We start from the raw sequence: 115,343 nt of genomic DNA, 5'->3' as shown, positions 1-115,343 counted from the left end.
GAGACAGCCCCTTTTTTTATTTTTTAGCTTGAGTGAGTAATTGACATGAAAACAATAATTCATTTTCGCAAAACCAGATACATTATATTGTACGCTAAGTAAACAAACCCATTTGCTAATATTTTTTCATTAACAAACACAAAATAATTCTATAAATTTCATATTTTAGAAATACAGATGATCAACCATTGGTCATCTGTATCTATAGTTACCCTTATAAGCTTAAATAATAAAGCCGTTAATATTTAACATTCTACTAAAGGGTAATCAATGAAAAACGAAAGAAGAGACTTTATCAAGAAGGCTACCTTTTTGGGCCTAAGCACAGGATTAGGCATAGGAGCCTGTACCAGCTATATCCCCGCAGGTACAAAAGCCAATTTCTATATTAATACTTCAAAAGGCCTTCCTCCAGTAAAGGTCTCGCGAAAGCGAGTTATTAAAGAGTCCGTAGGATTAAGGCCATTTAGAAAAATAGGTCCCAGAGTTGAACTTCAGGAATTGGGCAACAAAAAAATCGTACACAATTACGGGCATGGAGGAAGTGGATGGTCACTCTCATGGGGCACTTCAAAAATTGCTGCAGACCTCATTGATACGACACCCCAAAAAGAGGTAGCCGTTATTGGATGTGGCATCATTGGCCTAAGCACGGCAAGAACCCTACAAGACAGGGGCTATCAGGTCACCATATACACCAAAGAAGTATTTCCTCAGGTTACCTCAGCCATGGCTACCGGCACATGGTCCCCTACCTCTAGATTGATTCTACAGGAACATATCACTCCTGCATTTAAAACAATGTTTCAAAATGCTTGCTCCCATTCCTTTAACACTTTTCAACGTCTATTGGGTATAAATCAAATAGTCAATTGGATGGATAACTATCATATCAGTTCCTCCAGTTCTCATTCGAATACTAATCATCACAAATTTGCTGCAAAAGACCAGCTATTTAGTTCTGATATGAACTTTTACCCTGAGCCTAAACAATTGGAACATCGGGAAAACCCTTTTAAAGCCAAACAAGTACATAAATCTCCTACCACTATTTTCAATATCCCCATTTATATGAAAATGTTAAGAGATGATTTCCTTCTGGCAGGAGGAAAACTTGAGTTCAAAACCTTTAAAAGACCAGAGGACATCGATGCACTTTCACAAAAATGCATTGCCAATTGTACAGGTTTAGGTTCTCTTGAACTGTTTGGAGATGAGGAAATGATGCCCATATCAGGTCAATTATGCTTTCTGATCCCACAACCTGAATTGAATTACAGAGCCAGTATGTCAGGCGTATATTTTATACCTAGAAAAGACGGTATCATGTTGGGTGGAAATGGAATTGAAAACAACTGGAACACCATTCCCGATAAAGAGGTTACTGATAGGTACCTAGAAGGAGTTACTGAAATGATGAATAACATGAAGGGATAACAAGCAAGCAAAGGATTCAGTCAAATCAATTGTGCCTTTAAAAAAAACGGAGCCCTTTTGGGCTCCGCTCAAACTATTCATATCAGTGGCAAACTAATTATTTCAAAATTTGCTCAGCCAGCCAGTCACCTACTTCTGATGTCTTATAAGACTTTCCGCCTTCAGCAATATCTTCTGTAACCACTCCTTCAGCTAGAGAAAGATTGACCACATCAGAAATAGCCCTAGCTTCTTCTTGAAGATCAAAGGCATATTCAAACATCATAGCGGCAGAAAGCACTGTTGCCAACGGATTGGCAATATCCTTACCAGCTGCTTGAGGATAAGAACCGTGAATTGGCTCAAATAATTTCACATCTGTACCCAAAGATGCAGATGGCATCAAGCCCATAGATCCTGAAATCACACTAGCCTCATCAGTCAAGATATCACCAAAAAGGTTCTCAGTGATCAATACATCATAAGCCTTAGGCCACTGGATCAACCTCATGGCTACAGCATCCACAAATTCATACTCCACTTTTACGTCAGGATATTCTGCTTCTAGCTCCTGAACGGTTTCTCTCCACAATCTAGATGTAGCCATTACATTGGCCTTGTCTACGCAGGTCAATAATTTTCTTCTCTTCTGAGCGAATTCAAAGCCCATTCTGGCCAATCTTTCAACCTCTTCCTTAGAGTAAACATTAGTATCAAAAGCTTTGGTACCTTGCTCATTTCTTCCTCTAGGCTCACCAAAGTAAACTCCACCAGTCAATTCCCTTAAGAACACAAAGTCAGTTCCTTCGATACGGTCTTTCTTCAATGGAGATTTATGGATCAATGAAGGGAAAGTGAAAGTAGGTCTTACATTAGAGAAAAGTCCCAATTTCTTTCTCATGGCCAATAAGCCTTGCTCAGGTCTTACTTTAGCCTTAGGATCATTATCATATTTAGGATCGCCAATAGCACCAAACAATACAGCATCGGCTTGCAAACAAACTTCATGCGTAGCGTCTGGATAAGGATTTCCGGTGGCATCAATGGCTGCCGCACCAACAACAGCTTCTTTAAAGGTAATAGTATGGCCAAATTTCTGACCAACTGCTTTGACCACCTTTACTGCCTGATCGATCACTTCAGGGCCAATACCGTCACCCGGTAATAGCGCTAGATTCATTTCCATATAAATTTTTGTTTTCTGATTTTCCTGTATTGATTTGTTCAATGATGTTGAGCATTTTCTCAGTGGCCATCATTGCTGCCACCGTTTGGTCACTGTCCAGGCCTTTGGTCTTAAAAATCCTGCCTAATTCCCAAGTGATTACCGTCTCCACAAATGCGTCGGTTTTTCCTCCTGGTGGAATACTCACACTAAAGTCTGTTAACTTTGGAAGTGGCTTTTCCAGTGATTGGTATATCTTATGAAGTGCTAGCATAAAAGAATCAAACTGACCATTTCCAGAAGCATGAGCTTCATAAAACTTATCATTGATCTTCAACCTTAACTGCACGGTTGGTTTTAAGCCCTTGGAATGGGTCATATGATAACCTTCTATGCTGATATCCTTTTTAATGGAATTGTTCTGCAACACATCAGAAATAATATAGGGCAGATCTTCCGTGGTCACCCTTTCCTTTTGATCACCTAATTCAATGATCTTTTGGGTCACCTTGGTCAACTCATCAGGTTCCAGAGAAATCCCCAGTTCCATCAGGTTTTTAAGGATATTGGCTTTTCCTGAAGTCTTTCCTAAGGCATACTTCCTTGTTCTCCCAAATCGCTCAGGAAGCAGGTCATTAAAATAAAGATTTTTCTTATTATCACCATCGGCATGAATTCCTGCGGTCTGGGTGAATACATTTTCACCCACTACTGGTTTGTTTGAGGGAATATGAAGTCCTGAAAACTGTTCTACCAATTTACTGATACGGTAGATCTTGTTTTCTTGGACATTTAACTGAACGTCTGTAAAGTCAGTTATACTGGCTACTATGCTTTCTAATGGAGCATTCCCCGCCCGTTCTCCAAGACCATTAATGGTGCTATGGATTCCTGAAATCCCATTGTTCACTGCTTCCAATACATTGGCAACAGATAGGTCATAATCATTATGAGCATGGAAATCAAAATGAATCTTCGGGTAACTGCTCGTTACTTCCGAAACAAACTGGGCAACCTCTGATGGCTTTAAAAGCCCCAGAGTATCGGGAAGCATAATTCTACGCACACCTTGACCAACCAAAAACTCGATTAGCTCCAAAGTATAATCCTTACTATTGCGCATACCACTGCTCCAGTCTTCAAGGTAAACATTTACCGAAATTCCCTTTTGAGTGGCATAGCCAATACATCTGGCAATATCACTAAAGTGCTGCTCAGGTGTTTTTTTTAATTGGTAGGTTAGGTGATTAAGAGATCCTTTGGTAAGTAGATTAAGGACTTTGGCTCCTGCCTCTGTCAACCAATCCACTGAGGCAGGCGTATCCACAAAACCCAATACCTCAACTTTATCCAAATATCCCTTTTCTGTAGCCCAATGCGTTATTTTCTTCACCCCTTCCAGTTCTCCCTCAGAAACCCTAGCGGATGCCACTTCTATCCGATCCACCTTCAGTTCCTCCAATAGCAACTTGGCTATCTGAAGCTTCTCAGAAGGCAAAAAGGATACTCCAGAGGTCTGTTCACCATCCCTCAAAGTGGTATCCATGATTTCTATTTTCTTTTGAAGACGCATTTGTAAAATGGGTATTGAGTACCTAGTATTCAGAAGCTGATATTATTATATCTCTTGAAAGTGATATTCGTGCCATGATCATATATCATGGCACGAATTCATTTCAATCTTTCTGCTACTAACTTATATTTATAATTTTTTCGCTGCTTCGAATTCGACGATCTCATCCTTCATATTCAAAAGGTAGTCGATATCATCAAAACCATTTTGCATATTCCCTTTTTTGTAGGTATTGATGTCAAAAGATTCGGCACTACCAGTGCTCAAAAGCGTAATGGTCTGCTTTTCGATATCTACTTCCACTTCAGTAGATGGGTCTTTTTCCACCTCAGTGAATATCTCCTCCAAAAATGCTGGAGAAACCGTCACCGGTAGGATTCCTACATTCAGCGCGTTGTTTTTGAAAATATCAGCAAAGAAACTGGAAACCACACACCTGAAGCCATAGTCATAGATGGCCCAAGCGGCATGCTCTCTACTTGATCCTGAACCAAAGTTTTTTCCAGCTACCAATACTTTACCTGAATAAGTAGGATCATTTAGCACAAAATCGGCCTTTGGGTTTCCTTCACTATCATATCTCCAGTCCATGAACAAGCTTTCACCAAAACCTTTTCTTTCAGTAGCCTTCAGGAATCTGGCTGGAATGATTTGATCCGTATCCACATTTTCTGTTGGTAATGGGACCACGGTGCTTTTTAATATATTAAACTTATCGTAAGCCATTTTTGATCAATTTTAGATGATTATACTTCACGAGGATCGGTTACTTCACCGGTAATGGCGACTGCTGCCACGGTCAATGGAGAAGCCAAAAGGGTTCTGGCTCCAGGTCCTTGACGACCTTCGAAGTTTCTGTTTGAAGTAGATACTGCATATTTTCCGGCAGGAATTTTATCATCATTCATGGCAAGGCACGCAGAGCATCCAGGCTGTCTCAATTTGAAACCTGCTTCCTCAAGAATCTCAACCAAACCTTCTTTGATGGCCAGTTTTTCCACCTCTCTTGAACCTGGTACGATCCAAGCAGTGATATTGTCAGCTTTCTTTTTACCCTTCACAAATTCAGCCACTGCGCGGATATCCTCGATACGACCGTTAGTACAGCTACCTACGAAAACATAATCGATCTTTTTGCCCTTAATAGGCTCTCCAGGCGCAAAGCCCATATAATCAAGTGACTTGATATAAGTATTCTTATTGCTTCCTTCCATACCATCGGTAGTAGGAATATTATCTTTGATCTTGATTCCCATACCAGGGTTAGTACCATAAGTGATCATCGGCTCTATGTCCGCTGCCTCATATTTGTACTCCAAGTCAAATGCTGCACCTTCATCCGTTTTAAGGGTTTTCCAGTAAGCTAATGCTTTTTCCCAGTCTTCACCTTTTGGAGCATGCTCTTTACCTTTTAGGTATTCAAATGTCGTTTCGTCAGGAGCGATCAAACCTCCACGAGCACCCATTTCGATACTCATATTACAGATGGTCATTCTCGCTTCCATGCTTAGGCTTTGAATTGCTGATCCAGCATATTCAATAAAATATCCAGTACCACCACTGGCAGATATTTTTGAGATGATGTAAAGAATGATATCCTTGGAAGTAACTCCAGCACTGAGCTCTCCATCCACAGTAATTCTCATGCGCTTAGGCTTAGACTGCATGATACACTGAGAAGCAAAAACCATCTCCACCTCAGAAGTACCGATACCGAAGGCAATAGCTCCGAAAGCTCCGTGAGTAGAAGTGTGGCTATCTCCACATACAATCGTCATTCCTGGCTGGGTAATCCCCAATTCAGGGCCGATTACGTGAACAATACCATGGTGGTCAGTACCCAGGTCATGAAGCTCAATACCATGCTTAGCACAATTTTCTCGTAGCTTTTCTACCTGCATACGGGAAAGTTGGTCTTTGATGGTTTTCTCCTGATCTATAGTGGGTACATTGTGATCTGGTGTAGCTACTGTTCTTTCCGGGAAGAGTACTTTGTTTCCTCTTTTTTCAAGGTTTAGAAAGGCTACTGGGCTGGTTACTTCATGGATAAAGTGCTTATCTATGAAAAACACGTCTGGTCCGTCAGGGACTGACTTCACAACGTGCGCGTCCCATACTTTGTCAAATAATGTTTTCTTTTCCATCGCTTCTGTTGTCAATCGTCATAAAGTCCAGAAGGAATAGGAATCAGAGTGATCTCTTTCTCCTATTCCTCCCGAAATTTTATTTCAGGGAAGTTTCTCGTCTTATTTCAACACCATATTGTATTCATATAATTCCCGAAACATTCCCCTTAAGTGTTATTAGTTGTTCTCTGGTCTCAGCTTACGTACGGTAGCTCCAGCTTGCCACATCTCAGACTCTCTCAACTCTTTCAACTCCTCTTCCAACTTCACTCTGTAATCAGACTTACTGTTAGATTCGATAGACTTAGCGGCTTCCTTACCATCTTTAACACTTTTATAAAGCTCTTCAAATACTGGCTTAGATGCATCTCTGAAAGGCTTCCACCAATCCAAAGCACCTCTTTGTGCAGTAGTAGAACAGTTAGCATACATCCAGTCCATACCGTTCTCTGCTACCAATGGCATCAAACTCTGAGTCAATTCTTCGACAGTCTCGTTGAAAGCTTCAGAAGGAGAGTGACCGTTAGCTCTCAATACTTCGTACTGAGCAGCGAAAATACCTTGGATAGCCCCCATCAAAGTACCTCTCTCACCAGTAAGGTCAGAAGTAACTTCTCTGTAGAAATCAGTTTCGAACAAGTAGCCAGAACCTACTCCGATACCCAAAGCGATAACTCTTTCTCTAGCTTTTCCTGTAGCGTCTTGGTAGATCGCAAAAGAAGAGTTCAAACCTCTACCCTCTACGAACATTCTTCTCAAAGAAGTACCAGAACCCTTAGGAGCCACCAAAATCACGTCAACATCCTTAGGAGGAACGATACCAGTTTGGTCATTGTAAGTCACACCGAAACCGTGAGAGAAATACAATGCCTTACCTGGAGTAAGGTGTTTCTTTACAGTTGGCCAAAGTGCAATCTGACCTGCATCAGAAAGTAAGAACTGAAGAATAGTACCTTTTTCACAGGCTTCTTCTAATTCAAAAAGCGTTTCACCAGGAACCCAACCATCAGCAACAGCCTTGTCCCAAGTTTTGGAACCTTTACGCTGACCAACGATTACATTAAAACCATTATCTTTCAAGTTAAGTGCTTGACCTGGACCTTGTACACCATAGCCCAATACCGCAATCACCTCGTCTTTAAGTACTTCTCTGGCTTTCTCAAGAGGAAATTCTTCTCTTGTTACTACATCTTCTTCAACTGTTCCGAATTTCAGTTTCATTGTTTCTAGTTTTAATTATTCAAATATTGTTCAATTGTTCCCATTGGTTTGGCCACCGCCACCCTTCCTGATCTGGCAAATTCAAGGATATTAAAATCCTTAAGAATTTCCAGCAAGGCCTTGGTGTCTTCTTTATGGCCGGTCATTTCGATCACCACAAATTCCTTCTCTGCTGAAATGATCCTGGCATTGTACTGCCTGATGACTTTTTCCAAGCCCGGATCAAGACTGCTAATTGGAATCTTATATAAAGCGATTTCTTGGTAAACGACCTCATCATCCTTATAATAGAAGGACTTGATGACATCTATGATCTTTTCCGTCTGCTTCACAATCTGAATCACTTGATCTTCAGTTGTGGTCACTTCTATGGTGATCCTGTGTACACCATCTTCCTTACTTTCTGAAGCGGTAAGGGCGTCTATATTCACTCCTCTTCTGGTGAAAATCAAAGTCACTCTATTAAGAATACCAATGAAATTCTCCGTAAAAAGGGATACTGTATATCGATTCATAATATGTGGCTTAGCTTAATCTAACTTCTTCTACTGAACATCCGGTAGGAATCATTGGGAATACATTATCCTCTTTTTCCACCACTACTTCAAGGAAATAAGGGCCATCATGTATCATCATCTCTGCTACCGAATCCCTAAGATCTTCCCTTTCGGTCACCTTAGAGGTCTTCATATTATAGGCTTCAGCAATCTTAATAAAGTCAGGATTATCCAATTCTGTAAATGAATAACGCTTATCGAAGAATAGCTGCTGCCACTGTCTTACCATTCCTAGGAAGTTATTGTTTAACAATACCACCTTTACAGGACTTTGCGTTTGCATAATAGTACCCAGTTCCTGGATCGTCATTTGAATACCACCATCACCCACTACACAAACTACTTGACGGTTCAGATCAGCCAATTGAGCCCCCAAAGCTGCAGGCAAGCTGAAGCCCATCGTACCCAATCCACCAGAAGTAACCTGAGTCCTTGTAGTTTTATACTTGAAGTATCTCCAAGCGATCATTTGGTGCTGGCCTACATCGGTTACTAAAATGGCATCATCCTTTTTATAATCATTGATATAACGGATTACCTCTCCCATGGTCAAACCTGATTTGGTAGGCAATAGGTCCAAAGATACCACGGCACTTTTTTCCTTTTCCTCCAGCTTCCTGAATTCTTTCACCCATTCCTCATGGTTGTTGTCATTCACCATTTGGCTAAGTAATGGCAAACTCTCCTTACAGTCTCCCAACACGGCCACTTCTGCCTTTACATTTTTATTGATCTCTGCATTATCCAACTCCAAATGAACCACTTTTGCCTGTTTGGCATACCGCTCCAAATCACCGGTAACCCGATCATCAAACCTCATCCCTATGGCAATCAAAACATCGCATTGATTGGTCAGCATATTGGGTGCATAGTTACCATGCATTCCTAACTTCCCTACATACTGAGGATGATCTTCACTCAAGGCTCCTGACCCAAGTAATGTACAAGCTGCAGGTATTCCCGTCTTATCCAAAAAGGCCTTTAATTCTTCCTCTGCTTTACCGATGACCACACCTTGTCCATAAAGTACATAAGGCTTTTTAGCTGAATTAATTACCTCAGCAGCTTTGGCTACTTGAGTCTCATCTACTTTTGGGTAAGGTCTGTATGACCTGATCCCCAAACAAGGTACGTAATTGAACTCACCCAAATCATTCTGAGCATCTTTGGTAATATCTATCAATACTGGACCGGGCCTTCCTGATCTAGCAATATGAAAACCTTTGGCTATAGCAGGAGCAATATCCTCCACCCTACGAACCTGAATGTTCCATTTAGTCCCAGGCATTGAAAAGCCCACTACATCAGTTTCCTGAAATGCATCAGTACCCAATAACGGGGAAGCTACCTGTCCTGTAATACAGACCAGAGGAGTGCTATCAATCATGGCGTCTGCTATACCTGTGATCAGGTTAGTAGCGCCTGGCCCTGATGTAGCCATACAAACCCCGACTTTTCCAGAGACTCGTGCATAGCCTTGAGCGGCATGGATAGCTCCCTGTTCATGTCTGGTCAGTACATGCTTGATTTGGTCCGCGTAATCATAAAGCGCATCATAAACTGGCATGATGGCTCCTCCGGGATAACCGAAAATATACTCTGAGTTTTCGGCTACCAAAGACTTGATTACGATCTCAGCTCCTCTGATTCTCGAATCTTTCATGTGTATTTAAATTATATTTGAGGTTTAAGTCTTATGTCGGTTGGTCTATTGTCTTACTGTTTGTCAGTAACACAACCCTCAGACGCTGTAGACACTAATTGGACATATTTCTTTAACGTTCCTTGGAGATGACTTAAGTCTTTGTTCTTCCAATTTTTCTTTCTTGCTTCAAACTCCTCATCTGAAACATCAACACTGATTTCTAGGCTCTCTGCACTGATAGTGATCTTATCACCATCCTGAATCAACCCTATAGGTCCTCCCAAATAGGCCTCTGGCGTCACATGTCCTACCACAAACCCATGCGTACCACCAGAAAATCTACCATCTGTGATCAAAGCCACATCAGAACCAAGTCCCGCTCCGATGATAATGGAAGTAGGCTTGAGCATCTCCGGCATTCCAGGTCCTCCTTTAGGCCCTACATAACGGATAACTACCACATCTCCTTTTTGAACTTCCTTGTTCTTCATCGCTTCATTGGCTTCTGGCTCGCTATCAAAGACCCTAGCTGTACCGGTGAAGGATTTACCTTCTTTACCGGAAATCTTAGCCACAGCTCCTTCTGGTGCTAGATTTCCATGAAGCACACATAAATGTCCTGATTCTTTGATTGGATTATCCAATGGATGAATCACACTATCTTTTGAAGTCTTCACTGGCTCGATTCCTTCTATGTTCTCTGCCATTGTTTTTCCCGTAACGGTCAAGCAGTCCCCATGCAAAAGCCCTTCATTTAAGAAGTATTTTAAGAAAGCAGGCAAACCGCCCATTTCATAAAGATCTTCCATCATAAACTTCCCACTTGGCTTAAAATCACCCAATACAGGAGTTTCCGCATTGATACGCTTAAAGTCTTCAAGACTAAAGTCAACCCCGGCAGTCCTGGCTATGGCCAAAATGTGCAGGGCAGCATTGGTGCTACCTCCAAGTGCTACGGTGACACGTACCGCATTTTCAATACTTTTTCTGGTAACGATATCCTTAGGTTTGATATCCAGCGCAAGTAATTGCTTGATATACTTGCCAATATTCTTACATTCTTCCCTCTTTTCCCTTGAAGTAGCAGGATAGGATGAGCTGAAAGGCAAAGACAACCCCATGGCCTCAATTGCTGATGACATGGTATTGGCCGTATACATACCTCCACATGCTCCCGCACCAGGACAGGCGTTTTTGATCACACCCATATAATCCTCGTCAGAAATCTGGCCGTTTATCTTCTTGCCATAAGCCTCAAAGGCCGAAACAATATTCAGTTTTTCACCTTTATAGTTTCCCGATCTGATCGTACCTCCAAAGACCATGATCCCTGGGCGATTGATACGAAGCATCCCCATCACCACACCGGGCATGTTCTTATCACAGCCAGGAATGGTTACCACACCATCAAAAGAATGCCCTAAAATGAATGATTCAATTGAATCTGCAATCACCTCTCTGGAGGGAAGACTATACCTCATTCCTGAAGTCCCCATTGATTGCCCATCAGAAATACCTATAGTGTTAAAAACAAAGCCGGAAAGGTCTACCTTATCCGCGGACTCCTTTATATCCTTAGCAAAACTGTTCAAGTGCATGTTACAAGGATTACTTTCATAGCCGCAACTTGCCACTCCCACAAAAGGCTGCTTCATCTTTTTATCACTGATACCAGTCGCATACAGCATGGCCATAGCCGCCGGATTCTCCTGATTATCACTGATTTCCCAACTATATTTCTTCAAATCACTCATATTATCTCTAATATTCTGTTATTATCTTTATAAAAAAAAGTGCCTCACGAGATGAGGCACTTTATTGCTTTATGGATGTTTTAACAATAGTTTAGCGCCTCACTTACAGTTGAAAATGAGAATGACAATAAGGTTAATGACGCTAACTATTTTGAACATGTTTATTAGTGTGTTTAGTGGTTTCTGCTCTTCACTTTTTATAATTTCTTTACAAAAGTAAAACCCTAAGTTGAGACTTACAATATTTTATTTCATTTTTTAAATTGAATCAAAAATTAAACTATTGCAAACCCACACAATCACAGGATTGTAAAACACCTTATTAAGGTATTACCCTTTTTTATCTTTTATAAAAAAAATATTTATTCAATTTTCAGAATTTTCTTCTGATTTTTATTTTCATTTAATTTTTATTAATAATTTACCTACTAAACAGTCCAGCAACCAATGTTTTGACAATTATTCAAGCATTCATTCAAAATTTATAAATAACATAAAGCAAGGCACTCAAAATATATACCCTGTTTTTAATAGATTTGCAGGACGAATTCTTTTGCATATTGATATGATACAATTCCCCAATGCCAAGGTTAATCTCGGCCTACATATTACCCAAAAAAGAAAAGATGGCTATCACGATATAGAAACCTGCATGATCCCCATCCCTCTTTGTGATGCGCTGGAAATATCCACAGCGGAAAAAACCACCTACACAGGTACGGGATTAGAAGTTCCTGGAAAAGAAAAAGACAATATCATTCTCAAAGCACTAAAATTACTTAGAAAGGATTTCAATGAACTTCCGCATATCAACATCCACCTGCATAAAGCCATCCCCATGGGGGCTGGACTGGGAGGTGGCTCAGCAGACGGTGCCTTTGCCATTAAAATGATGAACAGCCTCTTTGACCTCCATTTAGAGGATTGGTTCCTGGAGGATTATGCGGCACAACTAGGAAGTGACTGTCCTTTCTTTATTGAAAACACTCCCAAGATCGCCACCGGAAGAGGTGAAATCTTAGAGCCAATAAAACTTGACCTTGCTGGCTGCTGGATCGCTTTGATCAATCCACAAATTCATATTGGCACCAAAGAAGCTTATGCAGGTATTAGCCCCAAACAACCTGAACATGACCTAAAAAAGACATTGGCTGATCGCTCGCTATGGAAGGGACAACTAAAGAATGATTTTGAGGATAGCATATTCACCAGGTACCCAGAAATTGCCCAGATAAAGGAGCAACTTTACGAGCGCGGAGCTTTTTATGCAGCAATGTCCGGCTCTGGATCAACCGTATTTGGGCTCTTTGAAGAAGAACCCGCCCTGAGTGTTTGGCCTAAAGATTATTTCACTTTCAAAGGACTACTTTGACCAAACCTTTCCAAAAAACAGGAATTACTGCTCCATGCTCCGCTTCATGGATAGCATGGAGTTTTCTTCTTCTATTGCCTATACTAATAGGCACATCTGTCTGTTGACTACTGCACCCTCAATAATTGTTTGTTCTTTCTTCTTTTATAGAAATAATTGAACACTGGATACATGCATACTGAAGCGAGGATAATCAGTCCGCCTAAATAAAAGCCGGGAGTCATCTGCTCCTTTTCTCCAAAAATCAATACCGCCAAAACAATCCCATATACTGGCTCCAGATTGACTGTTAAATTAATCACAAACACACTTAGCCTTTTCATCAGCTCCACCGAAACCGAAAAGGCATACACTGTACAGACACCACTCAATAAAATAAGCCAAAACCAATCACTTATACTTGGAACCATCTGCAAAGAGCCGTTCTCTGCAAAATAATGTACATAAACCGGCATAAATAAGGCTGTAAAAACACAAGCCCCCATCATCTCATAAAAAGTAATCAAATAAGGGGAGTGTTTCTTGGTCAGTCGACCATTGCTGACCGTAAAACAAGCACCTAAAAACGCAGCCCCAACAGCCATCAAAAGCCCTTCCCAATATTGCAATTCAAAACTAAAAATCACATAAAGACCTCCCAAAACCATAATTCCCAAGACCACCTCGTACCATTTTACTTTAACCTTATTCACCCACGGCTCAATAAAAGCGGTCCATAGGGAGCATGTTGCCATCCCTGCAAGACATACTGACGCAGTCGAAACCCTGGCCGCTCCAAAGAATAATATCCAATGAAGGCCAATTAAAGCCCCTGTACCCAAAATCTTCACCAACTCATTGAGGGGAAGCTTTACTTTTCTCTTCCTAAAGGCAAAAAGCACTCCTAGGATAATCGTAGCCATCAAAGTCCTATAAAAGACAATTTCAACAGCCGGTATACTGATCAGTAGGCCCAAAATAGCCGTAAAACCCCAAATCAACACTATGAAATGGAGCATTACATAGTCCTTAACACCTTTTGCATTCATATGATTTATCTAGGAACTGTCTTATACATTACCAGTCCCGTTACCGCAAAAATAACATTTGGCAACCATACCGCAAACAAAGGATAGGAAGTACCCGCTTCAGCAAAAGTCCTCGACAGCAAAAACAAAATAATATAAATAAATGCCAGTAGAAAGCCCAGTGCAATCTTAAAACCCGAACCTCCCCTAATCTTTTTCGAAGAAACTATCACTCCAATAAAGGTCAAGATAATTGCTGCAAAAGGAGACATAAACCGAACATATCGCTCAATCTTATAAAAACTCAAATTATCTGCCCCACGATCCTCCAGCACCTTAATTTGTTTACTCAGTTCGGGAAGCGCCAAGGTTTCATGGTGATTTGAAGGAAGATCAAAATCTTCAGGAGTGATAGAAAGCACTGTATCCATTTTATCTCCCTCAGTGTATTTCTCCCCCATTTCATCCAACTCCCGAAGAGTCCATTTTCTAACCTCCCAAGCATTGGCAGTAGTATCCCACACAATGCTTTCTGCTGAAAGTTTTGACAAGAGCTCGCCGTCTTTGATATGCTCCAAAGTAAAAAAACGCCCAGTCTTTGTACTGGTATAATACCTTGAAATATAAGCATAAACTTCAGGAGCCACTTTTACATGGAAATTTTGATAATGGCTTTGACTGTCGTCTTTTAAGTACTCTCTTTTAAACTCATACACATCTGCAGTAGCTCCGGGCAGGACCCAACCATTCAACAGAAAACTGGATACTGCAATCAGAGATGCCCCCATAAAAAAAGGCAGCAACATCCGCATAAAGCTCACCCCACTGCTCAATATGGCCACGATCTCGGTTCTTCCTGCCATCCTCGAGGTAATGAAAATCACTGAGATAAAAACCGTAATCGGAGTAAGAAGATTATTCAAATAAAGCCCGTAATTGAATAAATACTCGAAGATTTCGGAAGCAGGCACCTCATTACGGATAAACTCATCATTCTTTTCGGTGAAGTCCAACACCAAAACAATCATGATCAGCATCAAAACCACAAAAAAGTAAGTTTTGAGAAAATCTTTTACAATAAGTTTATCCAGTAATTTCATCATAATCTTCTACTGACTTTACCCCTTCATTTTCATCCTAGCAAAGGTAAAACGTAAATAATAAATACTTATTAGTTGGTCAACTAAAAACCCCTTATTTACAGTCAAATCTCTCAATTAGGCCATTCTGAAAAATTACTCAAATACCTATCCCCTATTAGGATTGATAGGCAAAAAAATCATCCTCCATCTTCTTTGTCCTGTCCAATATTTCCTTCAAGGAAGAGAGCGGACCTTTTCTTGCTGTATAAATCGGCATCATACAAACGCACACCCAAAACAATCAATCCAACCTGTATTTTATCTAGGAACCGTCTTATACATCACCAGTCCCGTTGCCGCAAAAACAATATTAGGCAACCATACCGCAAACAAAGGATAGGAAGTGCCCGCTTCAGCAAAAGTCCTCGACAGCAAAAACAAAATAATATAAATAAATGCCAGTAGAAAGCCCAGTGCAATCTTAAAACCCGAACCTCCCCTAGTCTTTTTAGAAGAAACTATCACTCCTATAAAAGTCAGGATAATTGCTGCAAAAGGAGACATAAACCGAACATATCGCTCAATCTTATAAAAACTCACATTATCCGCACCACGATCCTCCAATACCTTGATTTGTTTACTGAGGTCTGGAAGGTTTAGCGTTTCATGATGATTGGGTGGAAGATCGAGATCTTCAGGAGTAATGGAAAGCACCGTATCCATTTGTTCTCCCACTGAATACTCCTCTCCCATTTCCTGCAGCTCTCTGAGTTTCCAGTTCCGTACCTCCCAAGCATTGGCCGCAGTGTCCCAAACTATCCTATCTGCAGACAACTTTGACAAAAGCTCTCCGTCTTTAATATGCTCCAAAGTAAAGGAATAGCCCGTTTTGGGCCCCGTATAATACCTGGAAATATAAGCATAAACATCTGGAGCCACTTTGACATGGAGGTTTTGATAATTGTACTGGCCATCATCTTTTAAGTACTCCCTTTTAAATTCATAAACCCCTGCTGTCGCTCCGGGCAGTACCCAACCATTCAACAAGAAACTGGCCACTGCAATCAAAGAAGCCCCCATCAAAAATGGTACCAGCATCCGCATAAAACTCACCCCACTGCTCAATATGGCCACAATCTCCGTTCTTCCTGCCATCCTCGAAGTAATGAAAATCACTGAGATAAAAACCGTAATCGGCGTAAGAAGGTTATTCAAGTACAGACCGTAATTAAACAGGTATTCCAGAATTTCCGCTGTGGGCACATCATTACGGATAAACTCATCATTCTTTTCGGTGAAATCTAACACCAAGACAATCATGATCAGCATCAAAACCACAAAAAAGTATGTTTTGAGAAAATCCTTTATAATAAGTTTATCCAGTAATTTCATTATAATCTTCTACTGACTTTTTTTACCATCATATCTTTCCAAACAGAAAACTCTCCAGACTTGATCTTTTCACGAGCTTCACCTACCAGCCAAAGGTAAAAACTCAAATTATGAATACTTGCAATTTGAGCAGCCAAAATCTCCTTACTGATGGTCAGGTGCCTCAAATAAGCCTTGGAATAAAAATTACTCACATAACTATTGATATTCGGATCGATAGGAGAAAAATCATCTTTCCACTTTTCATTCCTCATGTTCATGATCCCTTCTGAAGTAAACAACATGCCATTCCTTGCATTCCTTGTTGGCATCACACAATCAAACATATCCACGCCCAAGGCAATACACTCCAAAATATTGGCAGGAGTACCTACCCCCATCAAATACCTAGGCTTGTCCTTTGGTAAAATATCTGTCACCAACTCGGTCATCTCATACATCATCTCAGCAGGCTCTCCTACTGAAAGCCCTCCAATAGCATTACCATCCCTATCACAAGAAGCAATAAATTCAGCAGATTGCTTTCTTAGATCCTTATAGACACTTCCCTGCACTATAGGGAACAAAGTCTGGTTATAGCCATATTTCCCTTCCGTGCTATCTACTTGTTCTATACAACGCTTCAACCACCTATGGGTCATCTCCATGGATTCACGGGCATAACCATATTCGCAAGGGTAAGGAGTACACTCATCAAATGCCATGATGATATCTGCCCCAATAGACCTTTGGATATCCATCACATTTTCTGGCGTGAACTTATGTTTGGACCCATCTATATGGGACTTAAAGAGCACCCCTTCCTCAGTAATCTTCCTAGTGCCAGCCAAAGAAAAAACCTGATACCCGCCACTATCGGTAAGTATAGGTTTGCTCCAGCCATTGAACTTATGTAAACCACCTGCCTTTTCCAAGATATCCAGACCAGGCCTCAAATAAAGATGATAGGTATTTCCCAATATTATCTGTGCCTTGACATCATAGGTCAGTTCCCTTTGATGCACTGCCTTCACTGAGCCTGCTGTTCCCACTGGCATAAAGATCGGGGTCTGTATATCCCCATGATCTGTCTTCACCACACCTGCCCGGGCTTTACTCTTTTCGTCTTTATTTTCGAGAATGAATTTCATTTATTTTCTTTTTCAAACAAGATCAAAACGACCGTGTTATGATTTAGTTATCAAATCAAGCACAAAAATATAAGCTTATCCTTAAAAGAGTTGCTGTTTTTGATTTTATCTTTACGCTGTAACTAAACAACCCATGATCATCAATTTTCTGTGGCTCATTTTAGGAGCAGCAACATTAATCCAATTTATCTATCTAACTTTTGTGTATGGCAGGTTAAGCTTCTTTTACAAAGCAAAACCCAATCAAAACTTGCAGCAAAACCAAGAAGGAGTAAGCATCATTATTGCAGCCCGAAATGAAGAAGAAAACCTAAAAAAACTTATCCCCGAACTATTCAAACAAAACTACCCCCTATTTGAAGTACTGGTGGTCAATGACCGATCAAATGATGATTCACGTTTTTTGTTGGAAGGCCTGATGTCTGATTATCCCAGATTAAGAACGGTTACGGTCAATTATACTCCAGAACATGTCACACCAAAAAAATATGCCCTCACCCTGGGGATAAAAGTAGCCAAATATGATGTCCTTCTGCTTACCGATGCGGACTGCTGTCCTGTCTCGGAAAACTGGATCAGTCGAATGACCCAGCCTATCCGTAACGAAAACAAAATCTTTGCCCTGGGCTATGGGGGCTATGAAAAAGCAAAGGGTTTTCTCAATGCCCTTATCCAATACGAAACATGGTTTACCGCTATCCAATATTTCTCCTTTGCACTTTGGAAGGCCCCATTTATGGGCGTGGGAAGAAATTTGGCATACCGCAAGCATTTTTTTATGGATAAAAAAGCCTTCAAAGATCTGTGGAAGATCCTTGGGGGCGATGACGACCTCTATGTAAACAAATATGCGGGGAGAAAAAACACTTCAGTGGTCATCCATCCGGAAAGCATTACGCGGTCTATCCCCAAAAAGACATTTAAGGAATATTATATCCAGAAAAAGAGGCACTTTCAAACGGGGAAATACTATAAGACCACTGATAAAGCCAAAATAGGCATTTATGCAATTAGTCATTTGTTTTTTTGGACCGCGGCCATAGCTTTGTTGGGTATTGTTCGGCAATGGGAACCAATTGCCGTAATTATTAGTATTATAGTTATAAGGGCTATACTCCAGTTTTCCGCTATTAACGGTGCGATAAAGAAAATTGAAGGACATCAAAAAGTGTTCTGGACGATGTTTTTCGATTTAATGTATTTAAGTTATTTTTGGATTATTGGGGCAAAAGGTTACCTATCAAAAACAGTTAGATGGAAATAAACGAAAGAGGGTTCTCAGACAAAGCGCTAGAAGATTTTGACTTAATTGACAAAGCAGTAGATCAAAAAGACCAGCAAGCATATGCCACTTTAATGAAACGGTACAAGAAGGCCGTCTACTTCATGATCCTAAAAATGATCCGTGATGCAGATGACGCTGAAGACCTGACCATGGAAGCCTTTGCCAAAGCATTCCGTAACCTGCATAAATTCAAAAAGGATTATACTTTTAGCACCTGGCTTTTTAGGATCGCTACCAATAATACCATTGATTTTATCCGTAAGAAAAAACTCAAGACCATGAGCTTGAACAATACCCTTACAGATGATGGAGGAAACTCTGTTAATATCGACGTGGAAGATGATGACAACAACCCTCAAGATGAGTTCATCAAAAGCCAAAGGATCGAGATGGTCCGTATTTTCGTGGACAAACTCCCCGCCAAATACAGAAAACTGGTCAAGCTCAGGTATTTTGATGAGCTATCCTATGACGAAATTGCCCAAGAACTGGACAAACCTCTTGGCACGGTAAAAGCCCAATTGCACCGATCAAGGGAGTTATTATATGAAATTGCCCAAGGGAAGGATAAGCATATTTAGAGGCTAGACTGGAGATTTAAGACGTAACACGCTAGATAAAAGACAAAAGGCTGTTCTGGATTTGCAATCCAGAACAGCCTTTTCTATTACCTCTCTTGACTTAACCTTCCTGTCCATCCTTTTATCAGCTATTGCATGAGGCAATATTATCATCATTAGTGTGAAAGCCTTATCTTTGCCTAATTATAAGAGCAAATAACAAACAATGGCTATGAACCAGGAATTAGACCTGATTTTAAAATATTTCCCAGACCTATCGGACCGACAGAAAGAACAGTTTGCTGCATTGGGCGAGCTTTACCGGGATTGGAACCAAAAAATCAATGTAATCAGCCGAAAGGACATGGATTCCTTTTACATTCACCATGTACTTCACTCCTTGGGGATTGCAAAGGTCATGAATTTTGAACCAGGCACCTGGGTGCTGGACATTGGTACAGGCGGTGGTTTCCCCGGCATTCCCTTGGCCATACTCTTTCCTGACACCAATTTCCATTTGGTAGATTCCATTGGCAAAAAAATCACTGTGGTCAAGGATGTAGCCAAAAGTCTTAAACTAAGCAATGTAGAAGCCCAACAGGTCCGGGCTGAATCATTAGTGAGAAAATATGATTTTGTGGTTAGCAGGGCAGTAACCCGAATGGCCAATTTCTACCCTTGGGTAAAAGGAAAGTTTAAAAAAGAAGACTTCAACGAATTTCAAAATGGCATTCTCTACCTAAAAGGCGGAGAGGTAGATGAAGAAATGGAAGAACTGGACATTTCCTATGTCACCTACCATTTGGATGACTATTTCAAGGAAGACTTTTTCAAAACCAAAAAGGTGGTTTACGTTCCATTTGAAGGAAAAAGATAAAAATTTTAAGCCCCTGCCCATAGATTTATAATTTATGGGCAGTTTCATTTTTTTTATAAAACAAGCCGATTTCTTAAGCTATTTATTCACTATCGACGCAAAAAATGCCAAAATAGTGTTTTTCAACTTTCCATTTTTTATTATCTTCAAAGCTATTCCAGAATAGCCGCTCATTTTTTATACCATTCAACAATTGATTATGACTAAAACACATCATTACGGTACCGGACTAATCGGAAACTGTGCTTACATTGCCCACATTGAAAAAAACACCAATATTAGCTGGTTGTGTTTTCCAAGATTTGACAGTGATTTTATGTTTGGCAGCATGCTGGACAAAGAAAAAGGAGGTGAGTTCAATATACTTCCTGAAAGTGACAGCTATTCTTCCGAACAAGAATATTTGGAAAACACCAATATCCTGAGGACCACCATCAGTCTCGACAATGGAGAAGAAGCTTATTCGGTGACTGATTTTGCCCCAAGGTTCCATAATTTTGAACGATACCACAAACCCCTCATGGTGGTGAGAAAAGTGGTGCCCATCAAAGGAGAACCCAAAATCAAAATCAACTGTAAACCTGTAACGAACAGGGGGGAGAAAGTCTTGAAACCTTCCATGAGCAGTAATCATATTGAATACCTTGGCGGGGAACAACAAGTAAGACTTACTTCCAATTGCTCGGTAAACTATATCATAGAGGACAGAGCTTTTAGACTGCAGAGACCGATTTATCTGTTTTTCACCTATGGGCAACCACTGGAGGCTCCTGTAGAAAGCACCGCAGAAAGGTTCCTTCAAGCTACTACCCAATATTGGAGAGAATGGATCAAGTCCACCAGTATTCCCCACTTTTATCAGAAATTAGTTGTCCGCTCAGCCCTAGTTTTGAAGATCCACCAATTTGAGGATACTGGTGCCATCATCGCAGCCTCCACCACCAGTCTTCCCGAATCACCTGGCTCTACCCGAAACTGGGATTATAGGTACTGCTGGATCAGGGACAGTTATTATACTTTGAACGTCTTTAACTCCTTGGGACATTTCCAAGAATTGGAAAGGTATTTTGAATATATTCAAAACCTCCCCACTAATGCCAATGGCAGGTATCAGCCTCTATATTCAATTACTGGCTCGGCACTCTTGGAAGAAGAACTCAGTAGCCTATCCGGATACTTGGACAACCAGCCTGTTAGATTCGGCAACCAAGCCTATACCCATATCCAAAACGACCTTTATGGCCAGGTATTGGTAAGTTTATTACCACTGTATGCTGACAAGCGTTTTATTGAATCGGAAAAAAGCCACTCTGCTCCATTCATCAACAATCTTCTGGATAAAATCGAGGAAACCATGAATGAAAAAGATGCAGGCTTGTGGGAATTCAGAAATTTGGCCCAAGAACACTGCTATACCTTTATCTTCCATTGGGCAGGAAGCTGCGCAGCTATCAAAATAGCGGACAGATTAGGTAATGACAAAATGCGGAAAAAAGCAGAAGGACTGCGGCTAAAAGCCATAGAAAAGATCGAAGCCTGCTATGTACCGGAAATGAAAGCTTATTCTCAGGCCATAGGTACCAAAAACATGGATGCCAGCACCTTGCAATTGATTACCATGGGCTACTTTGGCAATGATATAGAACGTGCCAATAACCACCTAAAAATGTTGGAAAAAGACCTGCTGGCAAAAGACTATCTCTTCTACAGGTATAAGCATATGGATGATTTTGGTGTACCTGAAACCACTTTCCTGATCTGTGCTTTCTGGTATATTGAAGCACTGGCCTGTGTCAACAGGTTGGATGAAGCGGTAGAGGGTTTTGAAACACTTACCAAATACTGTAATCACCTACAGCTTTTCTCTGAAGATGTAGACCACGAAACAGGTTCCCAATGGGGCAATTTCCCTCAGGCTTATAGCCATGTAGGACTAATGAATGCCGCCTACCGAATTGGTCAAAAACTGGACAAACCTAACTTCTTATAAGCAAAAGAGGCCGTCTCATCAATCCACGTCATCACCAGCGAAGCGAAGTGATCTCCAAGTACTCAGATTGTACGTATGGAGAGATCACTTCTCTTCGCTATTGCTACAATTGCAATAAATTGGATCTTTGAGACAGCCTTTTATTTTTTATAAATACAAGCTTATTAATAAAGCAAATAACCTGACCTGACCTTTTTAAAATCATCCAAGCCCTCTGACCATTGTTGGATAATCTCCTCTGGACTTTCTCCATTTAATACTCCTTCCCTTACAGATGAAGTTTTCAATAGCCTGTCCATCCTTTCGGCTTTCCATTCCAGCTTTTCCGGGTATAATTCATACAAGGCTTTCATCATGTACACCCCTGCTTGGGCAGAAGCAAAATTGGTTCTATCCTCCACGGTTATAAGAGCACTTTCACACCTCTCTCCCAAAAACTTTGGCGGATAAATTTTTATCCCATCCACTATTTCTGCTGGAGTAAACTGACTAGGACGGAATGATACTCCTTCCAGTTCATAGCTATTAAGTTTATCCGCAAGGGCTTTTCCATCTACCCAAGTTGCACCGATATGCTCGAATGGATGCAATGTACCACGGGCTTCAGACATATTGGTACCTTCTAAAAGACAAGTCATGGGATATAAAGCTGCTGTCGTCAAGGTCAACATATTGGGTGATGGTTTGATCCAAGGAAGACCGGTCTCGTCATACCACTTTTCCCTTTCATAGTTTTTCATTTTCACTACTGTCAAATCGGCCTTTTTTAACCCATTCTTTGTTCTTTCTTCATTGAACATTTTTGCCAGCTCCCCTACAGTCATTCCATGGACAATAGGCAATTGATCCACACCCGTGACAGGTTCCTTTTGGTGTTCTCCCACCGGACCATCCACATAAACACCGCCTATTGCATTGGGCCTGTCCAAAACCAAATAAGGAATGTCATTTTCCGCTGCAGCTTCCAACACATGGTTCATCGTTGCGATATAAGTATAGAAACGTGCTCCGATATCCTGTATATCAAAAATAATCACATCTATCCCTTCTAGCATTTCAGTGCTTGGTTTTCTTACTTTCCCATACAATGAAATCACAGGCAATCCAGTACGACTATCCTTTCCATCTGACACATGGGTATCTTCTTCGCCACGAATGCCATGTTCTGGACCAAAAAGCAAGGTCAAATCCACTTGCTCATTTTCGTATAACATATCTACCAAATGCCTTCCATCAGGTAATACCCCGGTATGGTTGGTCACCAAGGCCACTTTCTTCCCCGATATAAAAGGAAAGTAATCCTCATCTAAAAGCCGTTCTGCACCAATGACTACCCTTGAAAACTCCTCTTCATCCAATGTGTCAACTGATTTCTTTGACTCATTTTTACAGGAAATCATTACCAGTCCAACAAGCAATACAAGGACAAACCTCGAAATCCAATTTTCTTTTTTCATAGCTACGCGATTAAAATTCTAAAAACTCTACTTTTCCGTCCATTGTTGCCACTACCAACGAATGACCATCAATTACGCTCACAGTATTGGCCATTGAATTGTCCACCTTATGAGCCCAGTTGATTTCCCTCAACTTAGGGTTGATGCTATAAACAGCACTGTTCTTTGTCCCAAAATACACATCACCTTCTTTTTCAATCAACATGGATGGCACGTGTTCATACCCGAAACCGCAATCCATCCGCCAAGCCAATTCGGCCTTCTCCTTACCCGTTTTAAAGGCTACAATTTCATCATTCATCGTCTTTCCATATACCCAATTACCATCTTCAGAAATCCCAATTGATTCTCTGACAGTTGCCTCATTGCTTCGCCAAAACTCCTCTCCATTCTCTGCATTGAGGGCAGTGATATAACGATCAGGAGCGACAATATAAACCACACCGTCATGAGCTACCGGAATACAACTGGCAGCAGAATACATTCTATTGGGAGAACCATTGGACCATTTCCAGCTTAAACTTCCATCTTTTTGGTCCAAGGCATAGAAATACTTATCCCAAGCGCCAAAATAAACTTTGCCATTGTACACCAAAGCCTTGCTAACTACTGGCCCGCCTAATCCCTCAAATGCCCAAATCTCTTTTCCGTCATTAGCATCCAATGCTCGGAACTGACCATCGCTGCCTCCAATATAAACCCTGCCATCCTCTATAACAGGAGAACCAAGCACAGAAGCCCCTGTTTTAGTCTTCCAAATGACCTGACCATCTTTCAAGCTCAATGCATAGACAAAACCATCCCCAGATCCAACTATGAGCTGTTTTCTATACTTTGCAGGTGAAGAAAATATCCCTCCACCTGTTTGAAAACTCCACTTCAGCTCACCAGTCAGGTTGGAAAGGGCTTCAACTTTTCCTAAGCTATTGCCATAAACCACCAAGTCATCAGTTACCAGTGGAGTGGAGATCACATTCGCATCACTATGATAGCTCCACCTTTTATTTACCCTTGGATAATCTTCATTAATACTGAAATCCGGCCTTTCAAAATTTTCATCCTCAAAAGTCCTAGCTCCCAATGCTACCTTCCTCCAAGGATCTAGGGTAGTTTGCCCAGGTGTCCTCTCGGAGAAATAAGCCATATCATCTTTGATTTCCACTATATTATAACCACCCACTTCGTCCTTTGCCCTGAGGTTTGACCTGCCCATTACCCCTGGTATTCCTTCAAAATCATAAGGCTTGTTACGGTGTCCATGACCGCAAATTGAAAATTGGGTATTATACTGCTTCAACCTATCTGTCAGTTCAAACCAATTGTCCAGGCTATTATCCAGAGGATAGTGATTCACATTAATAATTCGCTGATCTTTTGGAGTCGCCGCCAAAACTGAATCCATCCACACCACAGCATCTCTGGGGATATGACCATCAGACATCCTCACATAGGGTCCGGAAGCAGTTCCGATAAACTTGTACCCCTTATGCTCAAAAGCAAACTTATCATAACCAAACTCACGGATAAAACTCACTCCACCTGATTCAGACCAACCTGTATCATGGTTACCCGGTATGATATAAAATGGAACATTCAGTTGACTAATGATATCAAAAGCCATTTCAATCTCCGAATCCGTCCCCATTTCAGTGATGTCTCCAGTGAGCAGCACAAAATCAATTTCCTCCAAGCTGTTTATATCCTCAACAGTCAATCTCAAATCCTCACTCGGAATAGGATTGGCATCATTGATATGTGTATCTGTCACAAAAGCAAACTTGAAATTTTGGGCATAAACTGTCCCTAGCTGCATCACCAGAAGCAATGCCAGTAACTTTTTCATGATTTTCGACTTTATGGTTGTTCCTTATGCTATTTCTTCAAAGCCTGATAAACGACTTCCATCACATTGGTTCTGGTGTTTAGCTTATAAAGCTTGGTGTTTTCTCGTGTAGGATATACCCTGTTGGAAAGAAATATATAGACCAATTCGTTTTCTGGATCTACCCAAGCATAAGTACCTGTAAATCCAGTATGACCAAAACTGCTTTCAGGTGCGCTTGGCGCTGAATTTCCATTAGGATCTCCTGGCTTGGAAGGCCTGTTGAAACCAAGTGCCCTGAAATTATCAGGACAAAACTTACATTTACTATATTCACTTACCGTATTCCCCTTGATCAAAGTTTCACCCGCATAGGTACCATCATTCAGGTATAGCTGCATCAACTTGGCCAGGTCATTGGCATCACCAAATAGTCCTGCATGCCCACTGACACCTCCTAACATCGCTGCTCCTTCATCATGTACAGTGCCCGAAAGCAATTGCTTTCGGAACAAGCTATCATATTCTGTAGGGACAATTCGATCTGCAGGATAATCTTTATAGGGATTAAAAGTTAAAGTACTCGCTCCCAAGTGACTGTAAATCCCGTCTTTCAGATAAGACTCAAAATCTTCTCCAGTAATATTCTCTATCACCTTGGGTGCCAAAATAAATGACAGGTCACTATAAACATATTCCTTTTCAGGACTTACGGGAGAATTCATTATTTCCTTATAGATCTTATCCGCATACTTTCTGTGTATGTATAAGTTATCTGCCACTTTTATCGGGAACCTTTTGCTTTGATGGTCTTTAAATGTCGCCCATTTGAATTTCCCGCTTTTCTTTACCGTACTTTGCCAAAAAGCGATCCATGACTTCAATCCTGCTTGATGAGTCAGTATATCCGTATAAACCAAATCTTCTTTATTGCTTCCCTTGGCCATAGGCAAATAGGTTCCTAGGGTATTGTTCTCATCAAATTCCCCTTCACCTTTTAATTTCATTAAAGCGGCCAATGAAGTACTGATTTTAGTAACAGAAGCCATATCAAAAAGGTCATCATCACTTACCGGCACCTCTTTTTCATAGGTGTGGTAACCGAAAGAGTTATGGTAAAAAACTTTTCCCTCCTTGGCCACTAAAACGGTCGCTCCTGGAATGGCCTCTCCCTCAATAGCCTGATTGACCAAAGTTGCGATTCCTTGCAAATCTTTACTGTCAATCCCTACTGCTTCTGGCTCTACATAGGAAAACCTAAACCCTCCCTTAGTGGCCAGGCCATCGCCGATTTTAAAATGGGAAGAAATGCTTACAGGCAATTTGCCTTTGGCACCTACTCCTCCAAAAATAATCTGGGAAGCCACATCTTGGGTCAAATCTGATTCTTGGTAAGTGGCAATCAAGGCATCTGCATTTTCAATACCTTCAAATTTGTCCAAGCTGTAAACATTCCCAAACACACTGACAATAGTAGGGACTTCTTGGATCAGCTCTTTGAGAAATACATTCATCTCTGCTGTAATCCCAAAATTCTTCACACTGGCTTTCAAGCCCAAATTATGTACTCCTACTATAACTTTACTGTATTGCTCTAATTTCTTCTTCAATTCAATCAACTCCTCCAGACCAGCTTCTTTGGAAAGGAAGAACTCATCGGCCTCCACATATCGGGACAAGCCTTTTTGGAAGGCTGTTTCTTCCTCTGCTCCAATGGCCAAAAATGCCAGCTTCTCCTCTGCAAACCCCTTGATAGGCAATACTTCCTCATTATTCCTAAGCAAAGTGATGGAAGCCTCCACCAGCCTTCTATTGAGGTTTTGGGCTTTTGAACTGTTGATATCCTCAAAAACATTTTCCATCTCTACAGGTTCCCACTTACCTAATCCCAGCCAAGCTTTGGCCTTTAACACCTTCATCACCCTACGGTCAATTTCTTCTTGGGTAATCTCTCCATTTTCAATGGCTTTCTTAACTTCACTTATGGTGGTTTTCACATCCATGGTGTTCAGCAACATGTCATTACCTGCCAGCAGTGCCTTCACATCCACAATCCCTGGAGGGTAAAACTTCGCCACTCCCTGCATATTCAAAGCATCTGTAAACACCAATCCCTCATAACCAATTTCTCCTTTGAGCAAGTCGCTTACAATTGGCTTGGAAAGTGTAGAGGCCAAATTAGGCGTATCATCCAAAACAGGAATATTCATATGAGCGACCATTACACTACCCAATCCATTTTTCATGAGTTTTATGAAAGGATATAATTCTACTTCCTCTAGTCTCTCCCTTGAAAAGCTGATCAATGGCAATCCATAATGGGAATCCACATTGGTATCCCCATGACCTGGAAAGTGCTTTGCATTGGCCAAGACATGCTCATCCTGCATCCCTTTCATATAAGCCATGGCTTTGGAGGTCACATTTTCCTTGTCTTCTCCAAATGACCTGAATCCAATTACAGGATTGTTTGCATTATTATTGATATCTACCACTGGGGCAAAATTCACATTGACACCAATACGTTTGGCTTGCCGAGCGATCTCCCCTCCCATCTCATAAATCAAACTTTCATCCTCTATTCCACCTAAAGCCATCTGATAGGGAAAACTCATGGTACTGTCCAAACGCATCCCCAAGCCCCACTCGGCATCAATGCTAATCATCATGGGAACCTTGCTTATCTTTTGATAGCGATTGGTCATACTTGCTTGCCTACCAGGCCCTCCTTGAAAAAATATCAAGCCACCTACTTTATATTTCTCCACTAAACTGGCTATGGAATCCTCATGCTCCTTGTCTCTATTGGAATACACTGGAATCATGATCAGCTGTGAAATTCTTTCTTCAGGACTCATAGTCTGAAAAACCGAGTCGGCCCAATGACTTTCTTGCTTTAAAAAAGGGATTTTGGAAGCGACTGAATCCTGCTGAGCCGTAGCCTGCAAGCCAATTCCAGCAAACAACATCCCCATCAATCCTCTTTTTAGTAAATTGTATTTCATTTTATAATCAGTTAACTATTTCCTTTATAATTATCCCTCAACTCTACCTGGTGGTTAGACAGGTTCGCTCGGGAGGATAAAGCGCCTATCTTTATCAAATGACACCTTCGTATCAACTTAAATGAAATTGAAGGGTTTTACTGAACACCAATTATAAATCCCTCTGAGCGCCTCTTACCATGTCACCCTGAGCGCCCGCCTTCCGGAGGATAGGGAGTCGAAGGGCGACATGACCACTCACGCTATCTATTCCAGTGGGTCATCATCAATATAGCTCCTGCAGTTCCATCCATTGTGGGTTCGTTACTGCTATAATCTCCAATATCATCATGATAGACCACATGTTCATTTTGAAAAGCGGCAAACTTATCTGGCTCCTCCAAATGCAATCCAATCAAACTATCATAAATGGAGCGATATATGGGACCGTCCACCAAACCTCCCGGCACTTCCAAACCCAACAAAATATAAAGACTGGTATGTACTTTTTCAGGGAACTCCCCATCACTAGGAATACCTGAAAACATAGAAGTTCCCCAAGGATTTCTTCCAAACAGCCAATCCCTTTGCTTGGCCAGGTAAGCACTGAATTGTTGGTCCCCACTCATTTTTTCATATAATATTATTTGGGTAATTAACCCGGTCATTAAATTGTTGGAACACCAGATAAAGGGCACCCCAACTTGAAAAGGGTTTTTATTGGCCCTTTGCAAAGTGTATTTTATTCCCGCTAGATAATAATTTTCCAATTCCTTTTTAAAAGGCTCCTCGACCAAATCATGTAGCACAAAATGGCCCATATTAATAAAAGGATATAGTCGATAATGATCCGTAGAATCTACCACTGTCCAGGAATCAGCTGTATTACTTTTCAAGGCATAGGCTTTTGCCTGTTCCAAATATTCATCTTTTTTGGTAGTCTTATAAAGTTCCGCTGCTCCCCATTCCATATCATCTGCCCAAGTGGATTCATTATAACGATATGGGGCTGAATAGGAATTTCCTTGCTGGTAACCTTCCTTCTCTCTCCCTAAAGCATATAAGCTTAGGGCAGCCTGCTTACATTTTTCTGCAAAAACTGGGTCTTCCAAATCTTCCTTCCAGATCCTAGCCGCCAATGCCATTGCTGCAGCACACCTGCCCGCCAAATTGGCTACTCCTGTGGCCTCACTTTTATATTTTTGTAGTCCTTGAGGTTTACCAGTGGCAAAGTATACTGGCCTGTAACTGTTTGCCCCCCAACCGTAATCTGAATTGTCCTTATCCGGGATTTTGAATCCCTTATGGTCACGGTCATCAGCAACCTGATGATATAGTTGATCTGCTGCAGGGTGCATCTTCAAGATCCAATCCAATCCCCATTTTGCTTCATCCAATACATCTGGGATTCCATTTTTACCAGCCTGCCCCAAAGCATTAAATTGATCATCAAATCTTTCTGGATACATCTCATAGGCGATTAACATATGCGCAGTGGCATAGCTGGATGTTATCAGGTATTTAAGTTGGTCACCGGCATCATGCCATCCACCACTTACATCCACATAACTACTGTCTGGCAATGGCCCGTAAAAAGACCTGCCATCTCTTTGGTGACAAACCATGTCCAAGATAGGGTTATAACCACACCTTTGCTGACGCATAAATTCCAACAAGCTTTCTTGATGATTTCCGTAGGCATCACCTATGCTAAAAACGGTCGAACTTGCTCCACTTTTCTTTGCTTGTATCCTATATTCTCCCTTTACCTCTATCTCAGAAAAATCAAGTGTATAGTAATACTCAAATTCCCCCCAACTCTCTGCATTGTTTCTTTCCGCCTTTAATTGTAAAACCACATCACCCTCTTCATTGTCTACCAGCTCAAATTTTTCACGAACGGGGCTTTTGCTAAATACCACTGCTGATTTGGTATCCTCAGTTAAGTACCCTAGTTGATTGATACGGATATGTATATCTACCTCCTTTTCTTGGAGAATCAAGAGGTTTAACATCAATAGATTTAGTAATAAACTCAGCATGGCTATTTATAGATTTTTGGTGACCTCAATAGTTGATCAATCTTGACAAATTGATACCCCTTACTTTGTAATTGTTCCAACAGCACGGGAAGCAAATCATAAAATTTATCCTTTCTTTTCGGGCCAACACCAACATGCATTAACAGGATAAACCCATTCAGTCCTTCCTCCTCTTCATAACTTATAATACTCTTAAAAATCTCCTTACTACTGAGATAATTGGACATACCTGGATGGGTGTAATCAGCATTTGACCTTGTCCCTGGACTAAAGTTAATCAATTGTAAATTTAATTCTTTGGTCCATTTGCTAATGGTATCATTATACCATTCGTAAGGAGGCAAATAGTAGGGGGACTCTTGAAGAGCTATCCCTTTTTTGGACATTTCATGATAATTGTCCTTAATATCTTTTATAAATACAGCCTCGTCTATGAGCAAGCTGTCCCTATCTATCCAATCACAATAAAGGAGGTGCTGATCAGAATGGGCTCCCAAATAGTGTTTTTGATGATTAATCTTTTTGATCAGGTGCTGGAAGTCCGGGTTACGGTAAAAATCTCCCGTAAAGAAAAATGAAGCCTTCACATGATATTCAGCCAAGGTATTCAGAATTTCCGTTCCGCCCTCAGCATATTCATGGCCGGTAAATACCAAAGCAATTTGCTTTTGGCTTTGATCCCCCCGGATAATGGCCCCATGGGAATAAATGAAATTATTTTCAGACTGCGCCAATATAAGGTTAGCAAAAAGTAAACAAGGAAGTAAGAAAACAAGATTCCTTCTCCATAAGCCATTACCATATAAGCTTTTAGCTACTTCCATATCTAGTAAAAATCTGAAAAATGCCCCTCTTTTCATAACAAAAAGAAGGGCATACCAAACAAACATTCTAACAAATCAGTATTTTACTCTTCCCATCCGGGGTTCTGTTCCAAGGTCACTCCATGCTCATCATAAAGGGTAATCTGATCCAAAGGCACTGGATCAAGATAGACTTTTGGATCTTCAAATCTCCTTTGGGAAGCGGCAGCAGTAGAAGGAATGATATATCCTGTTTCACCCTCAGTAAGGGTCACACTACTCTGTAGGCCAGGGTAGTCCGCTTTATCTATCCAAGCGCCTCTGTTGATATTTTCATTGGCCTCTGTATCTGTGTATTCTAGCTTCTTCCAACGTTTCAAGTCATCCAAGCGGAACCCCTCCATCATCAGTTCTACTCTCCGCTCTCTTCTGATTTCCCAAATAATTGAAGGCACACTTGGGTCCCGAGATGGATCGTCATATGCTACTCCGTTTACAGCAGGCTCCATACCTAATAGCATTAGATGAGGCATTCCCACACCTGGACGGTCTCTTAATTCATTAATAGACATGTCTAAATCTGCTTGGGTCAATGCTGGTCCACCAACAGTCGCCAATTCAGCTACTGCTTCTGCATAATTCATCAATACTTCCCCGTACCTCAATACTGGAGAATCAGTATAGTTCAGATTAGAGCTTCCTTCTGGCTCATCCTTGATTTCTTCATTCAAAAACTTGAGCGTGGCATAGCCGGTAGTGCTATAATTAGGCAAAATACCATTTAATCTCAGCTCATCGGAAACCAAGGTTCCATAGATCCTTCCGTCTCTATTGGCCATCACATTCTCAATACCTCTGTCACCCTGATAATTTGGAGAAAGGCCTATTGGCAAACCATCATTGGCCAAATATGCCTCCACGGCATCCTTGGATACACCTGTTTGCGGCTCTTTATTATTATAACTGTTAAGGGCATGGGTAATCAAACCTGGCTCATAGTGTCTATAAAGGATCACCTCAGGATTGCTGGACAAATTTAGAGAGGTAAAGACTTCTCTATAATCCCCTAAAGAATAATTTCCCCCAGCCATCAATTCATTTGAAGCCCATTTGGCAGCTTCGAGATATGATTTTGCTTTTTCATTATTTCCCTCATGGTATTTTTGCCAAGTTCCTTCGAAAAGCATAATACGGGACATTAAAGCCAATACCACATCCCGGTTTACGGTCAATCCACTTGTACCATCGTTCTGACGAACATTATCAGCAGCAAACTGAAGGTCAGCGAGCACATTGTCCATTACTAGATCTCTTGGATCACGGGGCTTATACAACATGGCTTCATCACTTTCGTTCAGCTCCTCATCATACCAAGGCACGTCTCCAAACTGCTTCACCAAATCATGGTACTCCAAAGCCCTAAAGAACCTGGCCACGCCAGACCAATGATTGATAGCCTCTTCCTCCATAGGAACAGTTTGTATTCTTTGCAAGTAGATATTGGCCTTCCTTACCCAGGCAAATGTCCAATAAGAACTTGTTGCAGCAGTAGGGACATTTTGTCTAAACTGTGCCGGACTGCTAGGGCCAAAGTCATCATTCAAGCTTTGCCCAGAGAAAAATTTCCCCCAAGCATAACCAGAGCCATAACCACTGAAATAGGCCGTATAAAATCCATAGGAAAAACTCCTTACATTGTCCTCACTGGTCCAATAAGTTTCATCTGTGAGTTGATCCAATGGTGGCTTTTCTAGAAAGTCATCACAACTCACCAAGGTAAAAACAGCGACTAATATGCTTAATATTCTAATTTTCATGATTCCGCTTTTTATAGTGTTATCTGTAAACCAAAAGATACATTTCTACTATAAGGGTACACCCTACCGAATGTATTCGAATCGTTTAAACCTGCACTGGTATAATCCACTTCTGGGTCAATTGGCAAATCAAGATTATCAAATTCAAATAGGTTCTCCCCACTGAAATAAACCCTTACTTTGTCAATATTCAGTTTACCTATCAGAGACTGAGGCAAAGAATAACCAATGGTGATATTCTTCATCCTCATATAGGACATGTCCAAAAGGTATCTCGTCTGTCTCAGGAAGTTCTTGCTATTGCTGGATTGTCCTTGATTGGTAGGTCTAGGGTAGAAGGCATCCGGGTTCTCAGGTGACCAGTAGTCCAATTGATGTGCAAACCATGCTTCACCAGGTCTATAACCCGGCACAAAGATTGGCCCGTTTGCCCAGTAATCACGCTTACCCACACCTTGGATAAAGAAGTTGAAATCAATTCCCTTATAGTCACCACCTAGTCTAAAACCATACTGGTACCTTGGTGTGGAATTTCCAATCACCTTCAAGTCTCCATGATCTTCCACCGTATTGGAACCATAAGTGATTTCACCGTCACCATCCAGATCCTTGTATTTCACATCTCCTGGGCCATAGAAGAACCAACCACTTTCAAAGAGGGACTGGGAAGGAATACCTTCCTTCATCACGTATTTCCCATTTTCCAACAGTAAATCCCCATTGCCATCTTTTACAAAATCATCCTCTGTAAACAATCGATCCGTTTCATATCCCCAAATTTCACCCAGGGTCCTGCCTACTCTGTTGGAATAAATGCTCTTATTATCGGCAAACTCTGTGATACGCTCTTTGAAGTCAGACAGCATGGCCGTTGCATTAAGGTTTAGGCCATTTCCAAAGGAATGGCTATAATCGATGGCCAATTCCCAACCCGTAGTTTCCAGTTCACCCAAATTTTGCTTGGTAGCCCCTGTTCCATAGGAAGCCGGAAGCACCTCTCCTGCACTGTGCATATCACTGGTGGTTCTTCTGTACCAGTCAAAAGTCAAACCTAACTTATCCTGGAAGAATCTGGCATCAAAGCCATAATCCAAGGTGGTCACAGTCTCCCATGTCAAAGAAGAAGGCAAAGCGCCAGGTGTCCCAAAAGTCAATTGGTTATCACTGCCATTTAACCATCCCGAAGAATAAGACCCCATGATTCTATAGATATCACTTAGATAGGCATTTTGATTACCAATAGCCCCCCAAGATGCCCTTAATTTCAAGAAGGACATCACATTGGTTACTGGCTCCATAAAGGGTTCTTCTGTGATGACGTATCCTGCAGACATAGAAGGGAAGAATGCCCATCTTGCAGTTGGTGACAATCTGGAAGAACCATCATAACGGCCGTTCAATTCCAGAAAATACTTTTCTTTATAGTTATAGTTGATCCTACTGAAGGCCCCCATCGTGGCCCATTGGTTTCTAGAGCCGCCTACAAACTGATCACCGGACGCCAAGTCAAGCTCTCCTCTATCCAAATCCATCAAATCCCTTCTTTGAGAACTGTGATACCAATATTCATAAGACTCTATATCACCGCCTGCCATGAATTTGAAGGCGTGGTCTCCAAACTGCTTATCATAGGTGGCGAATAATTTACCTACATTCCTATTGCTCCATGAAGAACCATAAATCACCCTATTATAGGATGCACTTGAATAAGGCGCATACTCCAAATTGGCTCCAGTAGACCAAAAATTATATGCAGAAACCACTCCTCCAGTTTGGTGATCGTGGAAATTATTTGAATCAAATGTGTAATTGGCATTAATGGCCAAGCCTTTTACAGGACGAATGGTCGTGCCAAGGTTTATCCTGCTCAAAGAGGTGGTTTGTTCATTCATTTTTGCTTGGGAAACCTCCGTCACAGCACTTCTGAACGGATAACCTTCATAAGTTCCGTATGGATAGGTTTTTGGCCATCTGAACAGATAATACCAAGGATCGTATGTTTCACTGCTAAAATAGAATGGTCTTGTAAACTGGGTCTTACTGTAAAGCACTTTACCTCTTACTTCCATCCAATCCGTCACATCGGTATTGACACTTAGGTCCAAAGAATAACGGTTAAACTCATCTGGATTTACTTTTAACACTCCGTTTTGTCCAAGATAACCTACCCCTAAACGATAAGTTGTCTTGTCAGTTCCTCCAGCAACAGACAGGTCATGCTTTTGCTGTGGCGTACTTTCCCTCATAAACATATCCCCGGCATCCCAAGGACGGTAAAAGAACAACCTGCCATCTCGGATTTCAAAATCCCTACCTAAAACCATTTCATTCCCTAAATTCTGACCGCCATATTGCTGCTCCCACTCTCTCATTTTCTGAATGCCCTCTTCATCAAAGTACATTCCCACGACACCAAATACGTTAGTGGAAGGATTGGTTCTTTGTAAAGCTTTAAAGGCCATTTCTGCACCTTCAGCCGCTGGTGCTATAACAGGAGTTTTGGTAGGTGTTGCCCATGAAAAGTTATTGGAATAATTGATCTTGGGCGCTTCACCTTTTTCACCCGTTTTGGTAGTAATCAAGATCACCCCCCAGGCACCTCTGGAACCATAAATGGAAGCAGATGCGGCATCCTTCAACACAGAAATAGACTCAATATCCTCAGGGTTGATCATCTGGAGGTTGGGCACTTCCACATTGTCCACCAAGATCAAAGGCTGGGCACCACCTGAATTACTCAAAGTCCCGGTCATACCTCTCAATCTAATTTGCGGATTCTGGCCAATCTGTCCACTTGGAGTGGTAATGGTCAGGCCAGGGGTGGTCCCCTGTAAACCTCTACCCACATCGGTGATCGGTCTTGATTCAAGTACTTCCGTATCCACAGTGGCTACCGCACCTGTAAGATCACTTCTTTTTTGGGTTCCGTAACCTACGACAACCACTTCCTGGAGGGATTTGGCCTCAGCCGCTAGGGCAACATTTATTGTTCCAGCTCCCGTAACAGTTTGTTCCTGGGATATCATCCCAATAAAACTAAAAACCAGTACATCACCCTGATCTACTTCAATTTTATACTTACCGTCAATGTCCGATGAGACACCTTTGGTAGTTCCTTTGACCAAGATGCTTACTCCCGGCAAAGTTGTCCCATCATCAGCACTTGTTACTGTACCAGTGACATTGACTGTCTGGGCCAGTACCTGAAAATGGAACAGGAGAAAACAAATCGCTCCCAAAGAACAGCGTAAAAGTTTTTTCATGTTTAACATTTTTTGATTATTAGTTAAGTGAATTATTTTCCCAAAAGGACTGAAAAGCGATGGTTATTACCATGCTTTTGGGTTTATCGTCAATTGGCCACTGCTTTTCATCTCTATTGGTTCCTCAAATTTTTTCATAAAATCGAAGCATTCCATCCCTGAAAACAGGGATATTATCAAATCACCATTAATCCAAAAGTGCTTAACACCCCACTTTTGACCACAAAAAAAGGCCATGAAGCAATACCTTCATGACCTTTTATCCGGGGAGCTTAGCAACTTATTTTATCTTTAAAGCAGGAGGTTCTTTTAATGCCAAATCCTCGAGACGTTTCCGGATTTTCTTCATGAATCTTTCTCCCGGATCGGATTTGACCGTCCTGTATCCCTCATCCAACTCCCTCCATAAAGGATGTCCCTCAAAAGCAGTATACTCATGATGGCCTATGACATATTCTATATCATACTTCCTATTCAAATGCCTCACTAAAGCTTCATTGGCCCTCAATTGGGCTTTGGTCAATGGCTCCTTGGCACTGCCTACATTTTCTACTCCAATGGCACAATGGTTCAGTCCGATCACATGCCTGGCCATTATGGTATCGGGAAGTTGACGAAATATGGTACCATCCCTGTCTATTAAATAATGGGAAGAAACATTAAGGGAACTGGCAGCTGCAATACCAGTCCTGCTTCCAGGCAAATACACCGGATTCATGGCTTCGTAGGATCTTTCCAAGTTAGGAATCGCCGTCCAATGCAAAACAACCATTTTGGGCACAATGCTTGGCTCCTCTTGGACCATTCCATAATGCGCTTCCAGGTATTCTATTGTTAGGGATCTTCTTTCCTCATCAAATTTGATCGGCTTATGAAACACCCTAAAGGTGGACGGGGAACATGCGCCAAAAACAAGAATCCCTATGGCCATTAGTCCCAGTTTAACTGGCTTTATTTTTAATCTGTCTTTCATACACACTGCTATTCTTCCATAGGTCTTTCCTCAAAGATATTGAACACCTAACATGATGATTAATATGGATTTTATCATCCCTGAAAACAGTGATTTTTCAATACCTTACAAATCTCTTCGGACAATAAAAACCACCTCAAATCATTGAAAAAACCACTTTTTAGCCTTTCAACCCATTGCCTACCTGTTTTCCAGTATTTACCTTTAATGTAATTTATATTTTAAAAAAGTATAAATTAGGCTTAATTCCCTCTGAGTTGAACAAATAAAGTTACTTTTTTCAAGGCTAAACAAGAATACCATGATCAATGTACTGATTGCTGACGACCACCAAATGTTTATTGACGGCCTTAAAGCCATGCTCTCAGATATACCTGGCATTAAGGTGGTCGCTGAGGCCATGAATGGCAAAGAAGCCATCAACTATTGTGAAATTAGTCCGGTAGATATCGTGATCATGGACATCAATATGCCTGTAATGGATGGGGTAGAGGCTACTAAAACCCTACTTAAATCCCATAAATCCCTGAAAGTATTGGGACTCTCCATGCATAATGACCGACACTTCATTTCCGATATGCTCAAAACAGGCGCTCAAGGATATATCTTAAAAAATACAGGTAAAAATGATTTGATAGAAGCCATCCAAACCCTGCATGCTGGAGGAACCTATCTGGGTGAGGAAGTCAGCAAAACCCTGGTCAATAGTTTTATCAAAAAGCCGGGAAAAATGCAGCTGACAGAAAAGCTCTCCGATAGGGAAATGGAGGTATTAGGTTGTATTGCAAATGGCCTCACAACACAGGAAATCGGTGAAGAGCTGTTCATCAGTAAAAATACCGTTGAAACCCACCGCAAAAACTTACTTTATAAACTCAGGGCCAAAAACACCGCCGAACTGGTCAATAATGCCTATAAAAAGGGCCTGATCAAATAAGTACAACACTTCCTAATGAAATTACGATTTAATACTGCTCTCGCGGGGAAACACCCCGTTAATACCCAAAGTCTTTGGATGTAAAACATTCTCTAAACGCTTTCTCCCCTTATTCGCTGCCCCTTCATTTCTCATTCAAGAAACTTTTCCAGATCTCTCGGATCAAATCACTCTTTTCAGGGATTTTTGGCAATGAAATTGTTTTGATATTTGTACCTTAATCACATATTCAATTCAAAAACACCTATTTTGAACTGAAGTATATCCAAAAACCTGTTCTTGATGAAAACAATCCATTGCCTTGGCCTTATATTGATACTAACCAGCATTACTATCGCTTGCACCCCCAATCCCTATAAGTCCATCAATAAGCAACATAAAAAACAAGTAAAAGAAACCGCACAAAATATCCTTGAAATTCCTAAAGCTGGTGAAGAGGGCGACACGACCAATGTCACCGATCTGTGGGTGGGCACTACTAACTTCAGCATAAGAAGGCCCAACTTTGTCATCATCCACCATACCGCACAAGATTCTCTTGAACAAACGATCAGAACATTTACTTTGCCTCGTGCCCAAGTAAGTTCTCACTATGTGGTCAGTAAAGATGGTACCATTGTACAAATGCTCAATGACTACCTAAGATCTTGGCATGCGGGCCGAGGTAAATGGGGACATGATACAGACCTAAATAGTTCTTCTATAGGCATTGAATTGGATAATAATGGATCCGAGCCATTCACTCCAGCGCAAATAGAAAGCTTACTCAGCTTATTAAAGAGGCTTAAAAACGATTATCATATCCCAACGGCCAATTTCATTGGCCATGCGGACATTGCCCCAGCCAGAAAAGTGGATCCCAGTGCCTACTTTCCATGGAAACGATTGGCAGAACAAGGCTATGGACTTTGGTATGACGATCATATGGTCACAGAAATGGGAATACCCAATGAAAACGGTGAATATAAGATTGAAAAAATAATGCTGGAGCCAGTTCCCAGTCATTTTAATCCCAAAGAAGCCCTCCGCATCATTGGTTATGATGTGAGTGATTACAAGGCAGCCATCCGGGCCTTTAAAATTCATTTCATCCAAAAGGACCTAGAAACAGCCTTGGATGATAATGACTTGAGAATCCTACACAACCTCTACAAAAAATACCTGTAAAAAAGACAATACAGTGATTGTACCAAATCCCTATTTTCAGGGATGCCTAAGGCCCCAAATAAAAACATCTTTGTATCATAAGTGATACCACAAGTTGGAATAAATCACCCTTTGCAAATTAAAATTGAGAATATGCTATTAATTGCTGATAGTGGATCAACCAAAACTGACTGGAGACTAGTGGATGACGATGGCCATACCCTGAATTCGGTACAATGTAAGGGACTAAACCCTTACTTTTTATCGAAAGCAGAAATCGCCCTAATAATTCAACAAGAAATTCTGCCAGTAGCCCCAAACGTGGACAAGGTCATCTTCTATGGTGCTGGATGTGGACTTCCTGCCAAGGTAGAACAGGTCAAATCAGCCATTGAATCAGTGCTGCCGGTAAAATATCCCACTGAGGTTTATGGGGATATACTGGGGGCAGCCAGAAGCTTATTACAGGACCAGCATGGCATCACCTGCATCCTTGGCACAGGAGCAAACTCCTGTGTTTATGATGGCAAACAAATTATTGAGAATGTTCCTTCATTGGGATTTATTTTGGCAGACTGGGGAAGTGGAACAGTACTTTGCAAAGACCTGATTGCCCAAGTACTGCAGAAAAAACTTGACCCCAACATCATAGCCGACTTCCATAGCACTTATAATATGGATACCAGGCAGATCTTGGACAAAATTTATAATAGGCCCCAGGCCAATCGCTTTTTAGCTTCCTTCACGCCCTTCCTATTAAAACATGCAGACAGTCCATCCTGTCAAAAAATCATCAAAAATAATTTTCGACATTTTTTTGAGTTTTATGTGCTTCCTTATGGTAACCAACATTTGGCGTCAGCAATTACCTTTACAGGCTCCATCGCTTATCATTTTGAAGATTTTCTACAGGAAGTGGCCAGCGAATATGGCATTCAAATCAAAACCATAGTACAACACCCTATGGATGGCTTGGTAAAATACCACTGCCAGACCGTACCCGCAATCAAATAATCCCATTCAGCAATGACAAGTCCTACCATCCCTACCACTGAATCATCTTCTCTTTATGATCATTTAGAAGAAATGTCCACCAATGATTTACTTAAAAACATCAACCAAGAAGACCAAAAAGTTGCTAAAGCGGTTGAAAAAGCTATTCCACAAATCGAAGGCTTAGTAAATGCTGCTGTTAAAGGACTTGAATCAGGTGGAAGGCTCTTCTATATCGGAGCAGGTACTTCTGGAAGGCTTGGGATTCTGGATGCTTCGGAAATCCCCCCAACTTATGGTGCTTCTCCCAGCTTGGTGCAAGGCCTCATTGCAGGAGGTGACTCGGCCATCCGGACAGCGGTAGAAGGAGCTGAAGATGATCCCGAACAAGCATGGAAAGACCTAGAAAAGCGCCAAATCAACCACAAGGACATATTGATCGGAATAGCCGCATCAGGAAAAACGCCTTATGTCTTGGGAGGTTTAAAAGCGGCCCAGAAAAATGGTTTGGTCACGGGCAGTATCAGCTGCAATAAAAACGCAGCAATATCCCATGCTGCCAATTTTCCAATTGAAGTAGAAGTAGGGCCAGAATTCGTCACCGGAAGCACCAGAATGAAAGCAGGCACCGTGCAGAAATTGGTACTCAATATGATCAGTACCAGCCTAATGATCAAATTAGGGAAAGTAAAAGGCAATAAAATGGTCCATATGCAGCTGAGCAATAACAAGCTGGTGGACAGGGGTACCAAAATGGTCATGGACGAGATCCCCGATTTGGATTATGAAGCAGCCAAGCAACTGCTTAGCAAACATGGTTCCGTAAAAAAAGCCATTGAAGCTTACCACAATCAATGCATTTAATAACCAGCCCCATGATGTCAATTATCAAAAGGATTCCCTGCTTACTGTTATTTTTGATATTTTCCATACTGGAAATTTCGGAAGTCAATGCCCAGCAAGCACCAAAAAGAGAACTGCGGGCTGCATGGATTGCTACGGTAGAAAATATAGATTGGCCAAGCAAAAAAGGACTAGCTGCTGCCCAGCAGCAGGCCGAATACGTCGCCTTATTGGACACGCTAAAAGCAGCAGGGATGAATGCCATTATCATGCAGATTCGCCCTACTGCCGACACCTTCTACCCTTCAAGCTATGAACCTTGGTCTGCCTATTTGACCGGAAAACAGGGAAAGGATCCCGAACCATATTATAATCCTTTAAGCTTTATGATTCGGGAAGCAAAAAAACGCGGATTGGAGTTTCACGGCTGGTTCAACCCCTACAGGGCTTCCAACAGTAAAGATTTCATTCCTTCGGCAGGACATCCGCTCATCCAACATCCCGAATGGTTTGTACAATACGGAGGAAAATGGTATTACGACCCGGGAATTCCTAAAGCCCAAGAATTTGTCCTGCAATCAATCATTGAGGTGGTGAAACACTATGAGATGGATGCTGTTCATTTTGACGACTATTTTTATCCATATAAAATAGCCAATGAGGTATTTCCTGATAGTAGTTCCTTTGCTAAGTATGGTCAGCGCTTTGATGATATAGAAGACTGGAGGAGAAATAATGTCGACTATTTTGTAGAAGAACTTTCCAAGAGGATCAAAGCAGAAAAGCCTTTTATGAAATTTGGCATCAGTCCTTTTGGGGTTTGGAGAAACAAAAGCAAAGACCCAAAAGGATCAGATACCCAAGCAGGTCAAACCAACTATGACGACCTCTATGCCGATGTACTCAAATGGCTGAGGGAAGGATGGCTTGATTATATCACGCCACAAATTTACTGGCATATTGGTTTTGAGTTGGCTGAATACAAAACCTTGGTAGAATGGTGGGCAGAGAATAATTACGGAAAGCACGTGTATATTGGCCAGGGGATCTATAGAGTGGGGCAAAAAGGTTGGGAGGACGAAAACGAGATTGTGAACCAAATCAATTATAATCGGACTTTCCCTGAAGTAAAAGGAAGTATGTTTTTCAGTGCAAGAACCATCGCTGGCAATAAGGAAAATATCAATTCCCAACTAGCAAAGGCCTATGCTAGCCCTGCACTGCCTCCAACCATGCCTTGGATAGATCCATCAGCACCATCTTCCCCGAAAAACCTCCAAGCAAGGGGAAATCCTGAAAGAGGAATTACTTTAAATTGGACTGCCAATTTGGAAGGAGATATCAGTTATTTTGTAATTTACAGATTCGAAGAAGGTGAAGTGATTGATATTTCCAAGCCCAACCATATTGTAGGTATTGTTCAAAAAGATGCCTATCCCCTACAATCTTGGCAGGATAATGAAATAAAAAAACGCAGCAAATACACCTATTGTATCACCACTGTGGACCGCCTTCACAACGAAAGTAAAGCCTCCCTTCCACTTGAAATAATAACCAAGGGAAAAAGGAGAACCATCAAAACACCTTAATCATGAGCCAAAGTCTGGTATTTATTGTCATCGCTGCTTATTTCCTGCTTTTATTATTCATAAGTTACCTGACTTCAAGAAAAACCGATGATTTAACCTTCTACACAGCCAATCGTCAGTCCCCTTGGTACTTGGTCGCTTTCGGGATGGTCGGTGCCTCACTCTCTGGAGTCACCTTCATTTCCGTCCCTGGAGAAGTGGGAAACTCCTCATGGAATTACCTGCAGTTTGTGATGGGAAATATGGTAGGATATGCCGTCATAGCCTTGATTCTTATCCCATTGTTCTATCAACTAAAATTAATTTCAATTTATGAATACTTAAAGGGCAGATTTGGCCATAACTCATATCTGTCAGGATCAGTGATCTTTTTGATCTCCCAAACCATTGGCGCCTCTTTTAGACTCTTCCTGGCTGCTACAGTTTTGCAGATTGCCTTCTTTGATGCCTTCAACATTCCTTTTTTTATCACCGTATTCACCACTGCCTTGTTGATTTGGCTGTACACCTACAAAGGAGGTATCAAAACCATCGTATGGACAGACACCTTGCAGACGACATTTCTTTTATTGGCAGTGATTATCAGTATCATCATTATTAGCCAGGAATTGGAGCTAAATACAGTAGAACTGCTTGGAGTAATCAAATCAAACCCTTTGAGCAGCATCTTTGAATGGGATCCCCTATCGAGTAAAAACTTCTATAAAATGTTCTTTGCCGGGGTATTTATCACCATTACCATGAATGGCCTGGATCAAAACGTCATGCAGAAAAACTTGACTTGCAAGGATCAAAAAGAAGCCAAGAAAAACATTTTTTGGTTCTCAATAAGCTTCTTTATTTCCAATTTATTTTTTCTTTCCTTGGGAGTATTACTTTACTATTTTGCGGAACAAAATGGCATTGCCATTCCTAAAAGCACAGACGAACTGTACCCAATTCTCGCCTTAAATCATTTTGGTACTTTGGCTGGAATCACTTTCCTATTGGGGATAATAGCAGCAGCTTTTTCTAGTGCTGACTCTGCCCTGACAGCCTTGACCACCTCCTTTTGTGTGGACATCCTTGATCTGCCATCCAAGAGACATACCGTTCAAAAATCAACACGACTAGCCGTTCATATCGGGTTTACTTTCCTGATATTCATTATTATCATTTTATTTGATATGCTCAATAATAGTAGTGTAGTCAGTGCGGTATTCAAAGCCGCAGGATTTACCTACGGCCCTCTCTTAGGCCTTTTTGCTTTTGGGCTTTCCAATAAGCTTCAAGTAAAAGACCGCTGGGTTCCGTTAGTGTGCATCACTGCACCTTTGATCAGCTATTTACTGGATAGTTTTTCTGCAAACTGGTTTGGTGGATACCAATTTGGTTTCGAAATTTTATTGGTCAATGGCGCATTGACTTACCTTGGCTTGCTTCTTTTGGTAAGGAAAAACTAAATTTCCTTAAACAATGCATGGGCAAAACATCAATAATCTGTCTAACTCATATAATCAACCATGAATGGTCATCCAATAGGCACAGATCATATTTCTCCCGAAAACCAAGGCTTTTATAGCAAGCTGGAAAGGCATATCCAATATATGGCAGCTGGGAAAAACACGGAACAATGTGGCATTATTGTCACGGGTCCTATTGGTACAGGCAAAAGTTATTTGATCGAGCAATTTCTCTTTCAATTCAAAACTGATCAATATTTAATATTAAATATCAAACACCATCAGCAGCGCAAAAGCATCCCCTATGCCGGGCTAAAAATAGGAATTGCGGATTTTCTAAGAAATGTTTATAATGAGATGGACCGTGATTCCTTCAATACATTTTCATCGGGTCTAAGAAACAAACTAGGCGCTTACTTTCAGTTATTGCATGACTATATTCCAGAATTAAACCTTTTAAAGGGTACAGAATTCAAAAACCCTTCCTCTCCAAATCCAAAAATTGAGAACCAGCTTTACCGTCTCTTCAAAATCTTCTTTGAATTCCTGAGCGACTTTTTCAATAAGCCCGTGCTATTTTTTACCGATGACCTGCAATGGATGGATGGTTCCAGTGTCAACCTACTATACTATCTGGTCACCAGCCTTCCTCCCCAAAAAATGATCTGGATAGGCTCCAGCAGGGATTCGAAGGAAAACATGCTCCGGGTCAATCAGCTAATAGAATCCCTAAAATATGACAATAAACACATTAAAGTCATTCCCTTGGCCGGATTTAGCCAGGATCAAACCCTGCACTTTCTGGAAAAAACATTAGGCGGTCCCATTGACCTTAGCCTTAGCCAAATTTGCCATCAACTCAGTGCTGGAACCCCCTCCTATTTACAGGTTTTGGTGGATAGTTTAAAAAATGCCAAGCTAATATCAAAAAAGGCTGCCTTTTGGCAAGGAAACTTAAATCAAATTCATCAACAATACCAAGGCAGAAATTCTCAAAATATCCTTTCGAGCAGACTGGATAAACTTTCTGCTCCAAGTTTGGAATTACTCTATATCATGTCTTCCATGAGTAATTTCAAAAAGGAGACCTTATTGAAATTACTTTCTAAAGAAGAAAAAAACCTGGCCGCTGCTATCCAAGAAACTACTGATGCCGGCCTCACCGAATTTCACGAGGGTAAGCTCAGGTTTACAGAAACCTATATGGCAGAAGTGATCTATGACAGGATTCCCCAAACGGAAAAATCCAATATTCATTATAAAATAGCCAAAGAAACCATAGCTGTTCCCCAAGAAAATTCAGACCATACCCAAATAGTAATCGCAGCCCAGCACTTTAATCAAGCTCTCGATAAAGTAAAAAAACAAGGAGAAACGCTATTATGTGCTAAAATCAACCTTGAAGCTGGTAGAATACAACAAAAAGACCATGCTTACGAACAAGCAAGGCATTTCCTTAAAGTCAGTGCTGACCTGTTCAATGAGCTACCTTGGGAAACCATAAAAGATCAATTATGGGAAACCTGGATGGAGAGGGCCAAAGTCGAGTATTATATGGGAGAATATGACTTGGCTGAAATTTTTCTCGACCATCTTTTGGAGCGCTTACTCGACCCCTTAAAAAGGGCAGAAGCTTTTGTCCTTAAAATCACCATCAACAACCACCTTGGGAGGTATAGAAAAGTACTTAAAATATTAGGCGAAATACTATTGGAACTGGACGTATCACTTCCAAAAGATGATGCCACGTTTAAAACAGAAATTGAATCCCTAACAAAGGACCTAGGCAGGAAAGACGTCCCATCTACTGACAAAAACACTAATCTATTCCAAAAACAAAACGCCATCTTAAAACTACTTTATGTAGGGGGCATGGCACTGCATCACACTTCTGATATTATGATGACCTGGGCGGCCTTACAGATTATCCATCGCTCACAAGGCAGTCAAAACCCCGCCGTAAAGGCCATTGGCCATGTGAGCTATGGCCGGATGAACATCATAGCCGGCGACATTGAAAAAGGCTACGAATTTGGCCATAGAGGACTAGCCACCAACCAAGAACTGAATGATCTAGAGTACCGCTGTAGGGTTTATGGCGTATTTGCCTTCTACATCCAGCCGTGGAAAAAGAGTTTTAATCAAAGTAGAAACTTACTTACTGAAGGGATGAAGGCCGGTAGACTTTCTGGAGACCTAATTGGACTTTATATCCTTAAAACCCACCTTTTCAATCTTCATTTACTTTCTGGAGCACCCATTAAATCGCTATTGGGTTATGAATTCGAAGAATCCTACCCTGGTAAGGAATTGACTTATTATATTACCCATTACCAAAAAAGCCTCATCCAATACCTTTGTGGAGACAATGCATTTTTCTCCATTCCTCGCCAACAACCGAGTTGGTTGGCCGCAAAATTGACCATCCAGGAAGAACGTTTTTATAGAAACTACGTTTGGGCAAGGTATTATTTCCTGTTTGGCCATTATGACCAAGCACTGGCCTGTACCCGGGATGCCAGAAAAAACCAAAAATTACAGGAAGGATCGCCACTAGTACCAGCCAACCTTGTCCTGCTTTTTCTTTCGATCAGCCAAAACTGGAACAATTTCCCCTCCCATGCCCAACCTAATTTATTGGAAGAACTCAAGCTCATTCTTAGCGCAATGGAGCAGTGGAATATTCATGCCCCAGAAAATTATGCTTCTACTTATCATTTACTAAATGCAGAATATGGCCGACTAAAACATATTGAAAAAGAAAGTATCCATGCGGATTATGAACAGGCAATCGAAAAAGCCGGTACCAATCATTATGAACGTGCCCTGGCCCATGAGCTATTAGGAAAACATTTACTAAGCCTAAATGAACTTAACAATGCCTCCGAACAGCTACTAATGGCCATCCAAGCCTATCAGCAATGGGAAGGAAAGGCCAAAGCAAACCAACTTATCCAACAATATTCCTTCCTGTTGAATGAGCAAATGGTCCAAATGCCTGAACAGGATATAGAAACATTACTTAGGGAACTAAGTGGAGAGCTTGAATCCAAACCTCTAAGCAAAAAACTGATGGTCATGCTTTTAAGGCTATCCGGATCTACCAAAACCGTCATCCAATGGATAGAAAAAAGCGGGGAAGTCATTCACCAAACGGCCCATTCCTTATTACCCCTGACCGGCAATCCTGTAGCAGCAGCTGATCAAACCCCATCTGGCTTGATGTTAATGGCCCACAGGACCCAGTCATTGCTGCTGATGAATGAGCTGGAAAGTGAAAACAGCTTTTCTGAAGTCAAGGAATTACGGAAGCAGTCCGTACAATCGATGATGATCCTACCCATTAATATAAATGGCTACTTGTCCATGGTGGTGTACCTGGAAAACCGTTTTATAAAAAACATCTACCAAGAAGCCGCCATCAAATGGATTAGGATAGTCGCCAACCAAGGAGGAATGGTCATTGAAAACGCTAGAACACATGAAAAAACCTTAAAGCTGAACGAGGAAATCAGAAGAGAAATGGAGGAAAAAGAAAGGCTTTCTTCCATGATAGAAAACCAAAAAAACAATCACCTCAGGGACATCATACAAACTCAAGAAGATGAAAGAAAGCGAATTGCAGGCGACCTCCATGACAGCCTTGGTTCCTTGCTGTCCACGATCAAAATGCGTTTTCATAGCTTACAAGAAAACACCCATAACGAACGCTATAAGGATACTTTGGATAAAATGGACGAGGCCATTGAGGAGGTAAGGAGAATTGCCCATAATATGTCTCCAGTTTCCCTGAGGCGCTTTGGATTGGCCTCAGCACTTCAAACCTTGATAGAGGAAATCAACCTCAATGACCAAATGGAAGCCCATCTCCAAGTCTTGGGATTGGAAGAACGTCTACCCGAACAAATAGAATTGACCATCTACCGTATATGCCAAGAACTGGTCAATAACAGCATAAAACACGCCAAGGCTACGAACATCCAATTACAGCTAATCAATCATTTGGACAGCATCAACATCACCGTAGAGGACAATGGAATTGGAATGGATCCCCAAAAACAGAATTCAGGTTTTGGACTGCACGGTATCGAAGCCAAAGTACAAATGCTCAATGGGCAGTTCAATATTGAAAGTCAGCCAGGCAAAGGTTTTCTGGCAGTAATTGACATCCCCATCAATACAGCATAAAAAACTCAAAAGAGTATAATTGAAGGATTAGGCTCTGCTTTACCTGGTTCAGGCGGTCTTTGTACCATCAAGTACATTTGGCCATTGGACTTTGAATAAGGCATAAATTTTTCTTCTAAACCAGGTAAACTCAAACCCTCTTGGACCACCTTACCTTCTTTGGTGGACCTATCATAAATAAACAAGTAGGGACTGCTCCGATATTCATAACTAACCAAATAATATTGTTTATAGGCCATCACCTTTCGGAGATGGAAAATTTTCTTTTCTCCATCCCATATCGCTCTGGAAAATGCAAACCTTACTTTTGGTATAAGGCCTTCTTCCTGTACTTGGTACAAGGTATCGCGGTCAAATTTCCCTGAATAGGCACGAGAAGGAAGTAAAATAGGATTGTAAAAGTAATTAAGAGAATCATTTTCCGAGTAAAAAAGTAGTGAAGGCTGTCGCCTCGGTGCGCCCCAAGCACTTTTCAAGCTTAAATGGTCTGCCGTAAACTTATTTAGGATTTCTAGATCTTTATCAAGTCTATAAATTTCAGCTTCCCGATAAAATCTACTGTTACCACTACCATCAGTAACAAACTCTTCTGCTACTGCCCAATAGCCATCCTTGGAGCTTTTGACAAAAATAGGTTCAACAGGTAATTTTTCTGTCTCCCCAATCAGCCTTCCCTCCAGATTGAATTTGTATAGTTTGAAGCGATAAGTATCCGCAATGATTATAGCCTTTTCTTCTTCATCAAAGGCAATAGAAGTGGGAGTTGCATAAGTTTCAGGTCCTTCTTCAGCCTTTTTCCCAATGACCTTTATAAAATTCCCATCTTTATTGCACTGCAAAACGCCATTTTTGACATCATCAATATATAGGTGTTCATCAGATACAGCAATATCATTGATGTATTGAATGGTGCTATTTTCGGTCATCTCCAATGGAATTTCCCGGTAATCACTGGCAAAGTCTCTTAAAGACAACTCCTCCTTCTTATCGTGGTCGATGATAATAACAGGTAATGCTTCCCCTGTTTCATTCTTTTCTTGGCACTGGAAAAATAAGATGCAAGAGGCTAAAAACATTAGATTAAACTTCATAAGTAGACCTGTTAAAAAGGTGATGTTCAAACAATAACTAAATCAAAAAAACGAAAAAATAAGTTATCCCAAAAGGAATCGCTCTCTTTTGGGACAACTTTAAAACAATGATCTTTAATCCAAAAGATCAAGTCAACTTATTCAATAAATACCTCACCTCTTTAGGACTTTTGATATTATAATTTGCCTTAGTGTAACTATAACCTACCCGGATGCTATAGGAGCCCTTTGGCATGGCTTGGAAAGTATCCTCATCTGTCCAGTCATCACCTATCGCCAAAGTGAAATCATATTCATTCCCCTTCATAAAGCTGGTAGCAGCCCTGCCTTTATTGATATCAGGCCGTTTGATTTCCAGCACCATATTACCTTCCAGAACCTGTAGATTATGTCCCCTGGCCATATACTTCAAATGACTAAACAACTCTCTCATCCTTAAATCCCCCAATCCACTTTCTACTTTTCTATAATGCCAAACCAATGAATGGTGTTTTTCTTCAATAAAGGCTCCCGGAGTTCTTTGTACATAATATTCCATCACAGACCTGATATCTGGTTTCCAACTATCATCCACATCGGCATAGGGTTCCCAGTCTTTGGCTCCATTGGTCTTCAGCCAAACACCATGCTCGGCAATAAGGTCTACCTTTTGGCCTTTGAACCACTTTCCAAGCGTTTCCTTATCCCTGCCACTTATAATCACTACTTGGGATTTCTTGGTCAGTTTTGCTACTAACTTTTTCAATTCCTCATCTGGATAGGCATCCTCTGGTTTGCTCTTGAAACCCACCAAAGTACCATCGTAATCCAAGAATAAAATGGGCTTTTTGGCTTCCTGAAAATAATTATGCAGCTCGCTCATCACCTCAGCATCCACCTCCTTGGACTGTAATTCCTGCTGCTTTTTCTTCACATAATCCAACCTGCCCATGAACACCTTCACCCATTGGAAAATATCGTATCGCTGAATGGTATCCTGCATGGAAGTAATCCTACTTTTCTGCTCCTTCTCATCCATCGTAAGGGCCTGTTTTATAGCATCGGAAACCCCTTTATTATCATTTGGATTGACCAAAATAGCATCCTGCAACTCTTTACTGGCACCAGCCATTTCAGACAAGATCAACGTTCCTTTTTTGTCGATCTTACTGGCCACAAACTCCTTGCAGACCAAGTTCATACCATCTCTCAATGGCGTAACCAAAGCAATATCTGACATGCTATAAAAAGCACTCAACTCCTCAAAAGGAAAACTCCTATAAAAATAATGGATCGGTACCCAATTCAAAGTAGAATAATCACTATTGATCCTTCCCACCAAGGTATCTATTTCCTCTTTCAGGTTCTTATAGGATTTCACCTTGGCCCTGGATGGCACCACCACCATGATCATGGACACCTTGCCATGATAGTCGGGATTTTCGGACAAGAACCGGTCAAAGGCCTTAATTCTTTGTGGAATTCCTTTCGAATAATCCAAACGGTCAATGCTCAGCAACAACTTTTGATCATCCAATACGCCCAAAAACTTCTTGGCGATATTCTTGGTCTTTCTGGATTTGGCAGACTGGGCAAATTTCTCATAATCGATCCCCATTGGGAAGGAATCGACATTGATCAGCCTATTCTCGGCTTGTATATAACCGCTCTCATTGGACAAGCCCATTATTCTCCCCACAGCACTCAAAAAGTGCCTCATATCATCATAAGTATGGAAACCTATCAAATCCGCTCCACACATTCCCGAAAGAATCTGATGTCTCCACGGCAACATCCTGATCACCTCGTAGGACGGAAACGGAATATGTTGAAAAAATGCTATGGTCGCATGTGGCAATTTCTCCCTCAGCATTTGAGGTAATAATAATAATTGATAATCATGCACCCAAATCGTATCATCCGGATTGGCCTTTTTCAAGATGGCATCACAAAACTTTTCATTTACGCGCACATAGGCATCCCAATGATCCTCGTCATAATTAATATTCTGGGTAAAATAGTGAAAGGCTGGCCAAAGTGTTTCATTACTGAACCCCTCATAAAACTGCTCAATATCCTCACTGGTCAGGAATACTGGAGCCATTTTTAAATCGTGCAATTCAATAATGATTTCCGCCCGCTGCTCCGGATCTTCCACATCATTTCCAGGCCACCCTATCCAAATATTCTCTCCTTCCTTGTAAATTGACCCTAAGCCTGTTGCAAGACCTCCGGCACTGGGTTTGAACTCAAATTTTCCATTCTTATGCCTCAAACTAACAGGCAACCTGTTCGACACAATAATTGTTTTTCCCATAATTATTTAGTGATTTCTTTAAAAAGAAGAGAAGACTTACTGTATTTCGATATAAATATGACAAAATATCCGTCCAAAATTTTACATTTCAATTTACTAATAATTTGGCAAATAAAAAAGAATGCCCCATACATTCGCCCCATATAAACGATATCAAACAGGTGTAAAAAGAGCACTTTTACTCCTTTTTATAAGGCCAAATTCCAAGCATATTTTCTATGACAATTGCCGTCTTCTTTCTGGCAGATTCAAAAGATTAGGCTTAATTTAGATTCCCCAAATCCAAGAAGTACTTATGTATATTATTTTTGATACCGAGACCACAGGTTTACCCCGGGACTATAACGCCCCCATCACTGATCTGGACAACTGGCCAAGACTGGTACAGCTGGCCTGGCAGTTACATGATGAAAAAGGGAAGCTGATCTCCAACCATAATTACATTGTAAAACCAGAAGGTTTCACTATACCTTACAATGCCGAAAAAGTCCATGGAATTTCCACAGACCGGGCTTTGAAGGAAGGACATGACCTCAAGGAGGTACTTGAAATCTTCCATAAGGATGTGGACAAGGCCGAATACTTGGTAGGTCATAATATCGGATTCGATATCAATGTCTGCGGATCGGAATACCTCCGTGCTGATGTCCCCATGCAGCTTATGGAGAAAAAGGAGCTGGATACCAAGGACATCTCCACAGAGTTCTGTGCCATACCTGGAGGCAGGGGAGGCAAATTCAAATGGCCAACCCTTACGGAATTACACCAAAAACTCTTCGGTGTAGGATTCGAGGATGCTCACGATGCTGCCTATGACGTAGATGCTACGGCCAAATGTTTCTTTGGACTAATAAGTGCAAAAGTACAGCCACCTGAAGAGGGCATTGCTGTAGAAGAGGTCATTTATGAAGCTCCAAAACTGGATGCTGCTAACTTTGCTGCTGCCAAGGATGAACAAAAGCAGGCCGCACAGGATGTATTCAAGCAAGCCCGTAAAGCCGATATAGGTGACTTGGTGGATGTACCATTTAGCCACCTTCATGTGCACACGCAATATTCCATCCTTCAGGCCACCTCAGAGATTCCTGCCATGGTGGCCCGTGCGAAGGAATTCAATATGCCGGCAATCGCCATGACAGATCATGGAAATATGATGGCTGCCTTCCACTTCGTAAAAGAAGCCATGGCCAATGACATCAAACCTGTCGTAGGCTGTGAGTTCAATATATGCCAAAACCATCAGGACAAATCCAAAAAAGATGATGGCTTTCAGGCCGTTCTCTTAGCAAAAAACAAAGCCGGATACCATAATTTGGCCAAACTGGCCTCTTTTGCCTATACCCAAGGATTTTATTATGTACCCAGGATTGACAAAGAGCTTTTGGTGCAATACAAAGGTGATATTATTGCCTCCACAGGTGGTTTATGGGGAGAAATACCCTTCCTGATCCTAAACGTTGGGGAGACCCAGGCAGAAGAAGCCTTTGTATGGTGGAAGGAGCTGTTTGGCGATGATTTCTATGTAGAACTTAACCGCCACGGTGTACCTGAAGAAGAAAAGGTCAATGAAGTACTATTGCGCTTTGCTAAAAAATATGATGTAAAGTATTTCGCCGCAAACAACACTTATTATAACACAAAAAACGATGCCAAAGCCCATGATATTCTTCTTTGCGTAAAAGATGGGGAAAAGGTAGACAAACCTAAAAAGTACATTGGGAAAAGAGGCCGGGAATTCCGCTACGGCTTCCCCAATGAAGAGTTTTATATCAAAACTCCTGAAGAGATGAAAAAGCTCTTCGCAGACCTTCCAGAAGCCATTGAATGCACCAATGAGATCGTAGAAAAGATCGAAGTATATAAGCTGGCCAGAGAGGTACTGCTCCCCAAATTCAATATTCCTGAACAATTCCAGGATCCCCAAGATGATGAGGATGGAGGCAAAAGAGGGGAAAATGCGTATTTACGCCATCTCACTTATGAAGGTGCAAAAAAACGCTATCCGGAAATCACGGACGAAATCCGGGAAAGACTTGACTTTGAGCTTTCCATTATTGCTAACACAGGTTATCCCGGCTATTTCCTTATCGTACAGGATTTCACCACCGCAGCCAGGGAAATGGGCGTGTCTGTTGGCCCAGGAAGGGGATCTGCCGCCGGTTCAGCAGTAGCCTATTGCATCGGGATTACCAATGTGGACCCCATCATGTACGATCTCCTTTTTGAGAGATTCCTTAATCCAGACCGGGTATCACTTCCCGATATTGATATTGACTTTGATGACCACGGTCGTCAAAAAGTAATCGATTACGTAATCGAAAAATATGGTGCCAATCAGGTCGCCCAGATCATCACTTATGGTACCATGGCTGCTAAATCTGCCATTCGCGATACCGCTAGAGCATTGGACCTTCCTCTATCTGATGCAGATAGATTGGCCAAATTGGTTCCAGACATCAAACTCAAAGCATTATTTGGGCTGGCAAGCGACCGTGCCAAGCTTTCAGATAAGCTAAAAGGCAATGCTGAGAACATAGACAAGGCTTATGAGCTCATCAATATATCCAAGGGAGCTGATGACCTCGCGAAAACCATCAATCAGGCCAAGGTCCTGGAAGGATCAGTAAGAAACACGGGAATCCACGCCTGTGGGGTAATCATTACCCCAGACGATATTACCAACTTTGTCCCAGTAGCATTGGCCAAAGACTCCGACATGTACTGTACGCAGTTTGATAACTCCGTGGTAGAAAGTGCAGGCCTGCTAAAAATGGACTTCTTGGGACTGAAAACCCTTACCCTGATCAAAGACGCCGTAAAGATCGTCAAGGAAAGGCATGGCATAGAGCTGGATCCTGAAAATTTCCCCATCGATGATGCCCCTACCTATGAACTTTTCCAAAGAGGTGAAACAGTAGGGATATTCCAATATGAATCCGCTGGTATGCAGAAATACATGCGGGAACTTAAGCCTACCGTTTTTGCCGATTTGATTGCCATGAACGCCCTTTATCGTCCAGGGCCATTGGAGTACATCCCAAGTTTTATTAGAAGGAAGCATGGAGATGAAGAGATTTCCTATGACTTGGATGATATGGAGGAGTACCTTCAGGAAACCTACGGGATTACCGTCTACCAGGAACAGGTAATGCTCCTTTCCCAGAAATTGGCAGGCTTTACCAAAGGTGAGGCCGATGTCCTCCGTAAAGCAATGGGTAAGAAGCTGAAGGATGTCCTGGATAAGATGAAACCGAAATTTGTCAATCAGGCGGCAGAAAAAGGGCATGATAAAACTAAACTGGAAAAGATCTGGAAGGACTGGGAAGCCTTTGCTTCTTACGCCTTTAACAAATCCCACTCCACTTGTTATGCCTGGGTAGCCTATCAAACAGCCTACCTAAAAGCCCACTACCCTGCCGAATACATGGCATCGGTACTGAGCAATAATATGAACGACATCACCCAAGTAACCTTCTTCATGGAAGAATGTAAACGAATGGGAATTGAAGTACTGGGACCTGATGTCAATGAATCCAAAGAAGGCTTTACGGTAAACCAGGAAGGCCAAATCCGGTTTGGACTGGCTGCCATCAAGGGCGCTGGAGGAGCCGCCGTACATTCGGTCATAGAGGAAAGGGAAGAAAATGGCCATTATAAGAATATCTTTGATTTTACCCAGAGAGTCAACCTGAGGGCTGTCAACAAGAAAACGTTGGAATCCTTGGCCATGGCCGGTGGATTTGACTGTTTTCCTGACCACCATAGAAGGCAGTACTTGGAAGGTCCTGAAAATGATGCCACCCTAATCGAAAAAGCGGTAAAATATGCCCAGAAAAAGGCCCAAGAAGCTGAAAGCTCTCAGGTATCCCTGTTTGGAGGTGGTTCTGGCATGGAAGTTCCCATGCCCAGCATTACTCCTATCGAGCCATTCAGCCAGCTTCAGCAGCTCAATATCGAAAAAGAAGTGGTTGGGCTATATATTTCCGGCCACCCATTGGACCAGTTCAAAGTAGAATTTGAATCTTTTACCAATACCCCTCTTTCAGAATTTGCCAATACAGAGGCCTTAAAATCCAAGGGAGAAAATATTAAGGCAGCGGGTGTGGTAACATCCTTTGCTCACAGAACCACCAAAAACGGCAACCCCTTTGGCACACTGACTTTAGAGGATTATAATGGCGGCCACACCTTCTTTTTCTTTGGCGATGATTACGTCAAATTCAAAGAATACTTTATGACGGGTTGGTTCCTCTATGTCACAGGAAGTATACAGGGAAAACGTTGGAACCCTGAGGAACTGGAATTTAAAGTAGGAAATATTATTTTGCTCAATGAAGTCAGGAGCAAGATGGTAAAAGGCATCAGGATCAACATCAACCTCGATGACCTTACTTTGGATTTGATGGAGAAACTGGAATCCATCACCACAAAATACAAGGGAGAAGCCAAATTACATATCAATGTGACAGATGTAAAAGAAAGGATCGCAGTGGACCTGATGTCTACCAAATATACGGTTGATCCTTCTTTCGAGATGATCAAAGAACTGGAAAGCATACAAGAACTCAGCTACAAAATCATCTAAAAAATATTGCGTTTCAAGACCTTACAAGCCACCTTTGAGAAATATTTTCATCAAAGCGGAACTAAAAGAAACCTAAAATACTTTAGAATACTATATTTGAAACCAGAAAAACTATAAACACACAATATAATGGCAAAAGCAATTGAAATTACAGACGCTAACTTTGAAGAAATCATCAATTCTGATCAGCCAATCCTAGTGGATTTTTGGGCTGAATGGTGTGGCCCATGTAAAATGATCGGACCAGTAGTAGAAGAAATTGCTGGTGAATATGATGGTAAAGCGGTAGTAGGAAAAGTGGACGTGGATGCTAACCCTGGAGTAGCATCAAAATTTGGAATCAGAAGTATCCCAACGCTATTATTCTTCAAAAATGGCGAAATTGTAGACAAACAAGTGGGTGCTGTACCAAAAGCTGTCCTATCCCAAAAACTTGAAGCACAAATCTAATTTGGAAAATACATTCAAAAAAGGCTCCTTAATGGAGCCTTTTTTGGCACAACACTTAACTACTTTTTCAATTCTGAAACCCCACCAGAAACAATAAACTTCATCACATCGGCACTATTTGCATTCTGCAGCACACGCACATTCTTTCTGGGTACCAAGAAACAATTTCCGCTGAAATTATAAGAATGGGGAAAATAAATCGCCACCAAATCTTCCTCTCCTATCACCGTCAGGTCATCCTGCGTAATAAATCCCAAACGGCTAATGGTTTCGGTCAACTGTACTATTGCGGGAGTATTGAATTTTTTCTTATCCCCCACAAAGGCCGACATCAGATCCTTAATACTCGTGTAAATGATATTGACCAAAGGAATCTTGAAAAGCCCCCTTTCCAATAGTATAAAAATCGGCTTCGTAATAAATATATTGGCGAGATAACCTATAAAGGTAATCATCGCAAACACAATCAAAATTCCTAATCCAGGAACAGGAATAGGCAAAAGGTTATCCAAAAATCTAACAATCTGAAAGATAATATAAATGGTCAGTGCCAAAGGCGCTACGAAAAGCAAACCTTTTAGAAAGTAATTCAATATCCGTTTGGAAGTAAATGACATGGTATTCTAGTTTATATATATCCGCAATTATACCAGTAAAGATTAAAAGCAGGTTAAAACGATCGCTTTTATAAAGTATCAGCTGCTTCAGTCTTCCGACCACTCGAGCAAAGGATTAATGCTTACTGGCAACATAGCGGATATACAGATTATAGTTTAATGACAGCATAAAAGCTATAAAAATTATGCCTGAATAGCTAAAAAACAAAAAAAGCCCTGCCGATTTTTCAGCAGGGCTTAAAATTTAGTACCTATAAATTATAGGTCAATCCCCATGAAAGACATGAAGGCAATTCCCATCAAGCCTGTAATCAACATGGTAATACCAAGCCCCTTAAGACCATTAGGCACATTTGAATACTTTAATTTCTCTCTGATAGCAGCCAAGGCTATAATAGCCAATAACCAACCAATACCAGAACCAAAACCATACACAGTAGCCTCAGCTAAAGTATAATCCCTTTGGGCCATGAAAAGAGAACCACCCAAGATCGCACAGTTTACAGCGATCAAAGGAAGGAAGATACCCAATGCTCCATAAAGAGCTGGAGCAAATTTTTCTACAATCATCTCCACCAACTGCACCATGGCAGCAATGATCGCGATAAACATAATAAACCTCAAGAAAGTCAAATCTATCGTGGCGAAAGATTCACCCATGAAAGATAACGCACCTTCCTTAAGTACAAATTCATTCAATAGCCAGTTCAAAGGAACAGTGATCGTCAATACAAAGATAACCGCCGCACCAAGTCCCAAGGCTGTATCTACTTTTTTAGAAACGGCCAAGAAAGAGCACATCCCCAAAAAGTACGCAAATACCATATTGTCAATAAAGATTGACCGGATTCCTAAGCTAAATAATTCCATTTCTTAGCAATTTTTAATGTTCAACATAACCTGTTTTGGTACGCTGTACCCAGATGATCAAGCCAAGGATGATAAAGGCACCTACAGGACTCACCATCAAACCGTTGGTAGCCAATGAGAAATCCTCTCCAAATAAGGATGAAACGGTATCAAATACAGGCACGCCAAAAATGGTACCTGAACCCCATAACTCCCGGAAGAAGGCGACCGCCAAAATAATCCAAGAATAACCAAGGGCACTACCAAAACCATCAAGAATGGAATCATATGGCTTATTACCCATCGCAAAAGCCTCAAGACGTCCCATTACGATACAGTTGGTAATAATCAAACCCACAAATACCGAAAGCTCCTTATACATATCATAGGCAAAAGCTTTCAACACCTCATTTACCAAGGTCACCAAGGTGGCTACTACGGCCAACTGTACAATGATCCTTACACGGGTTGGAATAGTATTTCTCATGATAGAGATGGTCAAGTTAGCCATCACCACCACGAAAATCACAGATAGGGCCATTACAAAAGTAGGCTTCATCTGAGTGGTTACAGCCAGTGCCGAACAGATACCCAATACCTGTATAGTAACCGGGTTATCATCTACCAAAGGGTCACTGATCAGTCTTTTTCTTCGCTTGGACAGAAGCGCCTCTGCGGGCTTTTTAACTTCTACCTTTTCTGCTGTTTCTGTACTCATTTCAATAAATGTTGAGACGTTCTACAATATTTTTAAAACCGACCGCTTAAGAGTTGCCTTTTACCTTTTCAAGGTATGATTGATAGGCACCCAAATAGTTGGTCAGCATATTATTTACTCCTTTGGCGGTAAGGGTAGCTCCAGACATCCCATCGACCATATGAGGATTGGATGAATAGTCTTTTCCTTCACCTTTCTGCATTTCAACAGCCACAAGTGATCCTGACTCGTCAAATATCTCTTTTCCGTGATAACGATGCTGAATATCCGAAGTAGTGATCCTTGCACCCAAACCAGGAGTCTCCCCAGCGTGAGAGAAAGTCACCCCTTCTATTGTATTAAGATCTGTCTTCAATGCGACATAACCCCAGATGGCATCCCAAAGACCCGCACCAAACACAGGAAGAATATAAGCCACTACTTTATCCTCACTGCCTTCTTCATGGAAAATATAAACTGGATATAGTCTTTCTTCAGCTGGCTTTTTGTAGTTCTTCGCCACATCTACAGTTTCTGCTGTAGCATCAGCTACTTCTTCTCCTTTGATATTGACTACTTTTGAAGAAATGGTATTTTCATAATATGCCCTGATTTCCTTTGGCTTCATGGCTGCTATTTTCTCTGCATCCACTACGGCACCCAGAATCTGCTTTTTGGTATCTAAGGCCTCAGCTTCCTTTTGAATTGGTCCTAGCAATTCTGAAGTACCTGATAATAAAAAGCCCAATACCACGGTAAGGATTACCGAAAACGTGATAATATATGTGTTAGACTGTTGCACGTTGTAACCTCCTTTTCTTGTTTGCTTTTACAACATAAAAATCAATTAGTGGGGCAAAGACGTTCATCAATAGAACGGCCAACATGATCCCCTCTGGATAGGCTGGATTGGTTACCCTGATGATGACGGTTAAGAAACCAATCAGTAAACCATAAAGCCATTTACCGGATTCCGTTTGTGCTGCTGATACTGGATCTGTAGCCATAAACACAATACCGAATGCTACTCCTCCCATTACCAAATGATAATGTGCAGGCATAGCCATAAATTCGTTCACTGCAAAGGCATTCATGATCAAGCCCATGATATATGTACCCGCAAAGCCACTTACAATAATTTTCCAGCTGGCAACACCAGTACCAACCAAAACAGCCGCTCCCAAAAGGATCATCAATACGGAAGTTTCACCGATAGAACCAGGAATAAATCCTAAGAACATATTGGCAAAGCTGTAAAGGCTATCACCAATTGCACTGTTATGAGCTGCCAATGCAGTCGTTACTGCTTCACCACTCTGTCCTGCTTGAAAAGCTACAGAAAGTGCCGTTGCTCCAGAGAAGCCATCCACTGCAGCTTTGTCTCCAAGATAAGTCCAAACTTGGTCACCTGAAATTTGTGCTGGATACGCGAAATACAAGAAAGCCCTAGCGGTCAATGCCACATTAAGGATATTCATACCCGTTCCACCAAACACCTCTTTACCGATTACTACAGCAAAAATCGTCGCCAAAGCAACTTGCCATAAAGGAATATAAGGAGGCATAACCAAGGCGATCAACATCCCGGTAACCAAGAATCCCTCACTAATAGGGTGATTTCTGATCACACAGAAAGTAAACTCGGTCAATAGCCCAATTGCATAAGAAACAATCAGTGTTGGTACTACCGCCATCGCTCCGAATAATACCTGATCAAGGAAGGTAGCCTCTTCTCCAACAGCTAGAAAATGTTGAAAGCCCACATTAAATATTCCAAAAAGCAAGGCTGGGATCATGGCGATTACCACAGTAATCATCACTCTCTTCAAATCCACTGCGTCTTTGATCTGAGAACCTTTTGCTTTGGTCGTAATATCAGGAGCAAAAGCAATTGTCCGGTGTCCTTCGTAAAGGGTATAAAACTTTTCCCATTTTCCCCCTTTTTCGAAATTCGGCTTTAGCTTATCAAATAAGTTTTGTAATGCCTTCATATTTTAACTATACATTAATAATTCAATCCCATTTCTCACAATTTCCTGCAAATCATTCTTGGAAGGATCTACAAACTCACACAAGGCAACATCTTCTTCAATTATTTCATAAAGCCCTAGCTCCTCCATCTCGTCAAAATCTTCTGAAATAATCGCCTTGAAAAGGTAAGTAGGAAGAATATCCATTGGAAGTACTTTTTCAAATACCCCAGAAACTACAAATGGCCTTTCTTCACCATGTGTATTGGTATCCACTTTAAATTCCCCCTTGTTCAAGAAGGAGAACAAACCCAAAGCTTTGCTGAAACTCAACTTACTGGTCGTTGGCTTAATCCATCCTAGGAACTCCTCATAATCTCCCTCAGGGATCACTGTGATATGATGGTGATAATAGCCCACATAACCATCAGAAGCGATTTTCTCTCCAGTCAGAACATTTCCGGAAATTACCCTTACATGCTCTGATTTCAGGTTACCCCTGACAAAAGTGGAAACATTTGCACCAGTATAGGTTTTTACATAAGCGGCCTTGTTTACCTCAGAACCAGTAATCGCTACTAACTTGGAGGCATCTAGTATTCCGTCAAGGAAAAGTTTACCGATCTGAACAACGCCATAAGGATTGACAGTCCACACCAAATCCCCTTTATTGATTGGGTCAATATGGTGAATCTGCACACCTACGTTCCCCGCAGGGTGAGGTCCTTCAAATTTGTTCACTTGAACACCCTGAACACCTGCATAGGCTGGAGACACCTCAGACTGCGCGTCCAAGTTCAAATGTACCTGTCCAGAAGTAAGTTTTTGCAAAATGGAAATACCGGCTTGGAAGAATTTCTCCTGACCTTTTAGTAACACCCCGTAATCAGGAGCTAAAGGATGAGAATCAAAACCTGAAATATAAATAGCTTTAGGCTCTTCATCTGGATTGGCGACAATCCCAAATGGTCTTTGGATGATCTGTGGCCATACCCCGCCTTTCAGCATTTGGGCAGTGGCTTGCTCTTTAGATAAGGATTTGAGATCTGAATCAGAAAATTTGTCAAAAGTCTCATAACTCACTTCCTTGTCAGCCATGATCCTGATTTCCAACAATTTTCGCTTTTCACCTCTTTTGATTTCCACGATTTCTCCCGAAACAGGAGCTGCATAAAGTACCTTTTCGAGTTTCTTATCAAACAAGATCGGCGTACCTGCTTTTACAGTATCCCCCTCTTTGATAAGGACTTTTGGACGCTGCATTCCTACAAAATCTGTAGGCTTAATCGCGAAGGTCTGTGCTGGCTGAAATGCTTCAATTTGCTTTTCCGCCTTACCTGCCAGCTTAATATCAAATCCCTTCTTAAGCTTAACTAGTTTTGACATATTTTATATTGTAACTATATGGTCCTTTGAAAAACGCCTCAAATCTAATAAAATACATTAGTTATTAGAAGATAATTCTAGTAATATTTATAAGTGGGATATTGTCTTGACTAAAATTATTTTTTCGGTTACTGGGGGCAAGCTTCTTGGTCAAGGGAATTGATATGATTCATCACTTGCTCCATGAGCCACATAGGTGTGGATGTAGCTCCACAGATCCCTACTTTATCACCTGCATTGAACCAATTGGGATCAAGTTCCTGCTCATTTTCCACAAAATAACTTCTTTCATTTTGAGACTTACAAACCTGATAAAGGGCCTTTCCGTTGGAGCTTTTTTTACCGGAAACGAAAACAATTACGTCATTTTCATTCGAAAAACGGGTAAGCTGCGGTTCACGATTAGACACTTGACGACAAATGGAATCATTCGCAGTAAAATCCACCTCCTCCAAGCTTTGGTTGGAAGAAGCCATCCTTTGGGCTATCTTCTCCTTCAATGCGTAAAAACCCTTGGTACTTTTGGTCGTCTGGCTGAACAAAGTCACTGGCCTGGAAAAATCAATCTTCTCCAAATCATCATCTTCCATCACCACTATGGCCTTTTCCAGGGTCTGCCCTGTCAAACCTATCACCTCAGCGTGCCCCTTCTTACCATAAATAACTATCTGCCCTTCCTTTTGCTCCATCTTGTCAAAAGCAGTCTTTACCCTGTGCTGCAGCTTGAGCACCACAGGGCAGGAAGCATCGATCAGCTCTATATTATTCTCAATGGCCAATTTATAGGTCTCTGGCGGCTCTCCATGGGCACGGATCAAAACCTTACAATTAGATAGATTTTTCAGCTCCTCCCTATCTATGATCACCAAACCCTTATCACTCAAACGCTTAACCTCCATGTCATTATGGACAATATCGCCCAAACAATACAGACTGTTGGCATCTTCCATTTCATCTTCGGCCATCTTGATGGCAAACTCCACCCCAAAGCAATAACCAGAATTCTTATCTATTGTAACTTGCATCATATTAATTAGTTATCCGCATCCATTCTTTGCTGTGCCAGACTGGCAATTTCGTTAACTTGTTCCTGAAAGTCCAGTAAACTGGTGTCTATTTCAACCGCATCTGCAGATTTCCTCAATGGACTTTCTTCTCTGTTGGAGTCTATTTGATCCCTTTCGGATAAATTTTGAATAATTCTGTCCAATTCCACCAACTCTCCCTTTTCAAGCAATTCCTTTTGTCTCCGCTCAGCACGGATCTTTAAATCAGCAGTCATAAAAACTTTTAACTCCGCCTGGGGAAAAACCACCGTACCTATATCCCTACCGTCCATCACTACACCCTTATGCTTTCCAAGGCGTTGTTGTTGGGCTACTAACTCCTGTCTAACTTCCCTGATTTTACTGACCTCACTGACCCTTTCAGACACTTCCATCTTCCTGATTTTCTTCTCTACATTCAAACCGTTGAGATAGGTCTCCTGTAAGCCGGTCTCTTCATTTTGATGAAAAGAAACCTCTAAATCTTCTAGGGCTTTTTTTACATCCTTGGGATTGGTCAAAACCGTAAACTTATTGATAAAATGTAATGTAGCTGCTCTGTACATGGCTCCAGAGTCTATATAAGTATAGCCCAGGGCCTTGGCTACCTCCTTGGCTGTCGAGCTCTTTCCGCATCCAGAATATCCATCAATGGCTACAATAATTTTTTTCATAATTAAAAAGAAATGTTCTGCCTTTTATTTCCCCGCAAATATAAAAGGTTTGGATCGATTAATCCCCTTATCATCCGTATTGTATTCGTGGAAAACATTCATACTGAACCGCCAAAGATTGCCAATATTCAGCCTAATCCATTATATTTATTAAAAAAACGAAATCATCGTATGCTAGATTTTTCTGTTGAAGGCCAATTGGTCGATATCCTAAACCGAAATATTTTTCCTGCAAGAATAGTAATCAGTAATGGCCATATCTCGAAGATAACTCAACTGGCATATGCTCCTGATCAATATATCATGCCCGGATTCATCGATGCCCATGTACATATTGAATCGTCCATGCTTGTTCCCTCAGAATTTGCCAGGTTAGCAGTATTGCAAGGAACAGTGGCCACGGTCTCAGACCCTCACGAAATCGCCAATGTCTGTGGCAAAGCAGGAGTAGAATACATGATCGAAAATGGCAAGCAAGTAAACTTTAAATTCTTCTTTGGAGCTCCTTCCTGCGTGCCGGCCACCCCATTCGAAACTGCCGGAGGAGAAATCAATGCCAAGGACATCGATGATTTACTGTCCAAAAAGGAAATCAAATACCTAGCTGAAATGATGAACTGGCCCGGCACCATCAACAGAGACCCTCAAGTGATGGAAAAAATAGCCTTGGCACAAAAACATGGCAAGCCAGTAGACGGCCACGCTCCCGGTCTGAGAGGACTTACCGCCAAGAAATATATTGAGGCAGGCATAAGTACAGATCACGAGTGTTTTACAGCTGAGGAAGCTTTGGACAAACTCCAATACGGCATGAAAATCGCCATCCGTGAAGGTAGCGCTGCCAAAAACTTCGAAGCACTTATAGACCTCATTGATGACCATGCTGACCATATCATGTTCTGTTCAGACGACAAGCATCCCGACAGCTTCGCCTTAGGTCATATCAACCAACTCGCCGCAAGAGCGGTCATCGCAGGAAAAGACCTTTTCGAAATCCTCAAAGCTGCCTGCATTAACCCGGTCAAGCATTATAACCTGGAAGTAGGCTTACTCCAAGAAGGTCATCCAGCAGATTTTATCATTGTCAAAGACCTGATAGACTTTAGCATCCACGCCACTTATATCAATGGAGAAAAGGTCGCAGAAGGAACCGAAACACTGATCCCGTCCATCAAAAATAAGCCCATCAATAATTTCAATACTGCCCCAAAGTCTCCCGCTGATTTTGAAATCATCGCTAAAAGTAGCACTGTCATGGTGATAGAAGCCTTAAATGGACAATTGATCACCAATGAAGTACCAGGCAATATCCTTGTTAAAAATGGTCTCGCAAGCCCCAATATTAAGGATGATATTCTAAAAATCACCGTAGTCAACCGCTACGAAAACCAAAAACCAACGGTGGCATTTATTAAGAACTTTGGTCTCAAAGAAGGCGCAATAGCATCCTCAGTTGGGCATGACTCCCATAATATCATTGCAGTAGGTGTCAATGATGAAGCCATCGCCAAAGCTGTCAACTTGCTCATTGAGGTCAAAGGTGGTATCTCTGCAGTTTCAAGCAAGGAAAGCATGGTTTTACCTTTGCCCGTAGCTGGAATAATGTCGGGTGAAGATGGCTTTGAAGTAGCCAAAGCTTATACAGCAATTGACAAAATGTCCAAGAAAATGGGATCAAAGCTGGATGCTCCTTTTATGACCCTGAGCTTTATGGCACTTTTGGTCATTCCTGATCTAAAACTCAGCGATCAGGGACTTTTCGATGGTCAGCAATTCAAATTCACCTCGGTGTTTATATAGTATCAAAGTAACCTTTATTGCTTGCGCAGATTAAAGATACCATTTTGTTAAACCCAAATACAGATCAACTTGCTTTTTTATATTAAAAGACGCTGGAAAAAACTAACAGCCCTTTCACCAGAACAGGGCATGGAAGGTCGAATTTTTAATTCTACCGTCATATTCCTCATCCTTTATCTTGCTGGGATGGTCATCTTCAACCTGATAACTGGACAAAAAACCCTTTCCTTCATCCTTACCCTTACAGCGATGGTTGTGATCATCGCTTATATATTGGCGAGGAAAACAAAGAATTTCAAAAATGGCATTAGGATATTGGCCGCCATAAGCTATCCCATACTCGCTATCAACTTCTTCCTAAACGACGGCATAGACGGGCCCAGTGCTTATATTTTTCTGATGATCCATCTCATTATCCTAACTTTATCCGACCGTAAGGAATTTTGGTTTTGGGGAGCATATAACTTTATTTTCTTTAGCAGCCTTTACATTATTGGCATCAAATTTCCTGAGCTGATCCCTAAAAATTACGAAAACATCAACATTCAAATCTACGACCATTTATTGACCTATTTGGCCTGCCTTATCGGAATAATCGCCATCATCGCCATTCTTAAATGGAACTACCACAAACAAAAACTTAAAAGTGAATTCAGGAACAAGGCCTTCAAGGAAGCCAATTTAAGCCTCAAAAATAGCCTGGAACAAAAGAATAAAATCATTGCCCTTATCTCCCATGATCTCAAAAATCCCCTGATATCCATCACCAATATATTGCAGATGATCAAAGAGGACGAACTGAGCGAGGAAGAAACCAAAACAGTACAAGAAGACCTGCTACTAATGGCTACAAACACCCAAAAAATGGCAGAAGGTATTTTAGACTGGGCAGCCATAGAACTGAAGAGTAGCCAGCCCATTTTTAAAACCATCAATATTCAAGAGCGTTGTCTGGACACATTGGAAATTTATAAATCCCTAGCAGAGCAAAAGGGCATCACTTTCACACAAGCTTATTCAGGCCATTTGGAAATCATTACAGACCCCGACCGCATCCTGTTGATTATCAGAAATCTTCTTCAAAATGCCATCAAGTTCACTCCACCAAAGGGAGAAATCCATTTTTCTTATGAGCACAAAGGCCAATATGCCAACATCACCATCAAAGACACAGGTGTGGGTATTGCTGAGGAAAAACTGGAAAGCATTTTTAGTAAAAACTATATTTCGTCCTTAGGCACAGCATCTGAAAAAGGCTATGGACTCGGGCTATATATCTGCAAAGAAAATGCCTCAAAAATTGGTGGACAACTTGATGTCATTAGTGAAATTGGAATCGGAACCACTTTCTTCATCAAATTGCCCACAGCTTAAGCTTATATTTATCCATGCCTTGAACACTTCAATCCTGATCAAATACCCTGGATAAATCAAAAAACTTACTTAATGACTAGATTTCTTTTTGACATAATATCTTCAAATATCGCATGCGCATGTACAATGGTATTTTCAATAAAATACTCTCTCGTATTCAATCCTCCACAAACCACCCCCGCAAGATAAAGTCCTGGCACATTGGATTCCTGACTTTTACCATCAAAGCATGGTCTTCTTTTTTCATCCAATGTAAGCTCCACCCCTAGTTGATTCAACAGTTTATAATTGGGCTGATACCCCGTCATCGCCAATACAAAATCGTTTTCGACAACAACCTCTCCCTCAGGAGTATTGATAATCACCTCCTTTTCTTTAATTTCCTGAAGTGTACTGTCAAAATACGCCTTGATAGAACCTTCTTTGATCCTGTTTTCAATATCGGGGCGCACCCAATATTTGACATTAGGGTCCACGGTTGGGTTGATCATCACCATGCTTACCTCGGCACCTTTGCGCCAAGTCTCTAAGGCCACATCCACCGCTGAATTACCGCCCCCGACGACTATAACCTTCTGTCCAATATATGGCCAAGGTTCTTTATAGTAATGAGTAACTTTGGGCAATTCCTCCCCAGGAATGTTCATTTTATTGGGCAAATCGTAAAAGCCTGTGGAAAGAATAATTTTCTCCGCCAAATAATCTCCTTTGGAAGACTTTACCAAAAACGCTCCACCTGCCTGCTTTTCTATACTTTTCACCTCTTCATAAAGGTTCACCTTCAAATCATAGTGTTGGCACACCCTTCTGTAATACTCCAATGCTTCTGGACGTGTAGGCTGCTTATTAATAGACATAAAAGGAATCCCCCCCATTTCCAGCTTTTCGGAAGTAGAGAAAAAAGTCATGTTGACGGGATAATTATAGATGGAATTGACCAATGTGCCCTTTTCCAAAATCACATAATCAAGCTGATGTTTTTCTGCTTCAATCCCACAGGCCAAACCAATAGGGCCTGCTCCTACTATTAATACATCTATTTTTTTCATATTATTTAAAACAGAATTTGAGATGGAGAGTTCGCCAAGTAAGCAATAATATCAAAATTCCTTAACCACTTTAAAATTAAACATTCCTCAACTAAAAGATAAAGGCTAGCCACCATTTATATCAAATTCCATCAGACGGTCCTTAAATCCCCCGGTCTCTAATACTTGCTTCTCCAAAAACTGTACCTTCTGCCCCTCTTTCTCCCAGAGCAAAGCCGAAAGACCTACAGTACCATAGCGGTCAACAGGTTCAATAAAAGCAGCAGAAACAGCCTTTTCTAGTGCAATAGGCAAGCCCGTATCAGGCAGCTTCTCTAATTCCTCTTCTTGCTTGGTCATATTCACCTCTAGCAAATCATCCGGAGCTATTTCACCTTGCTTTATGACTTCCTGAAGCCTCATTTTACTCTCCCTTACCTTTTTCCATGGAACATTTATAAAAGAATTGCTAAGACCATGAATGCCTGCTGGTATTTCAACCGGACTTTCTCCATAATTGGATAAATACCACATTTCTTCTTGATTACCTACCAGTAAATTAAAACCATCAAATTGGTCTTGCTTTGCCTCTACCTCCGCTAAATAGGATTTTGGTGAAGAGGTACCTTTTAAAAAATCCAATACCAATCCTCCTCTACTCTGAGCTTGCGCTTTCTGGTTTTTCAAATCCCTATAATTGGTCAAAGCAGCAAACCTCCCTCTTGGATGAATCCCCATCCAGGTTCCGCCAGCTTTTAAATCTTTCCCGGCATAAATACCGTTTTCCCATTGGAACAAAGGCAAAGTAGGCCGGGTAAAAAACTCATCCCTATTAGCCACCAATATCAATGAATACTTGGGATGTGTTTTCCATGCAAATGTTATCAGACACATATTCCAAGTTAAAAAAAAGGCCGGAAAAATCCGGCCTTAGGGTGAATAAACAACTTTAATTACACTGCAATTGAGTTGGATATTCGTAATTAAAACACTTAACAGTTAAAATTTGAGGAAAATCCTCTTCATCATGAATCCTTTAATCTTTTTTACAAAGCTATAGTTCCTCACCCTCTTCATAAACCCCTAATATTCAATCGTTTTAACATATATTAACATTTATATACGAAATTCATCGTAGATTGACTTTGAATTACGAAAAACATCGTATACATTTATTACGAAATCTATCGTAACAAAGATTAAAATGAAATATAAGCCAACAGATGCCGAGCTCGAAATCCTTTCCATACTATGGGACAAGAGTGAGGCCAGTGTCAGAGAAATTCACGATGTACTGAGCCAAACCAAGGACACTGGCTATACTACTACATTAAAAACCATGCAAATCATGTTTTCCAAAGGTTTGCTAAGCAGATCAGAACAGGGTAGAAGTCATCTCTATATGCCTGCCATCACAGAAAAGGAAACACAAAATTCCCTATTGAGCAGTTTTATGGATTCGACTTTTGGTGGCTCAGCCAAGAAACTCATTATGAGAGCTATTGGCCAGAGCAATCCCTCGAAAGAGGAGATCAATGAAATCCGTCAACTACTCAATGAACTAGAAAACAAGCAATAATGGATTTTATCAATAAATTTATCCACGAGGAATACCTGCAAGCAATCGGATGGACTTTATTGCACTCCACCTGGCAAATCGTAGCAGTAAGCCTTTTGCTTTGGACCTTATTGAAATTCACAAAAAGCAAATCTTCCAACTTCAGGTACTTCGCCGGCCTTGCTTCCTTACTGATCATTAGCATAGCCAGTATCTGGACCTTTTCCCTTGTCCTGGAAATCCCCCAAGACCCCATTGGCCAAAACACTGGGTTATTGACCAACAAAGCATTGAACATTACTGTTACGGATAATCCCCATCCATACAGTGTCATTAGCGAAACAAAACCAGGTTTATTGGACCAAATCTGGTACACACGGCTAGAGGCATTCTTACCGACCCTGGTCAACCTTTGGTTATTGGGTGCATTATTTTATTTAGTAAAACTATCTGGAAGCCTTTTAGACTTGAAAAACCTACACAAGAAGCACAATCAACCTGTACCTGATCAATTGGTCAAAAGGGTAAACAGTATGATCGCTGCCATGGAGTTCTACAGTAAAGTCAAAGTGCTAAGGAGTCACCTGGTCCATGTCCCCATTACCTATGGCATCATCAAACCTGTAATCCTCATTCCTACGGCTTTGCTATTCAATACCAGCCCCGGTCAACTGGAAGCCATCATAGCGCATGAATTGGCCCATATCAAACGCCATGATTATCTGGTAAATATATTACAACACTGTCTGGAAGTCTTTTTCTTCTTCCATCCCTGCTTTTGGTGGATCAATGAAGTGGTCAGAACCGAAAGAGAGAATGCATGTGATGATATGGTTTTGAGATTGGGATTCAATCCCAAGGACCTGGCTTATGGCCTGGCTGAAGTGGCAGAACAGGCCCATGCTTCCACTCCTGAAATGGCATTGGCAGCCACAGGTCCCCAAAACCATACATTGAACAGAATAAAAAGAATAATGGGCCTCCAACCCCAACAAGAAAAACTTTCACCCCTAATCTCCCTTACCATGTTAGTATCACTTATGATCAGCGCTTCTCTCGTAATGGGTGCCATCCCCAATGAGGAAAAATTATTGTCCAATGAATACCTTTTAACCAATCTAAAAAGCAAAACCATCGTCAAAACATGGAACTTCCCTTGCCCTGATCAACTCAAAGGACAAAACAAGGGCACTAAAAACGGGACAAATACCAACCAACATCCAACTGAGCTTACTTATTCAAAAGAACATATTATCCTTCATAAGGATGAAGAGGATGTAATAGAGTTCCTCACCAATAATCACAAGCAACCATTAGTAAAAATCAATAAAAGAGCCATTCTGAAGGATCATGCAAACAGTGATACCATTCCTAAAACCGTAATCATCGACCAGTCCATAAACGTCGATGATCCTATGCCTGTACTGGAATTGAGCCCAGTACCACAAATGGATGTCCACATCCCTCCTATGCCACCGATGCCGCCAATGACAGGCATGGAATTTGTCCCTCCCCTTCCTGAAATTCAGTTGGAAATCACTGAAGAGGCCAGCAGAATTAATGAAATAGCAATGGAACTTGCTCAAATGGAGATGGACACCAGCATCATGGATGTTCAAAGAAAAAAAGAATTGGAGCAGGAACTAAAAAAGGTAGAGGCAAAGATGGAAGTCAAGGCCCAGGTCATGGAAGAAAAAATGGCTGAATGGGAGAAAAAACACAGCAAAACCATGAAGGAATGGGAAAGCAAAATGGAAGAGTGGAACAAGAAAATGGAAGTTAAACAAGCTGAATGGGAAACAGCTTATGCTCCCAAAATGGAGGAATTCCAGAAAAAGATGGAAAACTGGGAAAAAGAAAATGAACCCAAAATCAAGGAATTTGAACAAAAGATGAAAGCTTGGGAAAAAAGACAACGCGAAAGACAAGCTGAAATAGAGTAAAATACCAATCACTTTTTAGATTAGCCATAAGAGACCTCAGCAATTCCATCCAGAAATGCTGAGGTTCTTTTTTATTTCTTAGCCAATAAATAAGCTTTAAATGCATTAAAATCATTCTCCAGCGGAGCGACCTTTTTCACCCCATCCAAGAAAGCTGCTAGCCTTTCAGGCAAAACCACTTTTTCCTGATGAACTTCTTCCACCACATCTCTGAACTTACCAGGATGAGCTGTTTCAAGGAAAATACCAGTAACCTCTCCATTTTCTTCCATCCACTCCTTTAAGCCCAAATAGGCCACCGCACCATGGGGATCCATCAAATAGCCTGTCTTCTCTTTTACTTCCTTCATGGCCTCACGGGTAGTTTCATCATCATAAAAAGCCCCCTTAACCATAGACTTCAATAAGTCCTCATCATTACCATATAGGGCCAGTAGTCTATAGAAATTACTTGGATTCCCCACATCCATACTATTACTGATGGTTTGCAAAGACGGACGCGGCTTAAATGGTATTCCTTTAAGGTAATCCGGCACCACCTTATTGATATTGGTAGCTGCTATAAACTTCTCTATTGGCAGCCCCATGCGCTCTGCCAGCATCCCGGCAGCGATATTCCCAAAATTACCACTAGGCACAGAAAAAGTTACATTCTTTGTTCCTTTAGGCAACTGCGCATAGGCATAGAAATAATACAAACACTGCGGAATCCAACGGGCAATATTGATGGAATTCGCTGAGGTCAACAACATCTTTTCATTCAGCTCCTTATCTAAAAAAGCTTCTTTTACCATGCGTTGACAATCATCAAAAACACCATCTACTTCAAGGGCAAAAACATTTTCTCCCAAAGTGGTAAACTGCTGTTCTTGCAATGCACTTACTTTACCAGATGGATAAAGGATAATTACTTCCACACCGGGCACCTTATAAAATCCATTGGCTACAGCACTTCCTGTATCGCCGGAGGTAGCTACCAATACCCTTACTTTTTCCTCTCCCACCAAAAGACTCATCAGCTTGGAGCAAAAACGTGCACCGAAATCTTTGAAAGCCAATGTTGGGCCATGGAACAACTCTAAACTATAAACATTATCCTCCACCTTAACCAATGGCGCATCGAATGAGAGGGTATGATCCACCAAATCCTTGATCTGGGCATCATCCAAATCCGCACCAAACAGCTCCCCGATCACCTTATAACCTATGTCTCTAAATGACATTCCAGGAAGTTGTTCATAAAATTCCGCAGGTAGCTGAGGAATTTGCTCTGGCATATACAAACCCTGATCAGGTGCCAAACCTTTGATAACGGCCTCTCTCAAAGAAACCTGATGATCTTTATTATTGGTACTATAAAACTTCATTTTTTGATTCATTGATAAGGTAAGCTCCACGGACATTCACTGCAGAAACATACAAGTCCACTTCTAAGCCTATTTTATTAAAAACTTCCTGACAAATCTCACTTGCCTTCTGGGCAATTTCCCTGCTTGGAGAAAGAATAAATGTAGTAGGTCCAGAACCCGAAATACCAGACCCCAGCGCCCCTGCATCTTTGATGGCTTCCTTGATTTCATCAAAACCAGGAATCAATACAGACCTGGATGGCTCTGCGATCACATCCTGCAAGGACCTGCTGATCAATCCCATATCTTCCTGAAACAAACCTGCTACCAAGCCAGCTATATTACCGGACTGAATAATGGCATCTTTCAAAGAAACCTGCTGTCTTAACACACTTCTGGAATCAGCGGTATTCAGCTCAAAATGAGGATGAACCAAGGTACAATACAAACCTTCCGGCACATGTAGCCTTGTCACATCCAATGGCTTATAGCTCCTGATCAAAACAAATCCTCCCAAAAGGGAAGGCGCCACATTATCTGCATGCTCAGCCCCACAGGCTACACCTTCTGCCTTCATCGCAAAAGGTAGCAATTCCTTCCTCCCCAAAGGTTCTCCCAATAGGCTATTCGCCGCTACCAGGGCAGCAACCGAACTCGCAGCACTTGAGCCCATCCCACTTCCCAAAGGCAAGCCCTTGGAAAGACTGATTTCAATTCCTCTTTCAAATCCCACCTGATCAACGAAGGCTTGAATGGCTACGCTACAAGTATTTTTCTCTGATTCATAAGGCAGTCTACCTCCATCTCCCTCAATACTCACTACCCTTACTCCCGGCTGCTCTGATAGGGAAACAGTGACCTTATCACCCAATTCCTCCACCGCAAAGCCCAAAATATCAAAGCCACATGAAACATTGGCCACAGTGGCCGGTGCAAATGCTGTTACCTTTTTCATCTTGAATAGTTACCTAATCTGATTATATCTGCAAAAACCCCAGCAGCAGTCACATCCGCTCCGGCACCAGGGCCCCTTACGATCATTGGGAAGTCATTATATCGCTCTGTGGTAAACAATATCATATTGTCACTGCCTTTCAAGGTATAAAAAGGATGCTCACTGTTTAAGGAATTCAAACCTACCTTGGCCTTGCCGTTTTCTAGGGTAGCCATAAATCTCAATTTTTCCCCCTTTGCATTGGCCTCATCCAATAACTCCTGAAAATGGCTATCATGCGCTTTCAGCTTAGTAAAAAACTCCTCTACTGAGGCAGCATCTACACAATCCGTTGGTACCATGCTCTGCACTTCAATATCTTCAAAATGCAATTCTTGACCAGCCTCTCGGCCCAAGATCAAAATCTTCCTGGCCACATCCATTCCACTCAAATCATCCCTCGGATCTGGCTCTGTATATCCTTTTTCTTTGGCCTGCTTCACCACCTCACTGAAAGGAATCCCTTTTTCCAACTCACTGAATATATAATTCATGGATCCACTCAGCACAGCCTCTATTCTATGCACATGGTCCCCACTCAACATCAAATCCTGCAAGGTATTGATTACCGGCAAACCTGCAGCAACATTGGTTTCATAGAAAAACCTTACCCCTCTTTGGCCCGCCAGCTTTTTGAGTTGCTTGTACTTCTCCAATGAACCTGAATTGGCTTTTTTATTAGGAGTCACAATCCCTACCTTGGCATCCAAAATCCTGTCATAAACATCCGCCACATCCTGACTGGCTGTACAATCCACCAAAACTGAATTGGAGAAATTCATTTCGCTCATGGTCCCGATAAACTTGTCCAGATCCATAGGCATATCATTTTCATCTGGAGGAGCTACTGTCTTCAGGTCAAAGCCATCCTCATGGAACTTCATATACCTGGAATTGGCCATTCCATGAATCTGAATATCCAACATATTCTCCTCACGAAGATTGTTCAATTGGTTGTCGATCATTTTGATCAATGCCTTTCCTATCAGCCCAACACCAACCAAGAATACGTGTAGCACTTTGAAGTCAGAAAGGAAGAAGGCCTCGTGCAATGCGTTAAGGGCTTTTTGCAAATCCGCCTGAGAAATTACCGCTGAGATATTCAGTTCTGAACTTCCTTGGGCAATCGCTGCTACGTTCACATTATTTCTTCCCAGAGCTTGGAACATTCTTCCACTAGTCCCAGGATTATGTTGCATTTTTTCTCCAACCACCGCAATAACCGCCATATTAGGCATCACCTGCACTTCATCCATCTCTCCACTTTGGATCTCATACCTGAACTCCTCTTCTATCAAAGACTTGGCACGGGCCGCATCCTTCGAGGCGATGGCCACACAGATACTGTGTTCAGAAGAAGCCTGACTGATCAGCACGATATTGATCCCGGCATTGGCCAAAGTGCCGAAAAAGCGTTGGCTCGCGCCTACCACCTCTACCAAGCCCGGTCCCTGAAGATTCAAGATGGAAATATTCCCCATGGAAGATATCCCCTTGATAATTTTCCCATCACCAGCATCCTGGCTGATCTTGGTTCCCTCTTCTTCAGGTTTGAAAGTATTCTTTATATAAATAGGAATATCAGCCTTCATGGCTGGCTGCATGGTAGCAGGGAAGACCACCTTGGCACCAAAGTGCGACAGCTCCATGGCCTCACTATAGCTCAATTGAGGAATGGTAAAGGCAGTATAAACCAGTTTTGGATCTGCAGTCATGACACCGGACACATCTGTCCAGATCTCCAACTGCTCCGACTTAAGGGCTGCAGCGAAAATGGCCGCTGTATAATCAGAACCACTTCTTCCTACAGTGGTTGTCTCTCCTTTAAGGGTAGAACCAATAAAACCAGTGATCACTTTTATCCCACCATGCTTTTTGAAATAAGCAGTGATCAAACTATTGGTTGTTTCAAAATCCACTTTGGCATTGCCAAATCGATCGTTGGTTTTTACAAGATCCCTGGCATCTACATAAACAGCTTCCTTGCCCCTAGCCTGAAGCCCAGCCGTCAAAATAAAATTGGATAGCCTTTCACCAAAACTCAAGACATAATCCATGGTCCTGTCAGAACATTCCTTGATCAGGTAAATACCATGAAACAGATCCCCCAGCTCATTGAACCTCACCTTTACAAAGGTCAAGGCCGTTGATTGCTGCTGCACAGGCACCAGTTGTTTGACAATGTCCAAATGCCTTTTCTCCAACTCCTGAAGGATGGTATGATAGCTTTCCTCACTATCTTGGGCGATAGAAGCGCATTGAAGTAATTGCTCAGTAACCCCACCAAAGGCTGAGAATACAAGGGCAAAGTCCTCAGTTTTTGATTTATTTTCGATTATTGAAAATACCTTTTCGATATTCTCAATATTAGCGATGGATGAGCCTCCAAATTTTAATATTTTCATAAAAATGAATGATTTTTAATGGCTAGTTTGTTAACGGATTTGAAAGTCCATAATGGACCGTTTATATGCGGCAATATAATAGATAGACACGGGATTACCCCGTAATGGTGCTTGTAAAAAAGGTTCGTGTAATGATGCTAAAAAAAGCTCCACAGTCAATCACCTGCTGAGTGGCAGTAAGCGTTGAGATCATATTTTTTTTGACTGTGCTAAACATCATTTCTTTTTGATGGGACAATCTTACTCACAAATTTTCAATATCACAAATTTTCCTTAGCAAACTACTAATAAAAAGCCGTGTTTTTTACTTTATCTACAATAGCTTCTCAACACCAACACAAAATAAAATTCGTTAAAAGCAGCACTTATCCAATTTTACCCAAAAAAGGCCTAACACAGAACAGGCTCTCCTTACAAAAAATTATACACGTTAATAAAAAACTATACAGACCATTCGAAAGAATTTATCCCCATTATTTTTATTTTTAACTATTCAAACAATTAATTAAAACAAAGAAGCTATGAAACAGCTAAAACTCTCCACCTTTTTGATGGTCCTCTTTTTGGGATTCAGTTCTTGCAGTGCTGTATCCAACCTTAATCCTTTGGATTTGCTTACCGGCAACAACTGGGTACTCTCCTCTTTAATGGGCGGAGGTCTGGATATGTTTAGCGGCGCTTTGCCATCACTCAATTTCAACGAAAACGGCGGGCTTACCGGATCAACAGGCTGTAATTCCTTTAATGGAAATTTTCAACTCAGTGGCACAGACATCAAGCTTGACCCAGGGGCCATGACCAGAAAGGCTTGCCCTGGAAGTGGGGAAAACCAGTTTTTGAGTGCCCTTAAAAATGTATCTAAATTTAAAATCGCCCAGGATAAACTCACGCTTTTGGATGGAGCACAGGAATTGATGACCCTGATTCCACAAAACAAATAAAATCACAAGGCACTATTGCACTGCTGAGACCTGGTATTTCACGCCATTGAAAAGTACCTGGTCTCCAGCTTTCTTTCCCAATAATACGCGGGCAAGAGGCGCTTGTGGAGAAATCACAAAAATATCTTGCCCGTGTATAGTGACTTTTCCAAAACTGACTGCAATATACAAGGTCACCCTGTCTGTAATCAACAAGCTCCCTGGTTGAACTATTTCAAAAAATCCCTCAGGCTTGATTCCCCCAAGCTGCTTCAACTGCTTCAAATATTCACCTTGCATCTTTTCAGCCTTATCCAACTCCTGCCGAACCATCTCCCGTCCCGTTTCATACTTATCTCCCGCACTACTTTTGGTATCTTCGGCCGCTGACTGTTTTAGCTGAGCGATGCTATCTTTTATCAAGGCCAACTTATCCTTGATCTGTTCCGCCAAGGTTTCATGCACTAACTGCTTGGATATTTTATCTTCACTCATTTGATTCTCTTATCTACAGACCTTATTTCCCCCTTCAAAAGTAAGCATAAAAAATACTTCCCAAATCCTCCCTTTTTTTGTTTCTTTGGGCATGAGTATTAAAAACGGCTTTGTTTCAGCAATAGCAGTATTCCTGCTTTTTATCCTTTTCAAAGGCTCCATTAAAGGGGATCAGGCTCAGATCATATTTGTATCGGCTTTTATCCTTTTGGAAATCATCATCATTTCGGCAGTGGTCATCAAAAGATGGAAAAAACCTTAACAGCCCTTTTTCCTTCGGGTATCTATGATATAGACCACCTTCCAGCCTTCCTGCTTTTTGACCAGCTGAAATGAATTGACCCCACAGTGGCTTAAGTCTCCATTAATATAAAACGCATACGGTGCCCAAACTGAAGCCATGGCCCCATCCTGCCTGATCTCCATGGACAGTATTTTTTCTTCCAGTACCATTTCCGCAGGAACTGTTGCAAGCTCATTGACGAATTCCCTTGGACGCGATGTCTCCACGCTTGTACCATCCGGCCCTTGCTTGATTGTTTGTAAAACCGCTTCCTCTGCAAATGCCCCTTTTAGCAGGCCCTCATCCCTTTCATGCATCCCCTCAAACAAGGAAGCTATTACCGACCTGATTTGCGTTTCATCTGACACCTCTTTCTCTTGGGCCTTTAATCCAAAAGAAAACCCTGCCAACATAAGCAGGGTGAATATTAATCTATTAACAGCGCTATTCATCAGTTTTCTTTTCTAGCGATATCACCTCCAGTATTGCTTTTTACATCCACCAATTTCGGATCTCCGGTATACCAAACTTTTCCGGCAGTACCGGCCGTCCCTTTAATGGAATTTTCAATGGCAATGGTGGACACCGCAGCTGTATTCGTTCTTACAGAAGCGTTTTTTACCTTCAAGCTGTCTCCAGAAATGGTCGCTTTGGTGAAAGCCTCCAGATCGAGCTCATTGGCAGTACCTTCCACAAATATTTTCCCATTGGTCATTCCCACCAATTTCAAATTGTTCACATTGACCTTGCCCTCTATATAACTGCTGTTTTCAGCCAGTAAGGAGAGGCTCTTGCTTTTCAACATATCTTTTACAAATACCTTTGCACTACTATTGGCTGAAATTTCATCCAATTCCCCGGCATAGGTAATCACCACTTTCACGCTATTGCTACCAAAACTCCCCTTGCCCATCTCTACGTTTAATTGACGGCCCTCCACTTCGGTCACCACATTGGAAACATCCGTGCCAGAAGCCATGATCTGTACTTCATAGCGATCTCCTTTCACCAAATCCGCTTCGATGGAATTACTTACCTTCACACCATCAAAAATGGAAACTGTTCTGGTTTCTTCGTTAGTTTGGGCAAATAAGTTGATGCTGCTGATCATAAACACCAGCATAATAATAGTTGAAACTTGTTTTTTCATGGTAATGATAATTTAGACGCCACCGTATAGTTTAAAGGTCGTGTTTTTCAAGGATGGGTTGCTTACCGCAAAATGCATCGCCTCTGCAATTTCCGCTGGGCTCACCCATTTTGAATAATCTTGGTCTGGCATGGCTTCACGATTTGGAGGTGTATCAATGATACTAGGCACAAATACATGGGACTTCACCCCTGCGTCCTTACCTTCTTCGGAAACAAGCTCAGCCAAATTCAACACTAAACCTTTACTCAAAGTGTATGCCACAAGTGATTTACCATCCGCAGGCTGTAGCGCCGGCCTGGCCCCAACGAACAGGATACTGCCCTTTCCTGCCTTTTTAAACACCGGCAAAAATGCTTTGCTCATATTATAGGCACTGAAAAAATTCAATTGGAACATTTTCTCTATGTCCTCTTTGGACGTGTTTTCTATATCTCCCATGGCAAAACCTCCCACCAAAAGCACCATGGCATCCAGCTCCCCTCCGTATTGCACGGCATATTCCTTCGCAAATTCAGCCACAGCCTGTTCATCAGTCACATCTAACTCATAAACATCATCTGCCTCTTCCATTTCTTCCAACTTCCCTGGGTGCACGGTGGCTATCACCCTAAACCCCTCTCGTTTAAACTTTTCTACAACAGATTTCCCCAAATTTCCAGCAGCACCAGTAACGATGATATTTCTATTCATAATTTTGTTTATGGTTAAATTATTATTTTTTGCTAGTATTGATGCAAAAAGTATTCTCTTAAAATTAAGACTTTATTTCCGAAAAAGGCATGTCAACAGAAAAAACAGAAATTAAGGAAAGAGAAAAGCACAAAAGACTGCTCTTTATATTCAAGCTTATTGCCTTTATACTGATCAAGGTCTTTGAAAGCCCGATCACCAATTTTCTGGGATTATTCTTCACCAATTATATGGACCCACTGCGGGCAGTGACATTTTTACTGAGCAGCAATATCATCATTTCATTGGGCAGGATCATTACCGTACGCTTTTATCTTCGAAGAAAAGAAAAAGATCCCTTTAGGAGCAATTTTGTCCTGGGCATCAACCATATCGCCAGTATACTGAATGTGGCCGCTTTATTAATATCCCTTCTGTTTCTATTCGGAATTAGCCCCATCACCTTTTTCACCAGTATCACCATTGTCGCGGCTGCCATTGCCCTGCTCTCCAAGGACTATATCACCAATATGATCAATGGGCTGATCATCATGTTTTCTGACCAGCTCTCCCTGGGCGATATGATCAAAATCGGAGACCAACAGGGAAGGATCCGAGACGTCACCCTACTCAATATGGTACTCATCAATGAGGATGCGGATATCGTCATGATTCCCAACAGCACCATTCTCACCTCACAAGTGATCAATTATTCCAAACAACACCACAAAAAACTGAGCTTTGAATTCGAAATGAAAATCAACCATTCGCTGGAGGTCAACCAAATTGAAGCTCGCCTGAAGACCGCTATCACTGCTTATAACAAGGTCATCAATATGGACAGCTTTACCTTAAAGATCATGGAAATCATGAAGGAAGCCATTAAATTCAAATGCCAATTGATGATGACCAGCACCGACAAAACCAAAGAAAAAGAAATCAGAAGATTGATCAACCAAACCATCATAGAAATAGCCCGTGAAAACTGATAAAGAAAACTTCTTTGACCTGGTCTACCAAGTGGTCAGATTAATCCCAAAAGGACGGGCCACTTCCTATGGCGCCATCGCCAATTACCTTGGGGCAAAAGGCAGTGCCCGAACGGTAGGCTATGCCATGAATGCCTGCCACGGCATGGAGGATGTCCCTGCCCACCGTGTAGTCAACCGACAAGGCCTCCTTACCGGCAAGCATCACTTTTGCCCACCGGAGAAAATGCAGGAACTACTCGAGGCTGAAGGACTGACCATCAATGGGGATAAAATCCAAAATTTTAAAGACATTTTCTGGGATCCTAATATAGAATTGGCACTATAACTATTATTTACCAGTAATTCCACACTATCCGCAACAAACGCGTAGTTCCTCCACTAGCTAAGCTTACAAAATAGTTCACAAACATTACCATTATTGACTTTTTTACCATTTTATAAACCAATTTTTGGTCAAAAACGTTTAATATTAAAATTATGTACACTTTTTGTAGTACCTGTCTAGATCGAAAAGGATTAATTAAGTATGGAAAGAGGACTAAAACAACACATTGCTGAGAACCTTAGGAAATACAGGGTACTCAGAGGATTCACTCAGGAATACATTGCCGACTATTTGGGTAAAAAAGATTATACCGCTTATTCCAGATACGAGCAAGGACGTTCAAACTTGAAAATGGATGATGCCATAAAATTATCCGAGCTCTACGAAGTAGAAGTACAGGATCTTATCAACGGCTCACCGGGCATCAACCAGAAAAAAGAAGGTGATAGAAGCTATGAAAACGGCTTATCCCTTATGGTCAAATTGGACGGTAGCCAAGCGACCTTGGACAACCAACTAAGGAGATTGAAAAAAGTGAATTTATTAATCGAAAGAGGAGAAATTTAAAAATTTCTCCTCTTTTTTTTGCTCCATAAGAACAGCCCCAAAAACATCAGCCCACCGTTCAGGATGAGCACCTCAAAACCAAACTGATACCCCCAAAACCACTCCTTAGAGTTGGCACTTAATATATAAGCGATCAAGGGTGCCAGCACAGCTATAAAAGGGACTACTTTATCTTTCACCTCCCTTTTGGTAAATAAACCAAAACTATACAAGCCCAAAAGCGGGCCATAGGTATAACCCGCAATGGTAAATACCGCATTGATCACACTTTGGTCATTGATCCACCTAAAGGCAAGTATGACCAAAAACATCAAAGCCGTAAAGGCCAGATGGACTTTTTTCCTGATCCCCACCTGTTGCTTTTTGGGATACTTCCGCTCAATCTCCAAAAAATCATAACAAAAAGAAGTCGTCAAAGCCGTCAAAGTAGAATCAGCACTAGAATAAGCCGCAGCAATGATCCCAAGGACAAATACCGTTCCTGCAAACACACTAAAATGCTGGGTCGCCAGCATAGGATACAGGTCATCTGTTCTTTCCGGAAGGTTAATTCCATTCACCGCACAATATTGATAAAGCAGTACGCCCAGCACCAAAAAGAAAAAGTTCACAATCACCAAGATGATGGTAAACCAAAACATATTCTTCTGCGCTTCACCAATATTCCTACAGGTAAGGTTCTTCTGCATCATATCCTGATCCAATCCCGTCATCACAATAACTATAAATGCCCCTGAAGCAAATTGCTTGAAAAAGTTGCTTCCTGATTTCCAATCCCAATCAAAGATTTGGGAGCGGGAATCCTCCATGGCACTCCCCAGCAGTTCTCCCACACCAGATATGCCCAGGTCCCTAGAGATCAAATAAATACTGGTCCCTACTGCCAAAAGCATAAATAAAGTCTGCAAAGTATCCGTCCAAACTACGGTTTTGATTCCTCCCCTATGCGTATAGAGCCATATCAAGGAAACCGTGATCAGCACCGAACCCCAAAAAGGAATCCCCCAATCATCAAAAAGAATCAGCTGCAAGACGCCGGCTACCAAAAACACCCTGATAGAAGAACCTAGTGTCCTGGAAAGGATAAAATAAAATGCCCCCGTTTTATAGGACCAAAAGCCAAACCTATCCTCCAGATAAGAATAGATCGATACCAGGTTCAGGCGATAATATAGTGGCAGCAGCACCTTTGCCACAGTAAAATAGCCCAAAGTATAGCCCAAGACCACCTGAAAATAATAGAAATTACTGCTCCCCACCTCCCCGGGCACAGAAATAAAGGTCACACCAGAAAGGGAAGCCCCAATCATCCCAAATGCCACCAAAAACCATGGTGACTGCCTATCTCCGGTAAAAAATGTTTCTTCTGAAAGTTTTCTGGAGGTCATCCACGAAATGATGAACAACAACAGGAAGTAGGATGTTATGACCAGGAGTATTACATTTGAATCCATTGTATACGTAAATATTAAAGGCTGCTAATTTGTCTATTATTATTAACTTTGCAAAATGAGCATGCAACCATTAGAACATACTGTAGAAGAAGAAATTGAAATCTTACTGGAAGATTTGGTCGACACTGAAGAGCATGACTTGGTGGTTTTCAATGATGACATCAACACCTTTGAACATGTGACCAAGGTGTTGATCAAAGTCTGCAAGCACAGTCAGGAACAGGCCGAGCAGTGCACTATGATCATTCATTATAAGGGCAAATGCGCTGTAAAAAAAGGCAGCAGGAATCAATTGAAGCCAATGTGCCAATCCATTTTGGATGCAGGCATTCAGGCGGCCATCGTCTAACCATTCTCACCGGTGAACTTCCCTTCAAAACTTATAGAAGATGCGGTCAATGAAATCAGCCGTCTTCCAGGTATCGGTAAAAAAACTGCCCTTAGGCTGACTTTACACTTACTAAAACAGCCAGAAGTAATTTCGGACAGCTTGACAGAAGCCATCTCCAAACTTCGAAAGAACACCAAATACTGTAAGCTTTGTCATAATATTTCCGATCAGGAGATTTGCAGCATATGCCAGGGAGCGAGAAGGGACAAAGGGCTTATCTGCGTGGTAGAAGACATTCCCGATGTTTTGGCGATTGAAAACACATCCCAATATAACGGCCTTTACCATGTTTTGGGCGGCGTACTTTCCCCTATCCAAGGAATTGGTCCAGAAGAACTTAAAATTGAATCTTTATTATACCGTATTGACCATCCCCATGGTGAAGAACCGGTAACAGAGGTAATATTGGCACTTCCATCCACCATGGAAGGTGATACCACTGCTTTTTACATCACCAGAAAACTCAAAGAAAAAGGCGTCAAAGTAAGCACGATTGCCAGGGGCATCCCCATTGGCGGTGAGCTGGAATATACTGATGAGGTCACTTTGGGCAGAAGCATCCTTACCCGAGTCAACTACTCTGCAGATTAAGCACTTCCCTACACTTCAAGAAGCAGGTAACGGAGCGAGCAATCTCCTAAACACCTGACATCCCCTTATGTACCCCTTATGGATCAGCCTAGGACAAGTAAAGTATCCTTTTACATCTTTCTGGATCAAGCGGGGCTCTTATCCAAATTATCTTCGGATTACCCTCGGTATTTTCCGAGTATAATCCGAAGGTGATCCGAAGGAGGTCCCTGAGTGATCCGAATATAATTTGGTTTTTATAAAAATCAAGGTAAAGACAACCTAGGGACAATGTGAGGAGAAACAAGTGACAAGCACTGAATTGCTACTGGGCAGGGCTTCTGTTGGGTATCAACAAAGTTGAATGATTAAGCGATAAAATTAGGGCAGCGTTTTTTCTCCCCTTTAACCCGCATTATGCATTAGCCTATCTATTACGACCTGAAACTACCTTAAAATCAGTCGCTTCGCTGCTGTTTTCGATTTCACCATAGCGATGCTATGACTCAATCTCCAAACAGCCTGATTTTCTTGTAGTTTCAGTTCTCATAACGATTCCTAATGCATAAAGCGGGTTTAAGCTTTTACACAGTATTATGGAATAAAAAATAAAAAGACACATTTTATTCCTTTTTGCTCTGGCTTTGTTTTTTAGGAGCATTACTAATCCGCTATATCCCCAGTGTATCCCGGGGGATGCCGCTGCTATCCTTGCTGCGGGATCACCTTCTCCCTTAAAACTAAAATTCTACTGTTAAGTCAAATCTCTTCTATCAAAATTGTTTCAAAAAGTAATCAAATCATACAAGGCTATAATGGTAGCATTGAAATATGTAAACAATTTTGCTTATATCTGTGATATGAATGCTTACATTGAAAAATACAAAGGCATACACCGGGTATTGTATTGGAAAGGGAACTGAAAAGACGGGCTATTAAAAAACGTCCTTTTGCCCTGTCCATCCATGAATATCCGCAGCCCCTCAACGCCATCACCAAAGGTAGGAGAAACCTGAATACCGCCCTGTCCCTGAAAATCGAGGACAAACTGGGATTGGAAGAAGGTACCCTAGCGGTGCTCCAAACGTATTTTGATATCCAAAAAGTGAAAAGCACATTACCTTCAAAAAACCCTAATCTATCCATGCTTCGGAAATCGCTTTTCTGGGATACGGATATTCATCTAGTAGATAATAATTTGTAACGATCCTAGAATAGAAACCAATAGGATAATAATTCATTGCGCGGGAAGCTTGATATTCCCTAATTCAAATGGCATATTTCAAAAGTTTATTTCGATCAATATTTAATACAAGACTAAAAGCCTCATCACTTAATAATCTCCCAATTTTCCCAATAATAACCAATCTCATTATCCAAGGTCCCAATGAAGAGCCTCTCATTCCTGATTTTGAGTGTGACCCTAAAGCGATCATGTAACTTGATATCTTTGATGGCATTGGTATGGACCAACTCATCTACTTTATTTGCTGGTAGGATGACCACAGATTTATGTCTGTGTGGATGGATCATTACGAAAACATAAAATACATTCCCTGCATAACCCCGCTCAAGCGCTACCTTACGCATATCAAAAATATATGAGTTCTGGGAATTTAGATTCGATGTCTTTACCTGAAGGCTAAACAGTTTATTGTCCTTGGTTGCGATGATATCCATCCCCACGTCCACACTCATGATACTGGCATTATATCCGCGGAATAACAGCTCAGCGGTTACATAGTGCTCTCCGGCCTTGCCGATAAATCCTCCCTGTACCTTCTCCTTCTTTTTAGGAGCCAATGATTTTACCTCTTCCTTTTTTACAGGAACTGATGGGTTAGGATTTAAACCATAAGTACCAGGTCCTGTTTTGATAAATGCGGATGTCCCACCTTTGGAATTGATATCGGTGATCAACTGGGCATTCATGGAAGATTCTGGCGTTTTGCCTTCAGTGATCAATATCCCTTGTTTCAATGCCCTTTTGGTGATTTCCTTATAATGAAGGGAAGATCTATGCTCTGTCAAAATCTGTAGTGCTGCTTCTTTAAATTTATTCATGATAATTGATTGGCTAAAATTAAATGATGATAATTAAGCCCGACTTACCCCATTGATAAAGGTCTCTACGTAGCCCAACACCTTATCGGTAACCCGTTCAGCAACGGTACGTCGCTCCCTTAATCCAGGCCGTTTTTTCATCATTCCTATTACATCATCCCGCATAGGCCGCTTTTCTGTAAACATATAATTACCAATAACACCCTGCAACTTTTCCATATCCAAGTTTTCCTCCTTGCTCAAGTCCTCAATGGCCTGCATCTTCTCCTTGGTCCAGAAAGCATCAAATTCATCCGATACATCATCGGAATCCTGCACCTTGGGAAGGTTTTCATTGATAAACTTCTCTATCAGCTTGAGCTTACTTCTTAGCCGCGTATCTCCGGAAACCATATCCACAATGGCTTTCTGCTGCTTTTCCCTTTCTTCTGGTTTGGCATCTTTTAGCTGACTTAGCAGCTTAACGATATAGGCTACATTCACCTCGTCCCGATGGATCAGCTCCAGCTCAAAATCAATATCATCCAATATGGAGACTTTCTCCTTTTGGTTTTGGCTTCGTGACTTATCATACAAGTCCAAGTACTTGCTTTTATAATCTTCAAAACCTTGCTCGGTCATGGAAAGATCATCATGGTCAAACTCCGTAAAGGTCTTCAACACATTCCTTACCCTCATCAATTCCCTAAAAGCCTTGATAAAAGCCAGCTCATCCTCCTCGGTTTTCAAATCATTCACACTATTGACCGTAGGAGCGATTTGGAGCAGTTGGATAAATAGCTCATTGAACTTCTTTACATATTCCTCGTAGGGCTCCATAATGATTTCATCCTTGGCCTCAATATTGGAAAAAAGCTTTATGGCATTATCCGTGTTTTTCTTCAGGTTTCGGAAGCACACGATATTCCCTTGGGACTTGCGCTCGTCAAGTATTCGATTCGTTCTGGAATAGGCTTGTATTAACCCATGGTATTGTAGGTTCTTATCAACATAGAGGGTATTGAGGTGCTTGCTATCAAAACCTGTCAGGAACATATTCACTACCAAGAGAATGTCAATTTCCTGGTTTTTTACCCTCTTGGCTATATTCTGGTAATAATTATAAAAGGTCTGGCTGTCCTTGGTACTATAGTTAGACCCAAAGGTCTGGTTATAGTCACTGATAAAGTCATCCAAAAACTCCCGAGGGTGCTTGATGGTGGCTTGCCCATAAGGTCCGGCATCTTCTGCCGCAATACTCACTCTTGAAGAGATATTGTAATGATCGGTATTATCCTGTTCATCTTTGCCCAATAATTCATCATTGGCACCATAGGAGAAGATCGTGGCGATTTTATAATCATGCTGCCCTTCAGCAGCTTTTTTCTTGAACAATACAAAGTAGCGGATCAATACTTCCACACTGGGCACACAGAAGATGGCCGTAAAACGTTGGTTATGGGTTTTTCGCTTATGATGGGTAATGATATAATCAACAATATTATTTAATCGCGGAGAGGCTTCCATCACTTCCGCTTCATCAATAGCCTCTACATTGATATCCTGAACCTGATCCTTACGCTTAAAGGTCTGGATATATTCTATGGAAAACTTCAATACATTTTCATCCCGTATGGCATCTGTGATCACATACTTATGGAGGCAATCCTGAAAGAGCATGGTGGTCGTCCGCTTACCGTATTCGTTGGTGCCAGCATTTTCTTCAAAGATCGGAGTACCTGTAAAGCCAAACATCTGCCCGTTCACAAAGAAGTTTTTGATACTTTCATGGGTTTTGCCAAACTGACTGCGATGACATTCATCAAAAATAAAAACGATGCGCTTATCCTTTAGGGCTTCCAGTTTTTGAAAAAAACGCTTTTTGGTGACCGCTGTATTGAGTTTTTGAATGGTAGTGACGATCAATTTATTATCGCCTGCCAATTGCTTTACCAAGGTTCCGGTATCATTGGTACCGTCTATACTTCCTTTGCTAAAGCTGTTAAACTCCTTGGTGGTCTGGTAGTCCAAGTCCTTCCTGTCCACCACAAAGACCACCTTATGCACCTGTGGAAGGTTGGTCAAAATCTGACTTGTCTTAAAAGAGGTCAAGGTTTTACCTGATCCCGTGGTATGCCATATATAACCGTATTTGGTTGTGGTCTTTACCCGATCAATGATAGCTTCTGTGGCATAAAACTGATAGGGTCTTAAGATCATCAGTGATTTATTGGATTCATTCAGCACCACGTACTTGGTGATCATCTTGGAGAGGTGACAAGGCTCCATAAATACATCCGCAAAGGCAGAAAGCTGCGTGATCAGTCTATTGTGTGTGTCTGCCCAGTAAAAGGTCTGTTTGAACTGTCTGTCTTTGATGGGAGTATTCGCATAGTACTTGGTATTGACGCCATTGCTAATAATAAAAAACTGGATAAACTGAAACAGGCCTTGGCCAGTCCCATAGGAGTGAATCCCATACCTTTCTATCTGTTTAAAGGCCTCTTTCAATTCCAGCCCCCTACGCTTTAGTTCCACTTGTACCAGGGGAAGCCCATTGATCAGGATGGTCACATCATAGCGGTTCTTGTATTTTCCTTCTATGCTGATCTGCTGGGCCACTTGAAATTCATTTTGGCACCAGTGTACCTGATTGATCAGCTCAATGGTCTTGGTTTCATTTTGGGCATTTACATAGGGAACCCGATCACGCAGGATCTTGGCCCTGTCATAGATACTGCCTTTATTGATATAGTTTAGGATTTGGGTAAACTCCTGCTCACTTAGCTGGGTCTTATTGTGCTTTTCAAGCTGGGCTTTTAAATTGCTCAATAAAGCTGCTTCATCTGGAATCATCACTTTCTGATAGCCCAGTTGCTGCAACTGCTTGATAAGGTTATTTTCCAGTACCTGTTCAGGCTGTGTGGTCATATGCTATTTCTACTTAAAAAATCTACTTTTGACACCTAAGATAATGGTTTCATTACCGAAAGGCCTATAAAATGCTAAGAATTTAATATCTAAACGTATTTATTAAGACCATAAAGGTTCGCTTTTCCAATTTCCCTTAAAACCTAATGCATTGGGATCCACTGTAGGGAAATCCTCCAGAAGTTTGGCCAACCTCAAGGTAAAAGAATTGTTGGGCTGGATGGTATTCAAAAGGTACTTCATGATGCACAGGTGGATATATATTTTCTGGAATTCATGTTGCTTAGGTAGATCTTCAATCCATGGGTGTGGTGGTGAAGATAATAGCTTTGGTCTTCCCGGTAAATTTTTATTCCATAAGCGACTATGATGGGCACAATAATTCCTGATTTGGGTAATGGACTGAAGCCAACTGGGGAGAAATGTATGGTTTACCGCGCCATATTCTCCGGCAATGATATCCTTGGATTTTACAGAAGGTTTTAAATTTCCATAGAGTTTGGACAAGCCTCCTAAACTTGTAAGCTCTAAACTTTTCCAGGAAGGGGGGAACCTGAGGTCATCTTTATATTTCTTCTTGTGTTCTTTCATAAAGATATCCTTGCATCTTTCTACTTCCTCCTCCAAGTTACCAAGTGTTTTTACTAAGGAAGGAATATTAATGAATAGGTTGCTGTCCTGGAACCACCAAGGGTCAAATTCATGGGATAAATGGTAGATCATTTTGGTACGCAAGCTGATTTCAATTTTTTCAATCACATCAAAAAGCAGCATCCTAAGTTTATGATCAAAATTATATAAGGAAATGGCATCTTCAAATCGGCTGTTTTCCTTGAACTCGTGGGTTTCTTTATCAGCAAACATGGGGTACCAATATCCTACCAAGCGGTAATAACTGACATGGCTAAGGTACTTTTTTGCTAATGGAACGTTCTTGATGACCATTCCCCTTTCCAACAAAAGTTCTATTTGTTCATCAATGGTAGTAGGTTTCTTTTCGTACAGCATAGTGCAAGAAAAGTATAAAAAATGGTAATAAAAACCCCTAAAACGCAAAAGACTCGCCCTGGGACGCTGTTCTGATGGGTAGCGTGGCGAGTACTGTTGATACAAAAGTACACACTTTTGTCACATTTTGTAAATATTTGTAAATATTTTTGTCAATACCTGTAAATATTATTCTCGCTATTTCTACAACAATTGTACATATTATTAATATTTACATTAAGATTGATAAAAGAGTTCTAGCTGTTGAGAATGAGGCGCAAATAAATTAAATGATTACTACTTCAAGGCCATGGCCATTTTATCAATGGCTTTTTTCTTTTGCTCCATATTCGGATGAACATACAAATTAAGGGTAGTACTAATATTCGAATGGCCCAGCAAAACGCTCACCGTTTTATAATCACAATTACTTTCTATGCAGCGCGTGGCGAAGCTGTGACGCAAACCATGAAACTTTAGCCCGGCCATATTTAACTCTTCCATAAATTTCTGATAGTAACTTCTATAAGTCCTCGGCTCAGTAGGCTTTTGCTCATTGGTAAGGACGAAAAAAGCGGGGTTCATGATTTTCTTGATGGGTTTCAGCAAGCGCAATAAATCCCGACTGATAGGGATCTCACGGATGGAGTTCTTCGTTTTAGGCGTATCCAATATCAGTTCTGTTTTCCTTATTCCATTTTCTATTGTATAAATCCGCTGGATGGATTTGCTTACACGAATGATTCCCATATCAGTATCAACATCTTCCCAGGTGAGGGCACAGACCTCACCGATACGTAGGCCAGTACTCAAACAAATATAGATGCCCAGATTCCTGAAAGTAAAATGCTGCTCTATATGCTGCATGATCTTTTTCTGCTGGAATTTGCTCAGGACTTCTATATGATGTTTTTCTCGTTCTGTTGGAAACCGGATATCCAATGGGCTATCTCTAAGCCACTGGTTTTTCACCCCAAATTTGAGTATCATTTTCAAAACAATCAGCACATCTTTTACGGTTTTCTGACTGAGTCCTTGGGCCAATTTTCGGAAAACAAAATCCTGGACCATACTTTCACTGAGTTGACATTCATTACCAAATTCCGGAAGGATATGGTTTTCGATCAGCAGGACATAAGCCGAAAAGCTGGACTTTTTTACATACTGCCTTTTGTCGGTTTTCCATAATGTGATCACTTCCGAAATGGTCATTTGTTTTGACATGTTTTTGCATTTTAAGATAAATAAGGGCAAAAAAAGTTAAACTTGATGGAACCTTAAGGAAATTAAATGGCATAGTTCCCCCCTTTGAGATTTCCGGGCTTTAGTGGGGAGTGGATAGAAAAAAGACTTCAAGAATTATTTAAAGAATTTAAAAGCGGAAATGGGATTACATCATCTGATATAAAAGAAACTGGAGAATTTTCTGTTTTTGGCGGAAATGGCTTTCGAGGATATACTAATACCTATACTCATGATGGATTTTATTTATTAATAGGTAGGCAAGGAGCTCTATGTGGAAATATCAATCGATCATATGGTAGATCCTACATTTCAGAACACGCAATTGCCGGTATGGCAAATAATGAATCAGATACTGAATGGCTTGCTCAAAGATTGGACTATTATAATTTAAATAAACTCTCAGAATCTTCAGCTCAACCTGGGTTATCTGTAGCTAAATTACTTAGGTTTAAACTAATTGTTCCTAAAAAAAAAGAACAACAGAAAATCGCCACCTTCCTCACGACTATAGATCAACGTATCGAAACCCAAAACAAAATCATTGAGGAGTTAAAGACTTTTAAATTAGGACTAAGCAATCAAATATTTTTGGGAAAAGTAAAACTGACAGATTTTGATGAACCATGGAAACGAATTCAATTAAAAGAGGTGCTTGTCATTCCTGAAAAAATCAAACCTTCAAGCATTGACAAAAACAAGCTGCTAACAGTCAAACTCCACCTGAAGGGAATATCACGAAATGACAACTCTGACACACTATCAATTGGTTCGACCAACTATTATGTGCGAAAAAAAGGACAACTTATTTACGGGAAACAAAATCTATTCAATGGTGCATTAGCTATGGTACCCGAAGAATATGATGGTTTTCTCAGCTCTGGTGACGTCCCAGCATTGGACATTATTGATTCGAAAATAGATCCAGAGTTTCTATTTCAATATATCAGTAGGCCCTCCTATTATAAGCGCCTTGAATCAATAGCAAGTGGTTCAGGAAGTAAACGTATCCATGAGAATAATTTGCTTAGCCAAAGCATTATGGTTCCATCCATCAAAAGGCAGCAAAAAATTGCCACTACTTTATCCGCTATAGACCAAAAAATAGACCTTGAATCCAGGCTCCTAGAGCTACTGAAGCAACAAAAGCTGTACTTCTTGCAGAACATATTTATATAAACAGGTTTTGCAAAAAGTATTTTTTCTGACTTTGGTACTGGGTTAAAATTTCATTTTCAGCCTCTATCTTTTTACCAATAGCTGAAAGAAAATTAGCTATTTTTATTTGTTCTGAATGAGTAGGTAATAATATTTTCAATTTCATGAGCTCAACCTTTGACAAGTTAAACCTAGTACTTCCTTGAGCCAATTTTATGATTTTATCTCGAAATGTATTACTCCGAAACAGATACCTCGCAAAGTAAGGGTTAAGCATTTCAAGAGAAAATGGTCTATACCCAAAACAAAAACTATTTAAATAAACATTTTGTACATCATTCAATAAAACAGAACTCATTCCTATTTCATTTGGAGTTTCTGAGGAAACGGTAAAAAAAACATCTCCGAACTTTACCTTGTTTTGATTCTCACTTTCCGAAACATCAACTAATCCACATTTAATAATGTTAATCATTGATGAATCAAAAATCTGTTTGTATTGGATGAAATTTTCACCTCTGCCAAAATTTTTTTTTGTCTTTCCAGTAAGGCCATTATAGGTTTCCCCTATTTCCCCCAATTTTTTCTCCTCCCATTCTGGAAAATCATTCTCTTCATCATCCTTAAACCTTAGCTGCTGAGAAAAGATTTTTTGCCGAAGACCTGACATTAAGGTTTCTAATTGTTCAATGATTTTGATTTGGGTTTCGATTCTTTGGTCCAATGATGTAATAAAATCAGCTATCTTTTGTTGCTCGTCTAGAAATGGACAGATCACTTTTAAACCTAAAAAATTTGGTTTAGAAATATTTTTCATCGATCCACTTGTACCAGAACCAATACTTGAAATTATAGATCGTTGTTTAGGGGTTATTAATAAATAGGATAACCACTTAACATTAATATCTGAATTTGTTTTTGTTAACCATAATCTGTCAGGAATAAATAGATATGGATAGTCACGATTGACGTAAGCAATTTCTCCAACCAAATCAGGAGTATTCATTCTGCTGATAATAATTGAGTTTTTTTTTGGATTTAATTTTGCTCTACTAATCTCACTTTCAATTACCTCCTTGTTTTCTGATGGTTTGAAAATCCCTCCATAAACTGAACTCGTTTTTAGAATACCAAATTGATTTTCACCTGCAGGCCTGTCATAAGAATTTACACTCACACCCGAATCTAAAGAAATGATTAGGTCAGATAGTTTTTTCTCTGCCTATTTTCCACTAAACCCCGGAAATCTCAAAGGGGGGAAATTGCCTACTTCTTTGTTGTGCTTTGCCATTCTTGTTCGCTTTTCTCTTACCTAAAAAACATTAAGGATTGATAATGGTCAATTAAAAGTTCAAGCCTAGTTCTTTAAAATACCCGGCTATTTCCTGATCCAGTTCCGCTCGTTTGGCCTCCAAACTTTTGATTTCTTTCATTACGGCATCAATATCCACCGGTTCTTCCTCTTCAAAAGTATCCACATAGCGAGGGATATTGAGGTTATAATCATTTTCAGCGATTTCTGCTAAGCTGGCCACATAGCTGAACTTGTCGATTGTTTTACGGTTTTGATAGGTGTCTACGATCAATTCCACATCTTGGTCCCGCAAGGCATTCTGGTTCTTTTCCTTTACAAAATGATCCTCCCCACTGGCATCGATAAAGACTATATTATCATCCGACTTTCGGCACTTACTGAGCACCAAAACACAAGTAGGAATAGAAGTTCCATAAAAGATATTGGCAGGGAGGCCGATCACGGCATCCAAGTAATTGAGTTCCTTGATCAGATACTGGCGAATAATTCCCTCAGCCGCACCTCGAAAGAGCACCCCATGGGGAAGCACACAAGCCATAATGCCATTGTCTGCCAGATGATACAGCATATGCTGCACAAAGGCATAATCTGCCTTGGTCTTGGGTGCCAGCTTACCATATTGACTGAAGCGCTCATCAGTGGCATTCAAAGGATTGGCATCTGATTTCCAGTGAGCCGAAAAAGGCGGGTTGGCCACAATGGCTTCAAAACGTTCATTCTTATGCTGGGGATTTTCCAAGGTGTCCTCATGACGGATATCAAAATCACTGAAATGCACATCATGCAGGATCATATTCATCCGAGCCAGGTTATAGGTCGTACGGTTCAGCTCTTGCCCATAATATTCACTTACCGTCGCCTCTTTCGCTACCCGAAGCAGTAATGAACCAGATCCACAAGTGGGGTCATACACTGACTTTAGTTTAGATTTTCCTGTGGTCACGATTTTAGCCAAAATCTTGGACACCTGCTGCGGGGTATAGAATTCTCCTGCTGATTTGCCAGCACCGGCAGCAAATTTCGCTATCAGGTATTCATAGGCATCTCCCAATACATCCGAATGTATATCTTCCAGCTTAAAGTCAATTTGGTTCAAGCGATTAAGGATCTGCACGATGATCTCATTTCGGGCATTGGGTGTACGGCCGATCTTGGTGGAGTTCAAGTCCAAGTCCTCAAATAGGGCATTAAAATCATCCTCCGATTCCGTGCCCATGGTGCTCTGCTCAATATGGTTCAGCACGGCTTGGAGATCATCCAGGATATAATTACTGCCATTACCCTCTACCTTATCCGGATCCTCATAATCGGTATTCCCCTTGGCAGCCATAGCAGAAAATAATTCTTGAGGCTGCAAAAAGTAGCCCAATTTCAGCAAAGACTCTTCCTTAATGGCTTCCAATAAATCCGGTTCAGTCAAGCTCGCATAATCTTCTATTCCTTCACTCTTGAGCAGCTCATTGGCGTAGAGGTATTGTTTTTCAGAAAGGTATTTGTAGAATATAAAGCCCAGAATATAATCCCTATAATCATCCGCGCTGATTTTTCCACGAAGGAGATTGGCAATACCCCATAATTGGCTTTCCAGCTTTTGTTTTTGATCTTCTGACATTTCGGTGTAATCAATAAAAATGGAATATTAAAAATAGTAAAGACAACTGGGCTAGGCTAAAAATACTTAAAAAAGATAGTAAGAAAATTGTTTTTTTTAACTTTTACAAAAAATACTGGTCTCATCCCCAAATCAGCTTCTAGTATTCAGATAAAACATCCATAAATTAGCTAGTATGATACGCATTGCTGCAGGCCTTACAGCCATTTGCTGTTGAATAGATTTGTCTTGCCCTAGCTACTGCAGTTCGGCAACCATAATGTTCATCAAGACACCAATAATCGAAATGGACAGCACCCAAAAGAAGAATACCTAATTTGGGTTCCTATTGGGTTTAGCATAACCCGGTGGACATCATCATATTGTTTGATTACCAAAAGAGACGTGAACAGGATGCTTACAAAAAGATATTAGAGGGATTCAAAGGCTATCTCCTTTCAGCTCCCTGGGTATTACCGACAATCTTGGAGGCCAAACCGAAAAGCAGGGGAAAAACAGTCTATTTTAGCTTTGATATGCGCTATTTATTAACCACAGATGGATAAAGATGAACACGGATATACTTATTTATAATACATCTATGTTCATCCTTTTGCACAATTGACTGTCTAGGCAGATTTGTGACTTAAACTACGCTTAATCTGACAAGGGTAGATAAAATTTAAGTTTGAAATTATTCACCCTCAGAAATATTGATTGATCCGATCTTGGGAGAATATAAGATATACACAAAATACACCTCCTTAAAAAACAAAAAAACCGTAATCGTTTGATCACGGTTTTGAGTTGTGGAGAATATCGGATTCGAACCGATGACCTCTACACTGCCAGTGTAGCGCTCTAGCCAACTGAGCTAATCCCCCATTTTATTCAAGGCGGCCTTTATCTTCCCGATAGCTATCGGGACAATCCCCCTTAATGAGGGCACAAATATAGGATGGACATTTTTTTGAAACAAGACTTTTCTCCCTTTTGAGCAAGTTTTTTTTTTCACCCCTTTCTTTAAGGTAAAACGTCATCATGCGGAAACCTTCTATTCAAAAATCGGAGCTTCATATTTCGATAACCTAAACTTAAAATGGTATTTAGGCATCATTTTTTAACAATCCCTTACTTTGCGATTGTAAGCTAAACCATGAACCAATCCAACGATAGCATATCCGATTCCAAGCTCTTGTTACGACTTAAGCAAGGCGACAATACTGCCTTTCAGCTGATCTTTGACCGGTATTGGAAGCGACTGTATGCTTATGCTTACAGTGTTTATAGGGATGAAGGGGTCTGTGAAGATTGTGTACAGGAAATTTTTATCAGCCTCTGGCAAAACAATAATAACACCACCATCCTCCACCTAGAAAGCTACCTCTTTAAAGCCATCAAATATAAGCTGTCTGCACATATCAAGAAACTAAGGTTCGACTTTGTCCATGAGGAAACATTAAAAAACTTGGGCAACCAGGAAAGCGAAAGAACCAATATGGAATACCTTGAATTAGAGGAAGCCATCACAGCCAATATCAATCAACTTCCAGGAAAATGCCACGAAGTTTTTGTACTCAGCAGGCTGAAAAACAAAACCAACAGTGAAATTGCCCAAGAACTAAATATTTCCAAACGCACGGTGGAAAGCCATATCAGCAATGCCCTCAAACTATTGCGCAACCGCCTCCAAGAAACCAGCTATTTTATACTTTTTATTATCCTAAGGTTATTGTAATGTAACCTTCTCCATTGAAGAATTAAGAAACCTTTAAGTTCACTTTTTGGACTACGTGTCCCCCCACTTTTTCGCACTATCCCTTAAAGAGGAGATTTTGAAAAGAGAAGAATTCTTGAAGCTGGCAGAAAAACACCGGCAAGGAACCGCTAGCAAAAGCGAGAATAAATTGGTAGAAAAGTTCTACGATAACATGCAGCATCATTCCACTTCGGAAGATATTGAATCCATATTATCCAATGAAAAAGGACAAGCACTTTTCTTATCGATTTTAGGGACTTTATATGATGAAAAAAAGACCAACTCCCGGGCTATCTGGCCCATCCTTAAAGTCGCCGTTGCTCTGACCCTCATATTGGTCATGGGGATTACCTTTAAGCATATTGCTGACCACAGGAAAATAACTCTTGCCACCGGCATGGGAGAACAGAAGGAGATTCTCCTTAAAGATGGCAGCACCGTCACCCTGGCTGAAAACAGTAGCCTGACCTACCCAAATAGCTTTGGCAATAAAAGAGAAGTCATTTTAAAAGGCAGAGCCTTCTTCGACATCTACCGGGACACAACAAGCCCCTTTTTGGTCCACACCAAAAACACAGAAATAAAAGTACTGGGAACCTCCTTTGATGTAAACAGCCCAAAAAACGAATCTACCACTGTCAGTGTCATTTCAGGCCAAGTTCAGGTAAGCCCTCACATGCATCCTGAAAAGGCGGTAGTCATAAGCAGAAACCAACAGCTTACCTGCCTCCACTCCCAGATATCAGCTATTACCTCTTTTAGCCACCAGGAACCAATCGCCTGGACCAAGCTAATTGTCCTTAAAAACACCAGTCTTGGGGAAGCTGCCAAAATCCTGGAAGACCGCTTTGGACTTGAAATAAAATTTGAATCCAATGAATTAAAAAAACAACAGATCAGTGGAAAATTTAAAAACGAGACTGCTGAGAACATTTTGAAAAGCATCGCTTTGCTCAAGCAATGCTCCTATGAATACCTCCAGCCCAACATCATTTATATAAAGGAAAAACAGATCGATACACCTTAATACTATCCAAGCATGTCATCATACATAAAAAGAGCCAAAACCTATCAGGTAGTACATGCACCAAAATTCAATATCCGAGTGTCTGCTCTTCAAAGCATGACAGTTTTATAAACCCATTTCAAACAATGCATCAATAACTAGAAAAGAAAATCAAACACAACCAATCTAATTTCTGTTAAAATGAAAACACCCTTACAACTTTTAACTGCTCTGAACCGTAAAACGGGGCTTCTATTGCTCTGTTTGTTCCTCATGGCAGCCCAAGCGCATTCCTACTCCGGAGGAAGCAAACTCTCAAAAGTTCGATTATCCCTCTCCTTGGAAGATGCAAAAATCACCCAAGTCCTTGCCGAAATCGAACGGAAAACAGCGTTTTATTTTGTATTTGACGAAAAGGTAAGCCAAGAAAGTTCCTTGTTCTCTTTCCAGTTCAACAACGAACCTTTGCCGGAAATCCTACATCAAATCGGCCAAAAAACAGGCTTTTCATTTGAAACCACCAACAAAACCATTATTGTTTTGCCCGAGGAAGCACCTATGGCATCATTGACAGGAAAAGTCACCGACGCTGACGGGGGAGTCCTTCCAGGTGTCACCTTACTGATCAAAGGCACCTCCAAGGGCGGTGTCAGTGGCATCAACGGGGAATTCACCCTTGAAATACCATCCTTTCCTGTTACACTTATCGTCTCCTACCTTGGATATAAAACGAAAGAAATTCCTGTACAACAAGCGGGCAATATAACGATCGTCTTGGAAGAAGATGTCAATGCCTTGGACGAAGTGGTCGTTACCGCGCTGGGAATGGAAAGAGAAGAAAAAAAGCTAGGCTATGCCCAGCAAACTGTTAGCGCCAGACAGCTTACCGAAGCCCGCCCAAACAACTGGTCTGAAGCTTTGCGGGGCAAAGTTCCAGGCTTACAAATCAATGGACTGGGTGGCCCAGTAGGTTCCCAACAGATCATTTTGAGGGGCAATAGCTCGCTAGACCCAGGAAACAACGGAGCCCTAATCGTCATTGATGGGGTGCCTATCCAAAACGAACATCCTGGTTCAGGGCCATCCAATGGCTATATGGGCGGAAGTGCCAGCAACGACACACCGGTAGATTATGGCAATGCCATCTCTGACCTCAACCCTGACGATATCGAAAGTGTCTCGGTACTGAAAGGTCCGGCAGCTTCAGCCCTCTATGGTTATCAAGCAGCCAATGGAGCGGTCATCATTACCACCAAGTCAGGAAAGGGCCAAAAAGGCCTGGGCGTGACCGTCAGCAGCAACACCAAATTCGACAATATCCAAAGATGGCCAGATTGGCAATATGAATATGGTCAGGGAAGTGGAAAAGGTGGCTACCTAAAGCCTGCCACTGATGAAAATGGCAACCCCGTGCCCTATAATGACCGACTTTATTACACTTATGGAGCCTCAGAAGATGGCAACAGCACAGCAGGCAGTAGTAGTGCCTTTGGTCCTAAATTCGACGGACAGTATTATTATCAGTATGACCCAACCGTAGAAGGCCAATCCCCAGAGAGACAACTATGGAGACCTTATGAAGATAACCGCAAGGGCTTTTGGCAAACAGGTGTCACACAAACCACCAATGTATCCCTCCAAGGTGGTGATGAAAAAGGCTCCATGCGTGGCTCAATCACCCATTCTAAAAACGACTGGATCATGCCCAATACAGGATTTGAGCAACTTTCACTTTCTGTCAATGGAAACTACCAGATAACCGACCGCATCAAGCTCAGCTCGGTAGTAGACTATAGAAATCGTACCAGTGACAACCTTCCAGGCCAAGGCTACAACAACCACTCCATTGCTTATTTTATGATTTTCCAAAACCCTAATGTGGACCTCGCTTGGTACGAGCCTATTTGGAAAAAAGGACAAGAGCAACTGGACATGATCAGACCTTACAGCAGTTATATTGATAATCCTTATGCCATGGTCTATGAGATCCAAAACAGCCTGGACCAATATGCCATTACCGGAAACTTCAAAATGGATGTCGAACTGCACCCCAAAGTCAAATTAATGCTTCGTGGTGCCCTGAACATGTATGACAAAAACATGGATCAGGAAAGGCCATATGACATCAACCGATATGCACGTGGATATTACCGCAAAACCAATGTGTTCAAGCAAGAGGTGAACACAGACTTTTTGCTCAGCTATTCCGACACTTTTGATAATTGGGAAGTCACTGCCAATTTTGGAGGCAATAGGATGGACTATCGTTACCTCCGTCAAGATTCCTGGGCTGAAGGGCTAGAGATCCCCGGAGAATATAATTTGGTAAATGGCTCGCAACTTTTTACAAGTAAATTTGATGGCTATAATAAGGTCAACAGCTTGTACGGCATGGTGACCTTGGGCTGGCAGGACAAGGTATTCCTGGACCTTACTGGACGAAATGACTGGAACAGTATCTTACCAAAACACAACCAGTCTTATTTCTTCCCGTCGGCAAGTTCAGGGATTATCCTGAATGAAATTTTCGAAATGCCAAGAAGCATTACCTTTGCCAAACTAAGGGCTTCTATTGCCCAGGTAGGCGGGGCTGGAAAATACGGCAACCGATACAGCACTGACAAGTACTATCGACGCTCTGATTTCCCTGGCTCGGCCTTAGCTCCCACCTCTTTGTATAATACAGATTTTAAACCAGAAATCACCACCAGTAAGGAATTGGGAATCGACTTCAGAATGTTCCAGAGTAGGTTAAAATTGGATGTAGCTGTTTATCAAAACAACAGTAAAAACCAAATATTCAATGCCCCGCTCCCTTATTCATCTGGTTACCGAAGCGTTACCATCAATGCCGGTGAAGTACGCAACCGTGGCTTAGAGATCATGCTCAATGGTACTCCGGTAAAAAACAAAAACTTCAAATGGAACACCACCCTAACTTGGGCCAAAAATAAAGGCACTGTAATGTCCCTTCATGAAAACGCGGAAGGCGGCAGGTTCGAAATGTTAAGTTCTTCAAGTGCAAGACTTGTCGCGGTAGAAGGGGGATCTCCTGCTGCACTTTATGGTAGAGGTTACAAAAGAAGTCCACAAGGAGAGATTATTTTCGATGAGAATGGCTCCCCGGAAATGACTGATGACATCATTTATATCGGTGATACCCAACCCAAGTGGGTGGCAGGTTTTATCAATTCCTTCCAATATAAAAATTTCCGTATCAATGCAGTAATAGATGCCAAATACGGAGGCACCATTTACTCACACACCCATCACAAACTTACCCAACAAGGCAAATTAAAACACACCCTAGTAGGAAGAGAAGAGGGTGAACTTGTCGGCAAAGGTGTAGTGGACAATGGTGATGGCACATATTCCCCAAACACCAAGGCCATCTCTATAGCCAATTACTATAACCTGATGTATCCATTGGCCAATACAGAAGCCAATTCCTTTGATGCTTCTTTTATCAAACTGAGGGAAGTAACCCTTTCCTATGATTTCACGGAGAAGTTCCTATCCAGGACGCCACTGAATGAAATGCGACTTTCAGTTTACGGAAGAAACCTGGCGGTCCTCTCGGATTTCCCCATTTATGATCCAGAAGTGGCCGGATTTGCAGGAGGCACCAATATGCACCCCGGGTAGAAGTGGGCCAAATGCCTGTCCCCAATGAATATGGCGTAAACATCGTCATCGGATTTTAATCAACCTATAAAACTACCGTCATGAAAAAACACATATATACCCTGTTTCTTGCTTCCCTTTGTATATGGGCAGGCGCATGTTCAAAAGACTTTGAAGAGACCAATACAGATCCTAACAACCTGAGTAAAATCACAGCAGGAAGTACATTAAATCCGGTACTTTATAGCTTGGCCAGTCAAAATGTCAAGCAAATGCGCAGTGTCACCGCGCCATTGATGCAAATGTTCCTGCAAACGGATGATTTCAATAATTCGCCATTTTTCTATGATTTTGATCAAAACATCGGTGCTTCCACATGGAATAATTATTACACCAATCTGAGTAATATTGCTGAAATGGAAGCTGCAGCGGTACGCGATGGACTGCCCAATTATGAAGCCATTGCCCTGACCCTTAAAGCCTATGCCTACTCCGTGCTTACGGACTGCTTTGGAGATGTTCCCATGGCCAACGCCCTTCAGGCAGAAGAAGAAGTGTGGTATCCTGATTTTTCCTCTCAGCAAGAAATCTATACCCAGCTATTGGCTGACCTGGAATATGCCAACAGCATCTACGACCTAGATCAGGGAATGTCATATGTTAGTGATATCCTCTACCAAAATGATGTACAGAAGTGGCAAAAATTCACCAACTCTCTTCATCTGCGATTATTGCTTAGGATCTCTAACCGTCCTGAAATGGGTGCCTTTGACAAAATCACGGCAATGATCAACAATCCTGAAACTTATCCGGTATTTACTTCAGGTGAGGAAGCTGCAGTGCTGCATTTGAACGGTGTGGCACCTACTCTTTCTCCTTGGGACAGACCGCAGGACTTTGGGGTATTCAGGTATTACACGGAATTTTTTATCGATAACTTGAAAAATTTTGAAGACCCGCGAATAGGAGTATTTGCCAGTACGGCCAGGGGATTGGAAAGTGAAGACTATGGCTATATCGGACAGCCAACAGATTTTGTAGAAAATCCCTTACCAGACAGCATCGCAACCGCCTCAGGAGTGAAAAGAAGCTTGGCAGAGGCTCCGCTTATAATCCCTATATTGAGCTATGCGGAGGTAGAATTTATAAAAGCCGAAATGGCCCAGAGGGGCTATACGGCCAATGCTCAAGAACACTATGAAAATGGGGTTAGGGCAGCCATAGAAATGTGGAGCCAGGAAGTTCCAGAAGGATATTTCGACAATCCACTTGCAGCCTATGACGGCAGCTTAGAACGTATTTTACTTCAAAAATACTATGACTTATTCTTTACAGACTATCAAGCTTGGTTTGAGCGGCGAAGGACAGGGCTTCCTAGTCTCCCTACTTCTGCATCCATGCTAAATGATGGCGAAATGCCTTCCAGGTTTTACTACCCTATCGATGAAGCGAACAGTAATTTCCAAAATTACCAAGAAGCTGTAAACCGAATGGGAGGAGATGAAATCAATGTCAAAGTGTGGTGGGACAGAAATAATTAAACCCGGATTATGCATTAGCAATCGTAGTGAGGACTGAAAATGCAAGAAAATCAGGCTATTTGGAGACTGAGGCATAGCACCGCTATGGTGAAGTCGAAAACAGCAGCAAAGCGTCTGATTTTAAAGCATTTTCGGTCCGTAATAGATAAGCTAATGCATATTTCGGGTTAAAACCTGTTTTAATCATCAATTGAATAAAATGGCGCTTGACAGTATAAATGACAAGCGCCATTTTTAATTAAATGTATATCCGCAATTGCACCAGTAAAGGTTAAAAGCGAATCGAAATGTTGGTTTTAGTTAAAATATCAACTGCTTCGGTCTTCAGTCTTCAAACTCCCGACCACTTAAGCAAAGGATTTAAGGTTACTGGCATCATTGCGGATAATCAGATTTAATTATATGTAGGAATCCTCACAGTAAAAATTGAAGCCAATTTATTTTAATCTCACGGTTTTCCCAGTCGTTGCTGATTCCTTGGCCGCATCTAATATCTCCACCACCATTAGGTTATTCTCTAGACTATACAAACTGTATGGAGCAGGCTCAAAATTCCCTTTGATCACATTATCAAAATAAACAAATGGGTTACTGATCAAGTCAAGTTCCTCCGCTTTCACTTCTGATCCTACTTCTTTTTGACCTGCAAACCGCCAACGCATATGCTCATCATCCTTTGTAATCACATATCCTGATTGTCCATAAACCTCCATGTCCTTCCTATTGAAAGGCCAGTTCCAAGAAGCCTGTATAATTCCTTGTGCATCCTTATAATCTACAATTATAGTGGCTTCATCATCTACCTTATCATAAATCTCTGGCTTATAGTTTTTGGTTACGGCCCTCACGGATATTGGCCTTTCTCCGTGCCTCAAATAGGTCATGATATTGGCACCATAACAGCCAAAGTCAACCAAAGCCCCTCCTCCATTCAATTTTGGATCGGTAAGCCAAGCTAAAAACTCTGGACCAACCCCAATTTCCTTGGGCCCTTGATGGCCATGATGAAAGACCATTTTATGAATCTCCCCAAGTTGACCATGATCTTGCTCAAAAAGCCTATACGTTTTTTCAGTGCTTGGGTACCAAGAAGTCTCATAATTGGTCAGTAAATGGATATTATTTTCCCTTGCCAAAGCGGCCATTCTTTTGGCATCTTTCAAATTCGTGGCCAAGGGCTTTTCTACCATCACATGGATGCCGCGGGGAGCAGCTGCTTCCACTGCCTCCAAATGATAAAAAATAGGCCCAAAAACCAGTATTCCCTCAGGCTTTTTCTCCTCCAACATTTTATCCAGATCATCATAAATCAATGATTCATCCAAATCATACCGCTCCTTGAAACGATTGGCCAATGCTGCATCTGGCTCATAGACACCTACCAACTCCATTCCTTCCTGCTTCCCCCATTCAAAAAACCAGGGACTGTGACCATGTGAAAGCCCCACCATCGCAAACTGTGTCTTCTCTTGTGCCATTATCCCTTGGGGAAAAAAGTTCATCAATATCAGAAACAGTCCGATTACTGTAACATATAATTTCATAGTTATCTTGGTTTGTTATTTCATCTTATAATTTCCTACTTTCCCCAATAAGCCAAAAGAAAGGGGACTATCGTAGGATTATTTAGATGATCAATGGTTGTAAAGCCTGTTCAAAAAATGAATATAAACTATACTAGCATAAAAAGCACCCATAATGCAGCCCCTCCACCTATGATTTTGGCCATCTTCTTATGGGTATTATCGTTCAAATAATCATCAAAAAATGGTTTGAGTTTTTTGTGGGCCCTGGCCATTTGTTTTTCTATGGCCTTTTCGGATACTTCCAAAATCTCAGCAACCTCTCTGTACTTCAAACCATCTTCCCGCACGAGTTTAAACACTATTTTACATTGAGAGGGCAGTGTATCTACGGCCCGATCCAACCGTTCATATAATTCATTTAGAAAATAGCTGGATTCTGGATGAAAATGATCTACTGCTTTATCCAAAACATTAAGATTGTCCAAATCCATAAACACGGGCACCCTAGATTTTTTCTGAATGGCACTAAGTGATTTATTTTTAACGGCTTTATACAGGTAGGCTTCAATATTTTCAATTTCTCCAAGATCATGTCTTCTCTTCCACAGGTTAATAAAAACATCAGAAACCACTTCCTCGGCCACTTGATTGCTTTTTAGATAATAAAGTGAAAAAGTAAACATTCTGTCAAAATACTTCTCAAAAAAGCTTCTGAAAGTGGTCAAATCTTCATATTCAAAAAATTGGAGTGATTGCTTTTTCATATCATTTTAAACTGGCTAAATACAATACAAATCAACATAATTTAACCAGAAACCGAAAGAATAGCAACTATACACAACCAATAACAAAACATTTTATAAAACATGGAAAACATAGTATGTAAAATCGTCAACATACTATTATTTAGTGATTTTAGTTTGTCATGAATAACCCATAAACAAAAATCCCCAGATCACAAGTTTATTATGATCTGGGGACCTAAATACCATAGGCATTGCGCCTATGATGAGTCAATTATTCTCCCATGCCAAAAGCCGGAGCAGTTTTATCATACCATACTTTTTCAGCATTCAAATCTGCTACATCTTGGCTAAGAGGAGTGAATCCCTGCTCATCCAATGCTGATTGCCAATTGGCCCTATTCACTTCACCTGGATCTCTCAACCAAAATCTCCTTGGTACGATCTCGTTAAATTCCTCTCTTGCATAATAATCGGAGTCGAGTCTTGGATAACCAGTCCTTCTGCAAAACACGAATCCTTCATTAGGCTGCCTTAGAAAATTCAGGTATTGTTGAATATAAATCTTCTCTAGGTCATTGGAACCATTCAACATCACCTCTGGTCTTGAAAGAAAGGCATCTATTTCAGCTAAACCATCCCCATCAAAGGCTGTTGTTGACATGGCGCTTAAAGCAATATCATTCATCGTTTGGATGGAAGCCCTGATGCCTTGATTATACCAATCCTCAGCGGTTCCAGCCCCATTTCCATAGCCCTTTGCAATTAACTCGGCAATATAAAAACAGGTCTCAGCATGGGAAACAACGACATCTTTCCAAATCCCATTGCTGTTGTCCATCTTAGGAGAAAAGAATTTTTGATTGGCTACAGACATAAGGGAAAAACGCTCCGTGCCCACTACCAGTGGATTACTAAAATAATTTGCAATCTCAGGTGCCACTGTCCAATCTGCAGGACCTCCTTGGAACTGGATCAGAGGATCATTGGGATCGATGAATTCTGGTAAATCCACATTGTTTTCTTCCAACACTTCCTTGTAATTCCCTACCAAATCATTGGGAGAAAAGTATATGGATAATCGAGGATCATTGGTCTTCTTTAAGAAATCAATGATTGACATTGTCCCAAATCGGGTACTTCTGTACAAGATATCACCACCTCTACCAAAAGGAGAATAATTGTCGTGAGTAAATACCATTTGGTCATCATTGCTATCGATCGGCCCGATACTATGGTTCATTACTTCTTGAAATATTTCAGCCGTCCTTGTTGGGTTTTGGTTCTCCAATCGCACCGCGATTCTTAATTTTAAACTATTGGCCAATTTCACCCATTTGGTCCAATCACTTTGATAATAAATATCTGCAGATCCGTAAGATTCCTGACTATCGCCATCATTAGAACTGAGGGTATTGATCACTTCATCCAGTCTCTCCAACCAGGTATCAAAGAGAAACTCCTGACTATCATACTTGGGATCAAACTTAACCTCATACCGACCTTGGCCCGCCTCTGAATAAGGGATAGATCCATTCAAATCGGTAACTTTTATTCCATGAAGCACCTCAAGAGCATAAGTCACCATTTTCATGTTTTGATATGCCGCTGGGTCATTCATAGCATCAATCTGCTTTCTGATTTCAATCAAATTGGGCAAAATATCTGCATAAAATGCATTGTACCTTGTATTCACATTATTAGTCAACTCATAGGGACTTGCTGACACATGCTGGGTATACCTCAACAAATGCTCCATGTTCTCCCATACCCACTCCGTTCCTTGATAGGTCATCAACTTGTCCTCAGAATAGGTCAGCAAATATTTTAGATCTGGCTCTGACACAATACTCGGATCGGTATTGATTTCGGCAAAGTCCTTGGTGCAACTGAATGAAGCAATTGCTAGGACAACATATATATATTTTTTGAATAATTTCATAATGCTAGATTTTTGAGTTGCCATGATTAAAATTGAAACCTTAACGTAGCCCCTACAGAGCGAGTCATCGGCAAGAACCCTTGTTCTCCCGAGAAAGCCGTATTATTGGAGTTATTGGACGCAGGATTAAAATTATAAGGCAGTGAATTATAGATATAAAATAAATCACGACCGATCACGGAAAAATTCATCCCTCCTATACCTAGCTTATCTGTAAAGCTTTTTGGGAAATTATAGCCCAAAGACACTTCCCTCAATGACACCCAGGTACTCTCAAAAATCCAATAATCAGATACGCCCGTTGAAGAAGAACCATATCGATAGAAGAATTGTGGTGTATGGGTTGGTTCTACCAAACCTGCTTCATATGCTTCTTCATAAGTCATACCACCAACATCTGCTTGGCTACCATCAGGCTGTGTAATCATTTGTCCTTGAGCAAATACGCCGTGAGGAATCATTCCATCATCGTAGGTCTCTCCATCATATTCACTTGTCCAAGTAATCCCACCATATTCAGCATCTCGTCCAGGCAAAGTATTAGGCAATACCCCTGTATGGGTACCATATCTGTAAGAAAGCATCACAAAGTCCCCTCCTACCTTTGCATCCACCAAGAATCCCAAATTGAAGTTTTTATATTGGAAATTATTGCTCCAACCAGATCTAAAATCCGCATTGATATCCCCAACATCCTGGATCCTATTACTTCTTGCAGGGAATGCTGCCCGGGCATCAGATCTCCATGCAAACTGTGGCAAACCATTATTGGGATGATCAATAGGGTTACCGCTTTCATCCTTTGCTTGGAAAACTTCTGCCTGAATAGAAGACCTTAAGGTACCATAAGATTTGCCTACAACCGCCCATGTACTCACTTCTCCGATATTAGCACCTAGGTTATATTCCTCTCTACCATCGTACAGTTCCTTAATCAAGTTTCTGTTTCTAGAGAAAGTCAAGGTAGATTCCCATTGGAAATCCTCTGTCCTTACTGGTGTTGCGGTCAAAGTAAGTTCAATACCTCGGTTCTGGATATTTCCGGCATTTACCAAAATGGCGCTCACCCCTGATTCAACTGGAGAGGAAATTGGCAAAATCTGATTTTTGGTGTTATCCTGATAGAAAGTGAAATCCACTCCTAGCTTTTCTTGGAACAAAGAAAGCTCGATACCAATTTCCTTTGCAATTTTCCTTTCAGGCTTAATATTGGGCTGAAGCACTCTGCTATCACTGAAAGTGGAAGTTGGAATCTGGTTACCATTGATAAAGGTAAAGCCATTAAAAGAGAACCCAGGATTTAAAGTAAATGGATTGGTATCTTTTCCCAATGCGGCAATATTACCTCTCAATTTTGCAAAGCTGATCCAAGAAGGCATAGCCACTGTTTCTGACAGCACCCATGATGCACTGGCAGCAGGATAGTGGAAGAAATTATTTCCAGTACCATCCGAATAAGTCAAAGCCGATGACCAATCCCCTCTCCAAGACAAATAAAGGAACAATTGATCCTTGTAGGCCTGATCAACACTTGCATAAACAGAATTAATAGTTCTTTTGTAAGAAACTCCGCCCCTTGACAGCTGTGGTTCTACAGAATTCTCCAAGAAGAAATTTCCAGGATACAGTAATCCGCCTACGGTTTCAGCACTGTTGAAAGTAGTCTCTGTACGCTGTGATTCCGCCCCTATATAACCGCTGATATCATAGTTATCATTGATGATTTTATTCATCATCACCATTCCTTTCAGGAAGCTACTTTTCTTGGCAGTGTGGCTCAAACCATATTTTCCGCCGGTAAAACCCACATTTTGGCCCAACTCTTTCGTTTCATTCTTGGTATAGTAATTATTCAAATTACCTTCTAACCTTACCTTCATCCAATCTGTAACCTTGCCAGTCATGGCAATCCTACCTCTTACAGTTTGCTCATCCTGCAGATAATTATTGTTAAATAAGGAATACCAAAACCTTGATTCAGGAGCCTTGTTGGGTTCATCAGGGTTGTTTGGATTGGGAGCTCCTCCAAGAACACTGGTGTATTTCTCTTCTCTCATCCAATATTCAGTATCATAATTTCTTGGAAGCATCCAGCTATATAGTTTACCAAAGTTATAAGAACCAAAAGCATCCAAGCCTCCTAATCTAGGCGGATTCTTTCCTTCAAATGTGGTATAGTTAACACTAGCATCAACATCTATATAATCTGTCAATTCATGGGTAGCCCTGAAATCAAAGCCATTCTTCAAATAGTCATTGTTTTGAACAATACCTTCTCCCTGACTTCTTGTATAGGACAGTCTAAAGGAAGATCTATCCGTGCCTCCGTCCAAAGCCACATTGGTATTTGAAGCCCAGCCATTTCTGAACGCATCCATGAAGTTATCTGGCTGAGGAAGATATTTTGTAGGTGTACCATCATAGTTGATCACCTCTTGCCCTTCCATTCTTGGGCCCCAATTTTCCAATTCCCGGTTGATCTGATGGTCAATATAAGGCTGTCCTGTTACAGGATCTGTTGGAAACACCTTGGTTCTCCAAGCCTCATCTGCTTGATAGTTTGGATCTCTCCTATCAGTAAAGAAAGCCCCTACTGATCCCCCACCAAATACATTTTGGAATTCTGGCCCAGAAAAAGGCTGAAATATTTGGGCATTTTGAGACACCGATACGCCTATGCCCTTTCTTTTGCTACCTTTTTTGGAGGTGATCAGAATCACCCCATTGATCGCCCTTGAGCCATATAATGCAGCTGCTGCGGATCCCTTAAGCACGGATACACTTTCAAAGTCTTCCATGTTGAGGTTCTTCAATGCATTACCAAAGTCACGGCCAGTTCCTCCAAATACATCATTGTCGATGATAACACCATCGATCACAAAAATAGGCTGGTTATTACTACTCAATGTAGAGTTACCCCTGATCAAAATTTTGGAAGAACCAAAAGCTCCTCCACTTCCCTGATCAATTTGAACCCCAGCAACACGTCCTTGCAGGGCATTTACAGGATTGACCTCAAAGGATTTGGCCAATTTATCTCCTTTTACTTCTGTAACGGAATAGCCTAGATCTCTTTTACTTTTTTCTATGCCCAATGCGGTGACCACCACTTGTTCCAATAATATATCTGAAGTCAAGGTCACATTGATCTCCGTTTGGTTACCCACAGTAATTTTCTGGGGCTTAAACCCTGTGAAAGAGAAAACCAAAGTTCCCCCCTCGGGCACCTCTAAACTATAGTAGCCATCAATATCTGTTATGGTACCTATTGTAGTACCTTCTATTGACACAGTAGCACCGGGCAATGGTTCCCCACTTTCATCTACCACTCTACCGCTGATGGTCACTTCCAAATATTCTTCTTTTACATCAACCTCCTCTTCTGAAGACTTCCGTACATTGATCACATGATTGATCCTTTTGAATGCAAGTTCAGAGTTTTGAGAGAGGTCTCTTAAGACCTCGCCCAAGGGCTCATTACTGTACTTGATATCAAATCTTCTGTTTTTATTGAGGTCATCTGGCTTAAACGCAAATATAAAGTCTGTCTGACTTTCAATCTTTTCAAATATTTCTCCAACATTGGCTTGCTTTAATTCCAATGATACAAATATCTCATCGATGCTCTTTTGAGAATATCCACTTTTTGCCAGCAAGAAGCTACAAAAGAAGGTTTGTAACACTAACCCATATAGAGTATACCTTGCCATAAGCAAAACTTTGGGTAAAAGTTTATATTTCATATTTTTACATGTTTTTAGTGATAATTTTCAATTTCTAAGGACAATCGCTCTTTTGCCGAAGCCTCCTCGACCAAAACTTGGCTTAGGTAAAAGAGCATGATTTTTTTAGCTGCTGTCGTTGTACACTGTTGAGTTTCTTTTTTGAGCTTATATTATTTTTTATGCATCTTATTGATGTGAACGGTGTCCCCTTGAATCCTATAGTCAAATTGAAAGGTATAAGAGATCCCATCCAGGACATTATCTAGGCTTTGCTTGTCAAAGCCCCCTGTATACCTATCACTTATTTTGATTTTGCTATTGACCTTAAAGAATACCCCATACCAAGCAGAAAGTCGCTTGATCACCTCAGCAAAAGAGCTGTCCTCAAACCATATTTCACCATCTTTCCACCCCAAAACCATATGTTCATCAAAGGATTGTTTTATCAAACCTTTATTGTTCTTATCAAAAACGGCCATTTCTGAAGGAACCAACATCAATTTTTTGTTTTCAATAGCCTCATTCACTTCCACCTTGCCAGTCAATACAGCTATAGAAATGGTGGCTTCCTCAGGATTGGTCCTGATATTGAAAGATGTCCCTAAAACCTTGGTGGTCACCGCCTCACTATGAATCAAAAACGGTCTAAGTGTATCTCTTTTTACATCAAAAAATGCCTCTCCTTCCAAATACACCTCCCTCTTATCTGGTTCAAAATCCTTTGGTAGCCTGAGTTTACTATTGGCATTCAACTTCACCTTAGTACCATCTGGAAGCACTAAACTCAATTTCTGACCATTAGGCGTTACCTTTTCTATATAACTAATGGCTGCTTCATCCTCAAAAACCACCGCCTCTTCTTCCAAATACTTAAAAAGTACTATCGAAAGACATAATATAAGAGTAAGTGTGGCAACAATTTTCAACATATTCACGAATGACCAATTGACCTTTTTTAATTTCCTCTCTTCATGTTCCACTTCCCCGATGGCACCAACTACTTTTCTCCAAACAAGTTCCTTCGTCTTGCGATTAATTCCTTTTTTGCGCTGCCAAAACTCCTTATATAACTGCAATTTCTCCTCATTATCAGGAGATTCATTAAGCCAAGTTTCAAAAACGTCAAGCTCCTCCCTGCTTGCTTCCCCAGCAAGCACTTTAAAAATTATCCCGTCCGAGACATTGTTAAGGTTCATAAAAGAAATGGTTGTTCTAATATTAAAGACTACCATTTCTGATTTTACCCCCCTTCAATAAGGAAAAAAAATTAAATTACACTAGGATACTCTATCCAGTTCGAATTTTACAAAACTTTATTCGGCTACAATTCAAGCAATTACAGTGACCTACTTAGCCTTTCAATGTCCTTACAGGTCTTTTTGATCAAAGTCAACTGCTCTGTCAATAGCTGATCTTCCACTACTCCACCAGAACTAAGCAATTCTTCGGCATTGTCCAATACCCCAAAATCCACTTCAAAACCACTTTCACCCAAATGTGTTAAGCTCCTCAATAAATAGTTTCTGGACCTTTTGACCAAAACAAACTGGGAGGAAGAAGTAAGCTCCTGTTTAGCCTCAATCAGACTATGGGACAGTGAAGAAAAATAAGAAGACAAAGTATTGTTGAGCACCACTAATTTGAGCATCAATTCATTATTCTTTTGTTGCCGCTTTGGCTCATCCAACATCCTTTGAAAAGCGGCAGAAAGTTTTGCCGTTTGCATAAACATCCTTTTTCGCGCAAGACGATAGTCCAGCTCATTGAAGGCTTCTGGCTGAACGCTACTGATAATCTGTGACAAATAAACTAAATCCGCTTTCAAACTGTCTTTTAACAAGGATTTCATCCCCCCATATTCCCATGTGGGCAAAAAGTATTTGATAAACACAAAAGAGATTCCTGAGGCCAATAATATATCCACAACCCTCTCCCTAGCAACCTGCAAATCATTGCCCGGATATAAAAAACCAAAAACAATAAATATAAATGGTGTCATAAACACCACGCTCCAAAAATATCGAATGCGAATAAAGGCATTGGCGAGGATAATCAAGAGTACCAGAATAAGCATCCTCAGCGTGTAATCCTCCACAAAATATAAAATCAAAATGCCTGATATACCACCCACAAGTGTCCCCACAATCTGATTCAAACTGCGTTTTTTCGTCAGACTGAAATTTGGCCGCATGATCAACAAAATCCCTAAAACCACCCAGTAACTGTTCTTTCCCAAAAAAGAAACTTGTGATAGGAGGAAGCCCACAAAAGCTGCCGCTGCTAACCTCAGCGCATATCTAAAAACAGGAGATTCAAGACTTAAATTGTCCCTGATCAATTTCAAAGAAAAGCTTTGCTTCCCCACAAACCTGGACAGGCTTTCCTCCCAAGTCTGGGGGATAAAGGTAAACTGCTCTTCATAAAAGTAATTCTGAATATCCTCTACCCTATTGCTGATTGCACGCAGATTGGCAAAAATCCTGTTCAACACCAATGTTTTCACTCCCTTCGCTCCCAAACTATCTATTTCCGCTTTCAATCCCTCCAATGCAGCCTGTCGGGTTTCATTTTTTTTAGGTTTTTCATTAGCGATCAGGGCATAGCCCAGTAGGGACAGATCATCCGCCACCATTCTGATCACCTTCCCAAACATTTCCAAGATCCCATAGCGTCCATAATCCTTCCTGAGTTGCTCATATTCATAATGGGAAGAAATCATTTGGTCAAAAATATCAAGGATATCTACAAATATGACTATCAGCAATTGTTCGGGCTTAATGGATTCCTCCATCTTTACCCTTGACTTAAACAAAATCTCCCTGACCGTCTCCTGATGCTCGATCACCGAAACCTGCAATTTGGCCAATTGGCTATTGTTCTGCTCTAAATTTTCACTGGGGAAATAATACCTCGACCTGACAATTAAATACTTGGAAATTCGCAGCACACATTCTCCCAAAGCCTGCTGCGCAAGTCTAAATAGCCTTACCTGGGAGATAAAGAGGCTGAACAAAGTATACCACACCCCTCCTATCAATATAAAAAAAGCAAACTTAAGACTGCTGGCTCCAGTACTGATGGCCCCCATGGATATGGCCATAACCAGTAAACCCGCCAAGCCAACAGCCGAAGCCCTGGCCCCATAGACTGTTATCATAGAAAACAAAAAGCAAAATACAGGGACTTGAATGGCCTGCAGATATACATTTGTATTCAAAGAAACGGTCACCAAAGCACTGAGAAAGATACTGACACAGCTGGCCAACATTCCATTTCTCCTATAGGCCCTTGGTCCTGTGGTGTCTGCCAAACTTACTATAAGGGCTCCCAATGCCATATAAACCCCCAACACATAATTCCCTTGCAGATAAAAGACCAAGAAAGGCAACATCATTCCCAGAGCGACCCTTACACCATCTGTGAAATATTGACCACGAAATATGCTTTTTAAGATTCCTGCTTTCAGAATGTTTTCAGTTTATACCCTCAATAAATATCCAGATTTTTCATGGAAGCACCCAAAAACAAAAACGTATTTTTCAATGAACTCTACACCAATAAAAACAGGTACCTGAAACACAATCTGTTAATCCCCCAAATCCCTACTTAGTCGCTCAATATCCTTGCAGGTCTTTTTGATCAGCTTCAACTGTTCTGTCAACAGCTCATCTTCAGCTTCAGCCCTTGAAACAAGCAAGGTATCCGAACGATCTAAAACGGAAAAATCCACTTTATAAACCTGTTCGCCAAAATGCTCCAAACACCGTAACAGGTAATTCCTTGCTCTTTTGATCAAAACAACCTGATCGTGGGAGGAAAGTGTCATAT

The 115,343-nt window shown here is 41.2% G+C and carries 86 protein-coding genes and 1 tRNA gene (1 of these 87 cut by a window edge); 33 read left to right on the top strand and 54 right to left on the bottom strand.

Features of this window, described 5'->3' with window-relative positions; all coding sequences use genetic code 11:
* The first annotated feature begins 270 nt into the window (after positions 1-270).
* The gene (locus tag KZP23_RS10290) at positions 271-1,437 is read left to right on the top strand and encodes an FAD-dependent oxidoreductase (RefSeq protein ID WP_226336154.1); all 1,167 of its coding nucleotides are present in this window, start codon (positions 271-273) and stop codon (positions 1,435-1,437) included.
* 97 nt (positions 1,438-1,534) lie between these two features.
* Here KZP23_RS10290 and leuB read toward each other — a convergent pair whose 3' ends face one another.
* From leuB to ilvD, 8 genes are all read right to left on the bottom strand, one after another.
* A complete protein-coding gene (leuB, locus tag KZP23_RS10285; protein WP_226336153.1) occupies positions 1,535-2,602 on the bottom strand; it encodes a 3-isopropylmalate dehydrogenase in 1,068 nt (355 codons plus the stop codon).
* Positions 2,571-4,154, bottom strand: coding sequence for an alpha-isopropylmalate synthase regulatory domain-containing protein (locus tag KZP23_RS10280; protein ID WP_226336152.1), 1,584 nt, complete (start codon positions 4,152-4,154; stop codon positions 2,571-2,573). The genes leuB and KZP23_RS10280 overlap by 32 nt, the downstream gene beginning before the upstream one ends.
* A gap of 129 nt (positions 4,155-4,283) precedes the next feature.
* Positions 4,284-4,880: a 3-isopropylmalate dehydratase small subunit gene (gene leuD / locus KZP23_RS10275; RefSeq protein WP_226336151.1), complete on the bottom strand. Its 597-nt coding sequence runs from the start codon at positions 4,878-4,880 to the stop codon at positions 4,284-4,286.
* A gap of 20 nt (positions 4,881-4,900) precedes the next feature.
* The gene (gene leuC, locus KZP23_RS10270) at positions 4,901-6,298 is read right to left on the bottom strand and encodes a 3-isopropylmalate dehydratase large subunit (protein ID WP_226336150.1); all 1,398 of its coding nucleotides are present in this window, start codon (positions 6,296-6,298) and stop codon (positions 4,901-4,903) included.
* Positions 6,299-6,457: 159 nt separating this feature from the next.
* Positions 6,458-7,501 carry a ketol-acid reductoisomerase gene (gene ilvC, locus KZP23_RS10265; protein WP_226336149.1) on the bottom strand — a complete coding sequence of 348 codons (1,044 nt, stop codon included), beginning with the start codon at positions 7,499-7,501 and terminating at the stop codon, positions 6,458-6,460.
* An 11-nt stretch (positions 7,502-7,512) separates the two neighbouring features.
* Positions 7,513-8,016 carry an acetolactate synthase small subunit gene (ilvN, locus tag KZP23_RS10260; protein WP_015265869.1) on the bottom strand — a complete coding sequence of 168 codons (504 nt, stop codon included), beginning with the start codon at positions 8,014-8,016 and terminating at the stop codon, positions 7,513-7,515.
* A gap of 10 nt (positions 8,017-8,026) precedes the next feature.
* Positions 8,027-9,721, bottom strand: a complete 1,695-nt coding sequence (gene ilvB, locus KZP23_RS10255; protein ID WP_226336148.1) for a biosynthetic-type acetolactate synthase large subunit — start codon at positions 9,719-9,721, stop codon at positions 8,027-8,029.
* Positions 9,722-9,774: 53 nt separating this feature from the next.
* Positions 9,775-11,457 carry a dihydroxy-acid dehydratase gene (ilvD, locus tag KZP23_RS10250; RefSeq protein WP_226336147.1) on the bottom strand — a complete coding sequence of 561 codons (1,683 nt, stop codon included), beginning with the start codon at positions 11,455-11,457 and terminating at the stop codon, positions 9,775-9,777.
* 565 nt (positions 11,458-12,022) lie between these two features.
* On the opposite strand from ilvD, the gene ispE reads away from it, so the two are divergent.
* Positions 12,023-12,829 (top strand): 4-(cytidine 5'-diphospho)-2-C-methyl-D-erythritol kinase, encoded by an 807-nt coding sequence (gene ispE / locus KZP23_RS10245; protein WP_226336146.1) that lies wholly within the window; start codon positions 12,023-12,025, stop codon positions 12,827-12,829.
* A 107-nt stretch (positions 12,830-12,936) separates the two neighbouring features.
* On the opposite strand, the gene KZP23_RS10240 is transcribed toward ispE, so the two are convergent.
* The 4 genes from KZP23_RS10240 to tgt form a co-directional block, all read right to left on the bottom strand.
* Entirely contained in the window at positions 12,937-13,857 is a 921-nt protein-coding gene (locus KZP23_RS10240) for a DMT family transporter (protein ID WP_226336145.1), read from the bottom strand.
* Positions 13,858-13,862: 5 nt separating this feature from the next.
* Entirely contained in the window at positions 13,863-14,936 is a 1,074-nt protein-coding gene (locus KZP23_RS10235) for an LptF/LptG family permease (RefSeq protein ID WP_226336509.1), read from the bottom strand.
* Positions 14,937-15,236: 300 nt separating this feature from the next.
* Positions 15,237-16,310 carry an LptF/LptG family permease gene (locus KZP23_RS10230; RefSeq protein WP_226336144.1) on the bottom strand — a complete coding sequence of 358 codons (1,074 nt, stop codon included), beginning with the start codon at positions 16,308-16,310 and terminating at the stop codon, positions 15,237-15,239.
* On the bottom strand, positions 16,310-17,440 hold the full coding sequence (gene tgt / locus KZP23_RS10225) for a tRNA guanosine(34) transglycosylase Tgt (RefSeq protein ID WP_226336143.1): 1,131 nt from the start codon (positions 17,438-17,440) through the stop codon (positions 16,310-16,312). Before tgt ends, KZP23_RS10230 begins: the two co-directional genes overlap by 1 nt.
* A gap of 133 nt (positions 17,441-17,573) precedes the next feature.
* Here tgt and KZP23_RS10220 point away from each other — a divergent pair, with 133 nt between their 5' ends.
* The 4 genes from KZP23_RS10220 (at position 17,574) to KZP23_RS10205 (ending at position 22,152) form a co-directional block, all read left to right on the top strand.
* Complete coding sequence (locus tag KZP23_RS10220; protein WP_226336142.1) at positions 17,574-18,704, top strand: glycosyltransferase; 1,131 nt, start codon at positions 17,574-17,576, stop codon at positions 18,702-18,704.
* The gene (locus KZP23_RS10215; RefSeq protein ID WP_186757544.1) at positions 18,695-19,306 is read left to right on the top strand and encodes an RNA polymerase sigma factor; all 612 of its coding nucleotides are present in this window, start codon (positions 18,695-18,697) and stop codon (positions 19,304-19,306) included. Before KZP23_RS10220 ends, KZP23_RS10215 begins: the two co-directional genes overlap by 10 nt.
* A 211-nt stretch (positions 19,307-19,517) precedes the next feature.
* Positions 19,518-20,162 carry a 16S rRNA (guanine(527)-N(7))-methyltransferase RsmG gene (gene rsmG / locus KZP23_RS10210; RefSeq protein WP_226336141.1) on the top strand — a complete coding sequence of 215 codons (645 nt, stop codon included), beginning with the start codon at positions 19,518-19,520 and terminating at the stop codon, positions 20,160-20,162.
* Between the two features lie 199 nt (positions 20,163-20,361).
* Positions 20,362-22,152, top strand: coding sequence for a glycoside hydrolase family 15 protein (locus KZP23_RS10205; protein WP_226336140.1), 1,791 nt, complete (start codon positions 20,362-20,364; stop codon positions 22,150-22,152).
* Positions 22,153-22,316: 164 nt separating this feature from the next.
* Here KZP23_RS10205 and KZP23_RS10200 read toward each other — a convergent pair whose 3' ends face one another.
* The 8 genes from KZP23_RS10200 to KZP23_RS10165 all read right to left on the bottom strand — a co-directional run bounded on the left by KZP23_RS10200 (position 22,317) and on the right by KZP23_RS10165 (position 37,313).
* Positions 22,317-23,609, bottom strand: a complete 1,293-nt coding sequence (locus KZP23_RS10200) for an exo-beta-N-acetylmuramidase NamZ family protein (RefSeq protein WP_226336139.1) — start codon at positions 23,607-23,609, stop codon at positions 22,317-22,319.
* Positions 23,610-23,619: 10 nt separating this feature from the next.
* On the bottom strand, positions 23,620-25,452 hold the full coding sequence (locus KZP23_RS10195; RefSeq protein WP_226336138.1) for an outer membrane protein assembly factor BamB family protein: 1,833 nt from the start codon (positions 25,450-25,452) through the stop codon (positions 23,620-23,622).
* Between the two features lie 29 nt (positions 25,453-25,481).
* Positions 25,482-28,436, bottom strand: a complete 2,955-nt coding sequence (locus KZP23_RS10190; protein ID WP_226336137.1) for a glycoside hydrolase family 3 N-terminal domain-containing protein — start codon at positions 28,434-28,436, stop codon at positions 25,482-25,484.
* 242 nt (positions 28,437-28,678) lie between these two features.
* Entirely contained in the window at positions 28,679-30,457 is a 1,779-nt protein-coding gene (locus tag KZP23_RS10185; protein WP_226336136.1) for a glycoside hydrolase family 9 protein, read from the bottom strand.
* A 2-nt stretch (positions 30,458-30,459) separates the two neighbouring features.
* Positions 30,460-31,281: a polysaccharide deacetylase family protein gene (locus KZP23_RS10180; RefSeq protein WP_226336135.1), complete on the bottom strand. Its 822-nt coding sequence runs from the start codon at positions 31,279-31,281 to the stop codon at positions 30,460-30,462.
* An 83-nt stretch (positions 31,282-31,364) separates the two neighbouring features.
* The gene (locus KZP23_RS10175; RefSeq protein ID WP_226336134.1) at positions 31,365-33,077 is read right to left on the bottom strand and encodes a RagB/SusD family nutrient uptake outer membrane protein; all 1,713 of its coding nucleotides are present in this window, start codon (positions 33,075-33,077) and stop codon (positions 31,365-31,367) included.
* Positions 33,078-33,088: 11 nt separating this feature from the next.
* Complete coding sequence (locus tag KZP23_RS10170) at positions 33,089-36,340, bottom strand: SusC/RagA family TonB-linked outer membrane protein (protein WP_226336133.1); 3,252 nt, start codon at positions 36,338-36,340, stop codon at positions 33,089-33,091.
* 280 nt (positions 36,341-36,620) lie between these two features.
* Positions 36,621-37,313, bottom strand: coding sequence for an N-acetylmuramoyl-L-alanine amidase (locus KZP23_RS10165; RefSeq protein ID WP_226336132.1), 693 nt, complete (start codon positions 37,311-37,313; stop codon positions 36,621-36,623).
* A 301-nt stretch (positions 37,314-37,614) separates the two neighbouring features.
* Here KZP23_RS10165 and KZP23_RS10160 point away from each other — a divergent pair, with 301 nt between their 5' ends.
* The 7 genes from KZP23_RS10160 (at position 37,615) to KZP23_RS10130 (ending at position 48,451) form a co-directional block, all read left to right on the top strand.
* Positions 37,615-38,250 (top strand): response regulator, encoded by a 636-nt coding sequence (locus KZP23_RS10160; protein WP_226336131.1) that lies wholly within the window; start codon positions 37,615-37,617, stop codon positions 38,248-38,250.
* Positions 38,251-38,532: 282 nt separating this feature from the next.
* Positions 38,533-39,417 (top strand): N-acetylmuramoyl-L-alanine amidase, encoded by an 885-nt coding sequence (locus KZP23_RS10155; RefSeq protein ID WP_226336130.1) that lies wholly within the window; start codon positions 38,533-38,535, stop codon positions 39,415-39,417.
* Between the two features lie 132 nt (positions 39,418-39,549).
* Positions 39,550-40,410 (top strand): N-acetylglucosamine kinase, encoded by an 861-nt coding sequence (locus KZP23_RS10150; RefSeq protein WP_226336129.1) that lies wholly within the window; start codon positions 39,550-39,552, stop codon positions 40,408-40,410.
* Between the two features lie 12 nt (positions 40,411-40,422).
* Positions 40,423-41,253 (top strand): N-acetylmuramic acid 6-phosphate etherase, encoded by an 831-nt coding sequence (gene murQ / locus KZP23_RS10145; RefSeq protein WP_226336128.1) that lies wholly within the window; start codon positions 40,423-40,425, stop codon positions 41,251-41,253.
* A gap of 11 nt (positions 41,254-41,264) precedes the next feature.
* Entirely contained in the window at positions 41,265-42,821 is a 1,557-nt protein-coding gene (locus tag KZP23_RS10140) for a glycoside hydrolase family 10 protein (protein ID WP_226336127.1), read from the top strand.
* Between the two features lie 2 nt (positions 42,822-42,823).
* Positions 42,824-44,263, top strand: coding sequence for a sodium:solute symporter (locus KZP23_RS10135; protein WP_226336126.1), 1,440 nt, complete (start codon positions 42,824-42,826; stop codon positions 44,261-44,263).
* Between the two features lie 60 nt (positions 44,264-44,323).
* On the top strand, positions 44,324-48,451 hold the full coding sequence (locus KZP23_RS10130; protein ID WP_226336125.1) for an AAA family ATPase: 4,128 nt from the start codon (positions 44,324-44,326) through the stop codon (positions 48,449-48,451).
* A gap of 5 nt (positions 48,452-48,456) precedes the next feature.
* Here KZP23_RS10130 and KZP23_RS10125 read toward each other — a convergent pair whose 3' ends face one another.
* Complete coding sequence (locus KZP23_RS10125; protein WP_226336124.1) at positions 48,457-49,542, bottom strand: 6-bladed beta-propeller; 1,086 nt, start codon at positions 49,540-49,542, stop codon at positions 48,457-48,459.
* Between the two features lie 127 nt (positions 49,543-49,669).
* Positions 49,670-51,838, bottom strand: coding sequence for a bifunctional alpha,alpha-trehalose-phosphate synthase (UDP-forming)/trehalose-phosphatase (locus KZP23_RS10120; protein WP_226336123.1), 2,169 nt, complete (start codon positions 51,836-51,838; stop codon positions 49,670-49,672).
* 295 nt (positions 51,839-52,133) lie between these two features.
* Between KZP23_RS10120 and dnaE the strand changes: the two genes are divergently transcribed.
* Both dnaE and trxA read left to right on the top strand, forming a co-directional pair.
* Positions 52,134-56,423, top strand: coding sequence for a DNA polymerase III subunit alpha (gene dnaE, locus KZP23_RS10115; protein ID WP_226336122.1), 4,290 nt, complete (start codon positions 52,134-52,136; stop codon positions 56,421-56,423).
* A gap of 129 nt (positions 56,424-56,552) precedes the next feature.
* Positions 56,553-56,873: a thioredoxin gene (gene trxA, locus KZP23_RS10110; protein WP_226336121.1), complete on the top strand. Its 321-nt coding sequence runs from the start codon at positions 56,553-56,555 to the stop codon at positions 56,871-56,873.
* Positions 56,874-56,932: 59 nt separating this feature from the next.
* Here trxA and KZP23_RS10105 read toward each other — a convergent pair whose 3' ends face one another.
* The 8 genes from KZP23_RS10105 to cmk all read right to left on the bottom strand — a co-directional run bounded on the left by KZP23_RS10105 (position 56,933) and on the right by cmk (position 64,112).
* The gene (locus tag KZP23_RS10105; RefSeq protein WP_226336120.1) at positions 56,933-57,490 is read right to left on the bottom strand and encodes a DUF502 domain-containing protein; all 558 of its coding nucleotides are present in this window, start codon (positions 57,488-57,490) and stop codon (positions 56,933-56,935) included.
* A 258-nt stretch (positions 57,491-57,748) separates the two neighbouring features.
* Positions 57,749-58,360 (bottom strand): NADH:ubiquinone reductase (Na(+)-transporting) subunit E, encoded by a 612-nt coding sequence (gene nqrE / locus KZP23_RS10100; RefSeq protein WP_226336119.1) that lies wholly within the window; start codon positions 58,358-58,360, stop codon positions 57,749-57,751.
* A 13-nt stretch (positions 58,361-58,373) separates the two neighbouring features.
* Positions 58,374-59,057: an NADH:ubiquinone reductase (Na(+)-transporting) subunit D gene (locus tag KZP23_RS10095; protein ID WP_226336118.1), complete on the bottom strand. Its 684-nt coding sequence runs from the start codon at positions 59,055-59,057 to the stop codon at positions 58,374-58,376.
* A gap of 46 nt (positions 59,058-59,103) precedes the next feature.
* Entirely contained in the window at positions 59,104-59,838 is a 735-nt protein-coding gene (nqrC, locus tag KZP23_RS10090) for an NADH:ubiquinone reductase (Na(+)-transporting) subunit C (protein ID WP_226336117.1), read from the bottom strand.
* The gene (locus KZP23_RS10085) at positions 59,825-61,027 is read right to left on the bottom strand and encodes an NADH:ubiquinone reductase (Na(+)-transporting) subunit B (RefSeq protein ID WP_226336116.1); all 1,203 of its coding nucleotides are present in this window, start codon (positions 61,025-61,027) and stop codon (positions 59,825-59,827) included. Before KZP23_RS10085 ends, nqrC begins: the two co-directional genes overlap by 14 nt.
* Positions 61,028-61,030: 3 nt before the next feature.
* A complete protein-coding gene (locus KZP23_RS10080; protein WP_226336115.1) occupies positions 61,031-62,392 on the bottom strand; it encodes a Na(+)-translocating NADH-quinone reductase subunit A in 1,362 nt (453 codons plus the stop codon).
* Positions 62,393-62,520: 128 nt separating this feature from the next.
* Positions 62,521-63,417, bottom strand: a complete 897-nt coding sequence (locus tag KZP23_RS10075) for a 4-hydroxy-3-methylbut-2-enyl diphosphate reductase (protein ID WP_226336508.1) — start codon at positions 63,415-63,417, stop codon at positions 62,521-62,523.
* Between the two features lie 8 nt (positions 63,418-63,425).
* Entirely contained in the window at positions 63,426-64,112 is a 687-nt protein-coding gene (cmk, locus tag KZP23_RS10070) for a (d)CMP kinase (RefSeq protein WP_226336114.1), read from the bottom strand.
* Positions 64,113-64,283: 171 nt separating this feature from the next.
* Here cmk and ade point away from each other — a divergent pair, with 171 nt between their 5' ends.
* Positions 64,284-65,912 (top strand): adenine deaminase, encoded by a 1,629-nt coding sequence (ade, locus tag KZP23_RS10065; RefSeq protein ID WP_226336113.1) that lies wholly within the window; start codon positions 64,284-64,286, stop codon positions 65,910-65,912.
* A gap of 129 nt (positions 65,913-66,041) precedes the next feature.
* Positions 66,042-67,286 (top strand): sensor histidine kinase, encoded by a 1,245-nt coding sequence (locus KZP23_RS10060; protein ID WP_226336112.1) that lies wholly within the window; start codon positions 66,042-66,044, stop codon positions 67,284-67,286.
* Positions 67,287-67,351: 65 nt separating this feature from the next.
* Here KZP23_RS10060 and KZP23_RS10055 read toward each other — a convergent pair whose 3' ends face one another.
* Together KZP23_RS10055 and KZP23_RS10050 are read right to left on the bottom strand one after the other, a co-directional pair.
* Positions 67,352-68,335, bottom strand: a complete 984-nt coding sequence (locus tag KZP23_RS10055; RefSeq protein ID WP_226336111.1) for a YpdA family putative bacillithiol disulfide reductase — start codon at positions 68,333-68,335, stop codon at positions 67,352-67,354.
* Between the two features lie 105 nt (positions 68,336-68,440).
* Entirely contained in the window at positions 68,441-69,208 is a 768-nt protein-coding gene (locus KZP23_RS10050; RefSeq protein WP_226336110.1) for an NRDE family protein, read from the bottom strand.
* A gap of 310 nt (positions 69,209-69,518) precedes the next feature.
* Between KZP23_RS10050 and KZP23_RS10045 the strand changes: the two genes are divergently transcribed.
* Both KZP23_RS10045 and KZP23_RS10040 read left to right on the top strand, forming a co-directional pair.
* On the top strand, positions 69,519-69,893 hold the full coding sequence (locus KZP23_RS10045; RefSeq protein ID WP_226336109.1) for a BlaI/MecI/CopY family transcriptional regulator: 375 nt from the start codon (positions 69,519-69,521) through the stop codon (positions 69,891-69,893).
* A complete protein-coding gene (locus KZP23_RS10040; RefSeq protein ID WP_226336108.1) occupies positions 69,893-71,815 on the top strand; it encodes a M56 family metallopeptidase in 1,923 nt (640 codons plus the stop codon). Before KZP23_RS10045 ends, KZP23_RS10040 begins: the two co-directional genes overlap by 1 nt.
* Positions 71,816-71,886: 71 nt before the next feature.
* Here the strand turns inward: KZP23_RS10040 and thrC are convergent, their stop codons facing one another.
* The 3 genes from thrC to thrA are packed head-to-tail and all read right to left on the bottom strand — an operon-like array spanning position 71,887 to position 76,563.
* Entirely contained in the window at positions 71,887-73,182 is a 1,296-nt protein-coding gene (gene thrC / locus KZP23_RS10035; RefSeq protein WP_226336107.1) for a threonine synthase, read from the bottom strand.
* Positions 73,169-74,119: a homoserine kinase gene (locus KZP23_RS10030; RefSeq protein ID WP_226336106.1), complete on the bottom strand. Its 951-nt coding sequence runs from the start codon at positions 74,117-74,119 to the stop codon at positions 73,169-73,171. The genes thrC and KZP23_RS10030 overlap by 14 nt, the downstream gene beginning before the upstream one ends.
* Positions 74,116-76,563, bottom strand: a complete 2,448-nt coding sequence (gene thrA / locus KZP23_RS10025; protein WP_226336105.1) for a bifunctional aspartate kinase/homoserine dehydrogenase I — start codon at positions 76,561-76,563, stop codon at positions 74,116-74,118. The genes KZP23_RS10030 and thrA overlap by 4 nt, the downstream gene beginning before the upstream one ends.
* A gap of 521 nt (positions 76,564-77,084) precedes the next feature.
* Between thrA and KZP23_RS10020 the strand changes: the two genes are divergently transcribed.
* Entirely contained in the window at positions 77,085-77,504 is a 420-nt protein-coding gene (locus KZP23_RS10020) for an META domain-containing protein (RefSeq protein ID WP_226336104.1), read from the top strand.
* A gap of 12 nt (positions 77,505-77,516) precedes the next feature.
* Here KZP23_RS10020 and KZP23_RS10015 read toward each other — a convergent pair whose 3' ends face one another.
* Entirely contained in the window at positions 77,517-77,978 is a 462-nt protein-coding gene (locus KZP23_RS10015) for a GreA/GreB family elongation factor (protein WP_226336103.1), read from the bottom strand.
* Between the two features lie 91 nt (positions 77,979-78,069).
* On the opposite strand from KZP23_RS10015, the gene KZP23_RS10010 reads away from it, so the two are divergent.
* A complete protein-coding gene (locus KZP23_RS10010) occupies positions 78,070-78,240 on the top strand; it encodes a YesK family protein (RefSeq protein ID WP_226336102.1) in 171 nt (56 codons plus the stop codon).
* Here the strand turns inward: KZP23_RS10010 and KZP23_RS10005 are convergent.
* Genes KZP23_RS10005 through KZP23_RS09995 form a run of 3 tightly spaced genes read right to left on the bottom strand, consistent with a single transcriptional unit; the run spans position 78,237 to position 80,104 of the window.
* Entirely contained in the window at positions 78,237-78,713 is a 477-nt protein-coding gene (locus KZP23_RS10005) for a nuclear transport factor 2 family protein (protein ID WP_226336101.1), read from the bottom strand. The genes KZP23_RS10010 and KZP23_RS10005 overlap by 4 nt on opposite strands.
* Positions 78,713-79,411: a GIN domain-containing protein gene (locus tag KZP23_RS10000; RefSeq protein WP_226336100.1), complete on the bottom strand. Its 699-nt coding sequence runs from the start codon at positions 79,409-79,411 to the stop codon at positions 78,713-78,715. Before KZP23_RS10000 ends, KZP23_RS10005 begins: the two co-directional genes overlap by 1 nt.
* A 12-nt stretch (positions 79,412-79,423) precedes the next feature.
* Positions 79,424-80,104: an SDR family NAD(P)-dependent oxidoreductase gene (locus KZP23_RS09995; protein ID WP_226336099.1), complete on the bottom strand. Its 681-nt coding sequence runs from the start codon at positions 80,102-80,104 to the stop codon at positions 79,424-79,426.
* 89 nt (positions 80,105-80,193) lie between these two features.
* Between KZP23_RS09995 and KZP23_RS09990 the strand changes: the two genes are divergently transcribed.
* The 3 genes from KZP23_RS09990 to KZP23_RS09980 all read left to right on the top strand — a co-directional run bounded on the left by KZP23_RS09990 (position 80,194) and on the right by KZP23_RS09980 (position 81,967).
* Positions 80,194-81,072, top strand: coding sequence for a mechanosensitive ion channel family protein (locus KZP23_RS09990; RefSeq protein WP_226336098.1), 879 nt, complete (start codon positions 80,194-80,196; stop codon positions 81,070-81,072).
* A complete protein-coding gene (locus KZP23_RS09985) occupies positions 81,062-81,400 on the top strand; it encodes an MGMT family protein (RefSeq protein WP_226336097.1) in 339 nt (112 codons plus the stop codon). The genes KZP23_RS09990 and KZP23_RS09985 overlap by 11 nt, the downstream gene beginning before the upstream one ends.
* A 201-nt stretch (positions 81,401-81,601) precedes the next feature.
* The gene (locus KZP23_RS09980; protein ID WP_226336096.1) at positions 81,602-81,967 is read left to right on the top strand and encodes a helix-turn-helix domain-containing protein; all 366 of its coding nucleotides are present in this window, start codon (positions 81,602-81,604) and stop codon (positions 81,965-81,967) included.
* Here KZP23_RS09980 and KZP23_RS09975 read toward each other — a convergent pair.
* Positions 81,964-83,421: a sodium:solute symporter gene (locus tag KZP23_RS09975; RefSeq protein WP_226336095.1), complete on the bottom strand. Its 1,458-nt coding sequence runs from the start codon at positions 83,419-83,421 to the stop codon at positions 81,964-81,966. The genes KZP23_RS09980 and KZP23_RS09975 overlap by 4 nt on opposite strands.
* A 55-nt stretch (positions 83,422-83,476) precedes the next feature.
* On the opposite strand from KZP23_RS09975, the gene KZP23_RS09970 reads away from it, so the two are divergent.
* The 3 genes from KZP23_RS09970 (at position 83,477) to KZP23_RS09960 (ending at position 85,586) form a co-directional block, all read left to right on the top strand.
* The gene (locus tag KZP23_RS09970) at positions 83,477-83,770 is read left to right on the top strand and encodes an ATP-dependent Clp protease adaptor ClpS (protein WP_215223273.1); all 294 of its coding nucleotides are present in this window, start codon (positions 83,477-83,479) and stop codon (positions 83,768-83,770) included.
* 12 nt (positions 83,771-83,782) lie between these two features.
* Positions 83,783-84,403, top strand: a complete 621-nt coding sequence (recR, locus tag KZP23_RS09965; RefSeq protein WP_226336094.1) for a recombination mediator RecR — start codon at positions 83,783-83,785, stop codon at positions 84,401-84,403.
* 886 nt (positions 84,404-85,289) lie between these two features.
* A complete protein-coding gene (locus KZP23_RS09960) occupies positions 85,290-85,586 on the top strand; it encodes a hypothetical protein (protein ID WP_226336093.1) in 297 nt (98 codons plus the stop codon).
* 125 nt (positions 85,587-85,711) lie between these two features.
* Here KZP23_RS09960 and KZP23_RS09955 read toward each other — a convergent pair whose 3' ends face one another.
* From KZP23_RS09955 to KZP23_RS09940, 4 genes are all read right to left on the bottom strand, one after another.
* Positions 85,712-86,446, bottom strand: coding sequence for a winged helix-turn-helix domain-containing protein (locus KZP23_RS09955; protein WP_226336092.1), 735 nt, complete (start codon positions 86,444-86,446; stop codon positions 85,712-85,714).
* 33 nt (positions 86,447-86,479) lie between these two features.
* The gene (locus tag KZP23_RS09950) at positions 86,480-89,356 is read right to left on the bottom strand and encodes a type I restriction endonuclease subunit R (RefSeq protein ID WP_226336091.1); all 2,877 of its coding nucleotides are present in this window, start codon (positions 89,354-89,356) and stop codon (positions 86,480-86,482) included.
* 102 nt (positions 89,357-89,458) lie between these two features.
* Positions 89,459-90,364, bottom strand: a complete 906-nt coding sequence (locus KZP23_RS09945) for an Abi family protein (protein WP_226336090.1) — start codon at positions 90,362-90,364, stop codon at positions 89,459-89,461.
* Between the two features lie 276 nt (positions 90,365-90,640).
* The gene (locus tag KZP23_RS09940; RefSeq protein WP_226336089.1) at positions 90,641-91,567 is read right to left on the bottom strand and encodes a tyrosine-type recombinase/integrase; all 927 of its coding nucleotides are present in this window, start codon (positions 91,565-91,567) and stop codon (positions 90,641-90,643) included.
* 84 nt (positions 91,568-91,651) lie between these two features.
* Between KZP23_RS09940 and KZP23_RS09935 the strand changes: the two genes are divergently transcribed.
* Positions 91,652-92,764, top strand: coding sequence for a restriction endonuclease subunit S (locus KZP23_RS09935; RefSeq protein WP_226336088.1), 1,113 nt, complete (start codon positions 91,652-91,654; stop codon positions 92,762-92,764).
* Here the strand turns inward: KZP23_RS09935 and KZP23_RS09930 are convergent.
* Positions 92,757-93,920 carry a restriction endonuclease subunit S gene (locus KZP23_RS09930; RefSeq protein WP_226336087.1) on the bottom strand — a complete coding sequence of 388 codons (1,164 nt, stop codon included), beginning with the start codon at positions 93,918-93,920 and terminating at the stop codon, positions 92,757-92,759. The genes KZP23_RS09935 and KZP23_RS09930 overlap by 8 nt on opposite strands.
* Positions 93,921-94,086: 166 nt before the next feature.
* Entirely contained in the window at positions 94,087-95,670 is a 1,584-nt protein-coding gene (locus tag KZP23_RS09925; RefSeq protein ID WP_226336086.1) for a type I restriction-modification system subunit M, read from the bottom strand.
* A gap of 347 nt (positions 95,671-96,017) precedes the next feature.
* On the opposite strand from KZP23_RS09925, the gene KZP23_RS09920 reads away from it, so the two are divergent.
* Entirely contained in the window at positions 96,018-96,215 is a 198-nt protein-coding gene (locus KZP23_RS09920) for an IS66 family transposase (protein ID WP_226336085.1), read from the top strand.
* A 244-nt stretch (positions 96,216-96,459) separates the two neighbouring features.
* Here KZP23_RS09920 and KZP23_RS09915 read toward each other — a convergent pair.
* Positions 96,460-96,533 (bottom strand) — tRNA-Ala (locus tag KZP23_RS09915).
* Between the two features lie 272 nt (positions 96,534-96,805).
* Between KZP23_RS09915 and KZP23_RS09910 the strand changes: the two genes are divergently transcribed.
* The 4 genes from KZP23_RS09910 (at position 96,806) to KZP23_RS09895 (ending at position 103,579) form a co-directional block, all read left to right on the top strand.
* Positions 96,806-97,387 (top strand): RNA polymerase sigma-70 factor, encoded by a 582-nt coding sequence (locus tag KZP23_RS09910; RefSeq protein WP_226336084.1) that lies wholly within the window; start codon positions 96,806-96,808, stop codon positions 97,385-97,387.
* A 97-nt stretch (positions 97,388-97,484) separates the two neighbouring features.
* Positions 97,485-98,435 carry a FecR family protein gene (locus KZP23_RS09905; RefSeq protein ID WP_226336083.1) on the top strand — a complete coding sequence of 317 codons (951 nt, stop codon included), beginning with the start codon at positions 97,485-97,487 and terminating at the stop codon, positions 98,433-98,435.
* A 180-nt stretch (positions 98,436-98,615) separates the two neighbouring features.
* On the top strand, positions 98,616-102,059 hold the full coding sequence (locus tag KZP23_RS09900) for a SusC/RagA family TonB-linked outer membrane protein (RefSeq protein WP_226336082.1): 3,444 nt from the start codon (positions 98,616-98,618) through the stop codon (positions 102,057-102,059).
* Positions 102,060-102,139: 80 nt separating this feature from the next.
* Positions 102,140-103,579: a SusD/RagB family nutrient-binding outer membrane lipoprotein gene (locus KZP23_RS09895; RefSeq protein ID WP_226336081.1), complete on the top strand. Its 1,440-nt coding sequence runs from the start codon at positions 102,140-102,142 to the stop codon at positions 103,577-103,579.
* 437 nt (positions 103,580-104,016) lie between these two features.
* Here the strand turns inward: KZP23_RS09895 and KZP23_RS09890 are convergent, their stop codons facing one another.
* The 7 genes from KZP23_RS09890 to KZP23_RS09860 form a co-directional block, all read right to left on the bottom strand.
* Positions 104,017-105,123 carry a Gfo/Idh/MocA family protein gene (locus KZP23_RS09890; protein ID WP_226336080.1) on the bottom strand — a complete coding sequence of 369 codons (1,107 nt, stop codon included), beginning with the start codon at positions 105,121-105,123 and terminating at the stop codon, positions 104,017-104,019.
* Between the two features lie 128 nt (positions 105,124-105,251).
* The gene (locus KZP23_RS09885) at positions 105,252-105,869 is read right to left on the bottom strand and encodes an RNA polymerase sigma-70 factor (protein WP_226336079.1); all 618 of its coding nucleotides are present in this window, start codon (positions 105,867-105,869) and stop codon (positions 105,252-105,254) included.
* Between the two features lie 253 nt (positions 105,870-106,122).
* Positions 106,123-107,790 carry a SusD/RagB family nutrient-binding outer membrane lipoprotein gene (locus KZP23_RS09880; protein WP_226336078.1) on the bottom strand — a complete coding sequence of 556 codons (1,668 nt, stop codon included), beginning with the start codon at positions 107,788-107,790 and terminating at the stop codon, positions 106,123-106,125.
* Positions 107,791-107,816: 26 nt separating this feature from the next.
* On the bottom strand, positions 107,817-111,533 hold the full coding sequence (locus KZP23_RS09875) for a SusC/RagA family TonB-linked outer membrane protein (protein WP_226336077.1): 3,717 nt from the start codon (positions 111,531-111,533) through the stop codon (positions 107,817-107,819).
* Between the two features lie 152 nt (positions 111,534-111,685).
* Entirely contained in the window at positions 111,686-112,711 is a 1,026-nt protein-coding gene (locus KZP23_RS09870) for a FecR family protein (protein WP_226336076.1), read from the bottom strand.
* Between the two features lie 140 nt (positions 112,712-112,851).
* Positions 112,852-114,909 carry an FUSC family membrane protein gene (locus KZP23_RS09865; protein ID WP_226336075.1) on the bottom strand — a complete coding sequence of 686 codons (2,058 nt, stop codon included), beginning with the start codon at positions 114,907-114,909 and terminating at the stop codon, positions 112,852-112,854.
* Positions 114,910-115,101: 192 nt separating this feature from the next.
* Positions 115,102-115,343, bottom strand: the 3' end of a protein-coding gene (locus KZP23_RS09860) for an FUSC family membrane protein (protein WP_226336074.1). 1,903 nt of this gene lie beyond the right edge of the window; the window shows 242 of its 2,145 coding nt (coding positions 1,904-2,145); its start codon lies beyond the right edge, outside the window; it ends in the stop codon at positions 115,102-115,104.

The organism is Echinicola marina (assembly GCF_020463795.1).
Lineage (GTDB): Bacteria > Bacteroidota > Bacteroidia > Cytophagales > Cyclobacteriaceae > Echinicola > Echinicola marina.
The sequence above is the reverse complement of the archived record's forward strand: the minus strand, read 5'-3'. Positions and strand labels throughout refer to the sequence as shown.

Bases quoted from the DNA above. Each gene is read 5' to 3' on its own strand.
- ilvC (WP_226336149.1), bottom strand. From the start codon at position 7,501: ATGAAACTGAAATTCGGAACAGTTGAAGAAGATGTAGTAACAAGAGAA.
- KZP23_RS09975 (WP_226336095.1), bottom strand. From the start codon at position 83,421: ATGGATTCAAATGTAATACTCCTGGTCATAACATCCTACTTCCTGTTG.
- KZP23_RS10085 (WP_226336116.1), bottom strand. From the start codon at position 61,027: ATGAAGGCATTACAAAACTTATTTGATAAGCTAAAGCCGAATTTCGAA.
- KZP23_RS10155 (WP_226336130.1), top strand. From the start codon at position 38,533: ATGAAAACAATCCATTGCCTTGGCCTTATATTGATACTAACCAGCATT.
- KZP23_RS09990 (WP_226336098.1), top strand. From the start codon at position 80,194: ATGTCAACAGAAAAAACAGAAATTAAGGAAAGAGAAAAGCACAAAAGA.
- KZP23_RS10005 (WP_226336101.1), bottom strand. From the start codon at position 78,713: ATGAATAGCGCTGTTAATAGATTAATATTCACCCTGCTTATGTTGGCA.
- leuD (WP_226336151.1), bottom strand. From the start codon at position 4,880: ATGGCTTACGATAAGTTTAATATATTAAAAAGCACCGTGGTCCCATTA.
- KZP23_RS09895 (WP_226336081.1), top strand. From the start codon at position 102,140: ATGAAAAAACACATATATACCCTGTTTCTTGCTTCCCTTTGTATATGG.
- leuB (WP_226336153.1), bottom strand. From the start codon at position 2,602: ATGGAAATGAATCTAGCGCTATTACCGGGTGACGGTATTGGCCCTGAA.
- KZP23_RS10165 (WP_226336132.1), bottom strand. From the start codon at position 37,313: ATGAAAGACAGATTAAAAATAAAGCCAGTTAAACTGGGACTAATGGCC.
- thrC (WP_226336107.1), bottom strand. From the start codon at position 73,182: ATGAAGTTTTATAGTACCAATAATAAAGATCATCAGGTTTCTTTGAGA.
- KZP23_RS10080 (WP_226336115.1), bottom strand. From the start codon at position 62,392: ATGTCAAAACTAGTTAAGCTTAAGAAGGGATTTGATATTAAGCTGGCA.
- KZP23_RS09940 (WP_226336089.1), bottom strand. From the start codon at position 91,567: ATGTCAAAACAAATGACCATTTCGGAAGTGATCACATTATGGAAAACC.
- KZP23_RS09950 (WP_226336091.1), bottom strand. From the start codon at position 89,356: ATGACCACACAGCCTGAACAGGTACTGGAAAATAACCTTATCAAGCAG.
- KZP23_RS10000 (WP_226336100.1), bottom strand. From the start codon at position 79,411: ATGAAAAAACAAGTTTCAACTATTATTATGCTGGTGTTTATGATCAGC.
- ispE (WP_226336146.1), top strand. From the start codon at position 12,023: ATGATACAATTCCCCAATGCCAAGGTTAATCTCGGCCTACATATTACC.
- KZP23_RS10015 (WP_226336103.1), bottom strand. From the start codon at position 77,978: ATGAGTGAAGATAAAATATCCAAGCAGTTAGTGCATGAAACCTTGGCG.
- thrA (WP_226336105.1), bottom strand. From the start codon at position 76,563: ATGAAAATATTAAAATTTGGAGGCTCATCCATCGCTAATATTGAGAAT.
- KZP23_RS10105 (WP_226336120.1), bottom strand. From the start codon at position 57,490: ATGTCATTTACTTCCAAACGGATATTGAATTACTTTCTAAAAGGTTTG.
- KZP23_RS10045 (WP_226336109.1), top strand. From the start codon at position 69,519: ATGAAATATAAGCCAACAGATGCCGAGCTCGAAATCCTTTCCATACTA.
- rsmG (WP_226336141.1), top strand. From the start codon at position 19,518: ATGAACCAGGAATTAGACCTGATTTTAAAATATTTCCCAGACCTATCG.
- KZP23_RS09870 (WP_226336076.1), bottom strand. From the start codon at position 112,711: ATGAACCTTAACAATGTCTCGGACGGGATAATTTTTAAAGTGCTTGCT.
- KZP23_RS10280 (WP_226336152.1), bottom strand. From the start codon at position 4,154: ATGCGTCTTCAAAAGAAAATAGAAATCATGGATACCACTTTGAGGGAT.
- ade (WP_226336113.1), top strand. From the start codon at position 64,284: ATGCTAGATTTTTCTGTTGAAGGCCAATTGGTCGATATCCTAAACCGA.
- KZP23_RS10240 (WP_226336145.1), bottom strand. From the start codon at position 13,857: ATGAATGCAAAAGGTGTTAAGGACTATGTAATGCTCCATTTCATAGTG.
- KZP23_RS10180 (WP_226336135.1), bottom strand. From the start codon at position 31,281: ATGGAAGTAGCTAAAAGCTTATATGGTAATGGCTTATGGAGAAGGAAT.
- KZP23_RS10010 (WP_226336102.1), top strand. From the start codon at position 78,070: ATGAGTATTAAAAACGGCTTTGTTTCAGCAATAGCAGTATTCCTGCTT.
- KZP23_RS09925 (WP_226336086.1), bottom strand. From the start codon at position 95,670: ATGTCAGAAGATCAAAAACAAAAGCTGGAAAGCCAATTATGGGGTATT.
- KZP23_RS09955 (WP_226336092.1), bottom strand. From the start codon at position 86,446: ATGAATAAATTTAAAGAAGCAGCACTACAGATTTTGACAGAGCATAGA.
- KZP23_RS10020 (WP_226336104.1), top strand. From the start codon at position 77,085: ATGAAACAGCTAAAACTCTCCACCTTTTTGATGGTCCTCTTTTTGGGA.
- cmk (WP_226336114.1), bottom strand. From the start codon at position 64,112: ATGAAAAAAATTATTGTAGCCATTGATGGATATTCTGGATGCGGAAAG.
- KZP23_RS10235 (WP_226336509.1), bottom strand. From the start codon at position 14,936: ATGAAATTACTGGATAAACTTATTGTAAAAGATTTTCTCAAAACTTAC.
- KZP23_RS10075 (WP_226336508.1), bottom strand. From the start codon at position 63,417: ATGCAAGTTACAATAGATAAGAATTCTGGTTATTGCTTTGGGGTGGAG.
- KZP23_RS09945 (WP_226336090.1), bottom strand. From the start codon at position 90,364: ATGCTGTACGAAAAGAAACCTACTACCATTGATGAACAAATAGAACTT.
- KZP23_RS10290 (WP_226336154.1), top strand. From the start codon at position 271: ATGAAAAACGAAAGAAGAGACTTTATCAAGAAGGCTACCTTTTTGGGC.
- KZP23_RS10205 (WP_226336140.1), top strand. From the start codon at position 20,362: ATGACTAAAACACATCATTACGGTACCGGACTAATCGGAAACTGTGCT.
- KZP23_RS10055 (WP_226336111.1), bottom strand. From the start codon at position 68,335: ATGAAAAAAATAGATGTATTAATAGTAGGAGCAGGCCCTATTGGTTTG.
- KZP23_RS10120 (WP_226336123.1), bottom strand. From the start codon at position 51,838: ATGGGAAAAACAATTATTGTGTCGAACAGGTTGCCTGTTAGTTTGAGG.
- KZP23_RS09890 (WP_226336080.1), bottom strand. From the start codon at position 105,123: ATGAAATTATATGTTACAGTAATCGGACTGTTTCTGATATTGATGAAC.
- nqrE (WP_226336119.1), bottom strand. From the start codon at position 58,360: ATGGAATTATTTAGCTTAGGAATCCGGTCAATCTTTATTGACAATATG.
- tgt (WP_226336143.1), bottom strand. From the start codon at position 17,440: ATGAAATTCATTCTCGAAAATAAAGACGAAAAGAGTAAAGCCCGGGCA.
- KZP23_RS10060 (WP_226336112.1), top strand. From the start codon at position 66,042: ATGGAAGGTCGAATTTTTAATTCTACCGTCATATTCCTCATCCTTTAT.
- KZP23_RS10215 (WP_186757544.1), top strand. From the start codon at position 18,695: ATGGAAATAAACGAAAGAGGGTTCTCAGACAAAGCGCTAGAAGATTTT.
- KZP23_RS10050 (WP_226336110.1), bottom strand. From the start codon at position 69,208: ATGTGTCTGATAACATTTGCATGGAAAACACATCCCAAGTATTCATTG.
- murQ (WP_226336128.1), top strand. From the start codon at position 40,423: ATGACAAGTCCTACCATCCCTACCACTGAATCATCTTCTCTTTATGAT.
- KZP23_RS10170 (WP_226336133.1), bottom strand. From the start codon at position 36,340: ATGAAAAAACTTTTACGCTGTTCTTTGGGAGCGATTTGTTTTCTCCTG.
- KZP23_RS09880 (WP_226336078.1), bottom strand. From the start codon at position 107,790: ATGAAATTATTCAAAAAATATATATATGTTGTCCTAGCAATTGCTTCA.
- ilvD (WP_226336147.1), bottom strand. From the start codon at position 11,457: ATGAGTGATTTGAAGAAATATAGTTGGGAAATCAGTGATAATCAGGAG.
- KZP23_RS09900 (WP_226336082.1), top strand. From the start codon at position 98,616: ATGAAAACACCCTTACAACTTTTAACTGCTCTGAACCGTAAAACGGGG.
- leuC (WP_226336150.1), bottom strand. From the start codon at position 6,298: ATGGAAAAGAAAACATTATTTGACAAAGTATGGGACGCGCACGTTGTG.
- KZP23_RS10175 (WP_226336134.1), bottom strand. From the start codon at position 33,077: ATGAAAATTAGAATATTAAGCATATTAGTCGCTGTTTTTACCTTGGTG.
- KZP23_RS10030 (WP_226336106.1), bottom strand. From the start codon at position 74,119: ATGAAAAAGGTAACAGCATTTGCACCGGCCACTGTGGCCAATGTTTCA.
- ilvB (WP_226336148.1), bottom strand. From the start codon at position 9,721: ATGAAAGATTCGAGAATCAGAGGAGCTGAGATCGTAATCAAGTCTTTG.
- KZP23_RS10130 (WP_226336125.1), top strand. From the start codon at position 44,324: ATGAATGGTCATCCAATAGGCACAGATCATATTTCTCCCGAAAACCAA.
- KZP23_RS10140 (WP_226336127.1), top strand. From the start codon at position 41,265: ATGATGTCAATTATCAAAAGGATTCCCTGCTTACTGTTATTTTTGATA.
- KZP23_RS10095 (WP_226336118.1), bottom strand. From the start codon at position 59,057: ATGAGTACAGAAACAGCAGAAAAGGTAGAAGTTAAAAAGCCCGCAGAG.
- KZP23_RS10190 (WP_226336137.1), bottom strand. From the start codon at position 28,436: ATGAAATACAATTTACTAAAAAGAGGATTGATGGGGATGTTGTTTGCT.
- KZP23_RS10125 (WP_226336124.1), bottom strand. From the start codon at position 49,542: ATGAAGTTTAATCTAATGTTTTTAGCCTCTTGCATCTTATTTTTCCAG.
- KZP23_RS10135 (WP_226336126.1), top strand. From the start codon at position 42,824: ATGAGCCAAAGTCTGGTATTTATTGTCATCGCTGCTTATTTCCTGCTT.
- KZP23_RS10150 (WP_226336129.1), top strand. From the start codon at position 39,550: ATGCTATTAATTGCTGATAGTGGATCAACCAAAACTGACTGGAGACTA.
- KZP23_RS09875 (WP_226336077.1), bottom strand. From the start codon at position 111,533: ATGAAATATAAACTTTTACCCAAAGTTTTGCTTATGGCAAGGTATACT.
- KZP23_RS10220 (WP_226336142.1), top strand. From the start codon at position 17,574: ATGATCATCAATTTTCTGTGGCTCATTTTAGGAGCAGCAACATTAATC.
- dnaE (WP_226336122.1), top strand. From the start codon at position 52,134: ATGTATATTATTTTTGATACCGAGACCACAGGTTTACCCCGGGACTAT.
- KZP23_RS09885 (WP_226336079.1), bottom strand. From the start codon at position 105,869: ATGAAAAAGCAATCACTCCAATTTTTTGAATATGAAGATTTGACCACT.
- KZP23_RS10230 (WP_226336144.1), bottom strand. From the start codon at position 16,310: ATGAAATTACTGGATAAACTTATTATAAAGGATTTTCTCAAAACATAC.
- KZP23_RS10040 (WP_226336108.1), top strand. From the start codon at position 69,893: ATGGATTTTATCAATAAATTTATCCACGAGGAATACCTGCAAGCAATC.
- KZP23_RS09995 (WP_226336099.1), bottom strand. From the start codon at position 80,104: ATGAATAGAAATATCATCGTTACTGGTGCTGCTGGAAATTTGGGGAAA.
- KZP23_RS09910 (WP_226336084.1), top strand. From the start codon at position 96,806: ATGAACCAATCCAACGATAGCATATCCGATTCCAAGCTCTTGTTACGA.
- ilvN (WP_015265869.1), bottom strand. From the start codon at position 8,016: ATGAATCGATATACAGTATCCCTTTTTACGGAGAATTTCATTGGTATT.
- KZP23_RS09865 (WP_226336075.1), bottom strand. From the start codon at position 114,909: ATGATGTTGCCTTTCTTGGTCTTTTATCTGCAAGGGAATTATGTGTTG.
- KZP23_RS10195 (WP_226336138.1), bottom strand. From the start codon at position 25,452: ATGAAAAAGTTACTGGCATTGCTTCTGGTGATGCAGCTAGGGACAGTT.
- KZP23_RS09970 (WP_215223273.1), top strand. From the start codon at position 83,477: ATGAGCATGCAACCATTAGAACATACTGTAGAAGAAGAAATTGAAATC.
- KZP23_RS09980 (WP_226336096.1), top strand. From the start codon at position 81,602: ATGGAAAGAGGACTAAAACAACACATTGCTGAGAACCTTAGGAAATAC.
- trxA (WP_226336121.1), top strand. From the start codon at position 56,553: ATGGCAAAAGCAATTGAAATTACAGACGCTAACTTTGAAGAAATCATC.
- KZP23_RS10185 (WP_226336136.1), bottom strand. From the start codon at position 30,457: ATGCTGAGTTTATTACTAAATCTATTGATGTTAAACCTCTTGATTCTC.
- KZP23_RS10160 (WP_226336131.1), top strand. From the start codon at position 37,615: ATGATCAATGTACTGATTGCTGACGACCACCAAATGTTTATTGACGGC.
- KZP23_RS10200 (WP_226336139.1), bottom strand. From the start codon at position 23,609: ATGAAAAAAGAAAATTGGATTTCGAGGTTTGTCCTTGTATTGCTTGTT.